100 protein-coding genes, 1 other RNA gene and 1 pseudogene (1 of these 102 cut by a window edge) are annotated in these 114,690 nt (G+C 60.1%); 54 read left to right on the top strand and 48 right to left on the bottom strand.

What is annotated here, in order from left to right; genetic code table 11:
• The first annotated feature begins 146 nt into the window (after positions 1-146).
• Positions 147-2,654 (top strand): ATP-dependent helicase HrpB, encoded by a 2,508-nt coding sequence (gene hrpB / locus LIY36_RS11820; RefSeq protein ID WP_226455793.1) that lies wholly within the window; start codon positions 147-149, stop codon positions 2,652-2,654.
• 153 nt (positions 2,655-2,807) lie between these two features.
• On the opposite strand, the gene LIY36_RS11815 is transcribed toward hrpB, so the two are convergent.
• The 3 genes from LIY36_RS11815 to LIY36_RS11805 form a co-directional block, all read right to left on the bottom strand.
• The gene (locus LIY36_RS11815) at positions 2,808-3,827 is read right to left on the bottom strand and encodes an alpha/beta hydrolase (RefSeq protein WP_226455792.1); all 1,020 of its coding nucleotides are present in this window, start codon (positions 3,825-3,827) and stop codon (positions 2,808-2,810) included.
• Between the two features lie 278 nt (positions 3,828-4,105).
• Positions 4,106-5,191, bottom strand: coding sequence for an endonuclease/exonuclease/phosphatase family protein (locus LIY36_RS11810; RefSeq protein WP_226455791.1), 1,086 nt, complete (start codon positions 5,189-5,191; stop codon positions 4,106-4,108).
• A 39-nt stretch (positions 5,192-5,230) separates the two neighbouring features.
• Complete coding sequence (locus LIY36_RS11805) at positions 5,231-5,890, bottom strand: YciC family protein (RefSeq protein ID WP_192299007.1); 660 nt, start codon at positions 5,888-5,890, stop codon at positions 5,231-5,233.
• A 181-nt stretch (positions 5,891-6,071) separates the two neighbouring features.
• Here LIY36_RS11805 and LIY36_RS11800 point away from each other — a divergent pair, with 181 nt between their 5' ends.
• The 3 genes from LIY36_RS11800 (at position 6,072) to LIY36_RS11790 (ending at position 8,051) form a co-directional block, all read left to right on the top strand.
• Positions 6,072-6,809, top strand: a complete 738-nt coding sequence (locus LIY36_RS11800) for a DUF2076 domain-containing protein (RefSeq protein WP_226455790.1) — start codon at positions 6,072-6,074, stop codon at positions 6,807-6,809.
• Positions 6,810-6,937: 128 nt separating this feature from the next.
• Positions 6,938-7,414 (top strand): LabA-like NYN domain-containing protein, encoded by a 477-nt coding sequence (locus tag LIY36_RS11795; protein ID WP_192299005.1) that lies wholly within the window; start codon positions 6,938-6,940, stop codon positions 7,412-7,414.
• Positions 7,415-7,439: 25 nt separating this feature from the next.
• The gene (locus tag LIY36_RS11790; protein ID WP_226455789.1) at positions 7,440-8,051 is read left to right on the top strand and encodes a 3'-5' exonuclease; all 612 of its coding nucleotides are present in this window, start codon (positions 7,440-7,442) and stop codon (positions 8,049-8,051) included.
• A 156-nt stretch (positions 8,052-8,207) separates the two neighbouring features.
• Here the strand turns inward: LIY36_RS11790 and LIY36_RS11785 are convergent, their stop codons facing one another.
• A complete protein-coding gene (locus LIY36_RS11785) occupies positions 8,208-8,504 on the bottom strand; it encodes a DUF6124 family protein (RefSeq protein WP_226455788.1) in 297 nt (98 codons plus the stop codon).
• Positions 8,505-8,995: 491 nt separating this feature from the next.
• On the opposite strand from LIY36_RS11785, the gene LIY36_RS11780 reads away from it, so the two are divergent.
• Positions 8,996-9,259: an acyl carrier protein gene (locus tag LIY36_RS11780; protein ID WP_226455787.1), complete on the top strand. Its 264-nt coding sequence runs from the start codon at positions 8,996-8,998 to the stop codon at positions 9,257-9,259.
• Between the two features lie 189 nt (positions 9,260-9,448).
• Here the strand turns inward: LIY36_RS11780 and LIY36_RS11775 are convergent, their stop codons facing one another.
• Entirely contained in the window at positions 9,449-9,910 is a 462-nt protein-coding gene (locus LIY36_RS11775) for an Lrp/AsnC family transcriptional regulator (RefSeq protein ID WP_192299002.1), read from the bottom strand.
• Between the two features lie 160 nt (positions 9,911-10,070).
• Here LIY36_RS11775 and yedA point away from each other — a divergent pair, with 160 nt between their 5' ends.
• Positions 10,071-10,967 carry a drug/metabolite exporter YedA gene (gene yedA, locus LIY36_RS11770; RefSeq protein ID WP_226455786.1) on the top strand — a complete coding sequence of 299 codons (897 nt, stop codon included), beginning with the start codon at positions 10,071-10,073 and terminating at the stop codon, positions 10,965-10,967.
• Between the two features lie 47 nt (positions 10,968-11,014).
• A complete protein-coding gene (locus tag LIY36_RS11765; RefSeq protein ID WP_226455785.1) occupies positions 11,015-12,349 on the top strand; it encodes a DEAD/DEAH box helicase in 1,335 nt (444 codons plus the stop codon).
• Positions 12,350-12,476: 127 nt separating this feature from the next.
• Here the strand turns inward: LIY36_RS11765 and LIY36_RS11760 are convergent, their stop codons facing one another.
• Both LIY36_RS11760 and LIY36_RS11755 read right to left on the bottom strand, forming a co-directional pair.
• Positions 12,477-13,703 carry a TIGR03862 family flavoprotein gene (locus LIY36_RS11760; protein ID WP_226455784.1) on the bottom strand — a complete coding sequence of 409 codons (1,227 nt, stop codon included), beginning with the start codon at positions 13,701-13,703 and terminating at the stop codon, positions 12,477-12,479.
• Positions 13,704-13,874: 171 nt separating this feature from the next.
• Positions 13,875-14,795, bottom strand: a complete 921-nt coding sequence (locus LIY36_RS11755) for a histone deacetylase family protein (protein WP_226455783.1) — start codon at positions 14,793-14,795, stop codon at positions 13,875-13,877.
• Positions 14,796-14,870: 75 nt separating this feature from the next.
• On the opposite strand from LIY36_RS11755, the gene LIY36_RS11750 reads away from it, so the two are divergent.
• The 3 genes from LIY36_RS11750 to LIY36_RS11740 are packed head-to-tail and all read left to right on the top strand — an operon-like array spanning position 14,871 to position 16,932.
• Positions 14,871-15,440: a GNAT family N-acetyltransferase gene (locus tag LIY36_RS11750; protein ID WP_226455782.1), complete on the top strand. Its 570-nt coding sequence runs from the start codon at positions 14,871-14,873 to the stop codon at positions 15,438-15,440.
• Between the two features lie 38 nt (positions 15,441-15,478).
• Complete coding sequence (gene tesB / locus LIY36_RS11745; protein WP_226455781.1) at positions 15,479-16,348, top strand: acyl-CoA thioesterase II; 870 nt, start codon at positions 15,479-15,481, stop codon at positions 16,346-16,348.
• Positions 16,345-16,932, top strand: coding sequence for an HAD family hydrolase (locus LIY36_RS11740; protein ID WP_226455780.1), 588 nt, complete (start codon positions 16,345-16,347; stop codon positions 16,930-16,932). Before tesB ends, LIY36_RS11740 begins: the two co-directional genes overlap by 4 nt.
• A 128-nt stretch (positions 16,933-17,060) precedes the next feature.
• Here LIY36_RS11740 and LIY36_RS11735 read toward each other — a convergent pair whose 3' ends face one another.
• The 3 genes from LIY36_RS11735 to LIY36_RS11725 form a co-directional block, all read right to left on the bottom strand.
• The gene (locus tag LIY36_RS11735) at positions 17,061-18,035 is read right to left on the bottom strand and encodes an alpha/beta hydrolase (protein ID WP_226455779.1); all 975 of its coding nucleotides are present in this window, start codon (positions 18,033-18,035) and stop codon (positions 17,061-17,063) included.
• The gene (ypfJ, locus tag LIY36_RS11730; protein WP_226455778.1) at positions 18,036-18,923 is read right to left on the bottom strand and encodes a KPN_02809 family neutral zinc metallopeptidase; all 888 of its coding nucleotides are present in this window, start codon (positions 18,921-18,923) and stop codon (positions 18,036-18,038) included. It abuts the gene before it with no gap.
• A 71-nt stretch (positions 18,924-18,994) separates the two neighbouring features.
• The gene (locus LIY36_RS11725) at positions 18,995-19,411 is read right to left on the bottom strand and encodes a hypothetical protein (RefSeq protein WP_226455777.1); all 417 of its coding nucleotides are present in this window, start codon (positions 19,409-19,411) and stop codon (positions 18,995-18,997) included.
• Positions 19,412-19,594: 183 nt separating this feature from the next.
• Here LIY36_RS11725 and LIY36_RS11720 point away from each other — a divergent pair, with 183 nt between their 5' ends.
• A complete protein-coding gene (locus LIY36_RS11720) occupies positions 19,595-20,473 on the top strand; it encodes a DMT family transporter (protein ID WP_192298991.1) in 879 nt (292 codons plus the stop codon).
• Between the two features lies 1 nt (position 20,474).
• Here LIY36_RS11720 and LIY36_RS11715 read toward each other — a convergent pair whose 3' ends face one another.
• Positions 20,475-21,809, bottom strand: coding sequence for an MFS transporter (locus LIY36_RS11715; RefSeq protein WP_192298990.1), 1,335 nt, complete (start codon positions 21,807-21,809; stop codon positions 20,475-20,477).
• A 212-nt stretch (positions 21,810-22,021) separates the two neighbouring features.
• Here LIY36_RS11715 and quiC point away from each other — a divergent pair, with 212 nt between their 5' ends.
• A complete protein-coding gene (quiC, locus tag LIY36_RS11710) occupies positions 22,022-23,923 on the top strand; it encodes a 3-dehydroshikimate dehydratase QuiC (protein WP_192298989.1) in 1,902 nt (633 codons plus the stop codon).
• Between the two features lie 80 nt (positions 23,924-24,003).
• Entirely contained in the window at positions 24,004-24,669 is a 666-nt protein-coding gene (locus LIY36_RS11705) for a TetR/AcrR family transcriptional regulator (RefSeq protein WP_226455776.1), read from the top strand.
• A 158-nt stretch (positions 24,670-24,827) separates the two neighbouring features.
• Here LIY36_RS11705 and LIY36_RS11700 read toward each other — a convergent pair whose 3' ends face one another.
• A complete protein-coding gene (locus LIY36_RS11700; protein WP_192298987.1) occupies positions 24,828-25,676 on the bottom strand; it encodes a shikimate dehydrogenase in 849 nt (282 codons plus the stop codon).
• Positions 25,673-26,122 carry a type II 3-dehydroquinate dehydratase gene (aroQ, locus tag LIY36_RS11695; protein WP_192298986.1) on the bottom strand — a complete coding sequence of 150 codons (450 nt, stop codon included), beginning with the start codon at positions 26,120-26,122 and terminating at the stop codon, positions 25,673-25,675. Before aroQ ends, LIY36_RS11700 begins: the two co-directional genes overlap by 4 nt.
• 210 nt (positions 26,123-26,332) lie before the next feature.
• Between aroQ and LIY36_RS11690 the strand changes: the two are divergent.
• Positions 26,333-26,527, top strand: a pseudogene (locus LIY36_RS11690) (DUF2442 domain-containing protein); the annotation flags it as partial.
• Between the two features lie 154 nt (positions 26,528-26,681).
• On the opposite strand, the gene trmA reads toward LIY36_RS11690, so the two are convergent.
• Both trmA and LIY36_RS11680 read right to left on the bottom strand, forming a co-directional pair.
• On the bottom strand, positions 26,682-27,761 hold the full coding sequence (gene trmA, locus LIY36_RS11685) for a tRNA (uridine(54)-C5)-methyltransferase TrmA (RefSeq protein WP_226455775.1): 1,080 nt from the start codon (positions 27,759-27,761) through the stop codon (positions 26,682-26,684).
• Positions 27,758-29,053, bottom strand: a complete 1,296-nt coding sequence (locus LIY36_RS11680) for an NCS2 family permease (RefSeq protein ID WP_192298983.1) — start codon at positions 29,051-29,053, stop codon at positions 27,758-27,760. Before LIY36_RS11680 ends, trmA begins: the two co-directional genes overlap by 4 nt.
• 222 nt (positions 29,054-29,275) lie before the next feature.
• On the opposite strand from LIY36_RS11680, the gene LIY36_RS11675 reads away from it, so the two are divergent.
• From LIY36_RS11675 to LIY36_RS11660, 4 genes are all read left to right on the top strand, one after another.
• Positions 29,276-29,722: a DUF4879 domain-containing protein gene (locus LIY36_RS11675; RefSeq protein ID WP_192298982.1), complete on the top strand. Its 447-nt coding sequence runs from the start codon at positions 29,276-29,278 to the stop codon at positions 29,720-29,722.
• A gap of 96 nt (positions 29,723-29,818) precedes the next feature.
• A complete protein-coding gene (locus LIY36_RS11670) occupies positions 29,819-30,325 on the top strand; it encodes a (2Fe-2S)-binding protein (protein ID WP_226455774.1) in 507 nt (168 codons plus the stop codon).
• Complete coding sequence (locus LIY36_RS11665; RefSeq protein ID WP_226455773.1) at positions 30,322-31,311, top strand: FAD binding domain-containing protein; 990 nt, start codon at positions 30,322-30,324, stop codon at positions 31,309-31,311. Before LIY36_RS11670 ends, LIY36_RS11665 begins: the two co-directional genes overlap by 4 nt.
• Positions 31,308-33,491 (top strand): xanthine dehydrogenase family protein molybdopterin-binding subunit, encoded by a 2,184-nt coding sequence (locus LIY36_RS11660; protein WP_226455772.1) that lies wholly within the window; start codon positions 31,308-31,310, stop codon positions 33,489-33,491. Before LIY36_RS11665 ends, LIY36_RS11660 begins: the two co-directional genes overlap by 4 nt.
• Positions 33,492-33,536: 45 nt before the next feature.
• On the opposite strand, the gene LIY36_RS11655 is transcribed toward LIY36_RS11660, so the two are convergent.
• Positions 33,537-34,775, bottom strand: a complete 1,239-nt coding sequence (locus tag LIY36_RS11655; RefSeq protein WP_226455771.1) for an MFS transporter — start codon at positions 34,773-34,775, stop codon at positions 33,537-33,539.
• 318 nt (positions 34,776-35,093) lie between these two features.
• On the opposite strand from LIY36_RS11655, the gene LIY36_RS11650 reads away from it, so the two are divergent.
• Genes LIY36_RS11650 through LIY36_RS11640 form a run of 3 tightly spaced genes read left to right on the top strand, consistent with a single transcriptional unit; the run spans position 35,094 to position 37,722 of the window.
• Complete coding sequence (locus LIY36_RS11650) at positions 35,094-36,533, top strand: cytochrome ubiquinol oxidase subunit I (protein ID WP_192298978.1); 1,440 nt, start codon at positions 35,094-35,096, stop codon at positions 36,531-36,533.
• Position 36,534: 1 nt separating this feature from the next.
• The gene (cydB, locus tag LIY36_RS11645; protein WP_226455770.1) at positions 36,535-37,542 is read left to right on the top strand and encodes a cytochrome d ubiquinol oxidase subunit II; all 1,008 of its coding nucleotides are present in this window, start codon (positions 36,535-36,537) and stop codon (positions 37,540-37,542) included.
• 12 nt (positions 37,543-37,554) lie between these two features.
• Positions 37,555-37,722, top strand: a complete 168-nt coding sequence (locus LIY36_RS11640) for a DUF2474 domain-containing protein (protein ID WP_010206690.1) — start codon at positions 37,555-37,557, stop codon at positions 37,720-37,722.
• Between the two features lie 65 nt (positions 37,723-37,787).
• Here LIY36_RS11640 and LIY36_RS11635 read toward each other — a convergent pair whose 3' ends face one another.
• Together LIY36_RS11635 and LIY36_RS11630 are read right to left on the bottom strand one after the other, a co-directional pair.
• Positions 37,788-38,912 (bottom strand): methyltransferase, encoded by a 1,125-nt coding sequence (locus LIY36_RS11635; protein ID WP_192298976.1) that lies wholly within the window; start codon positions 38,910-38,912, stop codon positions 37,788-37,790.
• A gap of 160 nt (positions 38,913-39,072) precedes the next feature.
• Positions 39,073-39,783, bottom strand: coding sequence for a helix-turn-helix transcriptional regulator (locus LIY36_RS11630; RefSeq protein ID WP_192298975.1), 711 nt, complete (start codon positions 39,781-39,783; stop codon positions 39,073-39,075).
• Positions 39,784-40,241: 458 nt separating this feature from the next.
• Between LIY36_RS11630 and LIY36_RS11625 the strand changes: the two genes are divergently transcribed.
• Positions 40,242-41,018 (top strand): ferredoxin--NADP reductase, encoded by a 777-nt coding sequence (locus LIY36_RS11625; protein ID WP_192298974.1) that lies wholly within the window; start codon positions 40,242-40,244, stop codon positions 41,016-41,018.
• Positions 41,019-41,064: 46 nt separating this feature from the next.
• Here LIY36_RS11625 and mscL read toward each other — a convergent pair whose 3' ends face one another.
• A complete protein-coding gene (gene mscL / locus LIY36_RS11620) occupies positions 41,065-41,481 on the bottom strand; it encodes a large-conductance mechanosensitive channel protein MscL (RefSeq protein WP_017737414.1) in 417 nt (138 codons plus the stop codon).
• A 287-nt stretch (positions 41,482-41,768) separates the two neighbouring features.
• Between mscL and katB the strand changes: the two genes are divergently transcribed.
• From katB to LIY36_RS11600, 4 genes are read left to right on the top strand one after another with little or no spacing between them, the layout of a single operon-like run.
• A complete protein-coding gene (katB, locus tag LIY36_RS11615) occupies positions 41,769-43,310 on the top strand; it encodes a catalase KatB (RefSeq protein ID WP_226455769.1) in 1,542 nt (513 codons plus the stop codon).
• A gap of 58 nt (positions 43,311-43,368) precedes the next feature.
• The gene (locus LIY36_RS11610) at positions 43,369-43,908 is read left to right on the top strand and encodes an ankyrin repeat domain-containing protein (protein ID WP_226455768.1); all 540 of its coding nucleotides are present in this window, start codon (positions 43,369-43,371) and stop codon (positions 43,906-43,908) included.
• Between the two features lie 35 nt (positions 43,909-43,943).
• Complete coding sequence (gene radA / locus LIY36_RS11605) at positions 43,944-45,311, top strand: DNA repair protein RadA (protein WP_017737417.1); 1,368 nt, start codon at positions 43,944-43,946, stop codon at positions 45,309-45,311.
• A gap of 16 nt (positions 45,312-45,327) precedes the next feature.
• Positions 45,328-46,053 carry a hypothetical protein gene (locus LIY36_RS11600; protein WP_226455767.1) on the top strand — a complete coding sequence of 242 codons (726 nt, stop codon included), beginning with the start codon at positions 45,328-45,330 and terminating at the stop codon, positions 46,051-46,053.
• A 4-nt stretch (positions 46,054-46,057) separates the two neighbouring features.
• Here LIY36_RS11600 and LIY36_RS11595 read toward each other — a convergent pair whose 3' ends face one another.
• On the bottom strand, positions 46,058-46,426 hold the full coding sequence (locus LIY36_RS11595) for a PilZ domain-containing protein (RefSeq protein ID WP_226455766.1): 369 nt from the start codon (positions 46,424-46,426) through the stop codon (positions 46,058-46,060).
• A gap of 174 nt (positions 46,427-46,600) precedes the next feature.
• Between LIY36_RS11595 and LIY36_RS11590 the strand changes: the two genes are divergently transcribed.
• The 3 genes from LIY36_RS11590 (at position 46,601) to yjiA (ending at position 49,997) form a co-directional block, all read left to right on the top strand.
• The gene (locus tag LIY36_RS11590) at positions 46,601-48,667 is read left to right on the top strand and encodes a carbon starvation CstA family protein (protein ID WP_226455765.1); all 2,067 of its coding nucleotides are present in this window, start codon (positions 46,601-46,603) and stop codon (positions 48,665-48,667) included.
• A gap of 15 nt (positions 48,668-48,682) precedes the next feature.
• The gene (locus LIY36_RS11585) at positions 48,683-48,880 is read left to right on the top strand and encodes a YbdD/YjiX family protein (protein WP_003194308.1); all 198 of its coding nucleotides are present in this window, start codon (positions 48,683-48,685) and stop codon (positions 48,878-48,880) included.
• Between the two features lie 157 nt (positions 48,881-49,037).
• Complete coding sequence (gene yjiA, locus LIY36_RS11580; protein WP_226455764.1) at positions 49,038-49,997, top strand: GTPase; 960 nt, start codon at positions 49,038-49,040, stop codon at positions 49,995-49,997.
• Between the two features lie 108 nt (positions 49,998-50,105).
• On the opposite strand, the gene glyA is transcribed toward yjiA, so the two are convergent.
• Complete coding sequence (gene glyA, locus LIY36_RS11575; RefSeq protein ID WP_192298967.1) at positions 50,106-51,359, bottom strand: serine hydroxymethyltransferase; 1,254 nt, start codon at positions 51,357-51,359, stop codon at positions 50,106-50,108.
• Positions 51,360-51,599: 240 nt separating this feature from the next.
• Positions 51,600-55,451 (bottom strand): sensor domain-containing protein, encoded by a 3,852-nt coding sequence (locus LIY36_RS11570; protein ID WP_226455763.1) that lies wholly within the window; start codon positions 55,449-55,451, stop codon positions 51,600-51,602.
• 285 nt (positions 55,452-55,736) lie between these two features.
• Between LIY36_RS11570 and ettA the strand changes: the two genes are divergently transcribed.
• Positions 55,737-57,401, top strand: coding sequence for an energy-dependent translational throttle protein EttA (gene ettA / locus LIY36_RS11565; RefSeq protein WP_226455762.1), 1,665 nt, complete (start codon positions 55,737-55,739; stop codon positions 57,399-57,401).
• Positions 57,402-57,759: 358 nt separating this feature from the next.
• Complete coding sequence (gene gdhA / locus LIY36_RS11560; RefSeq protein WP_226455761.1) at positions 57,760-59,097, top strand: NADP-specific glutamate dehydrogenase; 1,338 nt, start codon at positions 57,760-57,762, stop codon at positions 59,095-59,097.
• Here gdhA and LIY36_RS11555 read toward each other — a convergent pair.
• The 5 genes from LIY36_RS11555 to LIY36_RS11535 all read right to left on the bottom strand — a co-directional run bounded on the left by LIY36_RS11555 (position 59,094) and on the right by LIY36_RS11535 (position 63,036).
• A complete protein-coding gene (locus tag LIY36_RS11555; protein ID WP_226455760.1) occupies positions 59,094-59,582 on the bottom strand; it encodes a GreA/GreB family elongation factor in 489 nt (162 codons plus the stop codon). The genes gdhA and LIY36_RS11555 overlap by 4 nt on opposite strands.
• A 70-nt stretch (positions 59,583-59,652) precedes the next feature.
• Positions 59,653-60,009 (bottom strand): hypothetical protein, encoded by a 357-nt coding sequence (locus LIY36_RS11550; protein ID WP_226455759.1) that lies wholly within the window; start codon positions 60,007-60,009, stop codon positions 59,653-59,655.
• Between the two features lie 128 nt (positions 60,010-60,137).
• Positions 60,138-60,437 carry a chorismate mutase gene (locus LIY36_RS11545; RefSeq protein ID WP_226455758.1) on the bottom strand — a complete coding sequence of 100 codons (300 nt, stop codon included), beginning with the start codon at positions 60,435-60,437 and terminating at the stop codon, positions 60,138-60,140.
• A 165-nt stretch (positions 60,438-60,602) separates the two neighbouring features.
• Entirely contained in the window at positions 60,603-62,456 is a 1,854-nt protein-coding gene (locus LIY36_RS11540; protein ID WP_226455757.1) for an Lnb N-terminal periplasmic domain-containing protein, read from the bottom strand.
• A gap of 91 nt (positions 62,457-62,547) precedes the next feature.
• Positions 62,548-63,036, bottom strand: a complete 489-nt coding sequence (locus tag LIY36_RS11535) for a DUF3015 domain-containing protein (protein ID WP_046381990.1) — start codon at positions 63,034-63,036, stop codon at positions 62,548-62,550.
• 268 nt (positions 63,037-63,304) lie between these two features.
• Between LIY36_RS11535 and LIY36_RS11530 the strand changes: the two genes are divergently transcribed.
• Together LIY36_RS11530 and LIY36_RS11525 are read left to right on the top strand one after the other, a co-directional pair.
• Positions 63,305-65,743 carry a Lon protease family protein gene (locus LIY36_RS11530; protein ID WP_192298958.1) on the top strand — a complete coding sequence of 813 codons (2,439 nt, stop codon included), beginning with the start codon at positions 63,305-63,307 and terminating at the stop codon, positions 65,741-65,743.
• Positions 65,744-66,051: 308 nt separating this feature from the next.
• Positions 66,052-66,360, top strand: a complete 309-nt coding sequence (locus LIY36_RS11525; protein WP_226455756.1) for a PA4575 family protein — start codon at positions 66,052-66,054, stop codon at positions 66,358-66,360.
• A gap of 3 nt (positions 66,361-66,363) precedes the next feature.
• Here the strand turns inward: LIY36_RS11525 and LIY36_RS11520 are convergent, their stop codons facing one another.
• Entirely contained in the window at positions 66,364-68,187 is a 1,824-nt protein-coding gene (locus tag LIY36_RS11520) for a hypothetical protein (protein ID WP_226455755.1), read from the bottom strand.
• Positions 68,188-68,349: 162 nt separating this feature from the next.
• Here LIY36_RS11520 and LIY36_RS11515 point away from each other — a divergent pair, with 162 nt between their 5' ends.
• On the top strand, positions 68,350-68,838 hold the full coding sequence (locus LIY36_RS11515) for a TIGR00645 family protein (RefSeq protein WP_017739158.1): 489 nt from the start codon (positions 68,350-68,352) through the stop codon (positions 68,836-68,838).
• Between the two features lie 15 nt (positions 68,839-68,853).
• Here the strand turns inward: LIY36_RS11515 and LIY36_RS11510 are convergent, their stop codons facing one another.
• Both LIY36_RS11510 and LIY36_RS11505 read right to left on the bottom strand, forming a co-directional pair.
• On the bottom strand, positions 68,854-70,287 hold the full coding sequence (locus LIY36_RS11510) for an ArnT family glycosyltransferase (protein WP_226455754.1): 1,434 nt from the start codon (positions 70,285-70,287) through the stop codon (positions 68,854-68,856).
• Between the two features lie 121 nt (positions 70,288-70,408).
• On the bottom strand, positions 70,409-71,434 hold the full coding sequence (locus LIY36_RS11505) for a hypothetical protein (protein WP_226455753.1): 1,026 nt from the start codon (positions 71,432-71,434) through the stop codon (positions 70,409-70,411).
• Positions 71,435-71,640: 206 nt separating this feature from the next.
• On the opposite strand from LIY36_RS11505, the gene LIY36_RS11500 reads away from it, so the two are divergent.
• Positions 71,641-73,098 carry a hypothetical protein gene (locus LIY36_RS11500; RefSeq protein ID WP_226455752.1) on the top strand — a complete coding sequence of 486 codons (1,458 nt, stop codon included), beginning with the start codon at positions 71,641-71,643 and terminating at the stop codon, positions 73,096-73,098.
• Positions 73,099-73,154: 56 nt separating this feature from the next.
• Here LIY36_RS11500 and LIY36_RS11495 read toward each other — a convergent pair whose 3' ends face one another.
• On the bottom strand, positions 73,155-74,030 hold the full coding sequence (locus LIY36_RS11495; RefSeq protein ID WP_226455751.1) for a helix-turn-helix transcriptional regulator: 876 nt from the start codon (positions 74,028-74,030) through the stop codon (positions 73,155-73,157).
• 119 nt (positions 74,031-74,149) lie between these two features.
• Between LIY36_RS11495 and LIY36_RS11490 the strand changes: the two genes are divergently transcribed.
• Positions 74,150-74,407: a hypothetical protein gene (locus LIY36_RS11490; protein WP_226455750.1), complete on the top strand. Its 258-nt coding sequence runs from the start codon at positions 74,150-74,152 to the stop codon at positions 74,405-74,407.
• Between the two features lie 33 nt (positions 74,408-74,440).
• Here LIY36_RS11490 and LIY36_RS11485 read toward each other — a convergent pair whose 3' ends face one another.
• The 5 genes from LIY36_RS11485 to LIY36_RS11465 form a co-directional block, all read right to left on the bottom strand.
• The gene (locus LIY36_RS11485) at positions 74,441-75,061 is read right to left on the bottom strand and encodes a hypothetical protein (protein ID WP_226455749.1); all 621 of its coding nucleotides are present in this window, start codon (positions 75,059-75,061) and stop codon (positions 74,441-74,443) included.
• Between the two features lie 65 nt (positions 75,062-75,126).
• Positions 75,127-75,540 carry a hypothetical protein gene (locus LIY36_RS11480; RefSeq protein ID WP_226455748.1) on the bottom strand — a complete coding sequence of 138 codons (414 nt, stop codon included), beginning with the start codon at positions 75,538-75,540 and terminating at the stop codon, positions 75,127-75,129.
• Between the two features lie 3 nt (positions 75,541-75,543).
• Positions 75,544-75,912, bottom strand: a complete 369-nt coding sequence (locus LIY36_RS11475; protein WP_226455747.1) for a hypothetical protein — start codon at positions 75,910-75,912, stop codon at positions 75,544-75,546.
• Positions 75,909-76,838 (bottom strand): ATP-binding protein, encoded by a 930-nt coding sequence (locus LIY36_RS11470; RefSeq protein WP_226455746.1) that lies wholly within the window; start codon positions 76,836-76,838, stop codon positions 75,909-75,911. The genes LIY36_RS11475 and LIY36_RS11470 overlap by 4 nt, the downstream gene beginning before the upstream one ends.
• 43 nt (positions 76,839-76,881) lie before the next feature.
• Positions 76,882-78,339: a DUF726 domain-containing protein gene (locus LIY36_RS11465; RefSeq protein ID WP_226455745.1), complete on the bottom strand. Its 1,458-nt coding sequence runs from the start codon at positions 78,337-78,339 to the stop codon at positions 76,882-76,884.
• 623 nt (positions 78,340-78,962) lie between these two features.
• Here LIY36_RS11465 and LIY36_RS11460 point away from each other — a divergent pair.
• The 8 genes from LIY36_RS11460 to qatC all read left to right on the top strand — a co-directional run bounded on the left by LIY36_RS11460 (position 78,963) and on the right by qatC (position 91,031).
• Positions 78,963-81,755 carry a class I SAM-dependent DNA methyltransferase gene (locus LIY36_RS11460; protein ID WP_226455744.1) on the top strand — a complete coding sequence of 931 codons (2,793 nt, stop codon included), beginning with the start codon at positions 78,963-78,965 and terminating at the stop codon, positions 81,753-81,755.
• Entirely contained in the window at positions 81,752-82,813 is a 1,062-nt protein-coding gene (locus LIY36_RS11455; protein WP_003197627.1) for a PDDEXK nuclease domain-containing protein, read from the top strand. Before LIY36_RS11460 ends, LIY36_RS11455 begins: the two co-directional genes overlap by 4 nt.
• Entirely contained in the window at positions 82,810-84,975 is a 2,166-nt protein-coding gene (locus LIY36_RS11450; protein ID WP_223543432.1) for a DEAD/DEAH box helicase, read from the top strand. Before LIY36_RS11455 ends, LIY36_RS11450 begins: the two co-directional genes overlap by 4 nt.
• A gap of 75 nt (positions 84,976-85,050) precedes the next feature.
• On the top strand, positions 85,051-85,608 hold the full coding sequence (locus LIY36_RS11445) for a hypothetical protein (protein WP_223543431.1): 558 nt from the start codon (positions 85,051-85,053) through the stop codon (positions 85,606-85,608).
• Positions 85,605-86,771: a GIY-YIG nuclease family protein gene (locus tag LIY36_RS11440; RefSeq protein WP_226455743.1), complete on the top strand. Its 1,167-nt coding sequence runs from the start codon at positions 85,605-85,607 to the stop codon at positions 86,769-86,771. Before LIY36_RS11445 ends, LIY36_RS11440 begins: the two co-directional genes overlap by 4 nt.
• 290 nt (positions 86,772-87,061) lie before the next feature.
• On the top strand, positions 87,062-88,972 hold the full coding sequence (locus tag LIY36_RS11435) for a KAP family P-loop NTPase fold protein (protein ID WP_223543403.1): 1,911 nt from the start codon (positions 87,062-87,064) through the stop codon (positions 88,970-88,972).
• A 236-nt stretch (positions 88,973-89,208) separates the two neighbouring features.
• Positions 89,209-89,724, top strand: a complete 516-nt coding sequence (locus LIY36_RS11430) for a hypothetical protein (protein WP_223543402.1) — start codon at positions 89,209-89,211, stop codon at positions 89,722-89,724.
• Entirely contained in the window at positions 89,703-91,031 is a 1,329-nt protein-coding gene (gene qatC, locus LIY36_RS11425) for a Qat anti-phage system QueC-like protein QatC (RefSeq protein ID WP_317850336.1), read from the top strand. Before LIY36_RS11430 ends, qatC begins: the two co-directional genes overlap by 22 nt.
• On the opposite strand, the gene LIY36_RS11420 is transcribed toward qatC, so the two are convergent.
• From LIY36_RS11420 to LIY36_RS11380, 9 genes are all read right to left on the bottom strand, one after another.
• Entirely contained in the window at positions 91,008-91,331 is a 324-nt protein-coding gene (locus LIY36_RS11420; protein ID WP_226455741.1) for a hypothetical protein, read from the bottom strand. The two genes, qatC and LIY36_RS11420, sit on opposite strands and share 24 nt — an antisense overlap.
• On the bottom strand, positions 91,328-92,308 hold the full coding sequence (locus LIY36_RS11415) for an integrase domain-containing protein (protein ID WP_226455851.1): 981 nt from the start codon (positions 92,306-92,308) through the stop codon (positions 91,328-91,330). Before LIY36_RS11415 ends, LIY36_RS11420 begins: the two co-directional genes overlap by 4 nt.
• Positions 92,286-92,645, bottom strand: a complete 360-nt coding sequence (locus tag LIY36_RS11410) for a hypothetical protein (RefSeq protein ID WP_226455740.1) — start codon at positions 92,643-92,645, stop codon at positions 92,286-92,288. The genes LIY36_RS11415 and LIY36_RS11410 overlap by 23 nt, the downstream gene beginning before the upstream one ends.
• On the bottom strand, positions 92,629-94,029 hold the full coding sequence (locus LIY36_RS11405) for a YfjI family protein (RefSeq protein ID WP_223543398.1): 1,401 nt from the start codon (positions 94,027-94,029) through the stop codon (positions 92,629-92,631). Before LIY36_RS11405 ends, LIY36_RS11410 begins: the two co-directional genes overlap by 17 nt.
• Before the next feature lie 1,028 nt (positions 94,030-95,057).
• Entirely contained in the window at positions 95,058-96,314 is a 1,257-nt protein-coding gene (locus LIY36_RS11400; protein ID WP_226455739.1) for an integrase domain-containing protein, read from the bottom strand.
• Positions 96,315-96,501: 187 nt separating this feature from the next.
• Positions 96,502-96,898, bottom strand: a transfer-messenger RNA (tmRNA) gene (ssrA, locus tag LIY36_RS11395).
• Positions 96,899-96,999: 101 nt separating this feature from the next.
• On the bottom strand, positions 97,000-97,278 hold the full coding sequence (locus LIY36_RS11390; RefSeq protein ID WP_226455738.1) for a hypothetical protein: 279 nt from the start codon (positions 97,276-97,278) through the stop codon (positions 97,000-97,002).
• 136 nt (positions 97,279-97,414) lie between these two features.
• Positions 97,415-100,225, bottom strand: a complete 2,811-nt coding sequence (locus LIY36_RS11385) for an FAD-binding and (Fe-S)-binding domain-containing protein (protein ID WP_226455737.1) — start codon at positions 100,223-100,225, stop codon at positions 97,415-97,417.
• A gap of 70 nt (positions 100,226-100,295) precedes the next feature.
• Complete coding sequence (locus LIY36_RS11380) at positions 100,296-101,990, bottom strand: lactate permease LctP family transporter (RefSeq protein ID WP_226455736.1); 1,695 nt, start codon at positions 101,988-101,990, stop codon at positions 100,296-100,298.
• A 261-nt stretch (positions 101,991-102,251) separates the two neighbouring features.
• Between LIY36_RS11380 and LIY36_RS11375 the strand changes: the two genes are divergently transcribed.
• Positions 102,252-103,019, top strand: coding sequence for a GntR family transcriptional regulator (locus LIY36_RS11375; protein WP_192298934.1), 768 nt, complete (start codon positions 102,252-102,254; stop codon positions 103,017-103,019).
• 38 nt (positions 103,020-103,057) lie between these two features.
• On the opposite strand, the gene smpB is transcribed toward LIY36_RS11375, so the two are convergent.
• Positions 103,058-103,540, bottom strand: a complete 483-nt coding sequence (gene smpB / locus LIY36_RS11370; RefSeq protein WP_192298933.1) for an SsrA-binding protein SmpB — start codon at positions 103,538-103,540, stop codon at positions 103,058-103,060.
• A 166-nt stretch (positions 103,541-103,706) separates the two neighbouring features.
• Here smpB and LIY36_RS11365 point away from each other — a divergent pair, with 166 nt between their 5' ends.
• A complete protein-coding gene (locus tag LIY36_RS11365) occupies positions 103,707-104,141 on the top strand; it encodes a type II toxin-antitoxin system RatA family toxin (RefSeq protein WP_226455850.1) in 435 nt (144 codons plus the stop codon).
• On the top strand, positions 104,134-104,436 hold the full coding sequence (locus LIY36_RS11360) for an RnfH family protein (protein WP_226455735.1): 303 nt from the start codon (positions 104,134-104,136) through the stop codon (positions 104,434-104,436). The genes LIY36_RS11365 and LIY36_RS11360 overlap by 8 nt, the downstream gene beginning before the upstream one ends.
• 61 nt (positions 104,437-104,497) lie before the next feature.
• Here the strand turns inward: LIY36_RS11360 and LIY36_RS11355 are convergent, their stop codons facing one another.
• A complete protein-coding gene (locus LIY36_RS11355; protein WP_192298931.1) occupies positions 104,498-105,025 on the bottom strand; it encodes an outer membrane protein assembly factor BamE in 528 nt (175 codons plus the stop codon).
• A gap of 98 nt (positions 105,026-105,123) precedes the next feature.
• On the opposite strand from LIY36_RS11355, the gene fur reads away from it, so the two are divergent.
• Positions 105,124-105,528 carry a ferric iron uptake transcriptional regulator gene (gene fur / locus LIY36_RS11350; RefSeq protein ID WP_226455734.1) on the top strand — a complete coding sequence of 135 codons (405 nt, stop codon included), beginning with the start codon at positions 105,124-105,126 and terminating at the stop codon, positions 105,526-105,528.
• Between the two features lie 86 nt (positions 105,529-105,614).
• On the opposite strand, the gene recN is transcribed toward fur, so the two are convergent.
• The gene (gene recN / locus LIY36_RS11345; RefSeq protein ID WP_226455733.1) at positions 105,615-107,288 is read right to left on the bottom strand and encodes a DNA repair protein RecN; all 1,674 of its coding nucleotides are present in this window, start codon (positions 107,286-107,288) and stop codon (positions 105,615-105,617) included.
• Between the two features lie 253 nt (positions 107,289-107,541).
• On the opposite strand from recN, the gene grpE reads away from it, so the two are divergent.
• From grpE to carB, 6 genes are all read left to right on the top strand, one after another.
• Positions 107,542-108,102: a nucleotide exchange factor GrpE gene (gene grpE / locus LIY36_RS11340; protein ID WP_192298929.1), complete on the top strand. Its 561-nt coding sequence runs from the start codon at positions 107,542-107,544 to the stop codon at positions 108,100-108,102.
• A 102-nt stretch (positions 108,103-108,204) separates the two neighbouring features.
• Positions 108,205-110,121: a molecular chaperone DnaK gene (gene dnaK / locus LIY36_RS11335; protein WP_226455732.1), complete on the top strand. Its 1,917-nt coding sequence runs from the start codon at positions 108,205-108,207 to the stop codon at positions 110,119-110,121.
• A gap of 318 nt (positions 110,122-110,439) precedes the next feature.
• Positions 110,440-111,564 (top strand): molecular chaperone DnaJ, encoded by a 1,125-nt coding sequence (gene dnaJ / locus LIY36_RS11330; RefSeq protein WP_192298927.1) that lies wholly within the window; start codon positions 110,440-110,442, stop codon positions 111,562-111,564.
• Positions 111,565-111,573: 9 nt separating this feature from the next.
• Positions 111,574-112,380: a 4-hydroxy-tetrahydrodipicolinate reductase gene (gene dapB / locus LIY36_RS11325; protein WP_192298926.1), complete on the top strand. Its 807-nt coding sequence runs from the start codon at positions 111,574-111,576 to the stop codon at positions 112,378-112,380.
• A gap of 259 nt (positions 112,381-112,639) precedes the next feature.
• A complete protein-coding gene (gene carA, locus LIY36_RS11320) occupies positions 112,640-113,776 on the top strand; it encodes a glutamine-hydrolyzing carbamoyl-phosphate synthase small subunit (protein ID WP_226455731.1) in 1,137 nt (378 codons plus the stop codon).
• 105 nt (positions 113,777-113,881) lie between these two features.
• Positions 113,882-114,690, top strand: the start of a protein-coding gene (gene carB, locus LIY36_RS11315) for a carbamoyl-phosphate synthase large subunit (RefSeq protein WP_192298924.1). It continues 2,413 nt past the right edge of the window; 809 of the gene's 3,222 nt are visible here — the first part of the coding sequence; the start codon lies at positions 113,882-113,884; the stop codon falls past the right edge of the window.

The following is a 114,690-nucleotide window of genomic DNA, read 5'->3' as shown; positions in this document are numbered from 1 at the left end:
TCGCGAATGCGGAGTATCAGTCGCCTATCCATCAACTGACAGACCGCATTTGCGAGCAAGTCCGCTCCCACATTTAACCGTTTCTGTGACCATCACCGGTACTCGGCAGTTCGCCGTTATACTCGCCGCTCTGCTTTGGAGCCAGTATGAATTCGTTGCCCATCGATGATGTTTTACCCGCCCTGCGTGACGCCTTGGCGAATCGCCATGAAGCCGTGCTGGAAGCACCGCCCGGCGCCGGTAAAACCACCTGTGTGCCCTTGGCCCTGTTGAACGAACCGTGGCTGGCCGGGCAAACCATCCTGATGCTCGAACCACGCCGCCTCGCCGCCCGCGCGGCAGCCGAGCGGCTGGCCAGCGAGTTGGGCGAAAAAGTCGGCGAGACGGTCGGCTATCGCATCCGCCTCGACAGCAAGGTCGGCCCCAACACCCGTATCGAAGTGGTCACCGAAGGCATCCTCACGCGCCGCCTGCAGGAAGACCCGGCACTCGACGGCGTGGGCCTGCTGATCTTCGACGAGTTCCACGAGCGCAGCCTCGACGCCGACCTCGCCCTGGCCCTGAGCCTCAACGGTCGCGAACTGTTTCGCGATGAGCAGCCGCTGAAAATCCTGCTGATGTCCGCCACCCTTGAAGGCGAACGCTTGTCTGTGCTGTTGGACAACGCGCCGATCCTGCGCAGCGAAGGGCGCATGTTCCCGGTACAGATGCGCTGGGGCCGGCCGTATCAGGCCGGGGAGTTCATCGAGCCGCGCGTGGTGCAGACGATCCTTGACGCGCTGCACGATGAAAGCGGCAGTGTGCTGGTGTTCCTGCCCGGTCAGGCGGAGATTCGGCGGGTCAACCAGCAACTGGCTGACGCCCTCGCTGAACGCAGCGATGTGCTGTTATGCCCGCTGCACGGCGAACTCGACCTCAACGCGCAGCGCGCGGCCATCGACCCGGCGCCCGCCGGCAAACGCAAAGTGGTGCTGGCCACCAACATCGCCGAGACCAGCCTGACCATCAACGGCGTGCGCGTGGTGATCGACGCCGGGCTGGCGCGGGTGCCGCGTTTCGACCCGGGCAGCGGCATGACCCGTCTCGACACCCAGCGCATTTCCCGCGCCAGTGCCACCCAGCGCGCCGGTCGGGCAGGGCGCCTGGAACCGGGAGTGTGTTACCGCTTGTGGTCCGAAGACCAGCACGAGGGCCTCGCCGCCTACGGCAGTGCAGAAATCCTCGCCGCCGACCTCGCCGGCCTCGCCTTGCAACTGGCGCGTTGGGGCGTCACGCCTACGCAACTGGTCTGGCTGGATGTGCCGCCCACCGCTGCGTACGCCCAGGCCCAGGATTTGCTCGAACGTCTCGGCGCCTTGAATGACGACACACTCACCGCTCACGGCCAGAAAATGGCCGAGCTGCCGGCCCACCCGCGCATCGCCCATTTGCTACTGCGCGGGCAGGACCTGGGGCTGGCGGCCACCGCGTGTGATGTCGCCGCGCTGTTGGGCGAGCGCGACATTTTGCGCGGTGGCGGCGCGGATCTGCACAGCCGCCTGGCGCTGCTGTCCGGTGAAGAACGCGCACGCGGTGGCCAGGGCGGCGTGCAACGGGCCAGGCAACTGGCGCGCCAATACCGTGGCTACCTGAGGGGCCAGGCCAGGCAGGCAGTGGCCGACCCCGACCACCCGCGCTGGCTCGGCGCCTTGCTGGCGCTGGCCTACCCGGACCGCGTCGCCCAGCAACGTCGCCCCGGTGGCGCCGAATACCGCCTGGCCAACGGCCGCGCCGCGTTGTTTGCCGAGGCTGACAGCCTGATGAAACAAGCCTGGCTGGTGATCGCCGACCTCGGCAGCCGCCAGGGCCAGCGCGAAGAACGCATCTACCTCGCGGCGGATTTTGATCCGACGCTGTTCGACACGGTGCTCGCCGAGCAAGTGCGCAACGTCGACCAACTCGACTGGGATGAACGCGAAGGCGTGCTGCGCGCCGAGCGCCAGCGCAAAGTCGGCGAACTGGTGCTGAGCCGCGAGCCGCTCACCGGCCTCGACGAATCTGCGCGCAGCCAGGCGCTGGTCAACCTGGTGCGACGCAAAGGCCTTGAGTTGCTGCCGTGGACCCCCGAGCTGCGCCAATGGCAAGCCCGCGTCATGCTGCTGCGCCACCTCGACGCCGGCAAACCCAGCGAATGGCCAGACATCAGTGACAGTGCCTTGCTCGCCAGCCTCGAACACTGGCTGATGCCGTACCTGGGCAAAGTGTCGCGCTTGAGCCACTTCGCCAACCTGGATATTTCCAGCTTCTTGCACAACCTGCTGCCCTGGCCGCTGCCCCAGCGCCTGGACGAATTGGCACCGCAGCATGTGAAAGTGCCGTCGGGCTCGTCGGTGCGTCTGGACTACAGCGAGCAGCCGCCGATTCTGGCGGTGCGCTTGCAGGAACTGTTTGGTCTGGCGGATACGCCGCGCATCGCCGGCGGGCGTCAGGTGGTCAAGCTGCACCTGCTGTCCCCGGCGCGACGGCCGGTGCAGGTGACGCAAGATCTGGCGAACTTCTGGCGCAGTACCTACGCCGAAGTGAAGAAGGATCTGAAGGGCCGCTATCCGAAACACTACTGGCCGGATGACCCGTTGGTAGCCGAAGCCACCGCCCGCATCAAACCGCGCAAATAAAATCTGTAGTGAGCGGGCTTGCCCCGCGCCGGGTGGCGAAGCCGCCCCAAATGGTCCGCCGCGGTGTTTCAGGGAGACCGAGGTGCCATGGGATTGGGGCGGCTTCGCCACCCAGCGCGGGGCAAGCCCGCTCACTACAGGACGGTGTTTGGATCAGTTGAGGTGGGCTTTCAGTTCACCTGCGGCCTGACGCATCGCCGCTTTGACTTGCGGGACAGTGCTCAGTGGGTTGAGCAAGCCGTAGTCATGGATCATCCCGTTGTAGCGCACCGCCGTCACGTCCACACCCGCCGCGTCCAGCTTGCGGGCGTAGGCCTCGCCTTCATCGCGCAACACGTCCAGCCCGGCGGTTTGGATCAGCGCCGGTGGCAGGCCCGTCAGCTGTGCCGGGGTGGCGCGCAACGGCGAAGCGTAGATCTCGGCGCGTTGCTTGGCGTCGGTGGTGTAGCTGTCCCAGAACCAATTCATCATGTTCTTGGTGAGAAAGTGGCCTTCGGCGTACTGCTGGTATGACGCTGTGTCGAAGCTGGCGTCGGTCACCGGCCACAGCAGCAGCTGGAAGCGCAGTGTCGGCGAGTGCTGTTCCTTGGCCTTGAGCGCCACCACCGCCGCCATGTTGCCGCCGACGCTGTTGCCGGCCACCGCCAGGCGCGTGCCATCGACGTTGATCTCTTTGCCGTGCTCGGCGACCCAGCGGGTCGCGGCGTAGGCCTGGTTGATCGCGGTCGGGTAGTGCGCTTCCGGCGACGGCGTGTAGTCCACATACACCGCGACGGCGCCGGAGCCCACCACCAGGTCACGAATCAGGCGGGCGTGGGTCGGGTAGTCGCCCAGCACCCAGCCGCCGCCATGGAAGTACATGAACACCGGCAACTCACCCTTGACGTTGGCAGGGCGCACGATGGTCAGCTTGATGCGCTGGCCGTCGGCCTGGATGGTCTTGTCGCTGACCTGAATGCCCGACATGTCGACCTTCACCGAGTTCTGCGCACCCGTCAGCACGGCCCGTGCATCCTTGGGGCTCAGCTGCTCCAACGGGCGACCGCCGCCGGCGGCGAGGGCGTTGAGGAACGCCTGGGTCTGGTGCTCGGGCACCGCGGTTTCGGCGGCAAAAGCGCTGCCGATGGACAGGGCGAGGAGGGTGGCGGTCAGGGCTTTGTTGAGGGTGTTCATGTCGTTTGGGCTCACTTGAAGTATTGGAATTGGAAGGCCGCTTCAGCGCCTCTGGCTGTCTGCGTGCTGGCTTGGGGGAAATTTACGGCCTGGTCGAGTGAGAGACAATTAGGCTGATTCGAGATTTATTGTCCCCTTAAAAAGGACAATGTGGTGAGCGGGCTTGCCCCGCGCCGGGTGGCGCAGCCGCCCCAAATGGTCCGCCGCGGTGTTTCAGGGAGACCGAGGTGCATGGGATTGGGGCGGCTGCGCCACCCGGCGCGGGGCAAGCCCGCTCACTACAAGGTGGGGAGTAGGAAGCGGGCGATCACGGGCAGGTGGTTGGAGATGCGCAGGGTGTCGTCCTGGCGCACCCGGGCTTCTACACGCTTGAGGCGCGGGCTGTAGAACAGGTAGTCGAGGGTGCGATCCGGGCCGTCGAGGCTGGGGTCGTTGGGGAAGTTCGTCAGCCATTTCTCACGGTCGATGCCGCTGGATTGGCTGTTGCTTGGGATCATCGGGTATTTGTCCCACAGCAGGTGCAGCTCACTGTCCGGCGAATATTGCCCGCGTTTGCTGGCGTCCAGGCGTAGGAATTGGCCCAGGGGCAGCAGGTTGAAATCCCCGCCGATCAGCCAGGGCGTGCCACGGCCTTCGAATTTATCCAGCAGTTTGACCGTGGCCTGGACCTGCTCTTGCACCGCACTGCGCCCAGGCGCATCGCCGTCCAGGCGGGTATTGAGCACCGCCAGTTGGCCGCCGTCGCTCAGGGGCAGGTAGGTCAGCAGCAGAGCCGGTTTGGGTTGGAACTGGCGGCTGAAGATGTTCGCCTCGGGTGCGGGCAATTGCAGGCGCTCGGCGTGTTCGATCTGGTAGCGGCTCAGGGTCGCCAGCTTGCGGCCGACGCTGCCGAAAATGTGCAGGTCGGGGACAAAATCGGCTTTCCAGTCGAAGGCCTGGGCGCTGCACGGGTAGAGGTCGACCAGACGCTCTTGCAGCAGGGCCAGTTGATCCTGGTAGTGGGAAGGCTTGGCGTTTTCGTCGAGCTCCTGCAACAGCAGCAGGTCGGGCTGCTCGTCGCGGATCACCCGCGCCACTTCGTCCAGGCTGAAGGCCATGTCTTCGACGGTCGGGCGCTCATCGGGGCCGCTGCCGTCGGCGGTGTCGTACCAGAACACGTAGTTCTTGCCGGCCAGGTATTGCACGTTCCAGGTCATGACCTTGAGCGCCTGCCCTGGCAACAGGGTCGGCGCACGCGGCGCCACGCAGCTGACGGGCAGGATTTCCTTGTCGGCGGGGCGCCAGGTCAGGCTGTAGATCAGGGCGGTGAGCAAGCCTGCGAGAATCAGCAGGCCCAGTAAGGTGATGCGCAATAAACGGGTCATCGGCTCGGCTTATGGCGTTTCAGAGGTGCCAGGAGCATATCACCGCGCGTCGGCATCGCCACCGATCAGCATGAATAAACGGAACAGCACCACGCTGGTGAACAGTTGCAGGAAGCTGTGGGCGCTGTCCATCACCAGCCCCAGCAACGGCGCGGGCTCTGGATAGGCAGCGACACTGGCGCCCTTGAGCAGCCACAGCGGCGTCATCACGCACAGCAGGCACACGAGGATTCGCCAGAAGTGCCCGCGGGTCAGGCGAAAACTCTCCTTGATCGCTTCCAGCGCCGTCATGCCGCGCAGCACCAGCAGGTATTCGGCAAAGGCCAGCACCACCATCAGCCACAGGCCCGGCAGGAAGTACAACGACAACCCGAGCAGGATCAGCAAGGTGCTGATGGCCGTCAGCAGCGCGAAACGTGGCCACAGGGTCAGGGCCATGGCCCACACATCCTTGGTGCGCGGCGATTCGCCTCGGGTGCGGGCGTCGAGAAACAGGATCAACGCGCCGGTGTACAGCGGGTACACCAACAACCCCACCACCACGCTGAAACCGGGGAAGGCATCGGGGCCCACCACGTGGTTGAGCACTTGTTGCAGCAAGGCTTCGAGAATCACCAACGGCAGGCACAGCTGGACGATGGCGCCCAGGTTGCGTTGAGTGAAGCGGAGGGAGTCGCGCAGTACATCTAACGGATTCATCAAGTTCATCGCAGGCCTGAAAGCAAGGGCAACACTTTAACCGATCGTGACCGGACGTAAGCAAACGTAAACCTTGAGTAAAGACCATTGAAACAACTCGTAACACCCCCATAACTAGCATGTACCTCAGCCTGACTCCAGGCGGGACCACGATTTCTACCGGCAATCTAACGAGGTCGCCATGAACAGCGAAGAGCAAACCCTGATCGATGGACTGTTTTCACGGTTGCAACAAGCCGAAACGGACTCAGCCCCCCGCGACGCCCTGGCCGAAGCGCGGATCAAGGAGCATATGACGCGCCAACCGGCGGCCGGGTACTACATGACCCAGTCGATCCTGGTGCAGGAACACGCGCTCAAGAGCCTCGACGCGCAGAACAAGCAACAGGCGCAACAGATCCAGCAGTTGCAGGAAGAGTTGCAACAAGCCAAATCCCAATCGGCCCAGCCAGCGCCGAGCAGCGGTGGTTTTCTGTCGAGCATCTTTGGCGGTGGCGGTTCCCGTGAGCAGCAACCGGCCCAGAGCGCTCCTGCGTCTACGGGCGGCTGGCGTGAACCGGCGCGGCCGTCGTTCAACCAGGCGCCTGCGCCGCAACAAAGTTATCAACAGCCTCCTGCTGCCGCCGCCCCGATTGGCAGCGGCTTCCTCGGCGGTGCGATGAAAACCGCCGCTGGCGTGGCCGGCGGTGTGTTGCTGGCGGAAGGCATCAGCAGCCTGTTCCATCACAACCAGCAGCCGCAGGTGGTGGAAGAAATCATCGAGCAACCGGCACCGGCCAGCGATCAAGGTGGCTGGGGCAATGACGACCAGAAGTTTGCCGGCAACGACAACTGGGGCAGCAACAACTCGGACAGCTTTGCCGACAGCGATTATTCCGACGATTCCTCCTCCTTCGGCGACGACGATTCCTTCGTCTGATGCTCCCAAGCCCGGTGCGCTTTGTCGCGCCGGGCTGATTTTTCTCGGAAACTTCCCCGTGGCTGGCATACTGGCGCCTTTGCGGACGTGCGCGTCCGGCATCCAAGTGGCTGTCATGGGGAAGTGCGGTGAAGAAAATTGCAGTGTTCGCCGATGTACAAAACCTCTACTACACCGTGCGCCAAGCGTATGGCTGCCACTTCAACTACGCCGCCTTGTGGGCTGACATCAGCGCCCGCGGGCAGATCGTCGAGGCGTACGCCTATGCCATCGACCGTGGCGACAGCAAGCAGCAGCAGTTCCAGCAGATCCTGCGCAACCTGGGCTTTACGGTAAAACTCAAGCCGTACATCCAGCGCAGCGACGGCTCGGCCAAGGGCGACTGGGACGTGGGCATCACCCTCGACATCATGGACGCCGCGGACCACGTCGACGAAATCGTGCTGGCTTCCGGTGACGGGGACTTCGACATGCTGCTCGAACGCATCATCAACAAGCATGGCGTCGAAGCCGTGGCCTACGGCGTGCCGGGGCTGACGGCCAACTCGTTGATACGTGCGGCCAGCCGCTACGTGCCGATCGAAGGCGCGCTGCTGCTCAAATAAATTGTGGAACGGAGTTGGAACAGGTTTGGAACGTATAGCGGTCATCGACTTTGAAACCACCGGCATCAGCCCGAGCAGCCAGTGCCGCGCCACGGAAATCGCCGTGGTCATCCTTGAGCGTGGTCAGATCGTGGACCGCTACCAGAGCCTGATGAAAACCGGCGTGCACGTGCCCGCGTTCATCGAACAACTCACCGGCATCAGCAACGCCATGCTGCGCAGCGCGCCGCCGGCCGAGCGGGTGATGAACGAGGTCAACGAGTTCGTCGGCACCACCCCGCTGCTGGCGCACAACGCCGCGTTCGACCAGAAGTTCTGGGACTTCGAGCTGGGCCTGATCCGCCGCACCCGCCTGCAGAAGTTTGCCTGCTCGCTGCTGCTGGCGCGGCGCTTGATGCCCTCGGCGCCGAACCACAAACTCGGCACCCTGAATGCGTTCGCCCAGTTGCCCCACACCGGCAAGGCTCACCGGGCGATGGCGGACGCAGAAATGGCGGCCAACCTTACGGCGCACCTGGCGCAGGAACTGCGCGGGACGCATGGCTTGCGCGAACTGTCCCATGACTTGCTGTGCAGCTTGCAGAAAGTCCCGGCGGCAAAAATCACCGAACACCTCAAAAAACATCGCGCGCTCTAACCTCACCACAATCCCAAGAACCCCAAAGATCCAAATGTGGGAACGGGCTTGTGTGGGAGCGGGCTTGCTCGCGAAAGCGGTGGATCAGTCGCCGGAAATATTGACTGACACACCGCCTTCGCGGGCAAGCCCGCTCCCACAGGGGTCATGTGTCGTTCATCGAGACTGTGTGCAATCCAGCGTCTGATCCACGACCACCTTCGCCATCTCCACCAGATGCATCACTGCCCGCTGCTGCACATTCATTGATTCTGCCGATGAGTGTGCTGTCTCTACCGCGCAATGCAGCAAATCCGCCGCATGGGCGAGGGCGTCTTCGAAACTCAGGTTGTCGTTCAGAATGAAGTTCGGCGCATCCGGGGCGGAGGCTTTGAGGTAGTAGTCGATGGCTCGGCGGTGGAGCAGGGCGTCTTCGCTGAGAAAGCTGGGTGGATCGGGGGTGACTTTGACCATGGTAAACACCTCTTGCTAAGGAAGAAGCTGCCACCGTCCGCTTGCACGCGAATAGGGTGGCAACTGTGCGTAGGTGTGCAAGACCGGGGCAAGAAGCGAAAACCCAGCAGACCCGAAGGTCTCCCACGCACAGCTGCCATAACGGGCAAGCGCAGAGCCTGGAAGCTGAGCGTCAAGCTGTAGGTTGATTTATGAGCCTTCTTGCCATCGGACTTGCACGTCCGTTCACCGAATATTCGATGACTGGGCGAGACTATCTACCTGATCCGACGTAAACAAGGCCGTGGAATTCTCTAGGAAACATCCCTCAAATGAAAGAGATCGGTCTTGCTGGCCATTGAAATTCCGGGCCTTTGAGCCGATTTTAGAGCTATCGGTAGGTTAAGTCTGATGGTGCCGTCAGACCCTTCTGGTTCCTGTCTCAATCCGCATAAAACTTTGACCTGTGACTTAACTATCACGCTTGTCTAAGTGCGCCTATGAGGCAAGAAATGGAAGGTAGTCTCACCAGAGCCCAGATCAGCGAAAGGGTCATTCAGCTGTTCGTCGAAATCATTGGCTTTATCGACCGAAGCCAGGTGTCGGAGCAAACGGACTTCATCCATGACTTCAAGATCATCGATGACGACCTGACCTGTTTCATCATGCAGATCAAGTGGCAATTCAACCTGCATGCGACTCAGGAAGATTGGGATCACATCACCACGATCAAGCAGGTTGTCGATCTGATTGAACAGCGCTCAAGTCCGCTGTGAGGCAACTGACGTCATCGCAGGCAAGCCAGCTCCCACAGTTGAATGCATTCCAACTGTGGGAGCTGGCCTGTTCATCGTTCCCACGCTCCGCGTGGGAATGCCTCCTGTGACGCTCCGCGTCACGACTTCAAGAATCGACGCAGAGCGTCCAGGGCTGCATTCCCACGCAGAGCGTGGGAACGATCGGAGTCAGCCGCCATTTTTCCCATTGCTCTCCAACTGCGCCAACGGCACCCGCCGCTCTATCGCGCTGGACAAGATGATCGACGTCTTGCTGAACCCGAACTTCGCCACCCGGTTGATCAGGTTCTCCAGCTCCGGCATAGAACCCACCGCCGCTTGCATGATCACGCACGGGTCGCCCGTCACCCGGTGGCACTCCGTCAGCTCGGGGATTTCCGCCAGGGCGTCGTACACCTTCTGGCTGCCGTGGTTGGTCAACCGCAGTTCAATCACACACTGAATCGGCAAGCCGACCTTGGACAGATCCACCTTGGCCTGATACCCCGTGATCACCCCGCTGGCCTCCAACTTGGCCACCCGCTCAGCCACGGCCGGGGCCGAGAGGTTTACTGTGCGCGCCAGTTGCGCGTAGGACGCACGGCCGTCGGCGAGCAGGGCGCTGAGGAGCATGCGGTCGTATTTGTCCATGATAAGGCTCCAATGCTGGGTGGCTTTCGAAAGCATGGGTTATAGCCCTCACAACCATGCTTTGAAAAGTGTATGGTCGGTTTAAACAGGTTTTGTAACTTAAGTTTAAGGGCCTGCCTTTTTAGAATAAGCATCCCATCTCCTGCCATAGAGCCACCCAATGCCTGGCCCACGTCGCTTTCCCTTACCGTTGATCGCCGCCTTTTTTGCCTTGTATGTGATTTGGGGGTCCACCTACCTGGTGATCCGCATCGGCGTGGAGTACTGGCCGCCACTGATGCTCGGCGGGATTCGCTTTTTGGCGGCGGGGGCGGTGATGTATGGCTTCCTGCGCTGGCGCGGGGTGCCGGCGCCGACGTGGGAGCAGTGGAAGGCGTGCGCGAAGATCGGCATTTTGCTGCTGACCTTCGGCAACGGCGCGGTGACGTTGGCCGAACATTCCGGGGTGTCGTCCGGGGTGGCCGCGCTGGCGGTGGCGACGGTGCCGTTGTTTACTTTGCTCTGTGGATATTTCTGGGGTGCGCGTAATACCCGTCTGGAGTGGGCGGGTGTGATCCTGGGGATTGCCGGTATCGCCATGCTCAATATGGGCAGCACCTTGCAATCGAGCCCGATGGGCGCTGCGTTGCTGCTGTTTGCCGCCGCTTCGTGGGCGTTCGGTTCGGTGTGGAGCCGGCGCTTGCCGCTGCCCCAGGGCGCGATGGCCAGTGCGGCGGAGATGTTGGTGGCGGGCGTAACGCTGCTGATCGGCAGCGCACTCACCGGCGAACGCCTGCACGCCATGCCTCCCGTCGAAGGCTGGCTGGCCCTGGCGTACCTGGCCGTGTTCGGCTCGATCATCGCCTTCAACGCCTATATGTACCTGCTCAAGCACGTCCGTCCGGCAGCGGCGACCAGTTATGCCTATGTGAACCCGGCGGTGGCGGTGTTGCTCGGGATTGTGTTCGTCGGCGAGACCATCGGCATGGAGGAAGCCCTGGCGATGCTGGTAATCATCAGTGCCGTCCTGCTGATCAGCCTGCCCCAGTGGCGCAAGCCCAAGCCGGAAATAAGGTAAACTGCGGCGCATTGCGTGCTTGCGCTGAATTTTCCTACGGTAACTACATGACTTTCGCCTCCCTTGGCCTGATCGAACCCTTGCTGCGCGCCCTTGAGACGCTCGGCTACCAGACCCCGACGCCGGTGCAGGCGCAAGCCATTCCGGCGGTATTGGCCGGTCGCGACCTGATGGCTGCGGCCCAGACCGGCACCGGCAAGACCGCCGGTTTCGCCCTGCCGCTGCTGCAACTGCTGACCATGGAAGGGCCGAAAGTCGCCGCCAACTCGGCGCGTGCACTGATCCTGTGCCCGACCCGCGAGCTGGCCGAGCAGGTGCACGCCAGCGTCGCCGAATATGCGCAAAATCTGCCGCTGACCACTTACGCGGTGTACGGCGGTGTGAGCATCAATCCGCAGATGATGAAGCTGCGCAAGGGCGTCGACATCCTGGTCGCCACCCCTGGCCGCCTGATCGACCTGTTCCGCCAGAACGCGCTGAAGCTTAATCAGCTGCAAACCCTGGTGCTGGACGAAGCCGACCGCATGCTCGACCTGGGCTTCTCGGAAGAGCTGGCGAACATCTACCGCATGCTGCCGAAAAAGCGCCAGACGCTGCTGTTCTCCGCGACCTTCTCCGATGATATCCGCCTGCTCGCCGGGCAGATGCTCAACGACCCGCTAAGCATCGAAGTCAGCCCGCGCAACGTTGCCGCCAACACCGTGAAGCAGTGGGTTGTGCCGGTGGACAAGAAGCGCAAGCCGGAGTTGTTTGTGCACTTGATGCGCAAGGGTCGCTGGAAACAGGTGCTGGTGTTCGCCAAGACCCGTAACGGCGTGGACGCGCTGGTGGACAAGTTGCAGGGCCTGGGCATCAACGCCGATGGCATCCACGGCGACAAGCCGCAGGCGACCCGCCAGCGTGCGCTGGACCGCTTCAAGGCCAGCGAAGTGCAGATCCTGGTGGCCACCGACGTGGCAGCCCGTGGCCTGGACATCGAAGACCTGCCGCTGGTGGTCAATTTCGACCTGCCGATCGTGGCCGAGGACTACATCCACCGCATCGGCCGCACCGGGCGTGCGGGCAACACCGGCGAGGCGATTTCCCTGGTGTGTGCCGATGAAGTGAACATGCTGTCGGCCATCGAGATGCTCACGCGTCAGACGTTGACCCGCAAGATGGAGCCGGACTTTGAACCGGAGCACCGTGTGCCGGACACCGATGCCAGCGGCCAGGTGGTGAAGAAACCGAAAAAGCCGAAGAAACCTAAAACTTCCGGTGGTGGCGGCAAGCGCAACCTGGGCAAGTGGGTGGACAGTGGTGACGCGGCGCCGGCCGAGCCTTCGATCAAGCCGGTGCGCAAGGTACCTGTGTTTAATACCGGGCCGCGTAAGAAGAAGTGATTTTGCGCTGTGGCTGATGGCCCCTTCGCGAGCAAGCCCGCTCCCACACTCGACCGAGTTTCGACATGAACATGCGGTCAAAATGTGGGAGCGGGCTTGCTCGCGAAGAGGGCTTTGAATCCAATTCTCAGCGTTTAAGCCACTCCACCATCCCCCGCCCAGCCGCTCGCCCGCTGGCAAAACACCCCGTCAGCAAATACCCGCCCGTCGGCGCTTCCCAGTCCAGCATCTCTCCGGCACAAAATACGCCTGGCAATTGCTTGAGCATCAAGCGCTCATCCAGCGCTTCGAACGGCACGCCGCCGGCGGTGCTGATCGCTTCGTCCATCGGCCGGGTTTTCACCAGGGTCAGCGGCAGGGCCTTGATGGCGGCGGCCAGCTGCGCCGGATCGTTGAAGTGTTCGGCGGGCGCCAACTCGCGTAATAACGCCGCTTTCACGCCATCCAGCCCCAACTGGCTGTGCAAGTGTTTGCTCATCGAGCGCGAACCACGGGGCTTGGCCAATGCAGCTTGAACCTTATCCACAGGCTTGCTCGGCAACAGGTCGATATTCACGGTGGCCGAACCGGTTGTATTGATCGCCTCGCGAATCGGCGCCGACAACGCGTAGATCAAACTGCCTTCGATACCGGCGGCGGTGATCACGCATTCCCCCAGCCGGGGTTTGTCGTCGCCCAAGCCGATGGCGACGTTTTTCAACGGCGCACCGGCGAATTTGCTGACCATCAACTCGCTCCAGGCTGACACCTCGAAGCCGCAGTTGCTCGCTTGCAGCGGGGCGCAGGGCACGCCTTTGCCTTCCAGCAGCTTGAGCCACGTACCGTCGGAACCCAGGCGCGACCAACTGCCACCGCCGAGGGCCAACAGTACCGCATCGCCGCGCACGGTTTTTTCGCCGTCGGGACTGTGGATAAGTAAATCGCCGTGGGCATTCCAGCCGGTCCAACGGTGCCGGGTGTGGATAACCACGCCCTGGTCGCGCAGGCGCTTGAGCCAGGCGCGCAGTAGGGGGGCGGCTTTCATGTCGGTAGGAAACACCCGGCCGGAGGTGCCGACAAAGGTTTCGATACCCAACCCATGTATCCATTCGCACAATGCTTCGGCGCCAAACCCACGCAGCAGCGGGGCGATGTACGGCGCTCGTTCGGCGTAGCGCGACAGAAACGCCGGGTAGGCTTCGGAGTGGGTGATGTTCATGCCGCCAACACCGGCCAGCAGGAATTTGCGCCCCACCGACGGCATGCCGTCGTACAGGTCCACGCGCAGCCCCGCCTGGCTCAAGACTTCGGCGGCCATCAGCCCGGCGGGGCCGCCGCCGATGATGGTGACGTGTTGGGGTGCGGTCTGGGGCATGGCGAGGGCTACGGTCGGATAAACAGGCCGAGCATTCTACCCGAGGACAGCGCAAACGCCTGATCAAAAAATGTACAGCTTCCTACAGGCCTTACAGATATTGACTCTTAGGTGCTTACGCTCAAGTTATCCACAGGCCGTTCCACAGGCATTGTGGGTAACGCGCACAACTCAATGACAACCTGATGACGTCCACACCCGTTGTGCGCTGTGGTGCAGGATGCCGTGGCGGCGGGCCAGGGCAGGGCGGTCCTTGCTGTAGCCGCCGCCGATCACGCCCATCACCGGGATGTCGCGGCCCAGGCAGTGGCGCATCACGCTTTCATCGCGGGCGGCGACGCCTTGGTCTGTCAGCTTGAGGTAGCCGAGGGCGTCGTCCTTGTGCACGTCGACGCCGGCGTCGTACAGCACCAGGTCCGGCTGGTAGAGCGGCAGCAGGTAATTGAGCGCATCGTCCACCACCTTGAGGTAGTCGCCGTCGCCCATGCCCATGGGCAGCGGGATGTCCCAGTCGCTCTGGGCCTTGCGTGCGGGGAAGTTCTTTTCGCAGTGCAGCGACACGGTGATGGCCTCCGGTGTGTCATGGAGGATGCGTGCGGTGCCGTCGCCCTGGTGCACGTCGCAGTCGAAGATCAGCACGCGATTGACCCGGCCGCTGGCGAGCAGGTAATGGCTGATCACCGCCAGGTCGTTGAAGATGCAAAAGCCCGCCGGGTAATCGTAGTGGGCGTGGTGCGTGCCGCCCGCCAGGTGGCAGGCGAGCCCGTGTTCCAGCGCCTGTTCGGCGGCGAGGATCGAGCCGCCCACCGCCCGCACGGTACGCCGCGCCAGGGCTTCGTTCCACGGCAGGCCGAGGCGGCGCTGGTCTTCGCGGGACAGTTCACCGCCCATGTAGCGTTCGATGTAGCCGGGGTCATGGGCCAGCGCCAGGATCTCGGGTGGGCACAGTTGCGGGCGCAGCAGTTGGCTGTCCTCGGTCAACCCGCTGGACACCAAGTGGTCACGCAACAGGCGGAACTTGTCCATGGGGAAGCGGTGGTCCGCCGGGAACTCGGGGCTGTAATCATCGTGGTAGATCAGTGGTAAAGGCATGGGATTATCTGACGGGAACCTGCGACGGATCTTACCCGCGTTGTACACTCACGCACATGGCAAGGGAGGGGACCCATGGAGCCGATACTCGAACTGGAAAGTGCGCGCCTGGTGCTGCGCCAATGGCGCGACAGCGACCTGCCGGAGTTTGCGCGCATGTGCGCCGACCCACAGGTGATGCGCTATTTCCCGGCCAGGCTGAGCCACCTGGAAAGCGCCGCATTGATCGGCCGCATTCGTGGCCACTTCGCCGAATATGGCTTCGGCCTGTGGGCCTTGCAGCGCAAGGACAGCGGCGAGTTCATCGGCTTGACCGGCTTGCAGCATGTCAGCTTTGACGCCGACTTCACCCCGGCGGTGGAAATCGGCTGGCGCCTGGCCCGCGAACATTGGGGCCTGGGCTACGCCAGCGAAGCGGCGTGGACGGCGTTGCGCTGCGGCTTCGATCGCTTGCAGCTGGATGAAGTTGTCGCCTTTACCACCGAAGCCAACATGCCATCACAAAAAGTCATGCAGGCCATCGGTATGCATTACGATCCCCTGGCAGATTTTGCACACCCCAAGGTCGCAGCCGATGACCCGCTGCGCCATCATGTGTTGTACCGCATCACCCGCGCCCAATGGTTGGACACGCTGCACGGATAAGCAGACCGGAATGCCCCATAGATTGTAGGAGTTGCTCTATGAGCCAAGTATTGGAAGATCTGGTGGACTTGCTGACCCTGGAGCCGATCGAGGAAAACCTCTTTCGCGGCCGCAGTCAGGACCTGGGTTTTCGTCAACTGTTCGGCGGCCAGGTGCTCGGCCAGTCGCTGTCGGCGGCCAGCCAGACCGTAGAAGAAGCGCGGCATGTGCACTCATTGCACGGCTATTTCCTGCGTCCCGGTGATGCAGCATTGCCGGTTGTGTATTCGGTCGACCGTGTGCGCGATGGCGGCAGTTTCAGCACGCGCCGGGTCACCGCGATCCAGAAGGGCAACCCGATCTTCACCTGCAGCGCCTCGTTCCAGTACGACGAAGAGGGCTTCGCACACCAGAGCATCATGCCCGTGGTGGTCGGCCCGGAAAACCTGCCGTCGGAGCTGGAGCTGACCCAGCAACGCGCGCACCTGATCCCCGAGCATATGCGCGACAAGCTGCTGTGCCCCAAGCCGATCGAAGTGCGCCCGGTCACCGAAAAAGACCCGTTCAACCCGCAGCCGTCCGACCCGGTCAAGTACGTGTGGTTTCGTGCCGACGGCGCGTTGGCCGACACGCCTGCGCTGCACAAATACCTGCTGGCCTACGCCTCGGACTTCGGCTTGCTGACCACCTCGTTGCTGCCCCATGGCAAGACCGTGTGGCAGAAAGACATGCAGGTCGCCAGCCTCGACCACGCGCTGTGGTTCCACGCCGACCTGCGCGCCGATGACTGGTTGCTCTACGCCATGGACAGCCCGTGGGCCGGTAATTCCCGTGGGTTCTCCCGTGGCAGCGTGTACAACCGCGCGGGGCAATTGGTGGCTTCGGTAACGCAGGAAGGCTTGATCCGCCATCGCAAGGATTGGACGTGAGCCTGTCGCACATCAAGCACTGGGTGTTCGACATGGACGGCACCCTGACGGTGGCCGTGCATGACTTTGCGGCGATCCGCCAGGCCCTGGAGATTCCTGCGCAGGACGACATCCTCACGCACCTGGCTGCCCTGCCCAAGGACCTCGCGGCGGCCAAGCATGGGTGGTTGCTGGAACATGAGCGCGAGCTGGCCCTGGGTTCGGTCGCGGCCGAGGGCGCAGTGGAACTGGTGCGTGAACTGGCCGGGCGCGGTTATCGCCTGGGCATCCTGACCCGCAATGCGCGGGAACTGGCGCACATCACCCTGGAGGCGATTGGTTTGGCGGACTGCTTTGCCGTCGAGGACGTATTGGGGCGTGATGATGCGCAGCCCAAGCCGGACCCGGATGGCTTGCTGAAACTGGCGGCGGCGTGGGATGTGGCGCCGAGCACAATGGTGATGGTCGGCGATTATCGCTTTGACCTGGAGTGCGGTCGGGCGGCGGGGGCGCGGACGGTGTTGGTCAACCTGGCGCAGAACCCGTGGCCGGAACTTGCCGATTGGCATGCCGAGGACTGCGCGGCCTTGCGCCGGATGATCTAACACAGACAATGAAGATCAACTGTGGGAGCTGGCTCGTGTGGGAGCGGGCTTGCTCGCGAATACGGTGTGTCAGCTATACATCGATCGACTGACCCACCGCTTTCGCGGGCAAGCCCGCTCCCACAGTTTTATTGCGTGAACAACACCTTCTGCCCCTGCGGCGACGTAAACATCCCATCGCCGTTATGCCCGACACCGGGCACTTCCACCAGCGTATGACGCAACTGCGGATGCCGCTGCTTGAGGTAGTCGAAATAATTGTGCCCACGAATCAACCGATACGCGCCCTGGGTTTGTGCCTCGCAGCCTATATCCAGCGCGTGATGCTTCGGGTCGATGTCCTGCTGGCCCAGCAGGTACGTGACGTCACGTGACACGTAAGCCTGCTCCAGCTGTTCGACGCTGCGGCCTTTGGCATAGGCCGGCAGGTTCTGCATGCCGTATTTCCAGTCGTTGAAGCCTGGGCAACTGGCGGCATCGAACGGCACCGGCCGCTGTGGGCTGAAGTAGGCGTAGGACGAAGGATTCGCCACCACATACCGCAGGCCGATGCCTTCGCTTTGCAGCTTGGGATGATCGTGGCTGGTGAGGGCAAAACGCTGTATCACCTGGCCACCGCCGGAGTGCCCAGCCACCACGATTTCCTTGAGCGCTGGGAACAGCTTGCGGTTGCCCAGGTGCTTGATGATCTGGTCGAGGGCGCCATAGGAACTGATCGGGCCCGGGCCGGTGGACGGTTCGCCGGCCATCCAGCCGTTGTCGGTCCAGCGCAGTATCCGCTTGTCCAGATGCTCGTGCCGCGCATCCGCCTCCGTCAGAAAGCGCGGTGCAATCACCAGGGTGTGGGTGGCTTGCCCGGCATTCTCGGCGGCCTGCTCGCCACTTTGCAGATAGGCCGCGGCATCGCGCAGGCGGCCATGCACGATGATCAGCGCGCGGGTGACGTTTGGCAGCGGCTGGCGCCAGTCCTGGCTCAAGCCCAGGCTGAGATCCCCGGCCTTGAGTGGGAAACGATCGAGGTCGCTGTCCTTGATGTCGTGCCCAGCGGCGAACGTTGAACAGCTGACGAACAGACCCAGCAGCAATGCCAGTCGTTTATTCATTTAGAGACTCTTGGCGGAAAAGGTATCGCATTGAGTGATCTGGCCCTGGGCGAAGCCGGTCTTGAACCAGCGCACGCGTTGCGCCGAGGTGCCGTGGGTGAACGAGTCCGGTACTACGCGGCCTTGGCCCTGTTGCTGCAAACGGTCGTCGCCGATGGCGTTGGCGGCGTTCAGGGCTTCGTCGATGTCGCCGGGCTCCAGCCAGTTCAAGCGTTTTTGCGCACGGTTGGCCCACACGCCGGCGAAGCAGTCGGCTTGCAGTTCCTGGCGCACCAGCAGGCCGCCGTCGCCCTGCATCTGCCGGCCTTGTTGGCGGGCCGTCTGGATCTTGGCCGAGATGCCGAGCAACGTCTGCACGTGGTGCCCGACTTCGTGGGCGATCACGTAGGCCTGGGCGAAGTCGCCGGCGGCCTGGAAGCGTTGCGACATTTCGCGGAAGAAATCCAGGTCCAGGTAGACCTGCTGGTCGGCCGGGCAATAGAACGGGCCGCTGGCCGAGGTGGCGCCGCCGCAGGCCGAATTCACCCGGCCACGGAACAGGATCAGTTTCGGGTTCTTGTAGGTCAGGCCGTTTTCCTGGAACACCTGGGCCCAGGTGTCTTCGGTATCGCCGAGCACGGCGCGGACAAAGTCGGCCTGTTCGTCATTGGCCGCCGGTGCCTGGCGCGTCTGGGTGCTGACCGACGGCGCCTGCTCCATCTGCCCGGTGAGTTGGCCGAGGATCTGCAACGGGTCCTGGCCGGTCAGCCAGCCGATGCCGACGATCAGCACAATCGCGGTCAGGCTCAGGCCCTTGCCGCCACCAAAGCGCATGCCGCCACCGCCGCCGCCACTGTCATCGCGGGCGTCCACCACGTTGTCGCTGCGTCGGCCTTTTTTCCATAGCATGGGGGCAATCCTCTCGATAAGCCTTTTATAAGTTGAAACTTTACTGTGGCAAGTTCGTTGGAGTATGGACGTTATTGGCGGCAGTAGCCTTCGCCACTCGCCACGACTAGGCAGTCCTTTTTATCTGCCAGCCACTTGAGGCCAGTGGCGGCACCGTCGCCGGCGCGCAGCAATTGCGGGCCGTCCGGGCGGGTGAAGGCGATGCCGTCTTCGGCGGCTTCACCTTTGAAGGTGCCGGAGTCGCCGGCGTCGAGGCCGTATTGCATGGTGATGAGGTAATGCCCGCGGCCGACGCTGTCGTCCTTGGCGATGGTCAGGTACAGGCCTTCGACGCCGACCCACTTGCCGACCCACTGGTCGGTGGGCGGGGTGGCCGGCACCAGGGTCGCTTGCACGGAGGCGGGCGCCGGTTTGGGCGCGTCCTTGGCTTCCTGGCCGCAAGCGGCGAGCAGGGCGACGGCAGAGAGAACAAACAGGGCTTTTTTCATAGCGGCAGGCCTTGGATAAAAAGTGTGCAATGCGTGGGCGATCGTGCGAGGTTGGACTCGAATCCCATGATTTAGTGCGCTGTTCGCACAGTGTTTGGTTATGCTCTTGGGGCAGACGCAAGCCCGGCTGCTAGATTACCGGGTTGAGCAGCCCGCGTTCAGCCCGTCATGCAAGAGAACTCAATGACCGTCAGTACTCCCCTCTCCGGCGTCAACCATCCTTTCAAAGGCATCTTGCTGATTGTGGTGGCGACTTTCCTGTTTTCCAGCCACGACGCCTTGTCCAAATACCTGGCCGGGTTCTACCCGATCGTGATGGTGGTCTGGGCGCGCTATCTGGTGCATACCCTGTTGATGGCCGGGATTTTCCTGCCGCAATCGGGCTTGCGCGTACTGCGCAGCAAACGGCCGGGAATGCAGGTGGTGCGGGCGTTGTGCCTGCTGGGTACCAGCCTGTTCTTTACCACGGCGCTGCATTACATCCCCCTGGCGGAAGCCACGGCAGTGAACTTCCTTGCACCGATCCTGGTGACAGCGCTGTCGGTGCCGCTGCTCGGTGAGCACGTTACGCGCGGCCAGTGGCTGGCGGTGATCTGCGGGTTCGTCGGCGTGCTGATCATCATCCACCCCGGTGGCGAACTGTTCACCCCGGCGGTGCTGCTGCCGCTGTGTTCGGCGTTGTTCTTCTGCTTCTACCAACTGCTCACGCGCATCCTGAGCCAATACGACAGCCCGACCACCAGCAACTTCTTCGCCGGCCTGTGCAACACCTTGGTGATGAGTGCGATGGTGCCGTTCTTCTGGCAGGTCCCGACGCTGTGGCATGGCGTGTTGATGCTGGCGCTGGGCACCTGTGGGATGACTGCGCACTTGATGTTGACCCAGGCGTTCCGCTTCGCGGCACCGGCCTTGCTGGCACCGTTCGGCTATTGCCAGATCGTGTTTGCGGGGTTGTTGGGCTGGCTGGTATTCAACCATACCCCCGACTTGACCACGGTGGTCGGCATCGGGGTGATCTGCATGAGCGGGTTGGCCGCTGCCTGGCAGCAGCGGCGCAGGTAGATCAGACGTCTACGGTAGGGATCTTGCGCGGCGCCATGAAGTACATCCAGGTCAGCGCAATGAAGTACATCGCCGGGATCAGGGTGAACAACACGGTGTAGTTGTTGTTGGTCACGGTGAGGATATGGCCGACGATCTGGGTCATGAACATGCCGCCGATGGCCGCACACATCCCGCCGAAGCCGAACACCGTGCTCATCATGTGCTTGGGCGTGTAGTCCATCACCAGGCTCCAGATGTTGGCGGTCCAGGCCTGGTGCGCACCGATGGCCAGGGAGATGGCAAACACTGCGACCCACAGCTGGCTGGAACCGGCCGCCATGATCACGCCGACGATGCAGCAGGCGAACAGCAACATCGACAGCAAGCGCGCCTTGATCGAGTTCATGCCACGGCCGATCAGGAACGACGACAGAATCCCCCCACCCACACTGCCGAAGTCGGCTGTCAGGTAGATGATGATCAGCGGGATACCCATCTGGGTCACGTTGATGCCCAGGTTGTATTGCTGGTTCAGGAACGGCGGCAACCAATACAGGTAGAACCAGAACACCGGCGCGGTCAGCGCGTAGGCAATGGCGAAGGCCCAGGTGCCGCGCATGCGCAGGATGCGGCTGAACGGCACACCCGGTTGTTCGGGTTCGACTTCCCGTTGCACGTAGTCCAGTTCGGATTGTTTGACGCTCGGATGGTCTTCCGGGTTGTAGTACTTCAAGCCCCAGAACACCAGCCAGATCGCGCCGAGCGAGGCCATGCACAGGAATGCCGCCTGCCAGCCCCACACGTGCAGGATCAGCGGCAGCAGCATCGGCGTCATCATCGCACCGACGTTGGTGCCGGCGTTGAAGATGCCGGTGGCCACCGCACGTTCACCGGCGGGGAACCACAAGCGTGTGGTCTTGACGCAGGCCGGGTAGTTGGCGGCTTCGGTCAGCCCGAGGATAAAGCGGCAGACCATGAAACCCACCGCCGAGGTGGCCAGGCCGTGGGCACCAGTCGCCAGGCTCCACAGCAGTACGGCGAAGAAGAACACGCGTTTCACACCGACGCGGTCGATCAGGCGGCCTTGCAGCACAAAGCCGACGGCGTAGCCAACCTGGAACCAGAAGTTGATGTTGGCGTAGTCCATCGCCGTCCAGCTCATTTCCTTGGCGAGGATCGGTTGCATCACGCCCAGGGCGGCGCGGTCGATGTAGTTCAGGGTGGTGGCAAAGAACACCAGGGCCAACATGCCCCAGCGAGTTTTACCCACGGCCAGGGCGCCGCGGATCTTGTCGCCGATGCCGGCGTGCGGGGTGCCGGAGCGCGAGGCCAGGGCGGAGTTTTGCAGAGGCATGAGGTCGTACCCGTTTTTTGAAATTTTTATGGTGTGTTCTGGGTCAGGTTGCGTCGTTGATGGTGCGCAGCGGCTAAAAAATCGTCAATTCGGTAAACGGGCATAGTGTTCGATAATCGCACCAAAAACTAACTGGTTCGTACATTTTAATTGCTGTGGGTAGACTGGGGGCGAATAATTTGGCGCAAACAATAATTGCCGGGAGTCGCCCCATGCAACGTTCCATTGCCACCGTTTCCTTGAGCGGCACCCTGCCGGAAAAACTCGAAGCGATTGCCGCCGCCGGGTTTGATGGCGTCGAGATCTTCGAAAACGACTTGTTGTATTACGACGGCAGCCCCCGCGAAGTCAGGCAGATGTGTGCCGACCTCGGTATCGCCATCACCCTGTTCCAGCCGTTCCGCGACTTTGAAGGCTGCCGCCGCGACCGTCTGGCCCGCAACCTGGAGCGTGCCGAGCGCAAGTTCGACCTGATGCAGGAACTGGGCACTGACCTGGTGCTGGTGTGCAGCAACGCCTCCGCCGATTGCGTCGGCGATGAACGCATTTTGCTCGACGATCTGCACCTGTTGGCCGAACATGCCGGCCGCCGTGGCTTGCGCATCGGTTATGAAGCGCTGGCCTGGGGCAAGCATGTGAACACCTGGCAGCAGGTGTGGAACCTGGTGCGCCAGGTCGATCACCCGGCCCTCGGCGTGCTGCTCGACAGCTTCCACACCCTGTCACTCAAGGGCGACCCGAGCGCCATCGCGCAGATCCCCGGCGACAAGATCTTCTTTGTGCAAATGGCCGACGCGCCGATCCTGGCCATGGACGTGCTGGAGTGGAGCCGGCACTTCCGCTGCTTCCCGGGGCAAGGCGAATTTGACCTGGCGGGCTTTCTTGCGCCGATCATCAAGAGTGGCTACACCGGGCCGCTGTCCCTGGAAATTTTCAACGACGGTTTCCGCGCCGCGCCGACCCGCGCCAATGCAGCGGATGGCCTGCGCTCCTTGCTGTACCTGGAGGAGAAAACCCGCGAGCGCCTGAAGCAGCAAGCACCGGCGCAACCCGTGCAGATCCTGTTCGATACCCCGGCTGCCAGCGAGTACGACGGCATCGAATTCCTCGAATTTGCCGTGGATGAAAGCCTCGGCGCCAAGCTGACTCACTGGCTGGAACGCCTCGGCTTCGTCAAGGCCGGCCAGCACCGCTCCAAGAGCGTGAGCCTGTTGCGCCAGGGCGACATCAACCTGATCCTCAACTGCGAACCCTATTCCTTCGCCCACAACTTTTTCGAGGCCCATGGCCCGTCGTTGTGCGCCACCGCGCTGCGGGTCAAGGACAGCGCCAAGGCCCTGGAGCGGGCGGTGGCCTACAAGGGCCAGCCCTATCGCGGGCTGGTCGGGCCCAACGAGCTTGAGCTGGCCGCCGTGCGTGCGCCGGATGGCAGCCTGATCTACCTGGTGGACCCCAGCGAAGGCACGCTGTACGACACCGACTTCAACCTGCAAGCCGCGCCGGCTGCCAGTGGTGGCCTGTTGCGTATCGACCATATGGCGATGGCGCTGCCGGCCGACAGCCTCGACAGTTGGGTGTTGTTCTACAAGAGCCTGCTGGATTTCGAGGCCGACGACGAAGTGGTGCTGCCCGACCCCTATGGCCTGGTGAAGAGCCGTGCCCTGCGCAGCCGCTGCAGTTCGATTCGTTTGCCGCTGAACATTTCCGAGAACCGCAATACCGCAATTTCCCACGCGCTATCGAGCTATCGCGGCTCAGGTGTGCACCACATTGCCTTCGACTGCGCGGACATTTTTGCCGAGGTGCGCCGGGCCAAAGACGCGGGCGTGCCGCTGCTGGACATCCCGCTCAACTATTACGACGACCTCGCGGCACGGTTTGATTTTGACGATGAGTTCCTCAGCGAGCTGGCGTACTACAACGTGTTGTACGACCGCGACGCCAACGGCGGTGAGCTGTTTCACGTGTACACCGAACCGTTCGAAGGGCGGTTTTTCTTCGAGATCATCCAGCGCAAGAACGGCTATGCCGGTTACGGCGCGGCCAACGTGGCGGTGCGTCTGGCGGCCATGGCCAAGTCCCGCAGCGGTGCGGTACGCCAAGCGCGGTTGTGAGCGGTGGTGCGGTGCTTCCTTCGGGGAGCGCCGCAGCCCATAATCGGCGCCTGCACAATAAAAACGGCCGTGAGCGCACCATGACCCTGACTCCCGACCTCTCCGCTGCGTCCGAAGCGCCGCGCAAGAGTCGTAAGAACAACCCGGAAAAGACCCGCGAAAACATCCTGCAGGAAGCGATCGTCGAGTTTGTCCAGCAAGGCCTGTCTGGCGCGCGCGTGGACGCCATCGCCGAGCGCATCCACACCTCCAAGCGCATGATCTATTACTACTTCGGCAGCAAGGAGCAGCTGTACGTCGAGGTACTGGAGAAGCTCTACGGCGACATCCGCAACACCGAAACCCGCATGAACCTCACTGCCCTGGAACCGCGCGAAGCGATCCGCCGGCTGGTGGAATTTACCTTTGATCACCACGATCAGAACGTGGATTTCGTGCGCATCGTCAGCATCGAAAATATCCACAATGCCGAATACGTGAAGCGCTCGGAGTCGATCAAGGCGATGAACAGCAACATCCTCGAAGCGCTGGGCACGACCTTGCGCCGGGGCGCGGAGCTGGGTTTGTTTCGTGAGGGGCTGGAGCCGTTGGACGTGCATCTGCTGATCAACTCATTCAGCTTTTACCGGGTGTCCAACCGCCATACATTCAGTGAGATTTTTCAGATTGAGCTGTCGGATGAGGCCATCAAGCAGCGACATCGGGAGATGATCTGTGAGTCGGTGATGCGCTACCTGCAAGCCTGACGCTTACGCGACTCTTCGAGTGGAATGCAACCTGAATGTGGGAGCGGGCTTGCTCGCGAATACGGTGGATCAGTCAGAAAACCTTTGGCTGACACTGCGCATTCGCGAGCAAGCCCGCTCCCACAAAAGCGGCTCCATATTTGAATTTGTTTCGCCTGTTAGATATTCATGGCCTGAAAGTGCGCCAGCATCCGCTGCGCATCCGGCACTTCGCCACTGAACAACTCAAACGCCTTCACCGCCTGGAACACCGCCATATTGCCGCCATCCAGCGTGCGGCAACCCAAGGCGCGGGCGTCGCGCAGCAGTTCGGTTTCCAGCGGGAAATACACAATCTCGGCCACCCACAGTTCGGCCCGCAGCAGGGCCGCCGGAACCGGAGTGCCAGGCAGCTTGGCCATGCCCATCGGCGTGGTGTTCACCACCCCATCCGCCTCGGCCATGGCGCTTTCCAGGTGGCTGCCGACCTGGGCGCGACCGCTGCCGAAACGCAGGGCGAGGTTGTCCACCAAGTCCTGGGCGCGGCTGCTGTCCAGGTCAAAGATGCTCAGGCGTTCAACGCCTTCGGCCAATAGCGCGTGGGCCACTGCCGCGCCTGCGCCGCCTGCGCCCATTTGTACGACGCGCTGGCGCAGCACATCACTCAGGTTGCGTCGAAATCCTTCGGCGAAGCCCAGGCAGTCGGTGTTATGGCCGATACGTTTGCCGTCCTTGAACACCACGGTATTGACCGCGCCAATCCCCCGGGCCTCGTCGGACAAATCATCGAGCAGCGGCAGGATCGCCTGCTTGCACGGGTAAGTAATGTTCAGGCCGGTGAACTGCATCAACTCGGCAGCGTCGAGCAGGTCGGGCAGGGCATCGACGGTCAATCGCAGCGGGTCCAGGTCGATCAAGCGATACAGGTAGCGCAGGCCTCTGGCGTCGCCTTCCTGTTCATGCAAAGCCGGGGTGCGGGAAGCCTGGATGCCGGAGCCGATCAGGCCGGCGAGGATGCGCGGTTTCATCGGGCTGATCCTTTCAAGATCTGGCTGAAGTGTTCCAGGGCCAGGTGGTAGCCATGACTGCCAAATCCTGCGAGCACGGCCTTGGCGATGGGCGACACAAAGGAGTGATGACGAAACGCCTCGCGTGCATGCACGTTGGATAAATGCACTTCGATCACCGGCACTTCACTGGCCACCAGCGCGTCACGGATGGCGACGGAGGTGTGGGTCCACGCGGCCGGGTTGATCACGATACCGGCGCAACGGGCACGGGCGCCGTGGATCCAGTCGAGCAGTTCGCCTTCGTGGTTGGTCTGGCGAAATTCGATTTTCAGCCCGAGCTTGTCAGCGCTGCGACCGCACAAAGCGGCCACGTCAGCCAGGGTTTCATGCCCGTAGGTCGCCGGCTCGCGGGTGCCGAGCAGGTTGAGGTTGGGGCCGTTGAGCACCAGCACGATAGGCGGCATTGGAGGGTCTCCACAGTTATTGTTAGTTGTGGAGGTAAAATGTACTGAATGGTTAATTTGGTCAATCGACGGCGAAGGATATGTTCGATTACCGAACGGTTATGCGCGGTAACAACACGGCATTCGACGCTTCGTTGGCGGTCACTAGCCTGAGAAACAGCGCCAGGATTCTGGAGCCGGTTGTCGGGTGGCACGGGGTGAAATTGTTACCGGGACCTGGACGTGTCCATCACCGGCCTGATCGCCACGAGCCAGCCCCTGATGGACCTGGCCGCCAGCCTGGTGGCTTCGCGCAACGGTCGCAAGAGCAGCGCCGCCAAAGCCGCCGCTGCTCGCGCCAATGGCAAGAAGGGCGGGCGGCCGCGCAAGGATACGACAAAGCCCGACGATTCAACTGATGCATGAAAAGCTGTGTTGGGAGTGGGCTTATGTGGGAGCGGGCTTGCTCGCGAATGCGGTTTGTCAGCGTAAGCCGCTGTGACTGACACTCTGCCATCGCGGGCAAGCCCGCTCCCACACAAGCCCGCTCCCACAGGCGGATTGCCAGTGGCTGTAAGTTTCAGCGACGCGTCAGCAGGACGCCCGACTCCATATGATGCGTCCACGGAAACTGATCAAACATCGCACACTGGGTGATGCGGTGCGTGTCATGCAGTTGCGCGATGTTCGCCGCCAATGTCTGCGGGTTGCACGAGATGTACAGGATATTGTCGAAGCGTCGAGTCAGCTCGCAGGTGTCCGGGTCCATGCCGGCGCGGGGCGGGTCGACGAACACGCTACCGAACTCATAGCTCTTGAGGTCGATGCCGTGCAGGCGGCGGAACGGGCGCACTTCGTTGAGCGCTTCGGTGAGTTCTTCGGCGGACAGGCGCACCAGGGTGACGTTGTCCACCGCGTTTTCAGCGAGGTTGCTCAGCGCGGCGTTGACCGAGGTCTTGCTGATCTCGGTGGCCAGCACTTTGCGTACGCGGGTCGCCAGCGGCAGGGTGAAGTTGCCGTTGCCGCAGTACAGCTCCAGCAGATCATCCGGGCGGTCGCCCAGGGCTGAGTACGCCCAGTTGAGCATCTTCTGGTTCACCGTGCCGTTGGGCTGGGTGAAGGCGCCTTCGGGTTGGCGATAGCTGAAGGTGCGACCACCGACTTCGAGTTGTTCCACCACATAGTCGTGGCCGATCACATCGCGCTTGCCCTTGGAGCGGCCGATGATGCTCACGTTCAAGTCAGCCGCGAGCTGGTTGGCAGCGGTGTGCCAATGCTCGTCCAGCGGGCGGTGATAGCACAGCGTGATCATCGCATCGCCGGCCAGGGTGGTGAGGAACTCCACCTGGAACAGCTTGTGGCTCAGGGCGGCGCTGGCTTGCCAGGCGGCCTTGAGTTGCGGCATCAACTGGTTGATGCGCAGGCTGGCGATGGGAAACTCTTCGATCAGGATCGGCGTGCGCTTGTCGTCCTGGGAAAACATCGCGTAGTGGCGTTCACCGCCTTCGCGCCACAGGCGGAACTCCGCGCGCAGGCGGAAGTTCTGCAGCGGCGAGTCGAAGACCTGCGGCTCGGGTGCATCGAACGGGGCCAACAGGTCACGCAAGCGCGTGACCTTGTCTTGCAGTTGAGCGGTGTAGCTTGCGGCGTCGAAAGTCATGCGTTGAACCAGCCCAGCTTGATCACGAACAGGATCGACAGGATCACCAGCGCCGGGTTCAGCTCACGGTAGCGGCCCGAAAGCAGCTTGATGGCGGTCCACGCGATGAAGCCGAAGGCGATGCCGTTGGCGATGGAGTAAGTAAACGGCATCGCCAGGGCGGTGATCACCACCGGCGCTGCAACAGTGATGTCATCCCAGTCGATTTCCGCCAGGCCCTGGGTCATCAGCACGGCCACGAACAGCAGCGCGGGGGCAGTGGCAAACGCCGGGACGCTTTGCGCCAGTGGCGAGAAGAACAAGGCCAGCAGGAACAGGATTGCGACAACGATGGCGGTCAAGCCGGTGCGGCCGCCGGCGCTCACGCCCGCGGCGGATTCGATGTAGCTGGTGGTGGTCGATGTACCCAGCAGCGAACCGGCCATGGCAGCGGTGCTGTCGGCGATCAGCGCACGGCCCATCTTCGGCATGTGGCCGTCCTTGCTCATCAGGCCGGCGCGCTTGGCGACGCCGATCAGGGTGCCGGAGTTGTCGAACAGGTCCACGAACAGGAACGCGAAGATCACGCTGACCAGGCCGATGTCCAGCGCGCCCTTGATGTCCAGTTGCAGGAAGGTCGGGGCCAGGGACGGTGGCATCGACACCACGCCGTTGAACGGGGTCACGCCCAGGGCGATGGACGCAATGGTCACCGCGAGGATGCCGATCAGCACCGCGCCGCGTACGGCCAGGGCTTCCAGCGCAACGATCAGCACGAAACCGAGGGTGGCCAGGATCGGCGCGGCCTTGGTCAGGTCACCGAGGCCGACCATGGTGGCTGGGTTGCTGACGACAATGTCGGCGTTGTGCAGGGCGATCAACGCCAGGAACAGGCCGATACCGGCAGCAATCGCCGAACGCAGGGGCAGCGGGATGGCGTTGATGATCCATTCACGGATACGGAAGATCGACAGCAGAAAGAACAACACCGCCGAAATAAACACCGCACCCAGCGCTACCTGCCAGGTATGGCCCATGTGCAGGACCACGGTGTAGGTAAAGAAGGCGTTGAGGCCCATGCCCGGCGCCAGCGCAATCGGGTAGTTGGCGATCAGGCCCATCACGGTCGAACCGATGGCCGCCGCCAGGCAGGTCGCGACAAACACCGCGCCCTTGTCCATGCCGGCCTGACTGAGGATGCTCGGGTTGACGAACAAGATGTAGGCCATCGCCAGGAATGTGGTGATACCCGCGAGAATCTCGGTGCGCACATTGGTGTTGTGGGCTTTGAGTTGAAACAGCTTTTCCAGCATGCCGGCTCCCTGTGACGCTATTTTGCGTCGTGATTTGTTGACCTCTAAGTCAAAGCACAAACTGCGCCAAGCGCCTGTGGTTTCAGAGAGGATCGGAAAAAGCGGCGCATCATACCAGCAGCCGAGGCCGTGTGGTGTGCGGGCTGGCCGTTGTGAGCAATCGCCCTTGATCATGACCTTGAGGCATACTGCGCCGACGTTTAATCCGGGGTCATTCACAGCATGAAAAAAGCCAACGCGTGGAGTCTAGCTCTGATCCCCTGTATCGGCCTGTGGCTCGGCGCAGCACCGGCGTGGGGCGCGACTGCACCGCCGTTGAGCGAGGTGCGGGTGTTCCAGGTTCAATCGGCCGGTTGCACCGAAACCATCCCGGAGCGCGCGCAAGGCACCCAGATGTGTACGCACCGTGGGCCCACCAAGGTCTCGGTGATGGAAGTCGGGCTGGGCAACAACCCCGTGGGCCGCTTCAACGGCGCCGAATTGAACGGGCAGCGCACGCCGGTGTGCCAGGTCGGCAACGTCAGCCAGGTGTGCAGTGGCGCGGGCACGGTGATGGGTTACATCTACGTGTTCGACCTGAATGTCGAGGACCAGGGCTGGTTCGAATACAGCAACTCGTCGATCAACGGCCCGCAGAACACCCTCAAGACCCTGCTCAATATCCGCTGATCAATCATCTTGAACGCTCAAAACCCCGGGAAGTCGTACCCCTGAGACGGCGAATTTCCTGAACGCCGCGGATGTACACCAACCCGTGAGGTGTTTATGAGCGCAACTTCCCATGGCGCGACGGCTCAGCCGTTCGTCAGCCACTCGATCCGCCTGCGCCTCAATGGCCAGGAACGCCAGTTGGACGTGCTGCCCTGGACCACCCTGCTGGACTTGTTGCGCGAGCAGCTTGACCTGATCGGTAGCAAAAAAGGCTGCGACCACGGCCAATGCGGCGCCTGCACGGTGTTGCGTGACGGCAAGCGCGTGAATGCCTGCCTGACCCTGGCGGTGATGTGCGATGGCGCCGAGTTGACCACCGTCGAAGGCCTGGCCGACGGTGACACTCTGCACCCGATGCAGCAGGCGTTTATCCAGCGCGACGCCTTCCAGTGCGGTTACTGCACGCCGGGTCAGATTTGCTCCGCAGTGGGCCTGATGAATGAAGGCCGTGCCCATGACGCCGCGCAGATCCAGGAACTGATGAGTGGCAACCTGTGCCGCTGCGGGGCTTACAGCAACATTCGCGAGGCGATTGAAGACGTCGTGGGAGGTGAGCGATGAACCCCTTCCACTACAGCAAACCCGTGGATGTGCGTGAAGCGGTGCACCTGAGCAGTGCCACCTCGCGTTTTATTGCCGGTGGCACCAACTTGCTGGACCTGATGAAAGAAAACATCAGCCGTCCCCAGCACCTCATCGACATCACGGGCCTGCCGCTGCATGACATCAAGGCAAGCGCTGATGGCGGCCTGTTGATCGGTGCGATGGTGAGCAACGCCGACCTGGCCTGGCATCCGCTGATCGAGCAACGCTACCCGCTGCTGTCCCAGGCGATCCTGGCCGGCGCCTCGCCGCAACTGCGCAATATGGCCAGTACCGGCGGCAACCTGTTGCAGCGCACCCGCTGTTACTACTTTTATGACACGGGCGTGCCGTGCAATAAGCGCGAGCCCGGCAGTGGCTGCCCGGCGCTGACCGGCCTGAACCGCATCCACGCGATCCTCGGTGCCAGCGACCAGTGTGTCGCCACCCATCCTTCCGACATGTGCGTCGCCCTGGCCGCACTCGAGGCACGGGTCCATGTGGAGGGGCGCGGCGGTGTGCGGATCATTGAGTTTGCCGACTTCCACCGCCTGCCCGGCGATACGCCGCAGCGGGACAATCTGTTGGCCGACGATGAACTGATCACGGCCATTGAGTTGCCGGCTGATCAACTGGCAAACCACAGTCGTTATCTGAAGGTCCGCGACCGTGCGTCGTACGCCTTTGCGCTGGTGTCCGTCGCCGCGGCGTTGGAGCTGGACGGCGACCAGATCATCGATGCGCGCCTGGCGCTTGGCGGCGTTGCCCACAAACCCTGGCGTGATCGCGCCGTGGAAGCGTTGCTGATCGGCCAGACGGTCAGCCGCGAAACCTTCAGTGCCGCGGCGGACGCGCTGCTGCAAGACGCCGTGCCGCTGGCGCACAACGGCTTCAAACTCAAACTGGCGCGCCGCGCGATCATCCGTGCCTTGAGCGACGCCGCTGTCGCGGGAGAACAACCATGAGCGCTATCGGTAAACCCTTGGACCGTGTCGACGGCCTGCTCAAGGTCACCGGCCAGGCGCGTTATGCGGGTGAGTTTCCCGAAGACGGTCTGCTCCACGGCAGCGTCGTGTCCAGCACCGTCGCCAAGGGCCGAATCATAAAGGTCGATGCCTCCAAAGCCCTGGCGTTGCCGGGCGTGATCATGGTGCTCGACCACCTCAACCGGCCAAAGATCGCCAGTTATGACGAGGCTTTCGCCGACGCCGATGCGGCGGACGGCTCGCCGTTCCGCCCGCTGTACAACGACCGGGTGCTGTACAGCGGTCAGCCACTGGCCCTGGTCATCGCCGATAACCTGGAACTGGCGCGCCATGCCGGTTCGCTGGTGGAGATCGAGTATGCGAGCGAAGCCTTTGACACCGACTTGATCGCCCAGCAGCAACACGCCTACCCATCGCCCCAGACCCCGCCGAAGCCGCGCGGCAACTTCCAGGCGCAATGGCGCGCCGCCGCCGTCAGCCTGGACCTGAACTACAGCACCCCCATCGAACATCACAACCCCATGGAGCCCCATGCCAGCACGGTGCTGTACCAGAGCGATGGCACGCTGCACATCCATGACAAGACCCAGGGCCCGCAGAACTGTCAGGCCTATGTGCAGAAAGTGTTCGGCCTGGATAAAAGCCAGGTGCGGATCTTTGCCGCGTTCGTGGGCGGCGCGTTCGGCTCCGGCCTGCGCCCGCAGTACCAGTTGCCACTGGCGGTGATGGCGTCGCTGGCGCTCAAACGCTCGGTTCGCGTGACCCTGACGCGCCAGCAGATGTTCACCTTCGGCTACCGGCCGCGCACCTTGCAGCGTCTGCAAGTGGGCGCCGCCGTCGATGGCAAGCTGGTCGCACTCGGCCACACCGCCACTGGCCAGACCTCACGCTTCGAAGACTTCAGCGAGCATGTGGTTGAGTGGAGCGGCATGCTCTACCACTGCGACAACGTGCAACTGGCCTACAACCTGGTGCCGCTGGATGTGTTTACCCCGCTGGACATGCGCGCCCCGGGTGCTGCACTGGGGGTGACCGGTCTGGAGTGTGCAATGGACGAACTGGCCTGCGCGCTGGGGGTCGACCCGGTGCAACTGCGCCTGACCAATTACGCCGAGCGCAACCAGAACGAAGACAAGCCCTGGTCCAGCAAGGCGTTGCGTGAATGCTACAGCGAAGGCGCCGAGCGTTTCGGCTGGCAGCGGCGTAACCCGGAACCGCGCAGCATGCGCGAGGGGCGCCAACTGATCGGTTGGGGCATGGCCGGTGGTGTGTGGGAGGCGATGCAGATGAAAGCCAGCGCCAAGGCGCGGATCGACGCCGAGGGCAAGCTCACCGTCAGCAGCGCTACCACCGACATAGGCACCGGCACCTATACGGTCATGACCCAGATTGCGGCCCAGGCCAGCGGCGTGGCGCTGGAAAATGTCGAGTTTCTGCTCGGCGATTCCTCATTGCCCACGGCCCCGCTGCAGGGCGGCTCGTTCACTGTGTCTTCGGTGGGCACCGCCGTTCAGCAAGCCTGCGAAGCATTGGCGGCCAAACTGCTGGAGATTGCGCGCCAGACGTATCCGGTGTTCAAGGACGCCGAGTCAGTGCGCTTTGACGACGGCCACCTGCACACCGGTGATGTGAGTGTGTCGCTGGCCCAACTGGTCAAGGACAGTGGTGAAGGCGCGTTGCAGGTGCAGGTCGACAGCGAGCCGGACAAGAAACGCGGGGGCTATGCCAGCGCCACGCATTCTGCGGTGTTTGTGGAAGTGCGGGTGGATGAAGACTTGGGCACCATCCAGGTCAGCCGAGTGGTCAGCGCGATTGCGGCCGGGCGCGTGGTGAATCCGAAAATGGCGCGCAGCCAGATTCTCGGCGGGGTGGTGTGGGGCATCGGTATGGCCCTGCATGAAGAAACCCAGACCGACCACCACTTGGGGCGCATCATGAACCACAGCCTGGCCGAGTATCACATTCCGGTGAATGCGGACATCGGTGAGATTGACGTGGTATTCGTCGAGGAACACGACGAGATCGTCAATGCGCTGGGGTCTAAGGGGGTGGGTGAGATCGGTATTGTCGGGGTGGCGGCGGCGGTGGCGAATGCGGTGTATCACGCCACGGGCAAGCGGGTCAGGGACTTTCCGATCACCCTCGATAAAGTGCTTTGACAGCACTTTACCGGCCCTGCCCAGCACCCGTGTGGGAACCGGGCCTTATGCCTGTGTTTCTTCAGTCGGCACGTGCATGCGGTCGCGGTTGGCCAGGGTCGGGAACAGTTTGATCCACACCCCGGTCACCACCAGCGTGCCGATCCCGCCCATGACCACCGCCGGCACGGTGCCGAACCAGTGGGCGGTAATCCCCGATTCAAACTCGCCCAACTGATTCGACGCGCCGATAAACAGGCCGTTGACCGCGCTGACGCGGCCGCGCATTTCATCCGGCGTCTCCAGCTGCACGAACGATGCACGGATCACCATGCTGATCATGTCTGCCGCGCCCAGCACCACCAGCACCGCCAACGAAAACCAGAACGAAGTGGACAGGCCGAACGCAATGGTCGCCACACCGAACACCCCGACGGCGGTGAACATCACGCGGCCGACGTGGCGGTCCACCGAGAAGCGCGCCAGCCACAACGACATCAACAACGCGCCCACCGCCGGTGCCGAACGCAACAGGCCCAGGCCCCAGGCGCCGGTCAGCAGGATGTCCTTGGCGAACACCGGCAGCAATGCGGTGGCGCCGCCCAACAATACGGCGAACAGGTCCAGGGAAATGGCGCCGAGGATGTCCGGGCGGCTGCGGATAAAACGGATGCCGGCCAGCAACGAATCCAGGGTGGCCTTGCCTTTGTTCAGCGGGGTCTGGCGTGCGGGCAGGTTGAGGGTCAGCACGCAGGCAATCAAGTACAGCACCACGGTGGGGCCGTAGACCCACACGCTGCCAAAGGCGTAGAGCAAACCGCCCAGCGCCGGGGCGACGATGGTTGCCAGTTGCTGGGCCGACTGCGACGAGGCCACGGCACGCGGGAACAGCGCGCTGGGCACGATGCTCGGCAGCAGTGCCTGGGTGGTCGGCATTTCGAAGGAGCGTGCGGCGCCCAGCACGAAGGCGAGGATAAAGATCATCTCGCGGGTCACGCTGCCGGTCAGGCCGCCGATGGCCAGGGATAATGCGATCAACGCCTGTACGGTCTGACAGATCGCGGCGACCTTGCGTCGCTCATAGCGGTCGGCGACATGCCCGGTGTGCAGCATGAACAGTACGCGTGGCACGAACTCCACCAGGCCGACCAAACCCAGGTCCAGCACGTTGCCGGTCAGTTGGTAGAGGTTCCAGCCGATGGCTACGGTGAGCATCTGGAAGCCGCTGGCGGTGAAGATGCGCGCCAGCCAGAACGCGATGAAAGGGCGGTGGTGGCGTAACAGCAACGCGGGTTCACTGGGCATCGGGAATTCAGGTCAAGGCCGAAGGGAGCGCCGAGATTAGCATCAAGTTGTAACAGATAGTTGCAAGAACTGAGCTGAGACAGTCTGTCACGCGGCAAAAGACCACGCCGTCCTGCGGCGAATTTGGGGCTACTCTTTCACCAATGCTTGATCCAGATCAAAACCCGTCATGGGGATTGCCCTGGCGGCCGAGAGGCCAGATTCCCTACGTGGTTGGTTAAAAAAAGAACGAATTGAAATTCGACACACTCCATATCCGTGGGGGCAGTGGGTGCAGGCTCCCGCCAGCAGCCGGTATTACCTGACAGAGGAAGACTTATGTTCGGTTTGGAGGCGCTAGATCTCGCCCGAATTCAATTCGCGTTCACCATCTCGTTCCACATCCTGTTCCCGGCGATCACCATCGGCCTGGCCAGTTACCTCGCGGTGCTGGAAGGTTTGTGGCTCAAGACCCGCAACGACACCTACCGTGACCTCTACCATTTCTGGTCGAAGATCTTTGCCGTCAACTTCGGCATGGGCGTGGTTTCCGGCTTGGTCATGGCTTATCAGTTCGGCACCAACTGGAGCCGCTTCTCGGACTTCGCCGGTGCCGTCACCGGGCCGCTGCTTACGTACGAAGTGCTTACGGCCTTCTTCCTTGAGGCCGGTTTCCTTGGGGTGATGCTGTTTGGCTGGAACAAGGTCGGGCGCAACCTGCACTTCTTCTCCACCGTGATGGTGGCCATCGGTACGTTGATCTCCACCTTCTGGATCCTCTCGTCCAACAGCTGGATGCAGACGCCCCAGGGCTTTGAAATCATCGACGGCCGAGTGATTCCGACCGATTGGTTCGCCGTGGTGTTCAACCCGTCGTTCCCGTATCGCCTGGCGCACATGGCCACGGCGGCTTTCGTGGCGACCGCGTTCTTCGTCGGCTCCTCGGCGGCCTGGCACTTGCTGCGGGGCAAAGACAACCCGGCGATCCGCAAAATGCTCTCGATGGCAATGTGGATGGCCCTGATCGTCGCGCCTATCCAGGCGGTGATCGGCGACTTCCACGGCCTCAACACCTTGAAGCACCAGCCGGCGAAAATCGCCGCGATTGAAGGCCACTGGGAGAACATCGGCAACGAGCCGACCCCGCTGATCCTGTTCGGCTGGCCGGATATGAAGGCCGAAAAAACCAAATACGCCGTGGAAATCCCGTACCTGGGCAGCCTGATCCTGACCCACTCCCTGGACAAGCAGGTACCGGCCCTCAAGGAGTTCCCGCCGCAAGACCGCCCCAACTCGACCATCGTGTTCTGGTCGTTCCGGGTCATGGTCGGCCTGGGCTTCCTGATGATCTTCACCGGCCTGTTCAGCCTCTGGCTGCGCCGGGGCGGCAAGATGTACACGTCCAGGCCGTTCCTGTACCTGGCGTTATGGATGGGGCCGTCCGGGTTGATCGCGATTCTCGCCGGCTGGTTCACCACCGAAATCGGCCGTCAGCCGTGGGTGGTCTACGGGTTGATGCGCACGGCGGATGCGTCCTCCGGGCATAGCCTGGCGCAGATGACCATCACCCTGGTGCTGTTCGTGGTGGTGTACTTCGCGCTGTTCGGCGCCGGCCTGGGCTACATGATGCGCCTGGTGCGCAAAGGTCCGGTGGCCCACGAAAGTACCGAACCGACTCACGGTGGCCCTGGCCAGAAACGTACACCGGCGCGTCCATTGTCGGCGGCCGATGATGGCTCCGACGACGACCACGTCGACATCCAGCACAAGGGGCATTGAGATGGGTATTGATCTTCCGCTGATCTGGGCCGTGATCATCATCTTCGGCATCATGATGTACGTGGTCATGGACGGCTTCGACCTGGGTATCGGTATCCTCTTTCCGTTTATCCCCGGCAAGACCGACCGTGACGTGATGATGAACACCGTCGCCCCGGTGTGGGACGGCAACGAAACCTGGCTGGTACTGGGCGGCGCGGCGTTGTTCGGCGCCTTCCCGCTGGCCTATTCGGTGGTGTTGTCGGCGTTGTACCTGCCGCTGATCCTGATGCTGATCGGGCTGATCTTCCGCGGCGTGGCCTTTGAGTTCCGCTTCAAGGCCAAGGACGCCAAGCGTCACCTGTGGGACAAGGCGTTCATCGGCGGCTCGCTGGCGGCCACCTTCTTCCAGGGTGTGGCGCTGGGGGCGTTTATCGACGGCATTCCGGTGGTAGACCGCCAGTTTGCCGGCGGTTCGTTGGATTGGCTGACGCCGTTCACGATGTTCTGCGGTGTGGCGTTGATCGTCGCCTATGCATTGCTGGGCTGCACCTGGCTGATCATGAAGACCGAAGGCCCCTTGCAGGAAAAGATGCACAACCTGGGGCGGCCGTTGGCCTTCGGGCTGTTGGCGGTGATTGGCATCGTCAGTATCTGGACGCCGCTGGCGCACCCGGAAATCGCCTCGCGCTGGTTCACCCTGCCGAACCTGTTCTGGTTCATGCCGGTGCCGATCCTGGTGCTGGTGACCTTGTACGGGCTGATCCGCGCGGTGGCGCGCAACGCGCATTACACGCCGTTCCTGCTGACGCTGGTGCTGATCTTCCTCGGCTACAGCGGCCTGGGGATCAGCTTGTGGCCGAACATCATTCCGCCATCCGTGTCGATCTGGGACGCCGCCGCGCCGCCGCAAAGCCAGGGCTTCATGCTGGTGGGCACGCTGTTCATCATCCCGTTCATCCTGGGCTACACCTTCTGGAGCTACTACGTGTTCCGCGGCAAGGTCACCCACGAAGACGGTTATCACTAGGAGGCTCGTTTCATGTCCGGCAAACCTTCGTTGCACGAGATTGAGCAGGCCGAGAAGCAGCCGTTGTGGCGGCGCCTGGGGTGGTTGGCGATGATCTGGACCGGCAGCGTGCTGGCCCTGTTTGTCGTGGCCAGCCTGATGCGCATGTTCATGAATGCGGCCGGCCTGACCACCCACTGACATCCCAACCGGGCTTGACCGCCCGGCTTTTCAACCCTGCTTTTCGCGAGAGAAGCAGGGTTTTTTTATTTGCGCGCTTTGAGGATGACGAATTTCGGCGTGGCGGCCACTTGTTCGACACCACGGAACAGCCGCGCCAATTTGCTGTGATAACCCAAATGACGGTTGCCGACTATATAGAGGGCGCCACCGACCACCAACGCTTCGCGCGCCTGCTGGAACATGCGCCAGGCGAGGAAGTCGCCGACCACCTGCTGCTGGTGGAAGGGCGGGTTGCACAGCACCACGTCCAGCGAATCAGGCTCCTGGCCGGCCAGGCCATCGGCGGCGCGCACGTTCACGTCGCGTTGGCCGAGGGCGGCGTGCCAGTTTTCCTGCGCCGATTGCACGGCCATGTAGGACTCATCCAGCAGGGTGTACTGCGCCTCGGGGTTTTGCAGGGCGCTGGCAATCGCCAGCACGCCATTGCCGCAGCCGAGGTCGGCCACGCGGGCGTTGCCGAGGTTTTTCGGTAGGTGCGGGAGGAAGGCGCGGGTGCCGATGTCCAGGCCTTCGCGGCAGAACACGTTGGCGTGGTTGAGCAGTTCGATAGCCGGGGTATCCAGCGTGTAGCGGGTTGGGTAGGGCGAGACCGCTGCGGGGCGCTCTTCAACGGTGGCGATCAACAGGCGAGCCTTTTTGACCGCGAGCGAGGCGTGCATCGGGCCGATGTAGCGCTCCAGCAACTCCCCGGCTGCCCGCGGCAGGTGCTTGATCATGGCCCCGGCGATCACTTCGGCGCCCGGTGCGAGTTGGCCTTGCAGGCGGATCAGTTGTTCTTCCAGCAGCGCCAGGGTCTTGGGCACGCGGATCAGTACGCGGTCGAAAGGCCCGCCTGGCGTTTGGCTGGCCGGAATGAAGGTCACCGCATCGAAGGCCTGGCCGTTGCGCACCAGGTTTTTCTCAAGGCCCTGGGCCGCGAGAAACGAGTCGCCGCTGGACGTCACCTGCACCTGGCCAACAAGGCTGGCGGCCAGGGCGCCGAAGCTGTCGTTGAGTACCAGTACGCGGGTGGCCGCGTCTGGTTGTTGCTGCGCCAGATGGCTGAGCAGGTACTCGTCGGCGGCGTCGAAGGCTTGCAGCGGATCGTTGTGTTGCTCTGGCTGGCGGATCAGATCGAGCTGGGCGAAGGGGCTTTCGAGCAGGGGCATGGCGGGGGAGGCTCTGGGTCATCGATGGGTGTTCGGCGGGCATCGGCCAAACCGTCTGAGTGAACGACGAAGCCACACCCGGGGGCTGCTTCATCACTCAGAATTAGCCGTAAATGTTACGTTTTTTTCGCTGCGATTACATGCGGTGTTTCTACGTCAGCTAGAAAAGCCCTGCCCTGGACGCACAAAGAACGGCGGCGATCTTGTTGGTAACGCCAAGCTTCTTGAGTGCGCTGCTGATGTGAAAGCCCACCGTACGCGGCGAAATCGAGATAATGCTGGCGATTTCTTCCGCGGTCTTGCCCATCCCTGACCATTTGAGAATCTCCGTTTCTCGCGACGTCAGTGTGGTGGGAGCGTTGATGCCGGACCTGTCTGCGTATTGCTGTGCAACGACCGCGTGCATCGCATGGCAGAGCCACAATACGTTGCCGGCCTTTTCATACAACTCTTGCGGGCTGACCTCGCCGCTGCTGCGCCCCAACGTCAACATGCTGTAGATGCCCTGGAAGTCGTGCACGGGTTGGGTCCATGCTTGATGCACGCCGAGGGATTGGGCCAGCGACCATAAGCCGGGTGTCGCGTTGAAGGCCTTCTCCTCCCAGACAATGGGAAGTACACAGCGTTTGCAGTGCGCAACTATCGGGTCTACTTCGAAGAAGTGCGCTTGTTGATAAAGTGCGCTCCATTCATTTGGATAGTTGTTGATGTGAATCGGTTTGGTGTCGTTGCTGGGTAGTTGAGAGCTCATCGTAAAGGAGCAGTATTGGAAGCCGAGTTCATGGATATGGTGGGTGACCATGTCAAAGACAGTTTCGATCTCGCTTTTATCTTCCAGTTTGGGGAGCCGAGTATTTCGCCAGTTCACCATTGGTAAATCTCCATGGGGTTCTACGTGGCCTGGGTACGTCCTGATCCCATTGCTGCACGAAAACTAGTGTAGGACATGACTTACGTAATAAAGCAAAAAAAACGTTATATGAATCGTGTTTTTACGCCTTGTTGGCCTGTACATTGCCTGGAGTTTTGTATAAGTAATTCGGTTTGTCTGGGCATCTTTATTGTATTTAAGGGTTTGAGGGTAGTATCAATTTGATAGCTGCTTAGAGGGGTAGTTTGATCTGGTGTGTTGGCGGGTTAGTGTTAATAGCCAAATAGTTAGTCCCAACTAGTGGGTGTGATTTCCCCCCGGTTGTATCGCCAAATTAACAGTCTGATCCTGTTTTTAGTCGCAGCCGCTTTGGAGCGCGGTAATGCCAGTACAAAACAACGGTGTTTGCGCGCCTGGCTTTGAGGGACACTAGGGGCCTGTGCAAAACGGAGTTCCCCATGACGGCCAGTGCTGAGAAATTTACCCGGCAGACGTTGCTCGACGTGCAATCGCTGACCCCCAGCCTCTTCACCCTGCGCACCACGCGTGACCCAGGCTTTCGTTTTACCGCCGGCCAGTTCGTGCGCCTGGGCGTGACCAAGGCCGATGGCAGCACCGTGTGGCGCGCTTATTCCATCGTGTCATCGCCGTTTGACGAGCATCTGGACTTTTTTTCCATCGTGGTGCCCGGCGGTGAGTTCACCAGCGAGCTGAGCCGCTTGCAGGTCGGCGACACCTTGATGGTGGAGCGCCAGGCCACGGGGTTCCTGACCCTCAACCGTTTTGTCGACGGGCGTGACCTGTGGCTGCTGGGCACCGGCACCGGGGTGGCGCCGTTTCTGTCGATCCTGCAGGACTTTGAGGTCTGGGAGAAATTTGAACGCATCGTCCTGGTCTACAGCGCTCGCGAAGCCCGGGAGCTGGCCTACCAGTCGCTGATCAAGGACTTGGGTGAGCGTGAATACCTGGCCGAGTACGCGCACAAACTCACCTACATCCCTATCGTCACCCGCGAGCAGCATCCGGGGGCGTTGAACGGGCGCATCACCACATTGATCGAGAATGGCGAGTTGGAGCGTGCCGCTGGTGTCGAACTCACGCCGGAGCACTCCCGCGTGCTGATTTGCGGCAACCCGCAGATGGTCGATGACACCCGTCAGTTGCTTAAACAGCGTGACATGCAACTGAGCCTGAGCCGACGCCCAGGCCAGGTGGCGGTGGAAAACTACTGGTAATAAAAAAGGCGCCTCAAGCAGGCGCCTTTTTCATGCCGGCTTTTTGTTAAAGCGGCTTGTCGTTCTGTGCCTTGAGCAGGTCACGGATCTCACCCAGCAACACTTCCTCCTTGGTCGGCGTCGGCGGCAGGCTTGGGGCCACGGCTTCTTCGCGCTTGAGGCGGTTGATGGCCTTTACGCCCATGAAGATCGCGAACGCGACGATCACGAAGTCGATCACGCTCTGGATGAACTTGCCGTACGCCAACACCACGGCTGGTACATCGCCTTGTGCGGCCTTGAGCGTTATCGCCAAGTCACCGAAGTCCACGCCGCCGATCAACAGACCGATGGGAGGCATCACCACGTCGCCTACAAACGAGGAAACAATTTTGCCGAAGGCAGCGCCGATGATAATACCGACGGCCATGTCGACCACATTACCTTTGACCGCGAAGGCCTTGAACTCACTGATCACGCCCATAGGTTATTCCTTGTTACAGATGAGGAGGGTGGAGGTCAGTGTAAGTCAGTCGTAGAGGGCTTGCCTGAAACAACCGTTAACACTGTTAGTTTTTATCGACACATTAAAACGCAAATAGTTTGCAAAGTGCCACCAATCGCGCGCGAAATACGCGCCAAATCAGTGGCTTACCAGATTATTTTATCAATCGGGTTGTTACGGCTTTTCTATTTATCTTCTGACTCGCGGGTCACTAGCCTCTGGCAAGCACAACTGAATGTGCACTAAAAAAACCAGAGGAAACCTCGATGAAGAACCCAATGAACCGCGGGCCTGTTGCAGCGCGATCCGCGCTGGTACTGGTGACCGCCAGCTTGCTTTCCCTGTCTGTACACGCCGCCAACCTGACCCGCGACAACGGTGCTGCCGTGGGCGATAACCAGAACTCGCAAACCGCTGGCGCCAATGGCCCGGTGCTGTTTCAGGACGTGCAACTGATTCAAAAACTGCAGCGCTTCGACCGCGAACGTATCCCCGAGCGCGTCGTACACGCGCGTGGCACTGGCGCCCACGGCACCTTTACTGTCACTGACAGCCTCAGCGACCTGACCAAGGCCAAGGTGTTCGCCGCCGGCGAAGCCACCCCGGTGTTCGTGCGCTTCTCCGCCGTGGTCCATGGCAACCACTCCCCGGAAACCCTGCGTGACCCACGCGGCTTTGCCACCAAGTTCTACACCGCTGACGGCAACTGGGACCTGGTAGGCAACAACTTCCCGACGTTCTTCATCCGCGACGCCATCAAATTCCCGGACATGGTTCACGCCTTCAAGCCGGACCCGCGTACCAACCTGGATGACGATTCGCGTCGCTTTGACTTCTTCTCCCATGTGCCGGAGGCGACTCGTACGCTGACCGAGCTGTATTCCGACTCCGGTACGCCAGCCAGCTACCGCGAAATGGACGGCAACGGTGTGCACGCCTACAAGCTGATCAACGCCAAGGGTGAAGTGCACTACGTCAAGTTCCACTGGAAGAGCCTGCAAGGCATCAAGAACCTCGATCCCAAGCAGGTCAGCGAAGTGCAGGGCCGTGACTACAGCCACATGACCAACGACCTGGTCACCCACATCAACAAGGGCGATTTCCCCAAGTGGGACCTGTACGTGCAGGTGCTCAAGCCTGAAGACCTGGCCAAGTTCGACTTTGACCCGTTGGATGCCACCAAGATCTGGCCGAACGTGCCTGAGCGCAAAGTCGGGCAAATGGTGTTGAACCGCAACCCGGCCAACGTCTTCCAGGAGACCGAGCAAGTGGCCATGGCCCCGGCCAACCTGGTGCCTGGCATCGAACCGTCGGAAGACCGCCTGCTGCAAGGCCGGGTGTTCTCCTACGCCGACACCCAAATGTACCGCCTGGGCGCCAATGCCCTGCAACTGCCGATCAACGCGCCACGGGTGGCCGTCAACAACGGTAACCAGGATGGGGCGATGAACCTTGGCAAGACCAGCAGCGGCGTGAACTATCAGCCAAGCCGCCTCGAGCCGCGGCAAGAGCCGCAAACCGCGCGCTACAGCCAGTCGGCGCTGGTGGGCAGCACCCAGCAGGCGAAGATCCAGCGTGAGCAGAACTTCAAGCAGGCCGGCGATTTGTACCGTTCCTACAGCAAGAAAGAGCGTCAGGACTTGATCGACAACTTCGGCGGCTCCCTGGCCACCACCGATGACGAGAGCAAGCACATCATCCTGTCGTTCCTCTACAAGGCTGATCCGGAGTACGGCACCGGCGTGGCCAAGGTCGCCAAGGGTGACTTGGCGCGCGTGAAGGCGCTGGCAGAAAAACTGACTGACTGATCCGTTGGTTGTGGTCGGCGCCCGTGAGCGGGCGTCGACCTTTGGCAGGAGAACACCCATGCGTATTTCTATCGGCCTACTGATGGCCATGCTGGCCTTTGTCGCCCAGGCCGAGTCCCCTGACCCGGCGGCGCTCAAGGCGCAGTTGCAGGACTACTATTTCGACGCCGCCCGCCGTGGCGACCTCGACATGCTCAACACGTTTATCGACTCCGGCTACAGCCTCAACACCCGGGACGACAAGGGCTACACCGCGCTGATCCTCGCCGCCTATCACGGCCAGGCACCCTTTGTGGAGCGCCTGCTCGAGGCTGGCGCCGACGCCTGCGTGCAGGACAACCGCGGCAACACTGCGCTGATGGGCGCGATCTTCAAGGGCGAGCTGAAAATCGCCCAGCGTCTGCTGGCCACCGACTGCAACCCCGACCAACGCAACGGCGCCGGGCAGACGGCGGCGATGTACGCCGGGCTGTTCAAGCGCATCGAGTTGCTGGACGCGCTCAAAGCCAAGGGCGCCGACCTCAACGCTGAAGACCCGGCCGGCAACAGTGCTTCACGATTGGCTGACGGTGAAATCCGGACCCCGACGCCGCGCTGAGCTATCATCGCGGTTTTTCGGTTGGAGGTTCTCATATGGCAAAGGCCAAGCGCATGTACGGCTGCACGGAGTGCGGCGCGACCTTTCCCAAATGGGCCGGCCAGTGCGGTGAATGCGGTGCGTGGAACACCCTCACCGAAACCATGATCGAAAGCGGCGGCGCGGCAGCCCCCACCGGTCGTGCGGGCTGGACCGGGCAACAGGCGCAGATCAAGACCCTGGCCGAAGTCAGCGTCGAAGAGATCCCGCGTTTTTCCACCGCGTCCGGCGAACTGGACCGCGTGCTCGGCGGCGGCCTGGTGGACGGCTCGGTCGTGTTGATCGGCGGCGATCCCGGCATCGGCAAGTCGACCATCCTGCTGCAAACCCTGTGCAGCATCGCCAGCCGCATGCCGGCGCTGTATGTCACCGGCGAAGAATCCCAGCAACAAGTGGCCATGCGCGCCCGTCGCCTGGGTTTGCCCCAGGACCAACTGCGGGTGATGACCGAAACCTGCATCGAAAGCATCATCGCCACGGCGCGTATCGAAAAGCCCAAGGTCATGGTGATCGACTCGATCCAGACCATTTTCACCGAGCAACTGCAATCGGCACCGGGCGGCGTGTCCCAGGTGCGCGAGAGTGCGGCGCTGCTGGTGCGTTATGCCAAGCAGAGCGGCACGGCGATCTTCCTGGTGGGCCACGTGACCAAGGAAGGCGCACTGGCCGGGCCACGGGTGTTGGAGCATATGGTCGACACCGTGTTGTATTTCGAGGGCGAATCCGACGGCCGCCTGCGTTTGCTGCGGGCGGTGAAGAACCGCTTCGGTGCGGTGAACGAGTTGGGTGTATTTGCCATGACCGACCGGGGGCTGAAAGAAGTCTCCAACCCCTCCGCGATTTTTCTGACCCGTGCCCAGGAAGAAGTCCCGGGCAGTGTGGTGATGGCGACGTGGGAAGGCACCCGGCCGATGTTGGTGGAGGTGCAGGCGCTGGTGGATGACAGCCATCTGGCCAACCCCCGGCGTGTCACGCTGGGCCTGGATCAGAACCGCTTGGCCATGCTGCTGGCGGTATTGCACCGGCACGGCGGCATTCCGACCCACGACCAGGATGTGTTCCTCAACGTGGTGGGCGGGGTCAAGGTGCTGGAGACCGCGTCTGACCTGGCGTTGATGGCGGCGGTGATGTCCAGTTTGCGTAACCGGCCGTTGCCTCACGACCTGTTGGTGTTTGGTGAGGTGGGCCTGTCTGGCGAAGTGCGGCCCGTCCCTAGTGGCCAGGAGCGCTTGAAGGAAGCCGCCAAGCACGGCTTCAAGCGTGCGATCGTACCCAAGGGCAACGCGCCGAAGGAGTCGCCACCGGGGATACAGATTATTGGGGTGACCCGCCTGGAACAGGCATTGGATGCACTTTTTGAATAACTCAGGGATAGGCGTCATGCAACGAATGAATCGCTGGGGCGTGCTTGCCCTGTTCATGACCTTGGCCGGATTGCCCGCCATGGCGCGGGCCGACGTGCCAGCGGGGTATCGGCTGGCACAAACGCTGGTTACCCAAGAGGGCAGCAGCTTGCAGGTGCTGGAAGACCAGCGCATCAGCGCCCAATTGCACAAGGACAGCTGGGGCAGCGGGCTGGATGAAGACTCGTTCGACGAGCCCGGTGATCTGGTTGAAAACCCGTTGCGAGAGGCCCAGGTGCGGTTGGTGTCGGCCTCCGGCGCGGTGATAGCGCACAAGGACCTCGGCTACCCGCTGGCCAAGGTCAAGAAAGCCGCGCTCAACGGGCAGCCGGAGCCCGTGTATTTTTTGACCATCGACCAGACCGCCCCTATGGGCAGCTACAGCGGCCCGGCCACGCAATTGTTGCTGCCTGCCAAGCGGCAACTGGAGCCGGTGGGCTACCAGGACGCGGATGGCAAATTCAAGCCACTTATCCTGGCCAGCACCGGCAAGGCGGCCTGGAAGGTTTCGACGCCTGCTGGCGGCGGTGCGGATGAACTCTTGCAAGTCTCGTCATTCATGGACGGCGACGGTGACGATGATTTTGCCACGCGCTACCAGACCTACCGTTGGGTAGGGGGGCAGTGGCATGGGGCATCCACGCAGAAAGCGGGTTACTGGGACACGGAAAGCGACTTCCCGGCACGTACGGCATTTCCCTGAGCCCTCACACCTCCAGCAGCGCCCCCAGCTCCCGCTCCAACTCTTCCTGGTCGCCCAGATTCAACTCGATCAGCCGCCGCAGGTGGCTGATCGACTCCAGGTCGATGTCTTTGCACACAAAGCCCAACTGGCCGCGATCATCATGGGCCAGTCGTACCTGCATCTTGATATGGGCCTTGGGGTCCAGGCGTATGTCGACGTCGAACGGCAACGCTTTGTTGCCCTTCCAGTCCTCGGGCCGTTGTACCAACAGCCCCTTTAGCGACAGATCCACCAATTGCACTGGCCATTCCCGGCCGTTCTGCCGCAGTTCAGTCTTGGCGTCAAAGGCGATCCTGCGGAAACGGCGGCGGTCAGACGGTTGCTCGGTCATGGTGAAGCCCTCTGGAGATAGAAGGATTGTAGCCCTGCGCCATTATTGGGCTGGTATTTCTGCTTTTTTTGCCCGCTGAAGGCTCTAGACCAACGTAGGGGGGTGGTCTTTAAAGCCAACAGCGCTAAACTCGGAGCGGCTGTCCTTTCTGTCCACCCTGGCTGGAATATAAAAATGAAAAATAATAATAGCCTGCTACGCCACCTACCCTGGCTGGTGCTGGCAATCGTAGGAGCGTGCGCCCTTGGCGTAGTGGCCTTGCGCCGCGGCGAGGCGATCAACGCCTTGTGGATTGTGGTCGCTGCTGTGGCCATCTACCTGGTTGCATACCGCTACTACAGCCTGTTCATCGCGAATAACGTGATGCAACTCGATCCACGGCGGGCCACCCCCGCAGTGATCAACAACGACGGTCTGGACTATGTGCCGACCAACAAACATATCCTTTTCGGTCACCACTTTGCGGCGATTGCCGGTGCAGGCCCCTTGGTCGGCCCGGTGCTGGCGGCACAAATGGGCTACCTGCCCGGTACGCTCTGGCTGATTGCCGGTGTGGTACTGGCCGGCGCGGTGCAGGACTTCATGGTCCTGTTCCTGTCCACTCGGCGCAACGGCCGTTCCCTGGGGGATATGGTCCGCGAAGAGATGGGCCGCATTCCGGGGACTATCGCGCTGTTCGGCTGCTTCCTGATCATGATCATCATCCTTGCGGTGCTGGCGCTGATCGTGGTCAAGGCCCTGGCCGAGAGCCCGTGGGGCATCTTCACGGTGATGGCGACCATCCCGATTGCGATGTTCATGGGCGTGTACATGCGCTACATCCGCCCGGGCCGCATTGGTGAAATCTCGATCATCGGCGTGCTGTTGCTGCTGGGTTCGATCTGGCTGGGCGGGCAGATTGCCGCTGACCCGGTGTGGGCCAAGGCTTTCACCTTCACCGGCATTCAAATCACCTGGATGCTGATCGGCTACGGTTTCGTCGCGGCGGTACTGCCGGTATGGCTGATCCTGGCGCCGCGTGACTACCTGTCGACCTTCCTGAAAATCGGCACCATCATCGCCCTGGCCATCGGCATCCTGGTCACCATGCCAGAGCTGAAAATGCCCGCGCTGACCCAGTTCATCGACGGCACCGGCCCGGTGTGGAAGGGCGGCCTGTTCCCGTTCCTGTTCATCACCATTGCCTGTGGCGCGGTCTCGGGTTTCCACGCGCTGATCTCCTCGGGCACCACGCCCAAGCTGCTGGATAACGAAACCAACGCCCGCTACATCGGTTACGGCGGCATGTTGATGGAGTCGTTCGTGGCCATCATGGCGATGGTTGCGGCTTCGGTGATCGAGCCTGGCGTGTACTTCGCCATGAACAGCCCGGCCGCCGTGGTCGGTGCCGATGTCGTTGCCGTTGCTCAAACCGTCAGCAGCTGGGGGTTTGCGATTACCCCGGAGGCGCTGCAAGCCGTCGCCCATGACATCGGTGAAACCACCATCCTGGCCCGTGCCGGCGGTGCGCCGACCCTGGCCGTGGGTATCGCGCAGATCCTGCACAGTGTGCTGCCGGGTGAAAACACCATGGCGTTCTGGTATCACTTCGCGATCCTGTTCGAAGCGCTGTTCATCCTGACGGCGGTTGACGCCGGTACCCGCGCCGGTCGCTTCATGTTGCAGGACCTGCTCGGCTCCTTCGTGCCTTCGCTCAAACGCACCGAATCGTGGACCGCCAACCTGATCGCGACTGCCGGTTGCGTGGCCATGTGGGGTTACCTGCTGTACCAAGGCGTGATCGACCCACTGGGCGGCATCAACACCTTGTGGCCGCTGTTTGGTATCTCCAACCAGATGCTCGCGGGTATCGCGCTGATGCTGGCGACCGTCGTGCTGATCAAAATGAAACGCCAACGCTACATCTGGGTGACCATGCTGCCGGCAGTCTGGCTGCTGATCTGCACCACTACCGCAGGCTTCATCAAGCTGTTCGACGCCAACCCGGCGATCGGCTTCCTGTCGCTGGCGAAGAAGTACAGCGATGCATTGGCCAATGGCCAGATCCTCGCCCCGGCGAAGAACATCGACCAGATGCAGCACGTGATCTACAACGCGTACACCAACGCAACGCTGACGGCGATGTTCTTGTTCGTGGTGTTCAGCATCCTGTTCTATGCGCTCAAGGTCGGCGTAGCCGCCTGGGGCAACAAAGAGCGTACGGATAAAGAAGCCCCGTTCCAGGCCCTGCCGGACGCGTGATAGAGGATTGCAGCCATGTTCAATGACATCAGTCGCCTCGGTAAATACCTCGGTCAGGCCGCGCGCCTGATGGTCGGCATGCCCGACTACGACACGTACGTCGAGCATATGCAAACCAAGCACCCGGACAAACCGGTGATGGACTACAAGGCGTTCTTCCGGGAACGCCAGGAAGCCCGTTACGGTGGCAAGGGTGGGCCCAAGTGCTGTTGACCCGGTAGCCCGGGCTGGCGGTGATCCCATGTGGGAGCGGGCTTGCTCGCGAAAGCGGTTTGTCAGTTGATGTATGTGCTGGCTGACACATTGCTTTCGCGAGCAAGCCCGCTCCCACATTTGTTTTGTGTTCCTTCAGTTATAAGGAGAACTGTCTTTGTCCTCTCCCATCCCCGTAACCATCCTCAGTGGCTTCCTCGGCGCCGGCAAGACCACCTTGCTGCGTCACCTGCTCAAAGCCGAGCACGGCCTGAAAATCGCCGTGATCGAAAACGAATTCAGTGATGCCGGTATCGACACCCAACTGTTGGGCGATGAGCCGGTGCAAGTCATGACCCTGTCCAACGGCTGCGTGTGCTGCACCATCCACACCGACCTGACCAAGGCCCTGTACCTGCTGCTCGAACGCCTGGACAGCGGCGAAATTGCCTTCGACCGCCTGGTGATCGAGACCACCGGCCTGGCCGACCCGGCGCCGGTGGCACAGACCTTTTTCATCGACGAGGAACTGCGTGAGCGCTACATCCTCGACGGCATCATCACCCTGGTGGACGCGGCCCACGCCGAGCACCACCTGACCCAGACCATCGCCCAGGCCCAGATCGGCTTTGCCGACCGCCTGCTGGTGAGCAAGCGCGATCTGGTGGATGACGCCACCTTTGACGCCCTCAGCGAGCGCCTGACCCGCATCAACCGTCGGGCGCCGATTCGGGTGGTCGATCACGGCACCATCGACCTGGCCGAATTGCTCGATGTGCGCGGCTTCAACCTCAACGCCGGCATGAGCCTGCGCCCGGTCAGCAAGGCGCCGTCCATCGACCGTATCTCCAGCCTGGTACTGCGCACCGAGCAGCCGCTGGACATTGACCGTCTCAGTGAGTTCATGAACGCGCTGCTGGAAGATCACGGCAAGCAACTGCTGCGCTACAAGGGCGTGCTGAACATCGCCGGGGAGGATCGCAGGATGGTGTTCCAGGGCGTGCTCAAGCTCTACGGGTTCGACTGGGATACCGAATGGGAGGACGGCGAGGCGCGGGAGAGTGTGATTGTGTTTATTGCCGATGAATTGCCGGAGGAAAAAATCCGCGAAGGTTTTGCGAAGGTTTACCAGCGTTGAATTGAAGCCCGCTCCCACACAAAGATTGCATTTCAGGCTGAGAAAGCAGTGTTTCAGGCACAAAAAAGCCCGGCTCAAGAGCCGGGCTTTTCATTCAAGCAACTGCAATCAAGCGCCGTACACCGGCAGCTTCTTGCAGATGGCCTTGACCTTCTCACGTACCGCGTCGATCACGGCTTCGTTGGAAAGATCTGCCAGGATGTCGCAGATCCAGCCTGCCAGTTCCTTGCACTCTGCTTCCTTGAAGCCACGAGTGGTCACAGCCGGGGTGCCGAAGCGCAGGCCGGAAGTGACGAACGGCGAACGTGGGTCGTTCGGCACGGAGTTTTTGTTCACGGTGATGAAGGCTTTGCCCAGGGCAGCGTCAGCATCTTTACCGGAGATTTCCTGCTTGATCAGCGACAGCAGGAACAGGTGGTTTTCAGTACCGCCGGAAACCACGTCAAAACCGCGCTCGATGAACACGCTGGCCATGGCCTGGGCGTTCTTGACCACTTGTTGCTGGTAGACCTTGAACTCAGGCTGCAAGGCTTCCTTGAAGCAGATCGCCTTGGCCGCGATCACGTGCTCCAGCGGGCCGCCCTGGGCGCCCGGGAATACGGCGGAGTTCAGCTTCTTCTCGATGTCGGCGTTGGCGCGAGCCAGGATCAGGCCGCCACGTGGACCGCGCAGGGTCTTGTGGGTAGTGGTGGTGACCACGTCAGCGAAAGGCACCGGGTTCGGGTAGACGCCAGCGGCGACCAGACCGGCCACGTGGGCCATGTCGACGAACAGGTAGGCGCCAACCTTGTCGGCGATAGCGCGGAAGCGTGGGAAGTCCAGGATCTGCGAGTAGGCAGAGAAACCGGCCACGATCATTTTTGGCTTGTGTTCAACAGCCAGGCGCTCGACTTCGTCGTAGTCGATCAGGCCGTTGCCATCGATACCGTATTGAACGGCGTTGTACAGCTTGCCGGAGGAAGAAACAGTGGCGCCGTGGGTCAGGTGACCGCCGTGGGCCAGGCTCATGCCCAGGATGGTGTCGCCCGCTTGCAGCAGGGCCAGGTACACGGCGCTGTTGGCTTGGGAACCGGCATGCGGCTGGACGTTGGCGTAATCGGCGCCGAACAGTTCTTTTGCACGGTCGATGGCCAGTTGCTCAACCACGTCGACGTACTCGCAACCGCCGTAGTAGCGCTTGCCTGGGTAGCCTTCGGCGTACTTGTTGGTCAGAACCGAACCCTGAGCCTCCATGACCGCTGGGCTGGTGTAGTTTTCCGAAGCGATCAGCTCGATGTGCTCTTCCTGGCGCACGGCTTCTTGCTCCATGGCGGCGAAGAGATCGGCGTCGTACTTGGCAATAGTCAAATCACGGCTGAACATGGCGGTCCTCAAGGATCGGGGGCAGAAAAGGAGGGCATTCTAACCCAACCGCTTTTAGATGGCATATGAAAGGACGTCATGTCGCGGACAAGTGGGGCTCATCTGGGGATGGGTGGTGGCTGTGAGGGCCTCTTCGCGAGCAAGCCCGCTCCCACATTTGACCGAGTTCCAACTTTGAAATGCGGACGAATGTGGGAGCGGGCTTGCTCGCGAAGAGGCCAGCAGCCTCACCACAAAGTCTCAGTCGAACATGAACAGCGCATCATTGCTGAACTGCGCTTCAAACCGGCTCGCCGGCATCGGCCGTCCAAACAGGTAGCCCTGCACTTCATCGCAACCATGCTCACGCAGGAAGTCGAGTTGCTCATGGGTTTCCACGCCTTCGGCGATCACCGCCAGGTTCAGGCTGTGGGCCATGGCGATAATGGCGCGGGCGATCTGGGCGTCCTGTTCGCCAGACGGCAGGCCGTCGACAAAGGTGCGGTCGATCTTCAGCACGTCGATGGGGAATTGCTTGAGGTAGTTGAGCGACGAGTAACCCGTGCCGAAGTCGTCGACCGCAATGCTCAGGCCCAGGTTTTTCAGGCCGTCGAGGATGTGCAGGGCTTCGTTGACTTCGCGCATCAGGATGCTTTCGGTCAGCTCCAGTTCCAGGCACGCCGGCGGCAGGCCGGTGTCTTCCAGGATGCTGGCGATGCGTTCGCCCAACTGGCCGTCGGAGAACTGCCGCGCCGAGATGTTCACCGAGACTTTCGGCACGCGCACCTTGTTCTGGTGCCAGGTCTTGAGCTGGCGGCACGCCTCGCTGATTACCCAGTCGCCCACATCCACCACCAGGCCCAACTCCTCCAGCACCGGGATGAAGTCCCCCGGCGGCACCAGCCCGCGACGCGGATGACGCCAGCGCAGCAAGGCTTCGGCGCCGGTCAGGCGCTTGCCGTCGCCGCTGAACTGCGGCTGGTAATAGAGCACGAACTCGTTCTGGTCCAGGGCATGGCGCAGGTCGCTTTCCAGCTCCAGGCGCTCCAGGGCGCTGGCGTTCATGTCGGCCTGGTAGAACTGGAAGTTGTTCTTGCCGCGTTCCTTGGCGTGATACATCGCCGTGTCGGCGTTTTTCATCAGCTGGCTCAGCTCGTTGCCGTCCTGCGGGCTGAGGGCAATGCCGATACTGGCGGTGACGAAGAATTCGCGGCCTTCGAGCACAAACGGCTTCACCAGGCTGGCGAGGATCTGTTCGGCCACGTGGATCGCGCGGTTCAGTGCCATTTCGCGGCTGATGCGCGGTTGCAGCAGCAAGGTGAACTCGTCGCCACCCATGCGCGCCACGGTGTCGTCTTCGGCGACGCAGCCAAGCAGGCGCGTGGCCATTTCCTTGAGCATGCGGTCGCCGGCGGCGTGGCCCAGGGAATCGTTGATCGGCTTGAAGCGGTCGAGGTCGAGGAACATCAGCACGACCCACGACTTCTGCCGTTCGGCCGATTGCAACGCGGTGTGCAGGCGGTCCTGGAACAGCGTGCGGTTGGGCAGGTGGGTCAGGGCGTCGTAGTAGGCCAGGCGGTGGATACGCTGCTCACTGGCCTTGCGCTCGCTGATGTCGCTGAAGAAGCACACGTAGCTGGCCAGGTCGCCTTCGTCGTCGAACACGGCGGTAATGCCGACCCAGGCCGGGTAATGCTCGCCGTTGCGGCGTTTGAGCCACACTTCGCCTTCCCAGGTGCTGTGCTGGTGCAACTGCTTGAGCACGTAGCGCAGATGGGCTTCTTGCTGTTCGTCGACGGTGAGCATGTTCGGCAACTGGTCGAGCACGTCGGCCACGCTGTAGCCGCTGACGCGGGTGAATGCGTCGTTGGCCTGGACGATATAGCCGGCCGGGTCGGTGATCAGGATCGCCGAGGTGGAGTGTTCGAATACCGTGGCCGCCATGCGCAGGTCTTTCTCGGCGCGGCGTTGCTGGCTGATGTCGCGGCCGACGCCAAGGATGCCTTCGAACGTGCCGTGTTCATCCCACACCAGCACCAGGCGCAATTCGATCGGCACTTTGCGCCCGTCGGCGCGCAGGCAATCGAACAGGAACAGCTGGGTCCGCGCTTCGTCGCGCAGCCTGGCCAGCGCGTCGGTATCACCGAGGGCGCGGCTGACCTGTTCCACCAGGCTGTAGATGCCGGTCAGTTGCTGCGGGTTGGCGATGATCGACTGCCAGCCGTTCTTGAACACCCAGTCCACGTCGTAGCCCAGCACCGCGTTGACCGACGGGCTGATGTAGTTGAGGGCCAGTTGGCTGTCGGTGGAGCAGATCACGTCGCTGATGCTTTCGGCGAGCATGCGGTAGCGCTGCTCGCTGTCGCGCAGGGATTCACTGGCTTCGATCTGGTCGGTGATGTCCTTGGCCACGCCGATGATCCGCGTGACCTGCGCCGCCTTGTCCCGCGCCAGGGCCTGCTCGCGAATTTCGAAGCGGCGCCACTGGTTGTTGCGGTGGCGGAAGCGTAACTGGCATTGCAACTGGGTCGAATAACTGGCCTGGCGCTGTTGTTGGCGCAAGTCGTGGTAGCGCTCGGCGTCTTCGGGGTGCAGCAGGATTTCCCAGAAATACTCGCCCATTTGCAGCAGTTCGGCTTTGTTGTAGCCGAGGGTGTGGCCCAGGTGATGGTTGCTGAAAATCATGCGCTGGCTGATCACGTCCTGCACATACAGGTGGTCGGGCACGGTGCGGACCACGTCCGACCAGAAACTCTCGCGTTCCACCAGTGACAGCTCGATCAGCTTGCGGCTGGTGATGTCGCTGATGCTCAGGATCACCGCCTTGAAGTCGTCCTGCTGCTCCGGCAGGCGCATCACCAGCCACAGGTATTGGTCATTGCCGGCGACATCGTTGAGGTGGATTTCCAGCTCCAACTGCTTCTGCTGGGTCAGCACCGCTTCCAGCACCTGGTAGCCGATGGCCGTGGCGTTGTGCGGGCAGTCATCGATCAGGCGTTCCCAGGCTTCATCGCATGAGCCGACGTTGAGCAAGCGCACTGCGACCTGGTTGACCTCGGTGATGCGCAGTTCCCTGAGCAGTTGCTGGCGCTGTTCGCGGTTGCCTTGTAGCCAGTCGTGCAATTGTTCGCGGGTTTGCAGCCTGGCCTTGTCAAAGAACGTGTTCAGTCCCGACAGGTCCAGCACGCACAGGGCCACGCCGGTGCCCTCGAAAATATCCTGGTAGCGCCGCCGACCTTCATGCACCTGGCGCTGGCGGCGGCGCATGTTGACCAGCACGAATACCGGGATCAGCGAGAACGCGAGGCCGAGCAGGCACTTGCCGATGAAGGCGGGCAGCAGTTCTTCCAGCACGGCATTGCGGTCGAACAGGCCGCGCAATTGCCAGTCGCTTTTGCTCAGGGGGGTGATGAGTACACTTTTATTCAATTCGTCCGGGGTCAGCGCCACGGCCCATTGCGCCGGCATGCCGCTGTCACGGCCGACCACGCGGTGATTGATGCGGTTCTCGATGGCCCACGTCGGTCGCTGGCCCTGGCCATCCTGGCGAGTCAGGTTGACCAGGTAGGCGGGCGCCAGGCGCAACACCCAATACACCCGCGAGCCGCCAGTTGGCTGGTGCAGCAACAGATAGATGATCGTGCCGTCGTTGCTGTTGCTCAGGTAGTAAGGCTGGGAATGGCTGCGTTGCACCAGCTCTTCGAGCCAGGCCGCGTCCTGGCTGTCACTGGCGCTGTCGCTGATCATTGCGCCGCTGGGGGCCAGCAAGGCGATGCTGCGCAACTCCGGCAGGGAGCGCTGCAACGTATGCACCAGGGCCTGCTGCTGTTCGCTGTTGCGCGGCGGCTCGACCATCGGTAGCAGGTTCAGGGCGATTTTTGCGCTCAGGGCCATGTTCAGGCTGATCTGCTCAGCCAGGTCGGCGCTGTAGTCGATGGTGTATTGCTGCTGGTTTTTCTGGTTTTGCTGCAACTGGTCCAGCAGTTGCCAGAACAAAAGCGCGAGCAACAAAAGGACGAGCGTCGCCAACGCGCCTTTCAAGGTGCCATGCAGGGGCGCTCCCGGCGCGATATGAGCGGCGCGTAGGGGAGTAGGCGGCGTGACTTTGGACAAGCTGTGATCCTGCGGGTTGGCTGGACTGGCGTGCGACACGCACTATAAGCCGGACGCCGAAGGGCGGCTAGCATGCCTTGAGTTGTGGCAAAGTGCCAGCCCCGCTTGGCTGGACTGGCCAGGCGCATTCAGGTAGCTTTGCCGGTTACGCGGGGGCGTTCCAGCCCCAGACATTCAGGCTCTTTCCGCACGCAGGCATTGATTACCGTCAACGGCCCGCGCGGCGCATGGCCTGGCACGGGCTTCGCCCGCATTAATTCATCAGTCACTGACGCTAGGTTTACCATGGCTCAATACGTCTTCACCATGCATCGGCTGGGAAAAGTAGTTCCGCCGAAGCGGGAAATCCTGAAAAACATTTCGCTGTCCTTCTTCCCCGGCGCCAAGATCGGCGTGCTCGGCCTCAACGGTTCGGGTAAGTCCACACTGCTGAAAATCATGGCCGGCGTCGACACCGAGTTCGAAGGCGAAGCCCGCCCGATGCCCGACCTGAACATCGGTTACCTGCCGCAAGAGCCGATCCTGGACCCGACCAAGACCGTGCGTGAAGTGGTTGAAGAAGCCGTCGCCGTGATCAAGAACGCCCAGGCGCGCCTGGACGAGGTCTACGCCGCCTACGCCGAGCCGGATGCCGACTTCGACAAGCTGGCCGCCGAACAGGCCAAGCTCGAGGCCATCCTGCAGGCTGGCGACGGTCACAACCTTGAGCGCCAGCTGGAAGTCGCCGCCGACGCGCTGCGCCTGCCGGCGTGGGACGCCAAGGTCGAACACCTGTCCGGTGGCGAGAAGCGCCGTGTGGCCCTGTGCCGCCTGCTGCTGTCGGCCCCCGACATGCTGCTGCTCGACGAACCCACCAACCACTTGGACGCCGATTCCGTCGCCTGGTTGGAACATTTCCTTCACGACTTCCCAGGCACCGTGGTTGCGATCACGCACGACCGTTACTTCCTGGACAACGTTGCCGGCTGGATCCTCGAGCTCGACCGTGGCGCCGGTATCCCTTACGAGGGCAACTACTCCGGTTGGCTGGAAGCCAAGTCCGACCGTCTGGCCGCCGAATCCAAGCAGCAATCGGCCCACGAAAAAGCCATGAAGGAAGAACTGGAGTGGGTGCGCAAAGGCGCCAAAGCCCGCCAGTCCAAATCCAAGGCGCGTCTGCAACGCTTCGAAGAAATGCAATCGCAGGAATTCCAGAAGCGTTCGGAAACCAACGAGATCTACATCCCGGCCGGCCCGCGCCTGGGTGACAAGGTCATCGAGTTCAAGAACGTTTCCAAAGGCTATGGCGACCGCGTGTTGATCGATAACCTGTCGTTCTCCATGCCAAAAGGCGCGATCGTCGGCGTTATCGGTGGTAACGGTGCGGGTAAATCCACACTGTTCCGCATGCTGATGGGCAAGGAAACCCCGGACTCCGGCAGCATCGAGATCGGCGAAACCGTGCAACTGGCCTGTGTGGACCAGAGCCGTGAAGACCTCGACGGCAGCAAGACGGTGTTCCAGCAGATTTCCGACGGTTCCGACCAGATCCGTATCGGCAACTATGAAATCCCGTCGCGCACCTACGTCGGCCGTTTCAACTTCAAGGGCGGCGACCAGCAGAAGTTCGTCAAGGACCTGTCCGGTGGTGAGCGCGGTCGCTTGCACCTGGCCCTGACCCTCAAAGAGGGCGGCAACGTCCTGCTGCTCGACGAACCGTCCAACGACCTTGACGTTGAAACCCTGCGTTCCCTGGAAGAAGCCCTGCTGGACTTCCCGGGCGCCGCCATTGTGATCTCTCACGATCGGTGGTTCCTTGACCGCGTCGCGACGCACATCCTGGCGTACGAAGACGACTCCCAGGCGGTGTTCTTCGAAGGCAACTACACCGAGTACGAAGCCGACCGTAAGAAGCGCTTGGGCGAAGCCGCTGCCCAGCCGCACCGCGTGCGTCACAAAAAACTGGCCTGATTCGGGTTGGTGGTGTGAAAGAGCGGAGCCTTCGGGCTCCGTTTTTTTTGTGTTTTTCTGTAGGACCGAGGTGCATTCATCGCAGGCAAGCCAGCTCCCACATTCGACCGCGTCGCTGCGGATGTACTCGGTCAAATGTGGGAGCTGGCTTGCCTGCGAAGGCGGTTTATTTGTTGGTGCATTGCTTGGGTTGGTAATCCCTTTTAAGGTGCAAAAAGCCCCTGTTTTTTTGACTTATTTATATCTAATGCACCATTTAAATTCACAAAAGCGACATTTTGCCCTGTCGCAGTGCGACATGAATTGATAAAGTCCGGCTCAATCTCATTTAAAAACAATCAATTTGCCGAGACTTTTCATGATCGAATCCGTCGAATCCTTCCTTGCCCGACTCAAGAAACGCGACCCGGACCAGCCAGAATTCCACCAGGCTGTAGAAGAAGTCCTACGCAGCCTGTGGCCGTTTCTCGAAGCCAATCCCCACTACCTGACCTCGGGCATTCTGGAGCGCATCTGCGAGCCCGAACGCGCAATCACCTTCCGGGTGTCGTGGGTCGATGATCATGGCAAGGTCCAGGTCAATCGCGGTTTCCGCATCCAGATGAACAGCGCCATCGGCCCGTACAAGGGCGGCCTGCGCTTCCACCCGTCGGTGAACCTGGGCGTGCTGAAATTCCTCGCCTTCGAACAGACCTTCAAGAACTCCCTGACCTCGCTGCCCATGGGCGGCGGTAAAGGCGGTTCGGACTTCGACCCCAAGGGCAAGAGCGACGCCGAAGTCATGCGTTTCTGCCAGTCGTTCATGAGCGAGCTGTACCGTCACATCGGCGCCGACGTCGACGTGCCGGCCGGCGATATTGGCGTGGGCGCCCGCGAGATCGGTTTCCTGTTTGGGCAGTACAAGCGCCTGAGCAACCAGTTCACCTCCGTACTGACCGGCAAGGGCATGACCTATGGCGGCAGCCTGATCCGTCCGGAAGCCACCGGTTTCGGTTGCGTGTACTTCGCCGAAGAGATGCTCAAGCGCGACGGCCTGCGGGTTGAAGGCAAGCGCGTGGCGGTGTCCGGTTCCGGCAACGTGGCGCAATACGCGGCGCGCAAGGTCATGGACCTGGGTGGCAAAGTGATTTCCCTGTCCGACTCCGAAGGCACGCTGTATGCCGAAAGCGGCTTGACCGAAGAACAGTGGTCGGCGCTGCTGGAACTGAAAAACGTGCAACGCGGGCGCATCAGTGAGCTGGCCGAGCGTTTCGGCCTGGAATTCCGCAAGGGCCAGACGCCGTGGGAACTGGCCTGCGATATTGCACTGCCCTGCGCGACCCAGAACGAACTCGACGCCGATGCGGCGCGCACCCTGCTGCGCAATGGCTGCATCTGCGTAGCCGAAGGCGCCAACATGCCGACGACGCTGGCGGCCGTGGATCTGTTCATCGAGGCGGGCATCCTGTTCGCGCCGGGCAAAGCCTCCAATGCCGGTGGCGTGGCCGTCAGCGGCCTGGAAATGTCGCAGAACGCCATGCGCCTGCTGTGGACGGCCGGTGAAGTGGACAGCAAGCTGCACAACATCATGCAGTCGATCCACCATGCCTGCGTGCACTACGGCGAAGAAAACGGCCGGATCAACTACGTCAAGGGCGCGAACATCGCCGGTTTCGTCAAAGTCGCCGACGCGATGCTGGCCCAGGGCATCGTCTAAACCTCGGGGTCGATGCGCAACACTTCGATCAACTGATCGCCGACGGGGCGCTTCCACAGCACCTCGTCCCCCACCTGGGCCCCGAGCAATGCGCGGCCCAGGGGCGAACCCCAGTTGATCAGGCCTGCCGCAGCGTCGGCCTGGTCTTCACCGACCAACTGAATGCGCTGCTGCACGTCTTGCTCATTGGCGAAGGTCACCCAGCTGCCGATCTGCACCTTTTCGGTGGAAGTGGCCGGCGCTACGACTTGGGCGCTCTGCACCCGCTGGTTGAAGTAACGCAGGTCCCGCTCAAGGTCGGCCTGGCGCTGTTTATCATCTTTGGCGGATTCGACGCTGTAGTCGTGCTGCAACTGCGCGACTTTGGCCTGCAACTGCGCCAACCCCTGCGCAGTGACACGGTTGGGCTGATCACTGACGTGACGCTCCACCGGCTGGTCAGCCTGGGCGGCGACGTTGTCCTCATTTACAAAAGCTCGGCTCATGACAGTCTCCCTCAATGGAGTTTCGGCCATGTTCGCCGCGCTTTAGTTTCAGTGGATGTCTGAAAGCGACCTATTGCGAACGATAGGCCTTGGCGGCGTCGCGGTCCTTCTCATGCTGCCAGGCGCGCTCACGGTCGTCCCAGTGATTGTCCTTGTAGTCGCGCAACTCTTCGTTCTCACGCATGGCCTTGCACTGGCGGAAGCCGTCCTCCCAGCCTTCGGCGTACTCGCGATCCTTCAGATAACGCGGGACGTTCTTGCGAAACTCCCCACTGATCACCCCGGCCGCTTGCCGCCCGCTGCTGCAGCCGTCGTCAAAGCCATCGGCAAAGGCTGGGGGGTAGCCCTTGGCCAATAACTCCTGATGAGTCGACTGGCAACCCGACAACCACACCACCGCGCATAGCAATACCGCATACCGCCACATGACGAACTCCCTGGCCGCTTACCGGCTGATGGGGATAAGTCTAGATAGGGAATTGTCGGGGGGGTGTGAAAGGGAGGTGAGAAAGCTGTTGGGCGCGGGGTAAATGTGCACGCCCCCTCCCACATTTTTTAGCTGGCTTCTCCGAGCTTCGCATGCTCAGCCAGCTCCTGCTGGATAAACGCCGCAATCATGGCGCGATAGACCTGTTCGGTAACGTCCGGGTTTGCGCCGAGCGTGTGGGACAAGTCCCGCACCTTGGCGATGACCTGTTCAACCCGTTGGGGCGCCTTGACGCTATCGGTGTCTTTTTTGAAGCGCGCGGCCTGGGAGACATAGTTGCCGCGCTCTGCCAGCAGGGTGACGATTTGCTGGTCGAGGCGGTCGATGTTGCTGCGCACGTGTTCGAGGGTGGTGCAGGTAACGGCCATGTTGGTTGAGCTCCTTTAGGTGTATCTGAATGGTTGCGGGCCCGATGTGGGAGCGGGCTTGCCCGCGAATGCGGTGGGGCAGTCGATACGCAAGTGGCTGACACTCTGCATTCGCGAGCAAGCCCGCTCTCTCATTTTTGATCTGTGTCGGGCTTTGGGACGGGGTCAGTAGTGGTACCACTTCACTTCGAGCATCACCTCGTTGATGGGGGTCGACAGGTGGCTGTACTCACGCTGCGCACTCAGGCGCAGGCCCAGGTTGCGCGACAATTCCCACTGCTGGTTCAGGCTGAGACTACGGCGTACTTCGCCATTGGTAAAGAAATCCCCCCTGGCTTCCAGGCTCAGGTTGCCCAGCGGGTTTTTCCACAACACGCCGGTGTTGAACCCTGCCGCCGGGGAGATGGCCTCGTTGAAGTCGTTGTTGTGTTCCACGCGCACGGTGCCGAGGGCGAAGCCAAGCATGTCGTCGCGCAGTTGCCAGGTGCCGCCGGCGCCGCCGTTGACGTGGGCGACAAGGGTTTCGTCGTCGTGTTTGCCCGGTACGCGCTCCAGGCCGCCGGTGACTTGCCAGGACAACGGTTGCAGCAAGGCGTTGCGCGGGGTCAGGGAGCGGATGGTGGCCAGGTCCAGTTGCTGCAATTGCCAGTGGTTGCCTTCGTACTGGCGCAGTTTCATTTGCAGGATTTCGATCTGCGCGCCGAGGGGGAAGCCTTCGGCGTTGTCGTTGAGGTCGTGGTAGGCCATGCGCAGGCCGTATTCGCCAAAGGCTTTGTCACCCCGGGTGCCGATGCCGGCTTGCCAGGTGCGTGACTCATGACCGTTTTCCGGCAGGCCTGGCGGCTGGATCTTCAGGTCCGGTGCCGGGTTCTGGTTGATTGCGCGCAGCAGTTCGAAGCTGCGCTGGGAGCGGGCCGGGTCACGCTCCAGGCCGTTGGCGCGGTAGCGGCCCAGGCGGTAGGCGGCGTCGATGATCAGGGCTTGGCGGTCTTTGGCGAGTGCCTTGAACGCGGGGTCCTGCAAGTGTTTCTGCTCTTCGCTGACCTTCAGCACCCATTGCTGCTCATCGCTGTCCAGGGGCTTGGCGCGTTCCAGCAGCTCGCGTTCGCGCGATGGGCGGTAGTCGATCTTCTCGACAAGGCCGGCGTCCTTGACGGCCTTGACCGTGTCGGTGGGGATCGCGGTCAGTGGGAACTGTTCGGTCAGGCGCAGGCCGGGGCGGGCGACTTGCAGCAATTCCAGCAGGCGATAGGAGCAGTTTTCGTCGAAGAAGAAGTAGTCGAACTTGATCTGCTTGAGCTCCCACACGTGCTCGACCATACGCTCGGTCTCGACCTGGGTCAGGTTGAGGCGGTATTCCCACAGGTCGCGGTTTTCGAGGCTACGGTACTCGGAAAGCTTTTCCTGGTAGGGGACCAGCGCAAACAGGCCGGGATAGCCGCCCATCAGGCCTTTCCAGGCGTAGAGGATGCTGTTGTCCGAGCCTTCGATATACGCGCCGAAGTTGATCGCGTAGCTGAGCAGCGCGGTGTTGTCTCGTTGCACGTCGGCCTGGTCGATGCGCAGCAGGGTGTGACCGAACATCGACGACGGGCTGTTGAGGTAGGCCGCCGGGAAGATCATCACCGCGCTGTGGGGCGCGACGTCCTTGAACCATTGCTTGAATTCGCTGCAGTCCACGGCGGGCAGGCCGCTCAGGTGCAATTGATCCTTGAGCCAGCGGGTACGTGCGGGGTAGACGCATTGGGCGTGTTTTTCACCCAGGCTTGCGGGCGCATACAGCGCGTCGACGGTCGCCTTGAGTTCGGCATCCGGGTGGTGCGCGCCGTCGGCGGCGAGGAAGAATTTCTGGTCGCTGACATAGCTGCGCCAGCCACTGATTTTACCGGCTTCGTAATGGCCCAGAGACAGCCAGAACGGGTCGTTGGCCAGTTGCTGCAAACGTTGATCATCAAGATGCGGGGCCGCGTACAGCGGGGCGCAGGCGAAGAGTGCCATCCAGGCAAGGCGTTTGAGCATAAGGGCAACTTAAGTCGGAAAAAGTGAGACCCAAAAGGGGAGCGGGTCCAAACGTAAAACCCGCGCCTGGGGAGGCGCGGGCTGGTCGAGCTTAAGCTTGGGTTGCGTATTTCGCCAAGCGTGCATCACTTTTCAGGACAGCGAGGGTGTTGTTGTGCACGTCGTCAGCGGTCACGTCAGCCTTGCTGAAGATCTGCTGGAAGTGTTCGTGGGTCACGGCCGCGAAGTGCTCGCGATCTTCTGGCGCCACACCCAGTACCACCGCGTAGGTGGTCAGTGCTTCGCCATTGCCCTTGGCCATGTCTTCGGACAGCTCGTTCATCATGCCGTTCATGGCAATCCAGGACTTGCCGCCGTAGGTCAGGGCGCTGTTGGTGCTGCAACCGTTGGTGCCCGAAGTCATGCCGAAAGTGGCGTTACCGGACGTGCCGTTGGTGGTGGAGGCGAGGAAGTGTGCCGGCGTACCGCGTTGGCCTTCGAACAGCATGTTGCCCCAACCGCAGTTCGGGCCGCCTGGGGATTCTGCCATTGCATTGAGGGAGACAACGGTGAAGAGAGTACCGAGAAGGATCCGTTTCATAGCTTTTTTCTCTTTGTGTGCAAACCAATGGACAAGGGTCAGGCGCGTTGCAGCGCCTCAGGGGCCAGTTATTATTTGTCCGACCCGCGCAGTTTGGAGTTTAGGCAGGTTCCAGGGGTTCCGTGATTTTTTACTAACAATCAGAGTTTTCGCGATTTTTATGTAGGACCTGTTACGTATCCGAGCTTTCCCAACGTCGCGCCTTGCCAGAGCGCGCAAGCGAGAGCCAGAATGCCGTCATCTGCCCCGCCTGATGTAAGGAAGCCCGATGCCTGATCCTGTTGCTGCCAGCTTGCGTCTAGCGCCCGAAGCGCTGACTCGCCCTTTCTCCGCTGAACAGTTCAGCTTCTCGACCACCAATGATTTGGAGCCCTTTCGCGGTGTGCTTGGCCAGGAACGTGCGGTTGAAGCCTTGCAGTTCGGTGTGGCCATGCCACGCCCCGGTTACAACGTGTTTGTCATGGGCGAGCCGGGGACCGGTCGCTTTTCGTTCGTCAAACGCTACCTGAAGGCCGAAGGTAAACGCCTGCAGACCCCATCGGACTGGGTCTACGTCAATAATTTCGATGAGCCTCGCGAGCCGCGTGCCCTGGAATTGCCAGGCGGTGCGGCGGCAGCGTTCATTGCCGACATCAACGGCCTGGTCGACAACTTGGTGGCGACCTTCCCGGCCGTTTTCGAGCACCCGACCTACCAGCAGCGCAAAAGTGCGATCGACCGCGCCTTCAACCAGCGCTACGACAAGGCCCTGGACGTGATCGAGCGCCTGGCCCTGGAAAAGGACGTGGCGCTGTACCGCGACAGCTCCAACATCGCCTTCACCCCGATGCTCGACGGCAAGGCGCTGGACGAGGCGGAGTTTTCGCAGTTGCCGGAAGCTGACCGCGAGCGCTTCCACACCGATATTTCCGAGCTGGAGGAGCGCCTCAACGAAGAGTTGGCGAGCCTGCCGCAATGGAAGCGTGAGTCGAACAACCAACTGCGCCAGTTCAACGAAGAAACCATCACCCTGGCCCTGCAGCCTCTGCTTGCGCCGCTGTCGGAAAAATACGCGGAAAATGCTGGCGTCTGCGGTTACCTGCAAGCCATGCAGGTGTACCTGCTCAAGACCGTGGTCGAGCAACTGGTCGATGACGCCAAGACCGACGCCCAGGCGCGCAAGCTGCTCGAAGAGCAGTACTGCCCGAGCCTGGTGGTGGGCCATCCGGTCAACGGCGGCGCGCCGGTGGTGTTTGAACCACATCCGACCTACGACAACCTGTTCGGTCGGATCGAATACAGCACCGACCAGGGCGCGCTCTACACCACTTATCGCCAGCTGCGTCCCGGCGCCTTGCACCGTGCCAACGGTGGTTTCCTGATCCTTGAGGCCGAGAAAATGCTCGGCGAACCGTTTGTGTGGGACGCCCTCAAGCGTTCCCTGCAATCACGCAAACTCAAGATGGAGTCGCCGTTGGGCGAACTGGGCCGCCTGGCTACCGTGACCCTCAACCCGCAGATGATCCCGTTGCAGGTCAAGGTGATCATCATTGGTTCGCGCCAGCTGTATTACGCGTTGCAGGACGCCGATCCGGACTTCCAGGAGATGTTCCGCGTGCTGGTGGACTTCGACGAGGACATCCCGATGGTCGACGAGAGCCTGGAGCAGTTCGCCCAGTTGCTCAAGACCCGCACCTCGGAAGAAGGCATGGCACCGCTGACCTCGGACGCGGTGGCGCGGTTGGCCACGTACAGCGCGCGGTTGGCGGAACACCAGGGGCGCTTGTCGGCGCGGATTGGGGATTTGTTCCAACTGGTCAGTGAGGCCGATTTCATTCGTCACCTGGCCAGCGATGAAATGACCGACGCCGGGCATATCGAGCGCGCACTCAAGGCCAAGGCCACCCGCACCGGGCGTGTGTCGGCGCGGATTCTCGACGACATGCTCGCCGGCGTCATCCTGATCGACACTGACGGCGCGGCCGTGGGCAAGTGCAACGGGCTCACGGTGCTGGAAGTCGGCGATTCGGCCTTCGGCGTGCCGGCGCGGATTTCCGCCACGGTGTACCCGGGCGGCAGCGGTATTGTCGACATCGAGCGTGAGGTCAACCTTGGCCAGCCGATTCACTCCAAGGGCGTGATGATCCTCACGGGTTACCTGGGGAGCCGTTATGCCCAGGAGTTCCCGCTGGCGATTTCGGCGAGCATTGCGCTGGAACAGTCCTACGGTTATGTGGACGGTGACAGCGCGTCCCTGGGCGAGGCGTGCACCCTGATCTCGGCCCTGTCGAAGACGCCGCTCAAGCAGTGCTTTGCCATCACCGGCTCGATCAACCAGTTCGGCGAAGTGCAGGCGGTGGGTGGGGTCAACGAAAAGATCGAAGGCTTCTTCCGTCTTTGCGAAGCCCGCGGCTTGACCGGCGAGCAGGGGGCGATCATTCCCCAGGCCAACGTCGCCACGCTGATGCTCGATGAGAAGGTGTTGCAGGCCGTGCGTGCCGGGCAGTTCCATATCTATGCGGTACGTCAGGCGGACGAAGCCTTGAGCCTGCTGGTGGGCGAGCCGGCCGGTGCGCCGGATGAAGAAGGGCAGTTCCCGGAAGGCTCCGTCAATGCGCGGGTGGTTGAGCGTTTGCGCGTGATCGCGGAGATGATCAGCGAGGAAGACCTGAAGGACGCGGAGAAGGAGCTGGCGCAGGAGGCGCTGGCCGAAACCAAGCCGACCTGACGTTGTAGTGAGCGGGCTTGTCCCGCGCCGGGTGGCGAAGCCGCCCCAAATCCATACGCCGCGGTCTGTCTGAAACACCGCGGCGTTCCGTTTGGGGCGGCTTCGCCACCCGGCGCGGGGCAAGCCCGCTCACTACAGTCATAAAATTGGCGGTGGAGGGGGGGTGATGGCCGTTGGTCTCTACGGTCTTGGTTTGTAGCGATTTTATTCTATTCTCTGCTCAAGGGATTTCTACAGGAGTCGCAGGATAGAAACAGCCTCGCCGTGTGTGATCGAGGCTGAACGCCGATCTAACGAGGGTCGCCGCCATGTCGCGCAACCTTTGCCTTACCCGCCAGTGTTTTGGCCTGGTCACCCGTATCGAATGCTCCATTCGCCCTCTCGCGGGGGATAACGGGCTGTGGACCTTGTTGTTTGCCGCCGGAATGACCGGTGAGCAGCCGTCCACCATCAAGTCCCAAGGCCCGTTCCATGGGCCTTTTGTGGCGGAAAGCATGCTGGAATCAATCGTCGACAGCCTCACTTCCCATGGCTATGAGAAGGCGGGCGACCCGCAGATCTGGAGCCTGCACATGCAGGCCCATCTGCGACAGCTCAATGGCGACACCCAGCACTGAGCGCTATTTGCTCTCGGGCTTGTCCAGCTTGACCTCGAAACCGTATTGCACGGTGCTCAGGTCAGTGCGCTGGTAGCTTTCCAGGGTGGTTGGCTGGCCGTAGAAATAGTGCACGTCAAACATCGCCGTGCCGAATTCCTCGGCGCGGTGGCTCACACCGAGAATTTCCTTGAGGTAGTTGCCACTGGCGTCCTTGGCATAGAAGCGCCAGCTGTCAGCGGGGAATTCCTTCTGGTCGACAATCAGCGCGTTGTCCTTGAGCGACAGGCCCTTGGGCAGCTTGGCGACATCGATCGTGGCTTTGTCGATGGTGGCGAGGAACAGCGGCACCGAGCCCACCACAAACGCCGGGTTTTCCGGGAACAGGTTGAGGTCGTAGGTCAGCGTGCCGCGTGCCGGGTTCAGCTCGAAGGCTTCGGTCGGCAACTCGATCGGCTCACCGCGCTCGCCCTTGTCATCGGCGGTGAAGAAGGTAATCGGCGATTCGCTGCTGTTGCGCTCGGCGCCGACCAGGTCGTCATTGAAGGTGAACGGGTGGTCGAACACGATATGGGCGGCACTCGCGTCTTCGGTCGACTGGCTGATGGTGACGCTGTTTTTCAGCTGGTCTTCGGTCATGCTCGCGTCTTTGAGCCAACCGGCGGCGCCGTCGTCATACACCGTGACCGGCATCGGCAAGGCTTGCACGGTTTTCTGCAGGCTGTTCTTGTCGAAGCGCAGCACTGGTAGATCAAGGTCTTTGCGGGTGAGCGTGGCGGTGGAGAAATCCAGCACGTTGACGTGTAGCTTGTCGATCACGCCATTGAAATAGACTTTGGCGTAGTGGCTGGTTTGTTTGTGTTCGAAGGCTTTCTGCTCATCGACGAGTTTTTTCTCGAACGCATCCGACCAGACCGTCTGCTTTTGCATCTCGGCCAGTTGTTTCTCGTAGAACGCCACCTGCGCTGCGCTTTCGTTGATCGAACCCGAACGCGTGAGGAATTGCCCGGTGCTGTCTTGCGCTTGTACCAGCAATGGGTTGGGCGATTCGTCGCCCACTTCTGCGGCGAGTGGCGCGCTGTTGGTCATCTCGATTTCGGCGTAGTTCTTTTCCAGTAACAACAGCTTGAGGCTCACAGTGCCGTCGGTGCGGGTGCGGCCGACGTCCTGTTTCGACAGCTCGAAGTTCAGCAGCTTGCCCGGCGCGACCACTTCTACCGTGCCCTTGAGGCTGACGGGCTGTGGTTGGCTTTTGTTTTCCGTCTCGACGCCTTCGATGAACGGGTAGGTTACTGTCAGGTCATCGGGGTTGGTCAGGTTGGAACTGCTGGGGCTCAACTGGATGCCAGGGTCGGTTTCCGACCATTCCGGCTGGAATGGGATGACTTTGTTGTTGCTCAGCGTGACCGACTGCCATTCCAGCCCATGGGGGAAGGGGAATTGGTCCGGGGCGTTGAAGCTGAACGGGAAGACCGGTTGCAGATCCGTCAGGTAGTCGGAATGCGAGGCTTTGCGCAGTACGAAAAGGCCGTTGATATAGGTGTCCACCAGCGCCTGGGGCGTAGGGTAATGCGTTAGCAGGGCGAGGGAGTTTTCACCGTATTCGGCTTCGACGGGTTTGTCGGCGAGTTTGACCCGCGCCCGTTCCAGCAACAGCAGCGAGCCGCCAAGGTCGGCGATGGCGTCGCGCAGTTTGGGGTCCTGGATGCTGTCGAGGGATTGCTCGAACTTCGCGGTTTTCTCTTCGAGGGTGGCCTGCTTCTGCTCATCTTTGGGGGAGCAGCCGCTGGCCATCAGCAACGCCGCACACAGGCCGATGTTGGCCAAAGGGGATCGCACATCCATCATCTGAGTCTTCCTGTCCGACATCATCGAGCCGATTTAATGGCCTCGACACTAGCAGAAAAATTCTCTTACAAGTGCCGGCCAGGTCAGTTTTCTCGCGGTTACAGGTGTTTGACAGCGGCTGGTATACTCGCCGCCATTTTTAGCCACGCTGTGTGAGATCCCATGGAACGCTTTATCGAAAATACTATGTACGCCTCACGCTGGCTGCTGGCGCCGATTTACCTGGGGTTGTCCCTGGGCTTGCTGATCCTGGCGCTGAAGTTCTTCCAGGAAATCATCCACGTGCTGCCCAACGTGTTCACCATGTTGGAAGCCGACGTCATCCTGCTGCTGCTGTCGTTGATCGACATGGCGCTGGTCGGTGGTTTGCTGGTGATGGTGATGATCTCCGGCTACGAGAACTTCGTCTCGCAACTGGACATCGATGACAACAAGGAAAAGCTCAACTGGCTGGGCACCATGGACTCTTCCTCGCTGAAGATGAAAGTGGCGGCGTCCATCGTGGCGATTTCCTCCATCCACTTGCTGCGCATCTTCATGGACGCCAAGAACGTCGATCCACAACACCTGATGTGGTACGTGATCATTCACATGACCTTCGTCGTCTCGGCGTTTGCCATGGGTTACCTGGACAAGCTGACCAAGCACTGATCCCCCACGCAGGCCTTACTGCTCTATGAAGTAGTAAGGCTTGCGACTGATCGCCATCTCCTTGATGACCTTCACCGGTTCCTTCAGCACACTGGTTTGATCCGTCAACGCAACGTTGCCGGGTTTGGCGCTGAGGAATGCCTGCAACTCGGCCTCGGTTTGCAGGAGCGGCACATAGCCCTGCATATAAAAAACCCCGGCGCCGGCAATCCGCTCGTTGGGCTGAAACATCGCCACTTCTCGACCTTCTGCTTGCAGCGCCTGGAGCTGGCTGATCACCGGCACGAATGACTCGCGCTTGTCGGCCTTGGGCGCGAACACGAATGCAGCGCTCATATAGCTGGCAATCAGTACGGCGAACACGCCGCCGATCACCTGCCGATGGTAGCGGTAGAGTGCGGGCTTGCGGTCTTTCAGGCGGTCCAGCAGCACCCGCGCATATTCTGCCGCGAGCACCGCGGCGGCTGGCGTGAGCGACATCAGGTACACGGTGCGCTTGCTCGAAGCCAGCGTCAGCAGGGTGAATTGCGCCACCAGCCAGATGCAGAAAAACAGCAAGTAGCGATTGCGTGCCAGGCTCTTACGCAAGTGCCACAGGCCCAGGTACACCAGGATATTCCACGGCAGAAAGGCTTCGGGCAGCTTGGCAAGGTAGTAGTAGAACGGTTCGTAGTGCCCAGCCTCGACGAACGAACCGCTGAAGCGCCCGACGCTGTTGGTCCACAGCACTTCGCCGACGGCTTGCATACCGCCGCGTTGAAACAGGAACCCCAGCCAGATCAGCAGCGGCACCAACGCCAGCAAGGTGAACAGCCCGGGCTTGAGCCAGTCGCCGATGCGCAGACGTTTGTCGATCACGCTTGTAACGACCAGATACACGAAGATCACGATGCCCGGCATCGCCAGGCCCAGCACGCCTTTACTCAGGGTGGCGATCACCATGCCGAGGGTAAACAGCGCCCAGGCGCCGGACTTGGAGCCTTGGTTCTCAGGACGCATCGCCTGGTAGAACCCCAGCAGCGCGGTGGTGACGCCGAGGCTGAGCAGCGAGTCTTCACCCACGCCGCGTACGTTGCTCCAGTAACTGGCCATGGTCGCAAGGATCAGCGCGGCGCTGAACGCCAGGGTCTGCGGGCGGCCGAACTTGCGCAGCATCCCGTAGAACAGCATCACGCTGAACAAACCGGCAAATGCCGAGGCCAGGCGTACCGCCCAGGTGGTGCCGCCGAACAGGCGAATCGCCCCGGCGTCGAGCCACAGGCTCAGGGGCGGTTTTTCCAGGAAGGGTTCGCGAAACAGTTGCGGCACGACCCAGTTGTTGTCCAGGTGCATGGCCATTGCGATCCCGGCGACGCGGGCTTCGGTAGAACCTTGCAGTTCGTGGCTGCCAAGGGCAAAGAAGAACAACAGGGCAACAAGCAGAAGCAACAGAGGAACAGGACGCGTCATGGATTCTGGCTACCAGGGCGGGGGAGCGCTCGGGGGGAGCGGTCATTGCAATGGGCTAGTATCGGTCGGCGATTCTGAATATTTCGTGAATGAGCGCGGGATTTTTCTACGCCCAGGTCTCTTACGGTGCCTGCAAGCTCGGTAGTGCCGCTTTACCTTGTGCCGTCAGGACCGGCGCCAGTTGCTCCCAGGTGAAGCTCAACTCGTTGTCACAACCGTCGCCTTGGGCGGGGGTGGAGAGTTGCAGGCCCTCGGTGTTGAAGCTCAAGTCGAAGGTGGAGTAACTGGTGACCGCCGGGCAGCCTTCGTCGACGCTGGTTTGTTTGGTCAGCCAGGCGCTGAACGTGGCCGGCAGCTGGACTTGGCCGGAGTAGGGGCTGTCCCACTGCGCCTGGCCGCCGAGCCATGTCCACGGGTCGACGCTCTCGCCGGTGTGCAGGTTCCAGCTGTGCAGGCCCCAACTGATGCCGCCACGGCCGTAGCCTGCCGCCCAGTGGTAGAACCGCACGGTGATCCACTGCGAGGACCAGTAGAACGGCTCCACCGTGATCTCACTGGTATAGGTGCCGCCGCTCTGGTCCAGGGCGTTGCGGCGCTCTCGGTAGAACTGCGCCTGGCCTTCGGGGCTGATGGCCATGCGCGCGAGGTCTGCGTTGATCTTGCTGATGGCCGGGCCGTCGCCGTCAAGACTCAGGGTGACTTGCCCGCCCTGGGTTTTGACCTGATAGGCGTGTTCGTTGAAGGTCTTCTTTTCCACCGTTACCGGCGGCGGCGACGCTTCGAGCGGGTTGTTGTAACTGTCGCTGGCGCAACCCTCCGCGTCCGCACGTTTTAGGCGCAATGCCAGGCCTTTGCCGCCTATGGCCTTGCTCCAGGTGCCGGTGAGTGTGTCGCCTTGAGGGTCGTCCAACTGCCAGAACCCGGTTTGCCCGTCTTCTACCCAGGGCTCGCTCGCGTTGGCCTGGGTCAACTGAATCGGGCTGAGGATACGCTGGTAGTAGTAGCTGCCATTGGCGCCGTGGGCGCCGTTGAAACACGCGGTGATCGCGGACTTGCCCAGGGTGCCGGTCCACACGCCGGCCAGGTCGGCGGCAGTGGCGAGCAAAGGGGTGCAGGCGAGGGTCAGGACGGCAAGGGGCTTGAACACGGGTATCGGACTTCCGGTTGTCTGATAGAGGGCGCTAGGGTAATGGGAAGTGCGTGCGGAACCAACCTATACCGAAGTTCGTGCCCCATCGCGATTGAGTTTCACGACCTGCTCTTTTTGTTTACCTGTATGAACGCACAACGTGGACGCGACCTGCTGTTTTACTTAGGGTGTGGCGATTCAATATCAGCCATAAGGCAGTCTGCATGAAGCGTGAACAGTTCCTGACACAACCTGAAGTCGCGTCGTTTGTTGAATGGTTGCAGGCCAATTTGCCGACGCTGACCTTCAACCTGAACTTCAAGGCCAGCAAGTTTGTGCCCGGTGGCTTGATTGCTCAGGTGCAGGGCTTCGAGCAGGTGATCGGGCACTACCGCTGGAAGGCCAGCTGGCAGGATGCCCACCAGCAGAGCGTCAATTCGCAGAGCTGGGTGCAGACCCGGCAGTCCCTTGGACAGTTGGGCGCTTGGCTTAAACGCGCAGTCGACGCGGGTGACGAGCCGCAAGCGCTGCAAGCCTGCTTGCAGGTGCTGCGTTGGGGCGGGGTACGCGGCGCCATTCCGTTTTTGCAGCGATTGGCGACCAACGGGGAATTGTCGGCGTATTTGCGCAAGATGGCCGGGCTGATAGCGCTCGACGGTGAGCAGGACCTGGATGACCTCAACGCCAGCAGCGTCCAGCGTTTTGATGCGGGCCTGACCAAGATCCATGCCCTGCTGGATGCGTCGGGGTCGCCGATTTATGACAGCCGTGTGGGGGCGGCGATGGGGATGTTGTATTCGTTGTTTCGTCAACAGTGGAGCGGCGGCGGCAAACCGTTGCTGGCGTTTCCCTCCGGTGGTGCGCGTGGCAGCCAATTGCGCAACCCGGGCGCGTTTGTGAACGGGTTGGCGGCGCGGCAGTTTTCGTCGATCAGCTATGAAACCTGGGCCCGCTCGCAGGTGCGCCTGGGCTGGATCATCCGTGAGCTGCTGGGGCGTACGAAGTGGTTCGCCGACCAAGGGACGCTGCCTGCGCGCTGCCATGCGTTTGAGGCCAGCCTGTTTGTGTTGGGGTATGACTTGCGCTGTTTTGGACTGGCGCCGCAGGTTGTCGTGCCGGTTGCAGGTCAGAAGGCGCGTAAAGCTGACAGCACGGGGTGGGTGCCGACGGGGAACACGTTCGATCAGGCTATCAAGGACTACCTGGAGTATTACCGCAACGGCGGCGAACCGGAAAAAGCACCGTTCGTTGATTGGCTGTCGACCCATCGCTCTATCTCTCGCGGGACCGCGCAGGGTTACTGCTTTGCGTTTTCCATGCAGGAGTTCGACCTCTTCGACTGCTCGCTTGAAGTGCTTGAACGGATCGTGGCAGGTGGTGAGGACGGCTTGCGTGCAGCCCTTGCGAGCGAGGTGCTGGAACCCTTTACCTTGGGGGATGAACGGGTCAGTGTGTGCCTGGTCGATGTGTTGATCACGGGGCGGGCGTACCAGCGTGAAACAACTGGCAAGGCACGCGTCGCATCTATCGTGAGCGCGGGTTATGCCGGTACGCCCAATACCGCAAACACCCTGATGCACCTGGGGCGCAACGTCGGCCAGCACTTTGGCCTGCTCAACGCGCAATACCTGCCCACGCCGCTGTTCGAGCGGTTCTTCGGTGATTGCGACCTCGACGCCTGAGGCGTTCTAGCGCCTCGATCTTTGCGCGCTGGCCGTCAGTCGCCAGCGCGCAGCCCTCAATCGAACGACAGCCACGGCCGCAACTCTTTCAAGTTGCTGACCACAATCTGCTGCGCCTCTGGCGTGGTGGCCAGGTTTCGCGGGTCGATCTGATAGCGGCGCAACACGTACCGCACCAACGCCTTGCGGCTGGCGACCACCAGTTGCCCATCGGTCATGCCGAAGTCGGTTTCGATGATCGCCTGCTGCGCGGTGTTCAAGCGGCTGTCGGGGGCGAAGATGATCGGCACTTCGGTGTTCCAGTCGTCATCTTGCTCGCGTGTGAACGCTGACGCGTCGAGCAACTCCGGCTCGCCGCGCAGGCGGCTCAGCACGAAGTCACGGTACTGGCGGTTTTTCTCGCAATAGGCGCGCACGTGCCAGCGCATGCCGGTGTACACCAGGGTGTGCGGGGCGATCAGGCGGATTTCCACGTTTGGCGTGTTGAACGAAACGTACTCGGTCTCCAGGCGCAAACCGTCGCGACAGGCCTTGAGCAACGGCCGCAGGATTTCCGGACGGATTGGCCGGTCGGGCACTTCCAGCACCTTGGTGTGGGCGTAGGCCAGGGCCAGCCCATCGATGTGCGGCGCCCGTTCATTGTTCTGGTACAGCAGGTGCAAATAGGCACTGGCGCTGTCCTCGATGAACCGCGGCTTGAAGTGTTTGCTCGGTACGTAGCCCTTCAGCTGCTTGTCATATGTCAAGTTTCGGGGCGCATGTTCATTGATGTAGGTGTTGATGTCCTTGGAGGCCTGCTGGCGGCTGATGCCAAAGCTCTGCATCAAGTGCCCCGTGGTCAGCCGGCCTTCCCACCAGGCGACGGTCTCGATGAGGCGATAGCGAAGTGCCAGGTCCCAGCGCACTTGCTCGATGGATTGCTTGCGTTTCATGGCTGCTCCATGTGTGTGAATACTTTACCTGTATAAGTCTACATTCTAGACCTGTCGTGAATCACTACATATCGTGTTGCTGTCTTCGAAATACCTCGAAGGCTTGAAAGGACGTGAACATGAGTATGTCGGAAGTGGTTTCGACGGGGGCATTGGTGGTGATGGGGATCATCCTGCTGGTGCTGATCCAGCATTGCCTGAAACTGAGCGAACTGTGGAAGATGGTTGCGCACTACCAGAAAGACCTGCGCTGGGCGCAGATCTGGGAAGTGGAGAACCGCGAACTGCGCTCGGCATTACGTGCCGAGCGTGAACACGTTGCGCAGTTGCAGCGCAAGTTGGAGTTGTTGCAGGCGATGATTCCGGTGGAAGGCTAGCTCAGCGGTGTCAGATTGCGGGCTGTTTGCAACTCAGATTTCAATCGCATCCGCGAACTCATCCTGCATGCGGCGACGGACCAGGAACACCGGTTTTTCTTCGTCTTGAGTACGCGGTTTTTCCAGTTCGAGCTCTTTGCTTTTGAACTTGGCTTCGACGATTTTTTGCGGGGTTGGGAAGTCGCCTTTTTCTAGCAGATACTGCTGGTAAATAGGCTTCAGCGGCCGCAGCAGGCTGGAGAGTTCGATAAAGTTGCTGCCCTCCAAAACGTCCAGGCGTGTCTTGATCTCGGCTTCCACCGCCTGGGTATAACGCGCTTTCAGATCCTCCTTCAGCGCACGCAGGTCGAGGCCTTCTTGGGCGATCAATTCCATCGTGGCCTTGAGGTCATCAGGGTTGTGTTCCTTGATGAGCCGCAGGGCTTGGAGGAAGTCTTGACGCTGCAAGGCGGCGGGGATTTTTTTCAGCAGTTCGCGGTTCTTCACGCCGTCGCGGTAGGCCTTGATGATCAGGTAAGGGATGCTGATAGGCAGGGTCACAATGCCCAGCGCACAGATCGATACCCACTTGGTGACGGACCAGGCGTGTTTGAGGATGATCCCCGCGAAGCCGATCGCCAGCAGCAATAAAAACCCGTAGACAATAATGATCATGGTGACTCTGCTATCCGACAAATAGAACAGTGGAGAGCGTGCACCGGCACGCTCCGCTTAAGGCATCAGGCCGTTGGTTTGTCGTACGTGTAGGCGATTTTTTTCTCGGCGCGGATACGCGCCTGGTCCTCTTTCAAGAAGTAGAGGTCCAAGGGTTTCGGCGTATCGATGTGAGCGCTTTTAACCCATTGTTTATTGGCGTCCGTGAAGTAAAGGTCTACGCCAAAGACGAACTTATCCTCGTCCTGCAGCGCAATGAAAACCTCACCTGAAACGAAGTCCAACTGTTTGGCTGTTTGCTCGTGAAGAATGTAGGGGTCGAGGCCAGTGGTTTTTTGAGCCAGGTAGTCATCGACTGAGACTTGGCCTTCCTTGATCAGTTTTTCGCCCTCTTTGAGCAACTCTCTCAAACCCAGCTTGACCGCCTTCTTGAAGTCTTCCAGCAGGGCGCCACCCAATGTCTTGTCGTCGTGATTCATGAGTTACAGCTCCAGCTTGAGTTCTTTGGCAATGTCTTCTGAAATGTCCACCGGCGCTTGGGTGCTTTCCAGCTTGCGGCGAATATGCTCGGGCACATCTGATGCGGGAATGGTCCGCGTGGTGACGGTTTCTTCCCACTGCTGATCTTCATTTTTCGAGTAGAACTTGTTCAGCGCCTGTAAGCCTGCGGCAATCCCGGCAACCACATTCTGGGTTTTGATGTAGGCGGTCAGGCCGACGATAGTTGCTTTGACGATTTGGCGTACGTGTTTGACGGAGGCTTCCAGAAAGTTCTTTATCTTGTCCCAAAATGCAGAGGCCACCACGGCGCCGGCGAACAGTGCCGCGCCCAACAAAATAAATGGGATCATTCCAGCACCATCCCTGTTTGCTTTTCGACGTAGTCCTTGGAGACCACTTTGGTTGTAGTTGTGTATTCGCTTTTTGCGTTTGCCTGTTTGCTGGCAAGGGTGTTGTTTATTTCCTTCAAAATGTCCTCTTCGCAAAGGCAGGTCGACTGCTTGTAAGCGGCCTTGAAGGCGGCCATCAGTGTGATGTTCTCGATGTCCGCCGCACTCAATCCCTGCGCCGCCTGTGCATAGGTTTCCAGCGCCAGGCCGGCTTGCAGCGGTTGCGGGATGTAGCGTTGGAACAGCGCGACGCGGTTGTCATGGTCCGGTAGCTTGAAGTGGATGTGCTTGGCGATCCGGCGCATGAAGGCGGGGTCGTAGTTGGAGATGAAGTTCGTGGCGAAAATCAGGATGCCGCTGAAGTCATTCAAGATATTCAGAAGTACCGAGCGGGTCTGGTTGACACTGGTATCGGTGGCGCTGGTCATGTTGGTGACCCGTCGACTCAAGATGGCATCGGCCTCGTCGAAGAAAATCACACAGTCCATTTCCTTGGCGAAATCAAACACCTTCTTCAGGTTCTTCGGCGTGTCGCCCACATACTTCGATTCAATCTGTGAGTAGTCGACGACCAGCAGATCCTTGCCAAACGCTTGGGCAACCGCGTGCGCCGTGATGGTTTTACCGGTGCCAGGCTCGCCATAAAAATTCAGTACGAATTTGTCTGACATCTTGTGGGTGCTGGCGAAGCCGAGGGTCTTGTAGACGAATTCACTGTCTTTGCGCAGGGCAATCGCAGAGAGAATTTCGTCTTTGGTGTGGCTGTTGACCACGACGTCATCCAGGTTGTATCTGGGAACAATGACTTCAAAGTCATACGCCGGTGCTGCGGGCGCTTGCTCCTTGCTATGTGGCTCGGCCTTGGCCAGCGGTCTTCCGATGGGCATATCTACTCCAGGCTTGGAAAATCAAACGCGTGCATAGGAGGGGTCATGGGTGCTTGAATCCACGCTCGTTACCCCAATGCACACGTGCAAAAAACACCACGGCGACCACCGGCACCAGTGCCGAATAACCGGGCTTCAAGGCGGTCTTCAAATTGGTCATCCAGCGCCCCACCGGGGTCATGTCCAGCAGGCTCGGGAGCGCCGAAACCACATTCCAGGTGGCGAGGCCGCTCAGGTTGATCTCGCCACGGGTAACCGCCAACTCGCCTGACGGCTCAGCCTGCGGTGGGGTTGACGGGCTCTTGAGGTAAGAGGCCAGGGTCAGCCGTTCCGCCAACGCGTCCACATGTTTGAAGTAGGTGTCGGCGGGCATGGCCTTGACCACGGCAATCGTTGAACGACTGAACGCATGGCCATCCGGAAACGCGTTATCGAACACTTGTCGAATCAGCAGGGCTTCGAGCTCTACTACGGAGCTACAGGTTTGCCGGCCATTGCCCAAGTCGAAATGACTGACTAACCCATCGAGCACGTTGGCATAGGCAAGGCCGCGCCCGCGGGTCAAATTGGCCAGGCAATGCCCGCCCAGCAGTTGCAGTTCCTGGATGAAGGAATACAGCGGCTTCTGCTCGTCGAAGGACACCCAACTGCTGCTTTTAAGGTGCTTGATGCCTTGCTCCAGCACGGCTGCTGGCGCGCTTTGCATCAGACCGTAGAGCAGCGCGTCAGTGTGGATTGGGTCCTGCGACATCACCGCGCCGAGCCGCTGGCCGCTAAAACCCGCGAACCGCGTGCGCAGCAAGACGTCATGCAGCTTGGGCCAATAGTCCAAGTGGCCGAAGTCGGTCATTTCGACATTTTTAAAGTGCGGTACCTCGTGTCGACCCACGCAGGTCTCATCCACATTCATCAACAAGATGGCATCGGATTTTGAATAGGCGTTAATCACCCGCCCCGCCGCGCAGTTGTTCAATGCCTGGGCCTCGTCTGCCGAAACCTCGACCGCCGCAGCCATCAACAGCACATCGCCGATGATCAGCTCACAAGACTCGGGATGGCTGGCCAGCTTGCGCAACGCACTGACCACCACCCGCCCGCCCAGGGAATGGCCGACCAGATTGACGTGGGTGACATACGGATAGTGCTCCAGCAGATGGGCCTCCAGCTCCTCAAGCAGCGCTTCGCCAATGCGGTTCGCCCGCTTGCGAACCACCGCGAAATGCACCGACCGATCCAGAGCAAATGCAGCAATACCCGCACCGGGATGCAATCGCGAAGCGCCCATGATGACGTTGCGTGACATCGAACTGATTGAGGAATAGTGGCTGGAGCGCCAGAACGCCAGGAGGTTGATGTCACCATCCAGCGCTTGCGGGATCTGGCTGGACAGAAGAGTACGATCACCCAGGTTATGGCCCGCCGAGTAGCCGTGGATAAACACGTTGGCGATGGTGCTGGCGCTGAAGGACTGGGTAGTGAAGCTGAAGTGTTTTGTTTCCAACGCTGAGATTCCGTTCAGTCGCGTGGTTTGGGGGAGCGTTAGGTTATCGGCTGGGAGGGGGGGGACTTTAGGGCAGAAGGCCATCATTCTTGTTGGGGGAAGGGGAGGGGGATTTGGAAGGGGGGGAGGAGTTGCAGGCACAAAAAAAGACGTCCGTGGACGTCTTTAGATGTTGAAGTGCCGGGGTAATTTGAATCCGCTTAGTATGTTATTGATTTATAAGATTAATATCGATTTTTATTTTTGGTTGGAATACCAATTGGAATACTGCACTCCACTTGGCCACCCATTTTCATTCAATCTGACCAGCACGCTTCGTTACCCTGATTGGCAGTGAACTGCCCTCTGCGCTTAGCCCAAACGTGCTATCCCCACTAAATTTCAGAAATGGGTTAAGTTTTTCTTCTGTCACTGCTGTGATCCAGCTGCAATGCGGTCATCGCCGCTCTAGTAGTTCCGCTGTCGCCATACGCGATACGACCTTGTTCGAGGCTATCGGGGTTATCATGTCAGGCCGTGGCCGGCACGAAGGTTGAAGCACTCAAGTGGCCTAGTCATCATCCGCAAAATTAACGGCTTAATTCGCCGTACTCGTTCATACGCGATCTGGACAGTGGTAAATCATGAATGCAGTAGAAATTGAGTCCGCTATTTCGGACCTGGCCCTTGAGCCCTTTGACGCGGTGGAATTTCCGTTTGTCTTCCTGGCCGCTTTTGGCAATAAGGAAACAGCCCTCAAACGCTTGCGTGCCGGCAACAACAACGCTTCCGACGTGCCTGGCGGCGTGCTACTGCGCAATAACATTCATATCGCCGCATGCGAATCTGGTAGCGTGGGCGAAACGCTCAAGGCATTGCGCGCCAGCCCGGCTACCACAAAGGCCAAAGCAAAGTTCATCCTTGCCACAGACGGGCAAACGCTGGAGTCCGAAGAGCTCATTACGGGTGAAACCATCGCCTGCGACTACCCGGACTTTCCCAACCATTTCGGCTTCCTGTTGCCCTTGGCCGGTATCTCCACCATTAAGGAGATCAAGGACAACCCCATCGACGTGCGCGCTACCAGCCGCCTGAACAAGCTATACGTCGAGTTGCTGAACGAGAACCCTGACTGGGCCAAAGACGAACGCCGTGCCGACATGAACCATTTTATGGCGCGGCTGGTGTTCTGCTTTTTTGCTGAAGATACCGACATTTTTAATGGCGATGGCCTGTTTACCAAAACGGTTGAGCAGTACAGCGAACGCGATGGCTCCAATACCCATCAGGTGCTGTCTGAAATTTTCCGCGCTATGAACATCAAGCTGGCCGAGCGAGCCACTGTTCAGCCTCGCTTGCCCAACTGGGCCAACAGCTTCCCCTACGTGAATGGCGGCCTGTTTTCAGGCAGTACCGAGGCACCGCGCTTCACACGCATGGCACGCACTTACTTGTTTCACGCCGGCAAACTGAACTGGAAAAAAATCAACCCAGACATATTCGGCAGCATGATCCAAGCCGTAGCCGATGATGAGGAGCGCGGCTCACTGGGCATGCACTACACCAGCGTACCCAACATCCTCAAGGTGCTGAATCCGCTGTTCCTTGATGACTTGCGTGCTCAGCTCGATGTGGCAGGAGACAACAAAGCCAAGCTGCTCAACCTCCGCAAACGTATGGCGCGTATCCGCGTATTTGACCCAGCCTGCGGCTCCGGGAACTTCTTAGTCATCGCCTATAAGCAGATGCGCGAGATCGAGGCAGAGATCAATCGCCGCCGAGGCGAGGCCAACAACAGGTCTGAAATTCCGTTGACCAACTTTCGCGGTATTGAGTTGCGCGACTTTCCGGCAGAGATTGCCCGCTTGGCGCTGATCATCGCCGAGTTCCAATGCGATGTGCTTTATCGCGGCCAGCAGGATGCTCTGGCGGAGTTTTTACCGCTGAATGCGCAGAACTGGATTGTTTGTGGCAATGCGCTGCGAATGGATTGGTTGAGTGTCTGCCGGCCTACGGGTACGGCGGTCAAGATAATTGCGGATGACTTATTTGGCACGCCACTAAATCAGGCGGAAATCGATTTCGAGAACGAAGGTGGCGAGACGTACATATGTGGTAATCCGCCTTATCTTGGTTCAACTTGGCAGACTGATGAGCAGAAGGCAGATTTGGAAGCCATCTTTGCCTCCCGCACAAAAAACTGGAAATCGCTAGACTATGTGGCGGGCTGGTTTATGAAAGCTGCCGACTATGGTGTCAAAACCAAGGCAAAAGCTGCTTTTGTATCTACCAACTCCATTTGTCAGGGTCAGCAAGTACCGATTCTCTGGCCGTTAATTTTTGCAAAAAACTACCAGATCGTATTTACATACACCTCATTTAAGTGGGCAAATCTTGCAAGTCACAATGCAGGTGTGACCGTTGTAATTGTCTGTATTTCTAACGACCCTGAGAGGAGTCGGCGGATTTATTCGACCAATAGCAATGGAGAGGTGGCGGTTAAAGAGGTCGATAGAATCAATGCTTATTTGGTATCCGGCGCAGACGTCATAGTCGATAAACAGACGTACCCCGCCGATGAAAGAAGCCAGATGGATGCCGGTGGTAAGCCGGTCGAAGGTGGGAATTTGCTTTTCGCAGAGGAGGAAAAGCAAAGGCTAGTAGAAGGTAATGTGGAGGTAGTTAAATTTCTTAAGCGCGTATATGGTGCAAGTGAGTATATTCGAGGTGAAGTGCGTTTCTGCTTGTGGATTTCTGACAGCCAAGAGCAAGAGGCTAAGTCTAATCGTGACATCAGTTGCAAATTAAATGCGGTTGCTGCTTTTCGATTAAAAAGCCCAAAGGCTGCCACTAAGAAAGGTGCCGCATGGCCTCACAAGTTTGAAGAGGTTAAACAAGTAGGCAATGAAGTCGTAACGATTGTTCCGAAGGTTTCGTCGGAGTCCCGTGAATATCTTCCCGTAGGATTACTTCCCAGAGGCTCAATCGTCACAGACTTAGCCTTTGCTCTTTACGATGCACCTCTTTGGAATATGGCCCTTATCGCTTCCCGTTTGCACCTGGTTTGGATTGGTACTGTTTGTGGCAAAATGAAAACAGACTTTCGCTACTCCAACACCCTCGGTTGGAATACCTTCCCGATCCCCCTGCTCACAGAGCAAAACAAGGCCGACTTAACCGCCTGCGCTGAAAACATCCTGTTGGCCCGAGAGGCGCACTTCCCCGCCACCATTGCCGATCTGTACAACCCCGACAGCATGCCGGACAACCTACGCCGTGCCCACGAGCGCAACGATGAAGTGCTGGAGCGCATCTATATTGGTCGTCGCTTCAAGAACGACACCGAGCGGCTGGAAAAGCTGTTTGACCTCTACACCAAGATGGCGGCAAACGCAGCGAAGGCCGCGCCGAAAAAGCCACGAGGGATAAAGGCATGAGCGACACCCCTGTTAGCCTGAGCATGCCACCCGAAGGCTACGGCGACTGGCTGACCGACCTCAAAGGCCGCATCCATAATGCTCAGCAGCGCGCCACGCTGGCGGTGAACCGCGAACTGGTGCAGCTCTACTGGCAGATCGGTCACGATATTTTGACCCGGCAAGCACAGCAGGGCTGGGGTGCCAAGGTAATCGAGCGCTTGGCGCAGGATTTGCGCGCAGCCTTTCCCGATATGAATGGGTTTTCGCCACGCAACCTCAAGTACATGCGTGCCTTTGCCGAGGCGTGGCCTGACGCGGAGTTTGTGCAACAGGCTGCTGCACAATTGCCTTGGGGTCACAATTTGGTGCTGCTGGACAAGTTGCCCGGCCCGGAAACCCGCCGCTGGTATGCCGCCAAGGCCATAGAGCACAACTGGTCGCGTAACATTCTGGTGATGCAGATCGAGGCTCGTCTGTTGGAGCGCAGTGGCAAGGCAGTCAGTAACTTCGAGAGCCATCTGCCCAAACCGCAGTCCGACTTGGCCCGCGAGTCGCTGAAAGATCCTTACCGCTTCGACTTCCTTGGCCTGACCTTTGATGCGCAGGAGCGTGAGATCGAAAACGCTCTAGTCAAGCATGTCACCGAGTTCCTGTTGGAACTCGGTGCAGGCTTTGCCTTCGTCGGTCAGCAAGTGCTGCTGGATGTGGGCGGTGACGAGTTTTTTATCGACCTACTGTTCTATCACCTCAAGCTACGCTGCTATGTGGTGATCGAACTCAAGGCCGGCAAGTTCAAGCCCGAGCACCTGGGCCAGTTGAGTTTTTACCTCACTGCAGTGGATGCCCAGCTCAAGCACCCACAGGACGGCCCCACCATCGGTCTGCTGCTGTGCAAGAGCAAGAACAAGGTAGTGGCCGAATACGCCCTGCGTGATAACGCCCGCCCCATCGGTGTGGCCGAATACCAATTGGTGGAGTCCCTGCCGGCAGAGCTGCAAACCAGCCTGCCCAGCATCGAACAGATCGAGCGCGAACTGGCAAGTGATGACGCATCCATGGACGATGACTCGCAATGAACGAACAGAACCACAACCCAACCAACTCTTACACGGTGCCATCGGTATCCATCACCACGGCGCACACCGGGGCTTCCAGCAAAGCCAATGAGTTGGGTATGCGTACCATGCAGGAACGCGCCTATACCAAGCGCGGCGAACAGTACCTACTGATCAAGTCGCCCCCCGCATCAGGCAAGTCCCGCGCCCTGATGTTTATCGCGCTGGATAAGCTGCATAACCAGGGCTTGCAACAGGCAATTGTCGTGGTGCCGGAGCGCTCCATTGGCGGCAGCTTCGCCGATGAGCCGCTGAGCAAGTTTGGTTTTTACTGGGACTGGCAAGTGGCTCCACAGTGGAACCTATGCAATGCTCCTGGCATCGATGAGCCGCGTGTGGCCAAATCCAAGGTGGAATCCGTACGCGCTTTCCTGAAAAGCGCCGACAAGACACTGGTCTGCACCCATGCCACCTTCCGCTTTGCCGTGGAAGAGCTAGGTATCGAAGCCTTCGACAATCGCCTGATTGCCATCGACGAATTCCACCACGTTTCAGCCAACCCGGACAACAAGTTGGGCGGCCAGCTAAGCGCGTTTATCGGCCGCGATAAAGTGCATTTGGTGGCCATGACTGGCTCTTATTTTCGTGGCGACAGCGAGGCCGTGCTGGCCCCGGCGGAAGAAGCCAGGTTTGAGACGGTGACTTACACCTACTACGAGCAGCTTAACGGCTACCGCTGGCTCAAGTCGTTGGATATCGGCTACTTCTTCTACACCGGTAAGTATGTGGATGCCGTCGCCAAGGTGCTGGACCCAGTGCTGAAAACCATCATCCATATCCCTAATGTGAATGCCCGCGAAAGCCTCAAAGACAAGGAGCGCGAGGTCAACGAAATCATGAGTGCGCTGGGCGATTGGCAGGGTGTCGACCCGGCCACCGGCTTCCACCTCATCAAAACCAAGGACGGTTGCACGCTGAAAGTGGCCGACCTGGTGGATGACAGCGACGCGACCAGACGCTCCAAAGTGCTCGGCGCGCTGAAAGACCCGGCGCAGAAGAACAACCGCGACCACGTGGATGTGATCATCGCATTGGGTATGGCGAAGGAAGGCTTTGACTGGATCTGGTGTGAACATGCACTGACCATTGGCTACCGCAGCAGCCTGACCGAAATTGTGCAGATCATTGGCCGTGCAACGCGTGATGCTGAGGGTAAGGAGCGCTCACGCTTCACCAACCTGATCGCAGAGCCCGCAGCCGATCAAGCCGCTGTTGCTGAGGCGGTGAACGATATGCTCAAGGCCATTTCCGCCAGCTTGCTGATGGAACAGGTGTTAGCCCCGCGCTATGAGTTCACCCCGAAAGATACAGGACCGAAAGAGGGTTTCACTTATGGGCCTGATGGTTATCAACCAGGCGGCACCAACTTGGGTGTAAATGAAACCACAGGCCAGTACCATGTCGAGATAAAGGGGCTGATCACGCCGCAAAGCGCAGAGGCAACGCGCATCTGCAAGGAAGATTTGAATGAAGTGGTGACCAACTTCCTGCAGGACAAAACCGTGCTGGAACGCGGCCTTTTCGACAAGGAAAATACCCTGCCCGAAGAGCTGACCCAGTTGCGCATGGGCAAGATCGTACGTGAGCGTTACCCAGACTTGAGCGACGTCGATCAGGAAGCCATCCGCCAGCACGCCATCGCCGCCATGAACATTACTCAGCAGGCCAAGTTGGCCTTGGGCCAGGCCGATGTAAACGGTGGCGATGCAGTGCAGGGCAGTACGGCGCTGTTGGATGGTGTGCGTAAGTTCGTTAACGTGCGCGAGCTGGACATTGATTTAATCGATCGCATCAATCCCTTCGATGCCGCCTATGCTGTGCTGGCGAAAGCGATGGATGAAAGATCACTGCGTCAAGTCCAAGCCAGCATTTCTGCCAAGAAGGTTAGCATCCCGGAAGACGAAGCACGCGACCTGGCGAAGCGTGCGTTGCAGTTCAAGAACGAGCGTGGACGCTTGCCAGACATTAATTCCGCTGATGGCTGGGAAAAGCGCATGGCCGAAGGTGTAGCTGCTTTAACACGTTATCGTGCTCAGGCATTAGCAGGCCAAAAGGGGCTACCAATACCCAAAGAAACACCAACTATGCCAAAAGTAGCAGCGCCTAAAAAGACGGAAAAATAGCCGAGCAGAAAAGCTTATTAGCGACTTGTTTTAGCTTGATTGGTTTTATTAATGTCGGTGTCGGGGATGTAAAGGATGGCGCAAGAGCGATTTTGGAAAGAACTTCATGAATTGAAGTTCAATATTGGTTTCGTTCAGCGGCTCTTGCTTGAAGCTGAGGCAAAAGAGCGCCTCATTAAAGCAGTCATAGCAATAACTTCTAGCGCAAGTATCGGTGCTTGGGTTGTCTGGAAAGAACTGGCTGTGCTCTGGGGTGCTATTATCGCAGGCTCACAGGTGCTCTCAGTCATCTACCCTTTACTCCCCTACGCGGATCGTCTCAAAACGTTTTCGTTGATGCTTAAAGATCTTGAGCTTTTATTTATTGAGGCTGAGCATAAGTGGCAATCTGTTGCGGACGGAAGCATGTACGCTCAGAAAATAGATAGTGAGCGCACACTGCTGCACAAACAGAAGAGCAATATTTTAAATAAGTATATGCCTACCAGCATTTTTCCGGAGAACCCTAGGTTTGCTGACCGGGCTGAGCAGGATGCGGCAAACTACTTCTCTCGCTACTACCCTGAAGAGTATGAACCCTCCAAATCGTTCGGCACCACAAAAGAAGCCGCTAAAGATGGAGCGCTAACATGAATGATGACGACCTACTGGATGCTCTAGGGGTAGAGGTTCCCTCTCTCAAAACAGTCACTCGAACCCCTCGTGAAGAACGCATCATCGCTGGTTTCGAGGACATTCTGCGCTTTTATCAGACCCACGGTCGCGCGCCACTGCATGGTGAAGACCGTGATGTTTTCGAGCGTTTGTACGCCGTACGCCTGGATCAGCTGCGCAAATTACCGGAAGCGCAAATACTACTGGCTGAGCTGGATGGCCCCGATCTACTGACCGGGACCGTAACGCTGGATGTGAATGACCTAGATGAGGACGCCTTGCTGGCCGAGCTGGGTATTGGCGGTGAACCCGCAGACCAGGACGACATCACCGTGCTTCGTCATGTACGCTCCAGCACTGAAAAACGTGCAGCTGAGGAAATCGCCGACCGTACGCCATGTGCGGATTTTGACAGGTTTCAACCACTGTTCGAGCTGGCTGAAAGGGATCTGAAATATGAAGTTCGCAAAACCTTGCGCTTTGGTCGCGATGCCAGCATTGAATCGGGGAACTACTTCATTGTCGGCGGGCAGTTGGCCTACGTGGCGGAAATCGGCGAAACCATCAAGGCGCCCAATGGCGAAAGCGATGCACGCCTGCGTGTCATCTACGCCAACGGAACGGAAAGCAACTTGTTGCGTCGTTCGCTCCAACGGGCGCTTTACAAAGATGAAACCGGTCGGCGAGTAACCGATCCGGACATGGGACCGTTGTTTGGCAATGCTTCAGAGCCCGACGATATTGAAAACGGGACAATTTATGTGCTGCGGAGCCTGTCTAGCCACCCATTTGTCGCCGAGCACCGCGAGCTGATCCACAAGATCGGCGTGACCGGCGGCAAAGTGGAGACGCGCATTGCTAACGCGCAAAAAGATGCGACCTATCTGCTGGCCGACGTTGAGGTTGTCGCCACCTACAAGCTGCATAACCTGAACCGCACTAGGCTAGAAAACATCTTCCACCGTCTGTTCGGTGGGGCTCAGCTCGACTTGACCATCGAAGATCGCTTCGGCCATCCGGTCAAGCCAAGGGAGTGGTTTTTAGTACCTCTCCATGTAATTGACGAAGCGGTTGAGCGCATTCGGGATGGGTCGGTTACCGATGTGGTCTACGATCCCCACTCGGCTCGCCTGGTCAGCTAAAGACACTGATGAGGTATAGCGATTACTAGATCGATGCCGCGCGCAAACGCGCGATATCGATCTAGTCTGATCCCGAAACTCCTCTGGGCGTCCGCTAAATTGTTCTGCTAACTGCAAGTGGCGGTACTGCCGATGTCAGTATGGTATGCACGATATCTACAGGTCCCGGCTTTCGCGCCGCCACTCGTTCTGCTTTACGTTTTCTCGTTCCTGAGCTTTTGCCTGCGACTACCCCGCCCGCCCGCCCGACGGACTGACAGGAAGGGTGTTATCCACTAGATGTCTAAATAGTGGCATTGAATCGCTTTTTAACGAATGATGGCGGTTATGAAGGCGATGCTGCGTGTCTGTGGCAGAAAGTCCAGCTCGTAAGCAAGGGATGGTCCGCAAGCAAGGAGGCTCAGATGTGGGCTGATGTCGATACAAAAAACGATTTTCTGAATTACTCAGAAGTGGCGGATCTGGTTGTGGACGTCATCCGTGATCCGTCCATGCGTCCGGTTACAGTAGGCGTGTTCGGTTCCTGGGGTACTGGGAAGTCCACGCTGCTCAATCTGATCGAGCATGGACTGAACCCCCCTCAGGGAGCATCTGAATTCGTCGTCGTTCGTTTTGACGCCTGGTTGTATCAGGGCTTCGATGACTCCCGCGCCGCGCTGATGGAGGTCATCGCCTCCACCCTTATTGACGCTGCCGAAGAAACCAGCTTTCTACCTGAGGCGAAGAAGCTTTTTGCGCGGGCTAACAAAATGCGAATGCTTGGTCTCATGGTCGAAGGCGGAGCGCTTGCTTTTGGTATGCCTGCTTTCGGTTTTGGGGCGAAAGGGGTGGAAGCTCTGGGGAAGCTCTTTTCCGGTGAAGCGGATCATGACTCGTTAGGAACTCTCAAAGATGAAGGTGGTAAGGCGAAGGACAGCTTTACCGGGCTGCTTGGCCCAGAAAAGCAGCAAACTCCCCCCAAACAGATCGAGGCGTTCCGGAAGGAGTTTTCAGATGTCCTCATCGGTCTCGACAAAACGTTGGTCGTTTTTGTCGACAACTTAGATCGCTGCTTGCCCAAGCAGACGATCCATACCTTGGAGGCTCTGCGTCTATTCCTCTTCATGAACCATACGGCTTTTGTCGTGGCGGCAGATGAGGAAATGGTTCGCCATTCGGTCAGTGAACATTTCAAAGATCCTGGTGATCGTCATGTCACTGATTACTTGGACAAACTTATTCAAGTGCCTGTTCGTGTGCCAAGGTTGGGCGTTCAGGAAGTTCGGGCGTACCTATTCATGCTGTTTGCCTCGGCCGGTAACAAGGTCCCTGGCGAGCGCATCGAGGCCTTGAGAGTCGGACTTGAAGATAACTTGCGCAAGGCATGGAGAGACGAGCCCATCAGCACAGAGAGGGCCTTGGAGCTGCTGGGCTCTAATGTGCCAGTGGAAGTTGCCGAAGCTTTGCCGATTGCTGATCGAATTGCGCCAATGCTCGCAAGCTCCAGCTCCGTGTTGGGTAACCCCAGGATCGTGAAGCGTATGCTCAACGTCGTTCGAATGAGGGTACGGGTAGCGGCACTGCGTGAAATGCCTGTAGACGAGGCCCTAATCGCCAAGGTGGCTCTTTTTGAACGTTGCATGGAGGAGAAAGCGGTCGCCCATCTTTACTCGATGATCAATGGTGCTGCCGGTGGCAAACCTGAAGTGCTGGCCGAACTGGAGGGCCTGCTGGAAGACCCCGTGAAGTTTGCGGGGGCTTGTCCGGATTTATGGACCAAAGTAGATCTCGTGCGAGATTGGATCAGGCTTGAACCGCAGCTTTCGACTGTAGACCTTCGTCCGGTCGTTTATCTGAGCAGGGAAACCACTCCCTTACGGGTGTTGCGTGCAGGTCTTTCTGCTGATGCAGCCGAAGCGCTTGCCGTGCTCAAACGGACGTCCAACACCTCGTCGCCCTCTGCCAAAGCTGTTCTACAGACGATCTCCGGCGGTGAGCAGGCGGCCGTCATGACCCAGCTGATTGAATCGATGCGGGCGCATTCTGAGTGGACAAGCAAGCCTGTTGGCTTCGACGGTGCGCAGTTGCTTGCCGAAAAATCGCCAGAAGCCGGTGCACTGCTGTCGGACTTCATTCACACCGTTATGCCGGACAAAATTCGGCCTTGGCTCAGCAGCAAGCTTAAGGGCGCGAGCTGGTACAAGGAGCGGGAGAAGAAATAATGGGAACCTCTACGTCAAGCAAAGGGCCTGGGGGCAATTCTCCATTTGTGCCAGGGTGGGTGGACACCGACGGGCAGCAGGTACCGGAAGCTCCTCCGCAGCGATTTAAAGACTTCCGTACAAATCTGGGGAGATTCGTCTCCACAGGAGACGGTGATTACCTTCGGTCTGCGATAAGCAGCTATGCAGGCGGTGCAACCGGTGGCAGTGGCATCGGACCTGCCCGGTTTGGCTCCATGGCCGGAGCTGGTGGAGCCTTATTTGGTGCGATGGCCGCACTGAGGGAAGGGCAATCCCCCCCGGGACTGGATCTCGCTGCGTTGAACGGCCAGGACACGGACATTGCTATCGACATGCTCGTGCAGGCGCTTGCCACTGAGGACGGCGATTCTGATCGCGTTCGGGTTGCGATGAACGAGGCGCTCTCTGAATGCCTAGAGGGTTACCAAGAGTTTGATTTCGCGAGCATCACTGACGAGATGCTTGTACAGATGATGCTGGTGTACGTCACCAAATGCGTGTTTGGGCAAGTGGTGCTCGATTCGAACGATGCATTCGCAAAAGCTGAATCACCTGGCCAAGTCGAGCAGGCCGAAAAGGAACTGTACTCCCTCGTTGAGTCGGTGACCGACAAGCACATGCGTCCCTTGTTGGGAGGCAGCCTGAAAGCGTTCTCCAGCACTCAAATTGAAAAGATTCAGATGGCCGCCATCCGCGAAGTGTGGAGTGAATGGGAGGCGTACCAAGAGTGACAGACCTCATTTTCCATCACGAAGTTGATCAGCTTCGCTCGCAAACGGCTAATGGAATTCCCGTACTGATGTACGGCAGTCGCCCACCGGCGCGGGGCACTTGCTCTATCGGGGGGCCGGTTCGCGCCGCAGTGAGGCGTTTGGGTGCTCCAGTCAGTAGAACCGGGTTCGATTTGTTGACCATAGCCATGGCTATAACGGCCGCAGATACTTTTGTTGATAAAGCAGAAGCTGATGATGGTTGGGCACGGGACCTTCGTTTATTCATCCCTATCGCTGATCCGCAACTTTGGCAGCCCGCGATACCGCTTTTACAGAAGGCTCTGCATTTCTTAAGCGGCGATCTTTGGGAGATCATCCTATTGCCTGATGGACCCAGGCAGCTCACATCTCAGAACCGTGGTCGCATCACCGTTATGGCCGGCCACGATTGTGTCAGTTTGTTTTCGGGGGGTATGGATAGCGGCATTGGAGCGTTGAATTTATTAGCTGAGGGCAGACGCCCATTGCTGATAAGTCATGCATACCGGGGTGACTCGGAAAAGCAAATCATGGTTCGGGATCATCTACCGGTGGAGGTCTCAAGATTCGCTGCGGTGGCAAATCCGGTGTCCTTGACTGGGAGAAAAACCGATGTGCAGATGCGCACTCGAAGCTTCAACTTCCTCGCCTATGGTGCACTGGTTGGAGCCACACTGGCGCAGCTACGAGTCGCTGGCACACCAGTAGAACTCTTCGTTCCCGAGAACGGGCTCATTGCGCTGAACCCTCCAATGACTGCTCGCCGCATTGGCGCGTTGAGTACTAGGACGACGCACCCACATTTTTTAGGTCTATTCCAACAAATCCTGGACACGGTTGGCCTGCCTGTACGAGTCGAGAATCCGTACGCGCTTCAGACGAAGGGAGAGATGCTTTCAGGGTGCTTAGATCAAGCGAACTTGAGGATCCTGGCATCGGAAACGGTATCGTGTGGTAAGTGGAAGCGGACACACCAGCAGTGTGGTAAGTGCGTCCCGTGCATCATCCGACGCGCCTCGTTCCACGCTGCCGGAATAACGGACGGCACCGCGTACCATGCCAAAGGAGCGGATCTGACTTCAGTAGTTCGGGATGCGAATGCCAGAGATGACCTGATGGCCATGATCCTGGCGGCCCGCAGATTGCCCGCAGAGGATGTCGCGAAATGGGTGCGTCAATCCGGCCCGCTTCCACTCCACCGCCAGTCTCGTGATTATTTAATAGGTGTGGCCACCAGAGGCATGGGAGAGGTTAGAAACTATCTATGGTCTCTTGGTCTGCTCTGAAGGGGGGACTGTAATCTCGAGATGCCAGATCAGCAATTCGCGGTCGTTCCCTAATCTCTTCCAGATTAATAGGGTGGTGAGTCGATAGTAATACCGGGTGGTGTCGGAATGGTCTTTCAGGTGCTGAGCGAGAAACCAGCGCACATGCTTGAGCTGCCAGGTCCAGGGATTATCTCGCTGCCATCGCTGTTGAATGGCCGCTTGCATGGTACGGGCTTGCCGTAGGTGGCGTTGCTGAGTGGCCTTAGAACCGGTCAGTACGCCGCTCAGGAACAGCGTCATATCGAAGGGCTTGGTCACGCTCTCCCTCCAATGTAGGCCGAAACCACATCGATCCGGTTATGCCCGAGTTCAACGCTGATTTGTTGGCGCGCCTGCTGATCAAGGGCGCGGTCAATGCGATAGCAGTGACCACCATTGACCGGTGCGGCGTGGCCAGTGAGCTGCTCGTAACGTTCGCAAGCGTAGGCCGCTCGCAGTTCATGGAAACCCTTCAGCCCGTGTTCATGCAGCGTTTCGCGGGCGGGGAATACAGTCTGTTGCAGGAACACGGAGTAGCTTTCGTCTCGGGCCAGCAAGTTGCGGCTGTGGGTCGGCGACGCATGACAGGCCAACTGCAGCGCCGCCTTCACCTCTGCATTGGCTACGACCCATCGCGGCGCTGAAGCCCCTGAACGACCGCCTTTGGTGCCGTCCTGGATGTTGATGCGGCCTAAGTGTTCGGCTTCGCGCTGCAGTCGTGGCAGGTCAGCCAGGATCGCTTCGCGCAGGCGCATGCCGGTTGCTCGGGCCAACAGGACAATCGCGGCCACCCGCTCGTGGTGCTGTTCGCCGAGCACCTCCACGACTCGTTGAACCTGTTGGCGGTTCTGGCCGTCCGGCGCGCGGGTGCGTACGCTTGAGCGCTGCTTGCCTAACGCCTGGCTCGGACTGGCGATCCTGACATCCTGATCACCGCGCAGCGCCGCGAGGGTACGGTTGACGCTGCTCAGGCGGTTCTGCGCGGTAGCGATGCAGAGTTCACCTTGCTGGATCTGCTGGCGTAGATACGCGGCGTAGTCATGCAGCGTCTGTCGATCAATCTGGCGCGCATCGTTGTAACCTGGGCCGTCCACTGATCGACACCAACGCACGAACGCTTGCCAGCGATCGCTATGTGCTTTGACCGTGGCGAAATGGCCGCCGGCAAACAGATCGTTGAGCGCTTGTGGACCGGCGTAGCTCAGTTGGCGGCCATAGCCAAAGTTGCGTCCATCACGCCGACCGACCAGAGCCATCATCATCACCGTTTTCGTTGTCTTGCAGGTAGAGCAGTAGGGCTTTCCAGTGAGGGCTGAGCCTGTCCATCTGTCGCCAGTGTGTCGGGCGGATCAGAAGGGTGTTCTCTTGGTGTTGCAGCAATGCCCCTTCCTCACGCAGTTGCTCGATCAGCAGGGCGAGGTTGTCAGGGTCAATTGGTGGTGTGGCGACAGCGGCGACAGTGGCGACAACCCGCGTCGTTTCTGGCCTGGCACGTAGCGACAGGTTGGCGACAGAGGCGGCGACACGTCGCGATTCTAGTGGCGATTGATGTTGCGCCTGGTAGCGGCGCACCGCGTCATTGAGGCGAAACATGGCGGACCTCGAAAGTTTTGGCATCGCGACTGTTCAGCCAGTTATGCGTGATCAGCTCGACGAGCAGTGTGGCGGTGTGATGGCTGCTCTTGCGGGCAAAACGAGGGCCGTTGCGATTGAGGTCGCGGATGGTAAATTGGGTCCAGCCTTTTTGCGTCAGCCAGCGCAGCAGTCGATCCGCTTCCTCACGTAAAGTGTTGATTGGCTCTTGTTCGGTCAGGCGTTGGATCTCCGCCAGGTAGTAATCCATCAGTGTTGAGGCGCGTTGAATATGGGCCTCACTCACTACATTCGCATCTTCAATTACCGCGAGCACACCGGCGATGCGCAGCACATTCGCCGCCGCTTTTCCTGCGACGGATTGGACACCCGCCAGCTCACCGAACTCGCCGGACTGGCATTCGATGGTGTCGTGAATATCAATCCAGGCAGTGCGAGCGCTGGGCGTCAGTTCCAGTCTGGCGGGGTTAAGTGAACCGTCTTTGTGCAGCGACAATGGCTTATCCAGTAGGGCGGTGATGCGCGTTTGGTAGCGCTGGACCTTGGCATCTCGCGTCAGGTCGACTGCCTTGTACAAGCGCCGACCGACCAGACGTTCGGGCCAGCTGATCAGGCAGCGGCCGAGGATGCCTTGGCCATTGATCACCGGGTCTTTGAACAGCTGGTTGGCCAGGTAGGGCTGCAGCATCAAATGCAGGCTGAGGCGGCGATCATAGGCACGCAGGCTTTCCCCAACCATGGAGCGCGCCCGGTCGATCGGGCTGCCATCCCACAGTGTCGACAAGGTGGTGATCGCCTTGAGCAGATTCTCTTTGCTCATGGTGCTGCTGCCCAGGAACTGGCCACCTTCATCATTGAACAAGCCCATGCTGGGCAAGCCCTGGCACAGGCTTTTGATCAGAGCCTCAATGGTGGGCTCGGCAATGATCAGCCTCGGCGGTACCGGCTCAGATAGTTCTCTGCCTTCCGCCTCCGCGTGTTTCTTTGAGGTTTTGGGTTTGGCCATGATGCTGGTAGCGGCGCGATAAGCTTTGAGCTTTTCCGCATACAGGGTCCACTGCTGTCGTTCCCATTCGCGCGCCGTCTTCAGTGCCAGATGATCCACCGCGCTTTTGCGATCACCCGAGGACGCCACCGTCAGTAGGTAAAGGGACAGCGGATAAGTTCGGCCGTCGAGTTGGACATTGGCATGACCCTGGCTCACCAAGGCAGTGGTAGCCAGCACCGATTGCGCGGCCATGGCGCAGGGCACGCCGATCACTTCGGCCAGTCGTTGGACCGTAGGGCCCAACAGTTCTCCGAGGGCTTCGACGGGGTAGGGCAGTGGCGCCTGCTGGTATTCCAGCAATGGTTGTGGTGGCTCGAACGCTTCGCACAGTTGCATCGCTATTCTCCTCAGATTATCGACTTCGTCCTCACTCATCCCGCCACGGTTGTTGAGTGTTATCAGGGATCAAGGCCCCTGCGACCTGTGAGGGTTGTCCTCTCACGCGGGACTGGCGGCTCCTTACGACCGGGAGCTTGGGCATCTCATGATCTGGCCTCCTGAGCACTTCCGAAGAAGTGGGCGGGTGGAGGCTGCACTGGCTGACGAGACCGGCCGCGAGATCCTGAGTCAGGTGAAGGCAGTGAGGCGATGACTGGGGCATGCCTGACTGTCAGTCAGGTGCAGTCCATTCCTTGGGCTGCGGCACCATCATCGGCATCGCTGTGGCGAGTGAGCATTCGGTGTTTGTCACGCCGATTGTCACGAGGGGGAAAGCCGCAAAGGCCCGTGTTAGAAGGGCTGCAGCAGTGGTAGGAGCGCCCGTCTCTTTAGGGGGCAAAGAGACGGGCAACAGGTTGGCGCAAGGAAATGGCCAAGCGGAAAGGTTGCTGCAGGGCAGCTATAAAGGGGTATGAGTTGCCGCAGTGGCACTCTGGTAGAAGTAGGCATCCATCACATCACTGTGAGCGTGCGAGCCGCCGGACGCTAATCGCACTTGGGGGGAACCACCACGATGTGGCGTAGCCTCAAAGGTTCTGGCTACCTGGGTGCTGTCGAGGACAGCGCTGGTACGGTTCTGGTTTAGCGCTCGTTCTGTTGGCGGTCAACCGTATTTTGGGGGGGACTCTTGCGTCCATTGGTAGCGCTGGAAGACCTTGGCGGCCGGTGGTTTTCCATGGCCGGGTGGTCGTTCGTCGGTTTTTAATGTGAGCCCATGCGAGTGGGAATGCGGAGCCTTCCCGCTCGCGTGGGCTTGGCCGAGAAAGCCCCAAGATCTAGGCTTGCAATGGCGACAGTCGCCACACCAGTCGCCATGCTGCAGACCAGGAATTACGCGGGTTGTCGCCAGTGTCGCCGCTGTCGCAAAATCAACCATCACTCTATCTTGGGCTCATTTTCGGTTACCTGCGGCGTTCGGTGAGCGCTCACCGTATCGGCACGACGTTGTGGTCCCTGGTTTGATTGATCGCAGATGCCGACAGGTTGCCAGTGGCCGCTTTCTGGATGTGCTCACTCCACCAAGCCATCATCGGACGCCGGCGCTCGATGTAGTCCGCTCGGTTGTAAGCGCTTCGGACTTCGTCCTTGTCGACATGCGCCAGCGCGACTTCGATTAGCTCCGGATCCCACCCATGTTCGTTCAGGATGGTGCTGGCCATGGAACGCATGCCGTGGCTGACCAAGCGGTCCTGAAAGCCCATGCGTTTCAACGCCATGTTGGCGGTCTGACTGTTGGCGTGGGTGCGCGGGTTTCTATCTGCCGGGAACACGTATTCCCTGTGGCCGCTGTGGAGCTTGAGCGTCTCCAGTAACGCGAGTGCCTGTTCGGTCAGTGGGACGGTGTGCGGACGACGCTTTTTCATGCGCTCCGGAGGGATGGTCCAGATGCGTTTGTCGAAGTCGATGTCTGCCCATCGGGTGGTAGCCGCTTCGGCAGGGCGGGTCATGGTGTGCAGTTGCCATTCGATCAGGCAGCGGGTGATCCGCTTGATGCTGGCGTTTGCGATTTCGATCATGAGCTCGGAAAGCTCATCGGGTCGTAGCGCGGCCATGTTCTGTTTCTTGGGTTTCTTGAATACTGCGCGAATGCCACTGAGGGGGTTCGCAAAGATCAGTCCTGAATTGACCCCATAGGTCATGATCTCGTTGAGCCGTTGGCTCAATCGCTTCACTGTCTCGAGGCTGCCTTTGGCCTCGATTGGGCGAAGCAGTTCGATGACCATTGGTGCGCTGATTTTTGAAAGCGGCGTTGCTTTCAGGTCTGGAAATACATGCAGCGTGAGCGACCGCCAAATGTCCTCGGCGTAGGCCGGCGTGACCGAGTCTTTCTTAAGCTCGAACCAGGCGGTGGCCACGTTCTCGAAGGTATGTTCCGTTTCTGCGCGCTTGGCCTCATTCAGCGTATCGCGCTGCACCTTCGGATCGATGCCTTGGGCGAGCAGCTCGCGTGCTTCGACCGCCATCTTTCGGGCGTTCGCCAGCGAGAGCTCTGGGTAGGTGCCCAAGCCCATGTTGATGCGGTTCTTGGTCACCGGTTCACGGTAATTGAAATTCCACAGCAGAGAGCCGTTGCTGCGTACACGGAGTTGCAAACCGTCACCGTCGGTGAGGACGTAATCCTTGGACGCGGGTTTGACTTCCTTGAGCTGTCGATCAGATAGACGGAGGGCTGGAGCAGGCATGAGATTTTCCTCAGGCACTGATTTGGTATTCCAAAGGTTAGCACCGAATGGGTTGGAATACCGTTTGGAATACCCGAATGGCTGGAACTCAAAAAATATCAGAAGACCGCAAAAGCGCTGGAGGCCGCGTATTTACTGGATCGCAGGCACAAAAAAAGACGTCCGTGGACGTCTTTAGATGATGAAGTGGTGGAGCCGGGGGGATTTGAACCCCCGTCCGCCAGTACTCCGCTGTCGGTACTACATGCGTAGCCGTTTCTATTAAGTTAACCCTCAGCGACCCGAAGGGCAGGGTGCTTTGGGCGAGTTGTGTAAGTTTTAGCCGCTTCGTCCACAACGTACTGCACGGCGATTCTGTTCTATATGACAATCACTTTGGGTTTACAGACATCCCCTGGTGATTGCTGGACCCGAAGGTACCAGAAGCTCAGGGCTAAGGCTGCTTACGCAGCGAGAGCGAATTCCTGGCCGTAGTTTTCGTCATTGGCAACTATAAGAAGTTGCAACAGTGGATTTACGAGTTCTGTTACCAACTCGGCATGCACCTAAAGTTTCGCGACCGGCGTCGAATCCTAAACGGCCCCGTGCTTGTAACTCGTTGTTTCATAGTGAGTGACAAGCCTGTGCAGTGTACGCCAAACAGCGCGGGAAGGCCAACCCGAAGGTTGGCCTCACGGCTGTGGGATTATTTACCGCCTTTGTCGAGGTCTTGCAGGTCTTGCAGCGCCTTGCTGGTGATCTCGATGCACTTTTTCTCATCGCCGGCAGCGTGGGCGGCTTTGGCCTGGGCGACGGCGGTGTCGATTTCGCCGCTTTTACCGCTGGAGTCGGTGGCGAGCAGCGCTTTGCCGTTGTTGATTTTGTTGAGGTTGATCTCGCAGAGGTCTTTGTCACCGGCGGCGAAAACAGGGGAGGCCAGCATCGCAGCGGTGATGAACAAGCCAGCAAGAGCGGAACGCTTCATAGGGTATCTCCTCGCAAATAGGGCTCGACGCTGCTGGCGTTCAACGGCTGCCAGCGACATCACTGATGAGCCTCGTTCGCCGAGGCCTATCTAGATGACTACGCGGGTGCGCGGGGGTTCTGTTTTTTTTGTCGGATCAATGGGCGCGTGCCTGTGTGACACGATCCACGAGGTACACGAGGCCGTGGTAATTGATACCGCCATGCTGGCTCAGGCCGATCTCGCAGGTGCGGCTGGTGGAGATGCCTTCGCTGCAATGTTGCACCGCGTCTTTGAGGGAGCGCAGTGAGTGGGCGTTGAGTTGCGGCGTGGTAAAGCCCTTGTCGCCGGCAAAGCCGCAGCAATGGATGCCTTCCGGGATGATCACCGTGTTGGAGCAGCGTCGGGCCAGGTCGATCAGCGCTTGGCTTTCGCCCAGGTGTTGGGTGCTGCAGGTGACATGCACGGCGATCGGTGCGTCTTGCGGCGTGAAGTCGAGGCGGTCCATCAAGTGGGTGCGGATAAAACGCACCGGATCGTAAAGGTCCAGGCGTGTTTCGCCGAGGTCTTGCACCAGGCGCAGGGTGCATGGGCTGGTGTCGCAATAGATCGGGTCGAGCCCGCCACGGCTGGCGTGGAGCAGGGCGCCAATGAGTTCCTGGCGTTTGTGTTCGGCTTGTTCGGCGTAGCCTTTGGAGGCGAAGGGCTGGCCGCAGCACAGGCTGTCCTGGTTGTCGGGGAAGACGACCTGGTAACCGGCTTTTTCCAGCAGGCCGCGGGTTTTGTCGTACAGCGACATCTGCTCTTTATCCCCGGCTGCCGGGCCCATGGTGCGTGAGACGCAGGCCGCGAGATAGACCACGCGTGGCCGCTCGTCGGTCACCGGCGGACTGAAGCGGATAGCCTTTTCCGGCTGCGGCATGGCGTTGGTCCATTGTGGGATTTGCCCCTTGGACAGCCTGGTCACCGTGGCCGACAGTTTCGCCAGGCGCGGGGCGCCCAACAGCATGCGTGCGCCATTGGCCACGTGCAGGGTAAAGCGCGCGCCTTGCAGTGCGGTGGCGAAATGGGTGGCGAGCCATTCGGCGGTTTTCGTGCGGTCGGCGTCGCGACTACGCAGCTTTTTCACCAGGTCGCCGGTGTTGATTCCTACAGGGCAGCGCTGGGCGCACAGGCCGGTGGCAGCGCAAGTTTCGATGCCTTGGTAGTGGTAGGCCGCTTCCAGTTCGGTGGTGTCGACGCCAGCGCGCTTCTTCGCCTGGATGTCGCGCCAGATCACAATGCGCTGGCGCGGGCTCAGCGTCAGCCCTTTGGACGGGCACACCGGCTCGCAGAAGCCGCACTCGATGCACTTATCCACAAGCTCGTCGGCGGCGGGCAGCGGTTTGAGGTGTTTGAGGTGGATCTGCGGGTCTTCGCTGAGTACCACGTCCGGGTTGAGGATGCCGTTGGGGTCGAGCAGGCGCTTGAGTTGCCACATCAACTGATAGGCATCGCTGCCCCATTCCAGTTCGACAAACGGTGCCATGTTGCGACCCGTGCCGTGCTCGGCTTTCAGCGAGCCGCCGAATTCCACGGCCACTAACTGGGCGACGTCATCCATGAACGCTTGATAGCGTGCGACTTCCTGCGCACTGTTGAAGCCTTGGGTGAATACAAAGTGCAGATTGCCTTCCAGAGCGTGTCCGAAAAGGATGGCTTCATCGTAGTGATGTTTGTCGAACAGTTCGATCAAGCGGTTCACACCGATGGCCAGTTGTTCGACGGGGAAGGTTACGTCCTCGATGATCACTGTAGTGCCGGTTTTGCGCACGGCACCCACTGCTGGGAAGGTGTCTTTGCGGATCGCCCACAGACGGGCGTTCTCCACGGGGTCTTCGGTAAAGTCGACCTGTTTTTCCACCGCAAATGCGGCCAGGGACGCCATGATCAATGCCAATTGCTCGTGCAGCAGTGACGGCGAAGCGGCGCGGGATTCGATCAGCAACGCGCAGGCATTTTCCGATAGGTGTTGTACGAAAGCAGGCATGCCCGGTTTGTTCTGTACCGAGCGCATGCTGCGCCGGTCCAGCAGTTCAACGGCTGAAACTGGTTGGGTTTTCAGTACCGTTACCGCGTTGCAGCAGGTTTCCACATCCGGGAACACAATCAGCGCCGAGGCTTTGTTCGGATGGTCGACCACTGTGTCGTAGGTTACTGCGCTGATAAAGCCCAGGGTGCCCTCGGAGCCCACCAGCAGGTGGCTGAGGATGTCCAGCGGTTCGTCGAAATCCACCAGGGCGTTGAGTGACAGGCCGGTGGTGTTTTTCAGACGGTATTTGTGGCGGATCTTAGCCGCCAATTCAGCGTTTGCCCGCGTCTCGCGCCCCAGTGTCGCCAGGCGCTCAAGCAGTGGGCCGTGTTGTTCACGAAAGGCCGCGATGCTGCTTGCGTCTTCGGTATCCAGGCGGCTGCCGTCAGCGAGTACCAGGCGGATGCCTGCGAGGGTGTGATAGGTGTTTTGCGCCGTGCCGCAGCACATGCCGCTGGCGTTGTTGGCAACGATGCCACCAATTTTGCAGGCGTTGATCGACGCCGGGTCCGGCCCGATCTTGCGCCCGAATGGTGCCAGCCACGCGTTGGCCTGGGCGCCGATGACGCCAGGTTGCAGGCGGATTTGCGTGCCTTGCCCGCGAATCTCGCGGCCGTTCCAGTTGTCGCCCAATACGATCAGCACGGAGTCGCTGATGGCTTGCCCGGACAGGCTGGTGCCGGCTGCGCGGAAAGTGACGGGGACGTGGTCGCGTTGGGCCAGTTGAAGCAGTGCGACGACTTCGTCTTCTGACTCCACACGGATAACCAGCTGTGGGATCAGTCGGTAAAAGCTGGCGTCAGTGCCGAAGGCGAGGGTGGAAAGTGGGTCGTCGAAGCGTCGATCCTGTGGGATCAGCTGTGCGACATCGCGCAGAAAAGCAGCAGGCAGGCTCATCGGTCCTCCAGAAATAGCTGACGCCGGAACCGTGGTCCGGCGTCGATTCTTACTCTATTGCGTGCAGGTCTTAGTGCACCAGCATACCGGTGAACCAGTAGGCCTGGGCCAGGGTGATCAGGCCGACGATGGTGGCAAAGAACAGGCTGTGCTTGAGTGTGAAGCGGAACAGGTCTGACTCTTTGCCGACCAGGCCGGTGGCGGCGCAGGCCACGGCGATCGATTGCGGCGAGATCATCTTGCCGGTGACGCCGCCGCTGGTGTTTGCCGCGACCAGCAGGGTGTCATTGACGCCGATCTGGTGTGCGGTGGTGGCTTGCAACGAGCTGAACAGGGCGTTGGATGAGGTGTCCGAGCCTGTCAGGAACACGCCCAGCCAGCCGAGGAATGGCGAGAAGAACGGGAATGCCGCGCCCGTGCCGGCCAATACCAACGCCATTGTCGAAGACATGCCGGAGTAGTTGGTGACGAAGGCGAAGGCCAGCACCATGCCGATGGACAGGATCGGCCAGCGCAGTTCGTAGAAGGTCTCTTTCAAAGTGGTAAGACCAGTTTTGATATTGATCTTCAGTACCAGCATCGAGATCAGTGCGGAGAAGAAAATCGCCGTGCCGGTCGCCGAGATCGGGTCCAGCTTGAACACTGCCGGGATCGCGGTCGGATTGGTCACGATGGGGGCGACCTTCACTACCATCTGGTCCAGGTGCGGAATCGCGAAGTTGAAGACCCAGCTGTACATCGAGCCGCCCGCAGCGAACATGGCCTTGAACGGTTTGAGGGTCCAGATAGTCACCAGTACGGTGAGGATCAGGAACGGCGACCATGCCTTGAAAATTTCCCCCAGGCTGTAGGGCGATGCAACCGTGGTGCGTGGTTGACCGAAACCGCCGGCACTGGCGGTGACAGTGGCGCTGGCGGTGGCGCCAGCAATCTGCGCGCCCGCGGTGCGCTTGGGTTGCCAGACCTTCAGGAACAGGGTCAGGGAAATCAGACTGGCCAGAGCCGAGGTGATGTCCGGCAGTTCCGGGCCAATGAAGTTGGATGTGAAGTACTGCGTGATCGCAAAGCTCAAGCCTGCGACCAGTGCCGCGGGCCAGGTTTCGCGAACGCCGCGCAGGCCGTCCATCATGAACACCAGCCAGAACGGTACGAACAGCGACAGTAGCGGCAGTTGGCGACCAGTCATGGCGCCGATTTTGAACGCGTCGATGCCGGTTACCTGGCCTGCCACGATGATCGGGATCCCCAGGGCGCCGAACGCCACGGGTGCGGTGTTGGCAATCAGGCACAGGCCGGCCGCGTACAGCGGGTTGAAACCCAGGCCCACCAATAGCGCGGCGGTGATCGCCACGGGCGCGCCGAAACCGGCAGCCCCTTCGAGGAAGGCGCCGAAACAGAAGCCGATCAGCAGCACTTGCAGGCGCTGGTCGTCGGTGATCGACAGGACCGAACTGCGGATGACCTCGAACTGGCCGCTCTTGACGGTCAGTTTGTAGAGGAATACCGCGGCGACGATGATCCACGCGATCGGCCACAGGCCATAGGCAAAACCGTAACCGGCCGCGGCGAACGCCATGTCCACCGGCATTTGGAAGGCAAAGATCGCCACCAGGATCGAGAGGGCCAGCGTGATGCTGCCGGCTACGTGGCCTTTGAGGCGAAACACGGCCAGGGCCAGGAAGAAGAATACGATGGGAATGACGGCGGCCAGTGCGGACAGGCCGAGGCTGCCGAGCGGGCTGTAGAGCTGTTGCCAAGTTTGCATATGGGGTGGCCCCTAATTGTTGTTGGTCAGGCACTGTTTAGTCGATTTGGATAATTGGTAATACCAATTTACAATCGCTGTTGGCTAGGTTAAAAGCCTTCGGGGGATGTGTCAATTTGCCGCCTGCGAAACTTTCGTCGTATGAAGTTGGGCGAGGGGATCTGATCGGATAAATCCGAGGCGCTCTGATAGGTGCTGCAAGCGCTGCGATAGGCGAGAATAGAGGGCCCGGCGAGTGGTCGGGATGGTGGAGAGTGAGTTATGGGGTTTGATCAGGTGCGTCAGCGCCGTTTGTCCGACGATATTGTCGAGCAGCTTGAGGGCATGATCCTTGAGGGCACGCTGAAGTCGGGCGAGCGCTTGCCCGCCGAGCGCGCATTGGCGGAGCGGTTTGGCGTGTCGCGACCGTCGTTGCGCGAGGCGATCCAGAAGCTCGCGGCCAAGGGGTTGCTGGTCAGTCGCCAGGGCGGGGGTAACTATGTCGCTGAATCGTTGGGGTCTACGTTCAGTGATCCGCTGTTGCACCTGTTGGAGAACAACCCCGAGGCGCAACGGGATCTGTTGGAGTTTCGCCAGACGCTTGAGGCGTCATGTGCGTATTACGCATCGTTGCGTGCCACCGAGGTTGACCGTGAGCGGCTGACAGCGGCGTTTAATGCGTTGCAGGATTGCTACTCGCGGGTCGATGAGGTCAGTCGGGCGGAGGAGGGGGCGGCGGATGCGAGCTTTCACCTGGCGATTGCCGAGGCCAGTCATAACGCCGTGTTGCTGCACACCATTCGCGGGCTGTTCGATTTGCTCAAGCGCAACGTGGTGACCAATATCGGTGGGATGTATCAGCAGCGTACGGAAACCCGCGACATGCTGATCAGTCAGCACCGGGATTTGTATCTGGCGATTATCGAGGGGCGGGCCGAGGCGGCGCGTGAGGTTTCCACGCGTCATCTGCAGTACGTGCAGGAAGTGTTGGAAGAGGTGCGTCAGGAGGTTCAGCGGGTTGCGCGGGCTGAGCGGCGTAAAGGCATGTAGCCAAGGGTGATGCACCCAAGGCTACATCGCTGCAAGGATTACTCTTCCTTGCCCTTGTTGCGCACGGCGCGGTGCAGCTCGCGATTGGAGTCGCGTTCACGCTCGGTATCGCGCTTGTCGTATTCCTTCTTGCCCTTGCCGAGTGCGATCTCGCATTTGACCAGGTGCTTGCTCCAATACCAGGACAGGCAGACGCAGGCATAGCCTTTCTGCTGTACGGCGGCGGCGAGTTTTTCCAGTTCGCGCGCATTGAGCAACAGTTTGCGCGTGCGCACCGGGTCGGCAATCACGTGGGTGCTCGCGGTGGTCAGCGGGGTGATATGACTGCCCAGCAGCCACGCCTCGCCATCCTTGAGCAGCACGTAGCTGTCGACCAGTTGCAGCTTGTTGGCACGCAGACTTTTTACTTCCCAGCCGGCCAGGACCAGACCAGCCTCGAACCGATGTTCGATGAAGTAATCGTGTCGCGCCTTTTTATTTTGCGCGATGGTCCCTGTGGGGTGTTTCTTTTGTTTAGCCATAGGGGCTGCATTATAGGGAGTTGCGAGCGAGTCGGCTACGGTCAACCTGCGTGCTTGAGCGTGTTGGATGAATCCCGGACAATACGGGCAGTTCTTTGGTTTTTTTCTCTCGCGGATCGGGCTGTTGTTTCGCGATGTTTGCCTCAGCAGTGGAAATAACGCTCACATGACGACGCATATTCAACGTTCGGCCTTGTTGCCTTATCCGGCGCAAGCGCTCTATGACCTGGTCAACGACGTGGCGCGTTACCCGGAATTCCTGCCCTGGTGCTCAGCGGCCGAGGTGCTGGAAAGCAGTGATGAGCATATGGTTGCCAGCGTTGGTGTGGCGAAAGGGGGCATTGGCCAGCACTTTGTTACACGTAACGTGTTGGTGCCCGGGAAATCCATCGAGATGAATCTGCAGGAAGGGCCGTTCACCCAGTTACATGGCGTATGGGTATTCAAGGCGCTGACTAACAAGGCTTGCAAGATCAGCCTGGATCTTTCTTTTGATTACGCGGGGCCGCTTGTTCGCGCGACACTGGGGCCTTTGTTCAACCAGGCGGCCAATACGTTGGTGGACGCGTTCTGTCAGCGAGCCAAGCAACTGCATGGTTGAGATTGAAGTGGTGTATGCCGGCGTGGATCGCCAGGTCTTGCTGGCAGTGGCAGTGGCGCCCGGCACCAGTCTGCGGGCGGCGGTGCAGGCTTCGGGGATTGCGGCGCAATTTCCCGAGCTGAATCTGGCTGATTGTCCCTTGGGAATATTCGGCAAGGTCGTTGCGGATGCAGAGGTGCGCGCCGTACAGGCGGGTGATCGGATTGAGATCTACCGGCCCTTGCTGGCGGACCCTAAGGAGGTGCGTAGGCTGCGTGCAGCCAAGGCGGCCTTGGCCCGGCAACAGAACTCCTGAGCTTGCCAAGCGGCAGGCAACAAAAAGCCCGGCATGCCGGGCTTTTTTGAGCGCCGCACACTTACTGCGGGCTGGTGTCCAGAGGCTGTGGCGTTGGGACTGGAACAGTTTCCACGCCGTCGACGTCTTTCTGGATCTTGTCGAGCAGAGAGCCTGGTTTGGCAGGGACTTCGGACTTCGGCTTCTCGGCTTCCTGCGCAGGCGCAGTCACGTTGGTGCCGTTGTCCTTGCCGAGCAAGGCTTCATCGCGGCTTACGCCAGGCATGAAGTCACCGGACAGGCTCACAAGCTGGTCGTTGCCATTAAAAATGACGCTGACGCGTTCCTGCTGGCGCTCACCGCCACCAGGTTGGATGCTGTAGAGATAATCCCAGCGATCAGCATGGAAAGTGTCGGTCAGCAGGGGATTACCCATGATAAACCGTACTTGCCGTCGGGTCATTCCCGGGCGTAACTGGTCTATCATGTCCTGCGTGACGACATTGCCCTGCTGGATGTCGATTTTGTAAACCCCGGGGAATGAACAACCGGCGAGTGCGAGCAGTCCCACAAAGGTGAAACTGGTTAGCAAGAGCTTGGTGTTTTGCATCGGTGGGCGACTTCCACTATCTTGGCTGGGACAACGTAAACGCCGATCATACCCGTATTAAGAGAAGCTGCGAAGCAGCATCCGCGAGAAAGCTAACCATGGTTGAAAATAGCGAACTACGTAAAGCCGGTCTTAAAGTGACTCTGCCACGAGTCAAGATTCTACAAATGCTCGATTCTGCTGAGCAGCGTCACATGAGCGCCGAAGATGTCTACAAGGCGCTGATGGAGTCTAACGAGGACGTTGGCCTGGCCACGGTTTACCGTGTGCTGACCCAGTTTGAAGCCGCAGGGCTGGTGGTTCGTCATAATTTCGACGGCGGTCATGCGGTATTTGAACTGGCTGACGGTGGTCATCACGATCACATGGTTAACCTGGATACCAACGAAGTTATCGAGTTCACCAGTCCGGAAATCGAAGCGCTCCAGCACAAAATAGCTGAAGAGCATGGCTTCGATTTGATTGACCATAATCTCGTGTTGTACATCCGTAAGAAAAAGTAAAAATAGCGCAGATTTGTTCTGCGAAACGCACGAAGGCGACCCTGGGGTCGCCTTCGTGCGTTCTATATAAAGGTAAAAGCGTCAGGTCAGGCCTTCGACGCCACTACCATTTTTTTCGCGTGCGCCAAGGACTCCTTGGTCAAGTCGATGCCGCCGAGCATCCGTGCTACTTCTTCCACGCGTTCCGATTTGTTCAGCTTGGACACGGCCGTGTGCGTCGCATCGCTACCGCGGACTTTGTGCACGAACAGGTGTTGATGCCCCTGGGCCGCCACTTGCGGCAGGTGAGTGACGGTAAGTACCTGACCGCGATCTCCCAGTCGGCGTAGCAGTTGGCCCACAATTTCCGCGGTCGGCCCACCAATCCCTACGTCCACTTCATCGAATACCAGCGTTGGCACGCGAGATGTCTGTGCGGTGATGACCTGGATGGCCAGGCTGATCCGGGACAGCTCGCCGCCGGACGCTACTTTTGCCAGTGCCTTGAGCGGCTGCCCAGGGTTGGCGCTGACCAGTAGTTCTACCTGTTCAAGGCCGTGAGGTTGCAGTTCGGCGTTGGAGTTGGCGCGTAGCTCGATGGTGAAGCGTCCGCCTGGCATGCCCAGGCGCTGGATTTCCAGTTCCACTGCGCTGGCGAGGCTGGTGGCGGCCTGTTGGCGCAGGTCGCTTAGTTCGCGGGCCTTCTCTTGATAGTGGCGGGCGAAAGAGGCGAGCTCATCGCCGAGTCGCTCGATGGATTCGTCATTGGCATTCAGGGTTTCGATTTCATCCAGCAGCTTCTGCTGCATCGCTGCCACTTCGGTGGGCTGGATTCGATGTTTGCGCGCCAGGGTATAGATAGTGTCCAGGCGCTCTTCGATTTCCTGCAGTCGTGCCGGGTCGGCGTCGAAATGGTCGAGGAAGCGATTCAGCTCGCCGACGGCTTCTTCCACTTGAATCTGGGCGCTGGTCAGCAGGGTGGTGGCTTCGCAAAGGGAGCCAGAGGCGTTGTTAACGCTGGACAGGCGATTGAGGCTGGCAGTCAGTGCGTTGAGCACATTGCCGGAGTCGCTTTCGCTGCACTGCTCGACCACCTGGCGGCAAATACCCAGCAGGGTTTCGGCGTTGGTCAGGTTTTTGTGTTCCTGCTCAAGCTGTTCCAGTTCGGTCTCGCCCAGGCCCAGGCTTTCGAGTTCTTCGAGTTGGTAGCTGAGTAGCTGGTGGCGAGCACGCTGTTCGTCGCCGGAATTGGAAAGGCGTTCCAGTTCCTGGCGGGTCTGGCGCCAGCGTTGGGCGGCCAGTTGCACTTGTCGCGCAAGGTCGGTGGCGCCGGCGTACTCGTCAAGCAGGCGACGATGGGTGTCGGTTTTTAGCAGGGACTGGTGTTCGTGTTGGCTGTGGATGTCGATCAGTAACTCGCCCAGGGCTTTCAGGTCGCCAAGGGGGCAGGGCGTGCCATTGATATAGCCACGTGAGCGGCCTTCGGCGGTGATGACCCGGCGCAGGATGCATGGGCCGTCATTATTAAGGTCGCGTTCGGCCAGCCAGGCTTCAGCCTCGGGAATGTCTGCCAGGTCGAAGGTCGCGAGGATGTCGGCCTTGTCTGCGCCTGGGCGCACCACGCCGCTATCAGCGCGGTCACCGAGGGTCAGGCCCAGGGCGTCGAGCATGATCGATTTACCGGCGCCGGTTTCGCCCGTGATTACGCTCATCCCGCGATCCAGTTCGAGATCCAGGTGTTCAACGATGGCGTAGTTATGTACAGACAGGTGCACGAGCATGAGGGCGCTCCCAGGCGTTAGGTCTGGTTATTTATACAGTGTTTTGTTCTGGGCTGACAATCCTGATGCTTAGCTCGATTTGCTTGATCGGCTGTTTTTTTTAGCGCGATGAGGAATGATCGTGCAGGAACTGATCCGGAGCACGTGAACGACTTTTGGTAACGCTCTGGCCCTTGAACCTGGAAATTGTGGCCCCATATACCGGAACAGAAGCGCGAGTTGAGTTCGCGCATGATTTTGAAAGGAGAAAACTATGGCTGACGAACAGACGCAGGATACGCAAACTCCAGACGCCAATTCGGCTGTCGGTGATGAGCTGGCAACGCGTGTGCAAGTGCTCGAAGAGCAATTGGCTGCGGCGAATGATCAGGCTCTGCGTGTTGCCGCCGATCTGCAGAACGTCCGCCGCCGTGCCGAGCAGGATGTGGAGAAGGCTCACAAGTTCGCGCTGGAAAAATTCGCTGGCGACCTGCTGCCGATTATCGACAGCCTGGAACGTGGCCTTGATTTGTCCAACCCGGACGATGAAAACATCCGCCCAATGCGCGAAGGGATCGAGCTGACCCTGAAAATGTTCCAGGACACCCTGAAGCGTTATCAGTTGGAGGCGATTGATCCGCAAGGCGGCGAGCCGTTCAACGCTGAGCATCACCAGGCCATGGCCATGCAGGAAAGCCATGACCTTGAACCGAACAGCGTGTTGAAAGTGTTCCAGAAGGGTTATCTGCTCAACGGTCGCTTGTTGCGCCCGGCAATGGTGGTGGTAAGCAAGACGCCGGCACCTGTTGCACCTTCTATTGATGAGCAGGCTTGAAATCCGCCGCAAGGCCCCCATCTATAAGTCAAGCGTTTAAGTGCTACCGCAGTTAGCCACCACTGCTGCGGCAACCAAATTCAAGTTTCGGGAGAGTAAATCATGGGCAAAATTATCGGTATCGACCTGGGGACCACCAACTCGTGTGTCTCCGTTCTGGAAAACGGTAAAGCTAAAGTTATCGAAAACGCCGAAGGCGCGCGTACCACGCCGTCGATCATTGCTTACGCCAATGACGGTGAAATTCTTGTAGGTCAGTCGGCCAAGCGCCAGGCTGTCACCAACCCGCACAACACTCTGTACGCGGTAAAGCGTCTGATCGGTCGTAAGTTCGACGAAGAAGTCGTGCAGAAAGACATCAAGATGGTTCCGTACAAAATCGCCAAGGCTGACAACGGTGACGCCTGGGTTGAAGTAAACGGCAACAAGATGTCTGCACCGCAGATCTCGGCTGAAGTCTTGAAAAAGATGAAGAAAACCGCCGAAGACTACCTCGGCGAGCCAGTGACTGAAGCGGTCATCACCGTTCCGGCCTACTTCAACGACAGCCAGCGTCAGGCAACCAAAGACGCCGGCCGTATCGCGGGCCTGGACGTAAAACGTATCATCAACGAACCTACTGCGGCCGCTCTGGCTTACGGTATGGACAAGGCCAAAGGCGACCACACCGTGATCGTTTATGACCTGGGTGGTGGTACTTTCGACGTCTCCGTGATCGAGATCGCTGAAGTTGACGGCGAGCACCAGTTCGAAGTGTTGGCCACCAACGGCGACACCTTCCTGGGTGGTGAGGACTTTGACATTCGCCTGATCGACTACCTCGTCGACGAATTCAAGAAAGAAAGCGGCATGAACCTCAAGGGTGATCCGCTGGCGATGCAGCGTCTGAAAGAAGCTGCTGAAAAAGCCAAGATCGAACTGTCGTCCAGCAATGCGACCGACGTGAACCTGCCGTACATCACTGCAGACGCCACCGGTCCTAAACACTTGAACGTGAAGATTTCTCGCGCCAAGTTGGAATCGCTGGTCGAAGACCTGGTTCAGCGCACCATCGAGCCTTGCCGCATTGCATTGAAAGATGCCGGTATCGACGTTGGTTCCATCAACGACGTGATCCTGGTCGGCGGCCAGACTCGCATGCCGCTGGTACAGCAAAAAGTAACCGAGTTCTTCGGTAAAGAAGCACGTAAAGACGTTAACCCGGACGAAGCGGTTGCCATGGGTGCTGCTATCCAGGGCGCGGTATTGGCCGGCGACGTGAAAGACGTGTTGCTGCTGGATGTCAGCCCGCTGACCCTGGGTATTGAAACCATGGGTGGCGTGATGACTGCGCTGATCGAGAAAAACACCACGATTCCTACCAAGAAATCGCAAGTGTTCTCGACTGCCGATGACAACCAGGGCGCTGTGACCATTCACGTGCTGCAAGGTGAGCGTAAGCAGGCTGCGCAGAACAAGTCCCTGGGCAAGTTCGACCTGGCCGAGATTCCACCAGCACCACGTGGCGTGCCACAAATCGAAGTGACCTTCGACATCGACGCCAACGGCATCCTGCACGTTGGTGCGAAAGACAAGGCTACCGGCAAAGAGCAGAAGATCACGATCAAGGCCAACTCCGGTCTGTCTGATGAAGAAATTCAACAGATGATTCGTGATGCTGAAGCCAACGCTGACGCGGACGCCAAGTTTGCAGAGCTGGCCGCTGCCCGTAACCAGGGTGATGCATTGGTTCACTCGACGCGCAAAATGGTCGTTGATGCTGGCGACAAAGTGACTGCCGAAGAGAAGACCGCGATCGAAGCTGCCGTGGTTGCCCTGGAAGCCGCCATCAAGGGCGACGACAAGGCTGCCATCGATGCCAAGGTTGAGGAGTTGTCGAAAGTCTCCGCGCCGGTTGCTCAGAAGATGTACGCCGAACAACAGGCTCAGCCTGAGGGCGGCGCGCAACAGGCAGAGCCTGAAGCCAAGCACGACGACGTGGTTGATGCTGAGTTCGAAGAAGTCAAAGAGCAGAAGTAAGTTGCTCGTCCGGTTGACCGCTATCAAGCGGTGACTGGTAGGATGTCGCCGCGCGGGAGCTTGCTCCCGCGTTGGCGTGTCTGGGGTATGGGAATTTTTACAGCATGCGACATCGCTCGGATGCTGGCGGTGTGATCGGGAATGCTCCTGCTTTCCGAGCAGTAAATACCGCATTTTTGGCCAGGTCCCTGGCTAAAAGTAGTTATGACCAGGATCGTTGAATTGACGTGAGTTGGGTCCGGGCCTGTATTGGGGCTCAACGAGTTTGGCAAGGCTCAGGAGGGTCTGGCTGAACGTCCTACAAGAGTGCAAAGACTTATGGCAAAGCGTGACTATTACGAAGTGTTGGGTGTGGAGCGCGGCTCCAGCGATGCGGACCTGAAGAAGGCCTACCGTCGCCTGGCGATGAAGCACCACCCGGACCGTAATCCGGATAGCAAAGAATCCGAAGAGATGTTCAAAGAGGCCAACGAGGCCTACGAATGCTTGTCTGATCCCAATAAGCGTGCGGCCTACGACCAGTATGGCCATGCCGGCGTCGACCCGAGCATGGGTGGCGGTGGTGCCGGGTTTGGTGGTCAGAATTTCTCCGATATTTTCGGCGATGTGTTCAGTGATTTCTTCGGCGGTGGTCGTGGCGGTCAGCGTGGCGGGGCCCAGCGTGGCAGCGACTTGCGCTACACCCTCGAGCTGAACCTGGAAGAGGCCGTGCGCGGCACCAGCGTCAACATTCGTGTGCCGACACTGGTTAACTGCAAGCCGTGCGACGGCTCGGGTGCCAAGAAAGGCTCCTCGCCGATCACTTGCCCGACGTGCGGTGGTATTGGTCAGGTCCGCATGCAGCAGGGCTTCTTCTCGGTGCAGCAGACCTGCCCGCGTTGCCATGGCCAGGGCAAGATCATTTCCGACCCGTGCGATTCATGCCACGGCGAAGGGCGTGTCGAAGAGTACAAGACGCTGTCGGTGAAAGTGCCGGCGGGCGTGGATACTGGTGATCGCATCCGCCTGTCGGGTGAGGGCGAAGCGGGCACTCAGGGCGGGCCAACGGGCGACCTGTACGTGGTGATCAATGTGCGCGAGCACTCGATCTTCCAGCGTGATGGCAAGCACCTGTTCTGCGAAGTGCCGATCAGCTTTGTGGATGCGGCGCTGGGTGGCGAGCTGGAGATTCCGACGCTGGATGGTCGGGTCAAGCTGAAGATCCCTGAGGGGACTCAGACCGGCAAGCAGTTCCGTATCCGTGGCAAAGGCGTTGCGCCGGTGCGCGGTGGCGGTGCTGGCGACCTGATGTGCCGTGTGGCGGTTGAAACGCCGGTCAATCTGAATCGTCGTCAGCGCGAGTTGCTTGAAGAGTTCCGCAGTTCGCTGGAAGGTGATGACTCCCATTCGCCGAAAACCACAGGCTTTTTCGATGGCGTGAAGCGCTTCTTCGGCGACCTGTAAGGAATGAATATGCGACGTATAGCCGTAATGGGCGCTGCCGGGCGCATGGGCAAGACGCTGATCGAGGCGGTGCAGCAGCGCTCGCCGGTTTCCGGGCTGACGGCGGCGATCGTTCGCCCCGGCAGCACGTTGATCGGTGCGGACGCCGGTGAGTTGGCCTCGTTGGGTCGGATCGGCGTTTCGCTGTCGGGCAGCCTGGAGCAGGTGGCGGATGAATTTGACGTCCTGATCGACTTCACCCTGCCGGACGTGATGCTGAAGAACCTGGCGTTCTGCCGCAAGGCGGGCAAGGCCATGGTCATCGGTACTACGGGCTTGAGTGCTGAACAGAAGCAGGTGCTGGTGGAGGCGGGCAAGGAGATTCCTGTCGTGTTCGCGGCCAATTTCAGTGTCGGCGTGAATCTGTCGCTCAAGTTGCTGGATCTGGCGGCGCGGGTGCTGGGAGATGAGGCGGACATCGAGATTATCGAAACCCATCACCGTCACAAGATCGATGCGCCCTCGGGCACTGCGCTGCGCATGGGTGAGGCAATTGCCGATGCGTTGGGTCGTGATCTGTCGAAGGTTGCGGTGTACGGTCGTGAAGGCCATACCGGGGCGCGTGCGCGTGACACCATCGGCTTTGCGACCGTGCGCGGTGGCGATGTGGTCGGTGATCACACGGTGCTGTTCGCCACCGAAGGCGAGCGTCTGGAGATTACGCACAAGGCATCCAGCCGCATGACCTTTGCCAAGGGTGCGGTGCGTGCTGCGCTCTGGTTGGACGGCCGTGAGCCGGGTCTGTATGACATGCGTGATGTGCTGGATCTGCACTAATCAGTAGCTAAAACGGGGTGTCAGGATTATCCTGAGGCCCCGTTTTTACCCGCTAAGCGACGTCCTGTCGCATTCCCCTGCCTTTTAGGCTCATTAGCGGTGGACCCAAAAAGCCTTTTTCTGTAAGCTACAGCTTTAGTGTGTCCACTAAAAGCGCGCAGATTAATTCAGTGAAGAAGCGGGGTGACGTGTCCATACGTCACTCCGCTTTTTTACAACCTGCGATCGCCCTTTCAGGCTTTATTTACGGGAGGTCTTCTTGACTAAGCCAGCCATACTCGCCCTTGCTGATGGCAGCATTTTTCGCGGCGAAGCCATTGGAGCCGACGGTCAGACCGTTGGAGAGGTGGTGTTTAACACCGCCATGACCGGCTATCAGGAAATCCTTACCGATCCTTCCTACGCCCAACAGATCGTTACCCTGACCTATCCACACATCGGCAACACCGGTACTACACCGGAAGACGTCGAGTCTGATCGTGTCTGGTCGGCTGGTCTGGTGATTCGTGACCTGCCACTGGTTGCGAGCAACTGGCGTAACACGATGTCGCTGTCCGATTACCTGAAAGCCAACAATGTTGTGGCGATCGCCGGTATCGATACGCGCCGCCTGACACGCATCCTGCGTGAAAAAGGCTCGCAGAACGGCTGCATCATGGTCGGTGACAATATTTCCGAAGCTGCTGCAATTGCTGCTGCGCAGGGTTTCCCTGGCCTGAAAGGCATGGACCTGGCAAAAGTGGTCAGCACCAAGGAATCGTATGAGTGGCGCTCCACTGTCTGGGAATTGAAGACCGACAGTCACGCGACCATCGAGGCCGCCGAGCTGCCTTACCACGTTGTGGCCTACGACTACGGCGTCAAGTACAACATCCTGCGCATGCTGGTCGAGCGCGGCTGCCGCGTGACCGTGGTGCCGGCGCAAACCCCGGCCAGCGATGTCCTGGCCCTGCAACCGGACGGCGTGTTCCTGTCCAACGGCCCGGGCGACCCTGAGCCGTGCGACTACGCCATCCAGGCGATCAAGGACGTGCTGGAAACCGAGATCCCGATGTTCGGCATCTGCCTCGGTCACCAACTGCTGGCCCTGGCCTCCGGCGCCAAGACCCTGAAAATGGGTCACGGCCACCACGGCGCCAACCACCCTGTGCAGGACTTGGACACTGGCGTCGTCATGATCACCAGCCAGAACCACGGTTTTGCGGTGGATGAAGCGACTTTGCCGGGCAATGTCCGCGCCATTCACAAGTCGCTGTTCGACGGCTCCCTGCAAGGCATCGAGCGCACCGACAAGAGCGCGTTCAGCTTCCAGGGCCACCCGGAAGCGAGCCCTGGCCCGAACGACGTAGCGCCGCTGTTCGACCGTTTCATCAATGAGATGGCCAAGCGACGCTGACTGAGCGGCCTGCGGGCGGCCCCGTACCTCGGTGGCCCCCGCAGGCTCTTCAAAGATTGTTCAAGACGGCTTGCCGACTGACCTGCGGATTTGAGTGACAAACCCATGCCAAAACGTACAGACATAAAAAGCATCCTGATTCTTGGCGCTGGCCCGATCGTTATCGGCCAGGCCTGCGAATTCGACTACTCCGGCGCCCAGGCCTGCAAAGCCCTGCGCGAAGAGGGCTACCGCGTCATCCTGGTGAACTCCAACCCGGCCACCATCATGACCGACCCGGACATGGCCGACGCCACCTACATCGAGCCGATCAAGTGGCAAACCGTTGCCAAGATCATCGAGAAAGAGCGTCCGGACGCACTGTTGCCAACCATGGGTGGCCAGACTGCCCTGAACTGCGCCCTGGACCTGGAGCGCGAAGGCGTCCTGGAAAAGTTCGGCGTAGAGATGATCGGTGCCAACGCCGACACCATCGACAAGGCTGAAGACCGTTCGCGTTTCGACAAGGCGATGAAATCCATCGGCCTGGCGTGCCCGCGTTCCGGTATCGCCCACAGCATGGAAGAGGCCAACGCGGTCCTCGAGACCCTGGGCTTCCCGTGCATCATCCGTCCGTCCTTCACCATGGGCGGCACGGGTGGCGGTATCGCTTACAACCGTGAAGAATTCGAAGAAATCTGCGCCCGCGGCCTGGACCTGTCGCCGACCAAAGAGCTGCTGATCGACGAATCCCTGATCGGTTGGAAAGAATATGAGATGGAGGTTGTCCGCGATAAGAAGGACAACTGCATCATCGTCTGCTCCATCGAAAACTTTGACCCGATGGGCGTGCACACCGGTGACTCGATCACCGTGGCTCCAGCGCAGACCCTGACCGACAAGGAATACCAGATCCTGCGTAACGCCTCCCTGGC

It is taken from the genome of Pseudomonas sp. AF03-9 (assembly GCF_020515815.1).
Lineage (GTDB): Bacteria > Pseudomonadota > Gammaproteobacteria > Pseudomonadales > Pseudomonadaceae > Aquipseudomonas.
This window is presented reverse-complemented; position numbering and strand designations above follow the sequence as displayed.

Coding starts and splice junctions, on each gene's coding strand:
- dnaK (WP_226455732.1), top strand. CDS start 108,205: ATGGGCAAAATTATCGGTATCGACCTGGGGACCACCAACTCGTGTGTC.
- aroQ (WP_192298986.1), bottom strand. CDS start 26,122: ATGCCGCCTATCGTGCTGGTGCTCAACGGCCCCAACCTCAACCTGCTC.
- LIY36_RS11530 (WP_192298958.1), top strand. CDS start 63,305: ATGCCTGATCCTGTTGCTGCCAGCTTGCGTCTAGCGCCCGAAGCGCTG.
- LIY36_RS11735 (WP_226455779.1), bottom strand. CDS start 18,035: ATGAATAAACGACTGGCATTGCTGCTGGGTCTGTTCGTCAGCTGTTCA.
- LIY36_RS11355 (WP_192298931.1), bottom strand. CDS start 105,025: ATGCAAAACACCAAGCTCTTGCTAACCAGTTTCACCTTTGTGGGACTG.
- LIY36_RS11545 (WP_226455758.1), bottom strand. CDS start 60,437: ATGGCCGTTACCTGCACCACCCTCGAACACGTGCGCAGCAACATCGAC.
- LIY36_RS11485 (WP_226455749.1), bottom strand. CDS start 75,061: ATGATCATTATTGTCTACGGGTTTTTATTGCTGCTGGCGATCGGCTTC.
- LIY36_RS11535 (WP_046381990.1), bottom strand. CDS start 63,036: ATGAAACGGATCCTTCTCGGTACTCTCTTCACCGTTGTCTCCCTCAAT.
- LIY36_RS11610 (WP_226455768.1), top strand. CDS start 43,369: ATGCGTATTTCTATCGGCCTACTGATGGCCATGCTGGCCTTTGTCGCC.
- LIY36_RS11470 (WP_226455746.1), bottom strand. CDS start 76,838: ATGCCCATCGGAAGACCGCTGGCCAAGGCCGAGCCACATAGCAAGGAG.
- LIY36_RS11550 (WP_226455759.1), bottom strand. CDS start 60,009: ATGTGGCGGTATGCGGTATTGCTATGCGCGGTGGTGTGGTTGTCGGGT.
- fur (WP_226455734.1), top strand. CDS start 105,124: ATGGTTGAAAATAGCGAACTACGTAAAGCCGGTCTTAAAGTGACTCTG.
- qatC (WP_317850336.1), top strand. CDS start 89,703: ATGGGAGGCGTACCAAGAGTGACAGACCTCATTTTCCATCACGAAGTT.
- LIY36_RS11650 (WP_192298978.1), top strand. CDS start 35,094: ATGTTCGGTTTGGAGGCGCTAGATCTCGCCCGAATTCAATTCGCGTTC.
- smpB (WP_192298933.1), bottom strand. CDS start 103,540: ATGGCTAAACAAAAGAAACACCCCACAGGGACCATCGCGCAAAATAAA.
- LIY36_RS11460 (WP_226455744.1), top strand. CDS start 78,963: ATGAATGCAGTAGAAATTGAGTCCGCTATTTCGGACCTGGCCCTTGAG.
- LIY36_RS11800 (WP_226455790.1), top strand. CDS start 6,072: ATGAACAGCGAAGAGCAAACCCTGATCGATGGACTGTTTTCACGGTTG.
- LIY36_RS11780 (WP_226455787.1), top strand. CDS start 8,996: ATGGAAGGTAGTCTCACCAGAGCCCAGATCAGCGAAAGGGTCATTCAG.
- LIY36_RS11750 (WP_226455782.1), top strand. CDS start 14,871: ATGGAGCCGATACTCGAACTGGAAAGTGCGCGCCTGGTGCTGCGCCAA.
- LIY36_RS11680 (WP_192298983.1), bottom strand. CDS start 29,053: ATGCTGGAAAAGCTGTTTCAACTCAAAGCCCACAACACCAATGTGCGC.
- quiC (WP_192298989.1), top strand. CDS start 22,022: ATGCAACGTTCCATTGCCACCGTTTCCTTGAGCGGCACCCTGCCGGAA.
- LIY36_RS11675 (WP_192298982.1), top strand. CDS start 29,276: ATGAAAAAAGCCAACGCGTGGAGTCTAGCTCTGATCCCCTGTATCGGC.
- LIY36_RS11640 (WP_010206690.1), top strand. CDS start 37,555: ATGTCCGGCAAACCTTCGTTGCACGAGATTGAGCAGGCCGAGAAGCAG.
- LIY36_RS11540 (WP_226455757.1), bottom strand. CDS start 62,456: ATGCTCAAACGCCTTGCCTGGATGGCACTCTTCGCCTGCGCCCCGCTG.
- LIY36_RS11440 (WP_226455743.1), top strand. CDS start 85,605: ATGAATGATGACGACCTACTGGATGCTCTAGGGGTAGAGGTTCCCTCT.
- katB (WP_226455769.1), top strand. CDS start 41,769: ATGAAGAACCCAATGAACCGCGGGCCTGTTGCAGCGCGATCCGCGCTG.
- LIY36_RS11380 (WP_226455736.1), bottom strand. CDS start 101,990: ATGCAAACTTGGCAACAGCTCTACAGCCCGCTCGGCAGCCTCGGCCTG.
- LIY36_RS11495 (WP_226455751.1), bottom strand. CDS start 74,030: ATGAAACGCAAGCAATCCATCGAGCAAGTGCGCTGGGACCTGGCACTT.
- LIY36_RS11515 (WP_017739158.1), top strand. CDS start 68,350: ATGGAACGCTTTATCGAAAATACTATGTACGCCTCACGCTGGCTGCTG.
- LIY36_RS11785 (WP_226455788.1), bottom strand. CDS start 8,504: ATGGTCAAAGTCACCCCCGATCCACCCAGCTTTCTCAGCGAAGACGCC.
- yedA (WP_226455786.1), top strand. CDS start 10,071: ATGCCTGGCCCACGTCGCTTTCCCTTACCGTTGATCGCCGCCTTTTTT.
- LIY36_RS11475 (WP_226455747.1), bottom strand. CDS start 75,912: ATGATCCCATTTATTTTGTTGGGCGCGGCACTGTTCGCCGGCGCCGTG.
- LIY36_RS11655 (WP_226455771.1), bottom strand. CDS start 34,775: ATGCCCAGTGAACCCGCGTTGCTGTTACGCCACCACCGCCCTTTCATC.
- gdhA (WP_226455761.1), top strand. CDS start 57,760: ATGATCGAATCCGTCGAATCCTTCCTTGCCCGACTCAAGAAACGCGAC.
- LIY36_RS11445 (WP_223543431.1), top strand. CDS start 85,051: ATGGCGCAAGAGCGATTTTGGAAAGAACTTCATGAATTGAAGTTCAAT.
- LIY36_RS11450 (WP_223543432.1), top strand. CDS start 82,810: ATGAACGAACAGAACCACAACCCAACCAACTCTTACACGGTGCCATCG.
- LIY36_RS11760 (WP_226455784.1), bottom strand. CDS start 13,703: ATGCCCCAGACCGCACCCCAACACGTCACCATCATCGGCGGCGGCCCC.
- LIY36_RS11390 (WP_226455738.1), bottom strand. CDS start 97,278: ATGAAGCGTTCCGCTCTTGCTGGCTTGTTCATCACCGCTGCGATGCTG.
- radA (WP_017737417.1), top strand. CDS start 43,944: ATGGCAAAGGCCAAGCGCATGTACGGCTGCACGGAGTGCGGCGCGACC.
- LIY36_RS11490 (WP_226455750.1), top strand. CDS start 74,150: ATGAGTATGTCGGAAGTGGTTTCGACGGGGGCATTGGTGGTGATGGGG.
- LIY36_RS11715 (WP_192298990.1), bottom strand. CDS start 21,809: ATGCCTCTGCAAAACTCCGCCCTGGCCTCGCGCTCCGGCACCCCGCAC.
- ypfJ (WP_226455778.1), bottom strand. CDS start 18,923: ATGCTATGGAAAAAAGGCCGACGCAGCGACAACGTGGTGGACGCCCGC.
- LIY36_RS11665 (WP_226455773.1), top strand. CDS start 30,322: ATGAACCCCTTCCACTACAGCAAACCCGTGGATGTGCGTGAAGCGGTG.
- LIY36_RS11625 (WP_192298974.1), top strand. CDS start 40,242: ATGACGGCCAGTGCTGAGAAATTTACCCGGCAGACGTTGCTCGACGTG.
- LIY36_RS11375 (WP_192298934.1), top strand. CDS start 102,252: ATGGGGTTTGATCAGGTGCGTCAGCGCCGTTTGTCCGACGATATTGTC.
- LIY36_RS11500 (WP_226455752.1), top strand. CDS start 71,641: ATGAAGCGTGAACAGTTCCTGACACAACCTGAAGTCGCGTCGTTTGTT.
- LIY36_RS11385 (WP_226455737.1), bottom strand. CDS start 100,225: ATGAGCCTGCCTGCTGCTTTTCTGCGCGATGTCGCACAGCTGATCCCA.
- LIY36_RS11430 (WP_223543402.1), top strand. CDS start 89,209: ATGGCCGGAGCTGGTGGAGCCTTATTTGGTGCGATGGCCGCACTGAGG.
- LIY36_RS11405 (WP_223543398.1), bottom strand. CDS start 94,029: ATGCAACTGTGCGAAGCGTTCGAGCCACCACAACCATTGCTGGAATAC.
- LIY36_RS11720 (WP_192298991.1), top strand. CDS start 19,595: ATGACCGTCAGTACTCCCCTCTCCGGCGTCAACCATCCTTTCAAAGGC.
- LIY36_RS11815 (WP_226455792.1), bottom strand. CDS start 3,827: ATGAACACCCTCAACAAAGCCCTGACCGCCACCCTCCTCGCCCTGTCC.
- hrpB (WP_226455793.1), top strand. CDS start 147: ATGAATTCGTTGCCCATCGATGATGTTTTACCCGCCCTGCGTGACGCC.
- LIY36_RS11365 (WP_226455850.1), top strand. CDS start 103,707: ATGACGACGCATATTCAACGTTCGGCCTTGTTGCCTTATCCGGCGCAA.
- LIY36_RS11600 (WP_226455767.1), top strand. CDS start 45,328: ATGCAACGAATGAATCGCTGGGGCGTGCTTGCCCTGTTCATGACCTTG.
- LIY36_RS11635 (WP_192298976.1), bottom strand. CDS start 38,912: ATGCCCCTGCTCGAAAGCCCCTTCGCCCAGCTCGATCTGATCCGCCAG.
- glyA (WP_192298967.1), bottom strand. CDS start 51,359: ATGTTCAGCCGTGATTTGACTATTGCCAAGTACGACGCCGATCTCTTC.
- ettA (WP_226455762.1), top strand. CDS start 55,737: ATGGCTCAATACGTCTTCACCATGCATCGGCTGGGAAAAGTAGTTCCG.
- LIY36_RS11455 (WP_003197627.1), top strand. CDS start 81,752: ATGAGCGACACCCCTGTTAGCCTGAGCATGCCACCCGAAGGCTACGGC.
- LIY36_RS11400 (WP_226455739.1), bottom strand. CDS start 96,314: ATGCCTGCTCCAGCCCTCCGTCTATCTGATCGACAGCTCAAGGAAGTC.
- LIY36_RS11670 (WP_226455774.1), top strand. CDS start 29,819: ATGAGCGCAACTTCCCATGGCGCGACGGCTCAGCCGTTCGTCAGCCAC.
- trmA (WP_226455775.1), bottom strand. CDS start 27,761: ATGACTTTCGACGCCGCAAGCTACACCGCTCAACTGCAAGACAAGGTC.
- dapB (WP_192298926.1), top strand. CDS start 111,574: ATGCGACGTATAGCCGTAATGGGCGCTGCCGGGCGCATGGGCAAGACG.
- LIY36_RS11525 (WP_226455756.1), top strand. CDS start 66,052: ATGTCGCGCAACCTTTGCCTTACCCGCCAGTGTTTTGGCCTGGTCACC.
- cydB (WP_226455770.1), top strand. CDS start 36,535: ATGGGTATTGATCTTCCGCTGATCTGGGCCGTGATCATCATCTTCGGC.
- grpE (WP_192298929.1), top strand. CDS start 107,542: ATGGCTGACGAACAGACGCAGGATACGCAAACTCCAGACGCCAATTCG.
- dnaJ (WP_192298927.1), top strand. CDS start 110,440: ATGGCAAAGCGTGACTATTACGAAGTGTTGGGTGTGGAGCGCGGCTCC.
- LIY36_RS11660 (WP_226455772.1), top strand. CDS start 31,308: ATGAGCGCTATCGGTAAACCCTTGGACCGTGTCGACGGCCTGCTCAAG.
- LIY36_RS11585 (WP_003194308.1), top strand. CDS start 48,683: ATGTTCAATGACATCAGTCGCCTCGGTAAATACCTCGGTCAGGCCGCG.
- LIY36_RS11755 (WP_226455783.1), bottom strand. CDS start 14,795: ATGCCTTTACCACTGATCTACCACGATGATTACAGCCCCGAGTTCCCG.
- LIY36_RS11555 (WP_226455760.1), bottom strand. CDS start 59,582: ATGAGCCGAGCTTTTGTAAATGAGGACAACGTCGCCGCCCAGGCTGAC.
- LIY36_RS11630 (WP_192298975.1), bottom strand. CDS start 39,783: ATGGTGAACTGGCGAAATACTCGGCTCCCCAAACTGGAAGATAAAAGC.
- LIY36_RS11520 (WP_226455755.1), bottom strand. CDS start 68,187: ATGATGGATGTGCGATCCCCTTTGGCCAACATCGGCCTGTGTGCGGCG.
- LIY36_RS11590 (WP_226455765.1), top strand. CDS start 46,601: ATGAAAAATAATAATAGCCTGCTACGCCACCTACCCTGGCTGGTGCTG.
- LIY36_RS11510 (WP_226455754.1), bottom strand. CDS start 70,287: ATGACGCGTCCTGTTCCTCTGTTGCTTCTGCTTGTTGCCCTGTTGTTC.
- LIY36_RS11765 (WP_226455785.1), top strand. CDS start 11,015: ATGACTTTCGCCTCCCTTGGCCTGATCGAACCCTTGCTGCGCGCCCTT.
- LIY36_RS11700 (WP_192298987.1), bottom strand. CDS start 25,676: ATGAAACCGCGCATCCTCGCCGGCCTGATCGGCTCCGGCATCCAGGCT.
- LIY36_RS11595 (WP_226455766.1), bottom strand. CDS start 46,426: ATGACCGAGCAACCGTCTGACCGCCGCCGTTTCCGCAGGATCGCCTTT.
- LIY36_RS11360 (WP_226455735.1), top strand. CDS start 104,134: ATGGTTGAGATTGAAGTGGTGTATGCCGGCGTGGATCGCCAGGTCTTG.
- LIY36_RS11725 (WP_226455777.1), bottom strand. CDS start 19,411: ATGAAAAAAGCCCTGTTTGTTCTCTCTGCCGTCGCCCTGCTCGCCGCT.
- LIY36_RS11410 (WP_226455740.1), bottom strand. CDS start 92,645: ATGTTTCGCCTCAATGACGCGGTGCGCCGCTACCAGGCGCAACATCAA.
- LIY36_RS11480 (WP_226455748.1), bottom strand. CDS start 75,540: ATGAATCACGACGACAAGACATTGGGTGGCGCCCTGCTGGAAGACTTC.
- LIY36_RS11810 (WP_226455791.1), bottom strand. CDS start 5,191: ATGACCCGTTTATTGCGCATCACCTTACTGGGCCTGCTGATTCTCGCA.
- LIY36_RS11775 (WP_192299002.1), bottom strand. CDS start 9,910: ATGGACAAATACGACCGCATGCTCCTCAGCGCCCTGCTCGCCGACGGC.
- LIY36_RS11415 (WP_226455851.1), bottom strand. CDS start 92,308: ATGGCTCTGGTCGGTCGGCGTGATGGACGCAACTTTGGCTATGGCCGC.
- LIY36_RS11805 (WP_192299007.1), bottom strand. CDS start 5,890: ATGAATCCGTTAGATGTACTGCGCGACTCCCTCCGCTTCACTCAACGC.
- LIY36_RS11705 (WP_226455776.1), top strand. CDS start 24,004: ATGACCCTGACTCCCGACCTCTCCGCTGCGTCCGAAGCGCCGCGCAAG.
- recN (WP_226455733.1), bottom strand. CDS start 107,288: ATGCTCGTGCACCTGTCTGTACATAACTACGCCATCGTTGAACACCTG.
- mscL (WP_017737414.1), bottom strand. CDS start 41,481: ATGGGCGTGATCAGTGAGTTCAAGGCCTTCGCGGTCAAAGGTAATGTG.
- tesB (WP_226455781.1), top strand. CDS start 15,479: ATGAGCCAAGTATTGGAAGATCTGGTGGACTTGCTGACCCTGGAGCCG.